Genomic DNA, 82774 nt, shown 5'->3' with positions numbered 1-82774 from the left:
GGCGGCGGGCGGGGGGGGGGCGGCGCGCGCGGGGGCCGGGCGCCCCCCGCCCCCCCCCCCCCCCCCCCCCCCCCGCCCCCCCCCCCCCCCCCCCGCCGCCCCCCCCCCCCCACTACCGGTCTGCAGGCAGCTTCGCGATCACCTTGATCTCGAACTGGAACCCGTACAGCCAGGTCACGCCGATGCCGGTCAGGGTCGGGTGCGGCGCTTCGCCCCAGTACTCGGGCACGATGGCCCAGGCCTTCTCGAAGTTCGTTTCCGGGTCGACCATGAACACGGTTACGTCGATCACGTCATCGAAGCTGCAGCCAGCGGCGGCCAGCACCGCATTGAGGTTGTCGAAGGCACGGCGCACCTGGGTCTCGAAGTCCGGTTCGGGCGAGCCGTCCTCGCGGCTGCCGACCTGGCCGGAGACGAACAGGAAGCCATTGGAACGGATGGCCGGCGAGTAGCGGTTGCGCTCATAGAGGGCCTGGCGGCCGGCGGGAAAAACGACATCACGAGGGGTCATTGGGGAGGCTCCAGAGGGAAGGCCTCCATGCTGCTCGCCGGCGCTGTCTGGATAAACAGCGATGATCGGCCTAGATTGATTGCCAATCCCAAACAATCATGGCCCGGCCCATGGACCGTTTCGAGGCGATGCGCGCCTTCGCCCGCGTGGTGGAAACCGGCAGCTTCACCCGTGCCGCGCACACCCTGCAGGTCAGCCGCACCACAGTCACCCAGCTGGTGCAGCAGCTGGAGGCGCACCTGCGGCTGCGCCTGCTCAACCGCACCACGCGGCGGGTCAGCGTCACCGCCGATGGCGCGGCCTACTACCCACGCATCGCGCGCCTGCTGGCCGAGCTGGAAGAGGTGGAGGGCGGCCTCGGCGATGCCGCCAGCCAGCCGCGCGGGCGCCTGCGCATCGACGTGCCCGGTCCATACGCGCGGCTGCAGCTGGTGCCGGCGCTGCCGGATTTCCACGCGCGCTATCCGGACATCCAGCTGGACATCGGCGTCAGCGACCGCGAGGTCGATGTCATCGCCGACAACGTGGACTGCGTGATCCGTGGCGGTGCGCCTGCCGATCCGGCGCTGGTGGCGCGGCCACTGGCCAGCTTGCCGATCGGCTTCCACGCCAGCCCTGCGTACCTGCAGCGCTTCGGCATGCCCGCGCACCCGCGCGCGCTGGAAGGGCCGGACCATCACATGGTCGGCTTCCTCAGCCCGCGCACCGGTCGCGCACGCGTGTTCATCGCCCAGCGCGGCGATGAGCGCATGGAAGTGCAGGGCCGCCATGCGGTGGGCTTCGACGATGGCAATGCCTACCTGGCCGCCGGCGTGGCGGGCCTGGGCGTGGTCGCGCTGCCGAGCTACATGGCGGATCCGCATGTGGCCAGCGGTGAACTGCGGCCGGTACTGCAGGACTGGCAGCTGCCGCCGATGCCGATGCACGTGATGTTTCCGCCGAACCGGCACATGAGCCAGCGCCTGCGGGTGTTCATTGACTGGGCGGTGGAGGTGTTGGGGTGACACGCGCCGCGCATGCGAAAATCATCACTGCACGCACCAGGAAACCGCCACACGCATGAGCCGCATCGTCGCACTGGATACCGAAACCACCGGCATTTCCCATCGCATGGGCCATCGGGTCATCGAAATCGGTGCGGTGGAACTGATCGATGGCCAGCTCACCGGCCGCCAGTTCCACACCTACCTGCAGCCGCAGCGCTCGGTGGACTGGGGCGCGCAGCGCGTGCACGGCATCAGCGATGCGATGCTGGTCGGCAAGCCGCTGTTTTCCAGCAAGGCCGCAGAGCTGCTGGAATTCCTGCGTGGCAGCGAGATGGTCGCGCACAACGCCACCTTCGATGTGGGCTTCCTCGACAACGAGCTGCGCCTGGCCGGCATTCCCGGCAGCCTGGCGCAGTACTGCCGCATCACCTGCAGCCTGAAGCTGGCGCGCGGGCGTTGGCCGGGCCAGGGCAACAAGCTGGACGATGTGCTGCAGCGCCTGCGCATTCCCAGCAACCGCGGCCTGCACGGCGCGTTGAAGGATGCGCATCTGCTGGCACAGGTGATTCCGCACCTGCGTTGATGGCCCCCTGGTGCTTGGCTCTAAGCCTCTGCAGGAGAGCGCAAAGACAAGTTGTCGTCATGGACGCGATTGAACCTGCAGATCTGTTCAATATGTTGCCGGGCCTCAGGTGAAAACCAGCCAAGAACTTCCACCAGGTGTCTGTGTTTCTCCCGCAGATCCTGATGAAAGGTGATGGGTTCATGGTGGAACACGCGATTTCGCAGCGCGCGCGCGTCCTCGACGCGACCTTGAACCTTTGCTCTGGTTCTGATTTTCCCCTAGCATCGCCAGCGCATACCCCGGTCAGCTCCTCTCCTCACATGCTTCTCGTGAGTGATGGGTCCGGGGTTTTTTTATTGTTGGTCAGACGTCCTCGTGTCGTGCGCACCCTGGAATTTCATGGGCTGGGCAAGCGGTCTGGAACGGCCTGTTCAACTTTCTACAGCAGCGTCGGGCGGGAAGTAAGGTCGAATTCCGTCAATCGCGGCGACGGCGGTTGCCACGCCATCTTCGCTCGCCATTGTTACGCCCAGTGCAGCGGCACGCGCACGCGTAGCGCTGTCCTCGGCGAACGCAATCGCCGCCGCCAGCGTGGCTGCATCCAATCGCTTCGGTGACAGCGGCGCCGGCGCAACACCCAGCACCTGCAGGCGCCGCGCCCAGAAGAACTGATCGGCCGCGAACGGCATCACCAGCGAAGGAATGCCGGCGCGGCAGGCCGAATGCGTGGTGCCGCTGCCGCCATGGTGGATGGCCAGCGCGCAGCGTGGGAACAGTGCTTCATGCGGGGTCGGTCCGAGCACGAACACGTTCGCTGGCAATGCACCCGAGGGCAGTCCAGCCCAGCCCGGGAACAGCAGCACGCGGCGCGGTGCCAGCGCCTGCAGCAAGGCCGGCAGCACGCGCTCGCGGTCGAAGCCGGTCATGCTGCCGAAGCCGAGATAGACCGGCGCGGGTCCGGCATCGAGGAAGGCCTGCAGGTCGGCGGGTGGCGACCACGGTTGTTCCGGCATCCGCCATTGCCCGCATACCACGTGGTCAGCCGGCCAGTCCGCAGGTGGCGGCAGCAGCTGCGGGGAAATGCCGTACAGCATCGGCAGGCCGGTCCACAGCGTGCGGCGCGGCGGTTGCCCCAGTGCGGCGCGCGCGGCGTTGATCGGCCGGCGGAAGGTGCGCCACACCGCCTGGTTGACCAGCCCGTAGCTGGCCCGGCGCAGGACGCCCGGCAGCGGTAGCGATGGCAGGAAGGGCGACGCGAAGGCGCGCGTCGGCGTCAGCGGAATCATGCCGGTGCCGATGGCCGGCAGACCGTGGCGCTCGGCCACGCTGAGGCCGACCAGCGCGGCCAGGCCGCCGGTCAGCACGGCATCGCAGCCGGCGGCGGCCGCATCGGCCTGCGCCATCCAGGCCGGCACGTGGCGGCCGGCCATCCGCGCCAGGCCGCGCGAGGCGGCGGCCAGGTTGTTGCCGCGTGCCACCAGGGCCACCACTTCGTCGTGGATGTCGCCTTCCAGCGCCGCGTGCGGCACGTCCAGTTCGTGCGCGCTGCCCAGCGTGCCCTGTTCGGCCAGCAGCATCACGTCGTGGCCGGCCTGGCGCAGGCCATGGCACAGCATCACCAGCGGCCGGGTGTCGCCTTCGGTTCCATAGGTCAGGGCCAGCAGTCGCATCGGGGGCTTCGCGGGTGGGGCCGTCAGTATGGCCGCAGGTCGCAGAAGGCCGCGCGAATGCACCCGCGTGTTGCTATTGGTGGCATTGCACGGGTCCGGCCAGTACGCTTCCTGCATGCGAACCAAGCCCAATGCCCAGCCCAACCAGAGCCTGATCGACGGCATCGCCACCCTTCAGGCACTGGCGTCGTCGCCCGAGCCGGTGGGCTGCCGTGAACTGGCCCGCCAGCTCGACGCCAACCCGACGCGGGTCAACCGCCTGCTCAAGACCCTGGCCTATCTGGGCATCGCGCGGCAGACCGCCGACCGCAAGTACACCGCCGGCCCGGGCATGCACGTGCTGGCCGCGCAGAGCCTGTTCGCCTCCGGTCTGATCCGTCGCGCGCTGCCGGTGCTGGAAAGCCTGCGCCGCTTCGGCCACACCGTGGCACTGGGCGTGCTGTGGAACGACAGCGTCAGCTACCTGTTCCATGCGCCGCCGGGCATCGAGGCGGCACGGGGCCTGGGCCGCATCGGCCTGCTGCCGGCCACCACCAGCGGCATCGGCATCGTGCTGCTGGCGCAGCTGAGCGATGACGAAGTGCGCGAGATCTACCAGGACAAGCCGATCCCGATGTTCCCCGAGGGCATCGAGCAGCTGCTGGCGACCCTGGCAGTGACCCGCGCGCAGGGCCATGCCCGGGTGCACGTCGCCGACGAACGCGACCACCACATCGTCGCCATCGCCATGGGCGACCCGGTCCACGCCGGCATCGCCATGTCCGGCTGGATCCCCGAATCGGCCACCGCGGAACTGGTGGCGGCCCTGCGCACGGCGGCGGCGGAGATCGGCTGAGGGACCGCGACAGGCCTGCCGCAGTGCGACTTGACCTGTTGCTACAATAGCAATACGTTGCAGCCTTCCGATGGGAGGCGTCGTCGATGGCCAAGCGGTGGAGCGCGTGAGCGGGTCGGGCAAGACCAGGTGGGTCCTGCTGGGGCTGCTGTTCTTTTCCACGGTCATCAACTACCTGGACCGGCAGGCGCTGTCGATCCTGGCCACGACCATCCAGGCCGACCTGGCCATGTCCGACATCGAGTACGCGCGGGTGGTGCAGGTGTTCCTGTTCGCCTATGCCGCCGCCTACGTCATGGCCGGGCGCATCACCGACTGGCTGGGCGCGCGGGTGGCGCTGCTGCTGTTCGTGGGCTGGTGGTCGCTGGCCAACATCGCTACCGGCTTCGTACGCAGCGCGGTGGAACTGGGGGCGGCGCGGTTCGCGCTGGGCCTGGGCGAGCCGGGCAACTACACGGTCGGCACCAAGGTGGTGTCCGAACAGTTCCCGCCGCGCCAGCGCGGCCTTGCCCTGGGCCTGTACACCGCCGGCGCGATGATCGGCGCCACCTTGGCACCGCCGCTGATCGGCGGCATCGCCATCGCCTACGGCTGGCGCGCGGCATTCTGGATCACCGGCCTGGCCGGGCTGGTGTGGATGATCGGCTGGTGGTGGGCCTACCCGCGCGGCGCCGGAAAGCAGTCGACCGCAGTGGCGGCCAGCGCTTCGGATGCGTCTCCAGCCGACGAGGCCGCGGCCGCACCGACGCCACCGAGCATGAAAGGGGTCTGGGGCCGGTTGGCGCGCGACCGCACGGTATGGGCGTTGGTCGCCTCGCGCGCCGTGGCCGACCCGGTCTGGTACTTCTACCTGTTCTGGTTCCCCAAATACCTGGGCGATGCGCGCGGCATGAGCCTGATGGCGGTCGCGTCCCTGGCCTGGATCGTCTACGTGGCCGCCGACATCGGCAGCGTCGGCGGTGGCCTGATTTCCGGTGGCCTGGTGAAGCGTGGGATGGACCCGGTGCAGGCCCGCCTGCGCACGATGATCGGCGCGGCGTGCCTGGCACCGGTCGGCATCTTCGTGGCCCTGCATCCGCCGATCCCCGTGCTGCTGGGGCTGGCCTGCCTGGTCACGTTTGCCCACCTCACCTATCAGATCAACCTGACCACGATGACGGTGGACCTGTTCCCGTCGCGCTACATCGCCTCGGTGGCGGGGCTGGTGGGCTGCGGCAGCGCGCTGGGCGGCATGGTGTCTGCGCAGGTGGTGGGGCATCTGGTGGCCGGTGGCAACTTCGACCGCGCGTTCGTGCTGATGGCGGTGCTGCACCCGATCGCGGTGGTGCTGGCCTGGATCGCACTGCGCCAGGCACGTCGCTCGCCGATGACACTGGTGGGGCAGCAGGCGGCGTAACCACGTGTCTCTGTAGCGTCGAGCCGTGCTCGACCGCGGAAAAAACAGTCGAGCATGGCTCGACTCTACAAAGGCCGCAGTCGAGCATGGCTCGACGCTACAAACGGCTGAGGTCAGGCCACGGCTTCGGCGTGTTGCCAGAACGTCGTGTTGGGAACCGCACCCAAGCCGGGGCCGCTGGGCAGCTGGTAGCCGTCCTGCGTATAGGCCATGTCGGTGTCCAGCATCTGCACCGAGCGCGAGAAGATCGAGTGCTGCCACTCGTGCCGCCACAGCCCTTCGACCACCGCCGATGCATGCAGGCTGGCCGCCATGAAGATGCCGCCGCCGATGGTGGCGTGCGGTGCGACCTGCACGCCGTGGGCGGCGGCCAGGCGGGCGATGCGCAGGAACTGGGTGATGCCGGTGTGGCCCATCTCCGGCTGCACGTAGGCCAGGCTTCCACCTTCCACGCGCGGCCTCGCCACGTAATCAGTCGGCCACTCTTCGCCCGCAGCCACCGGAATCGGGCTCTGCTGGCCCAGCGCGACCAGTCCAGGCACGTCCTCCGGCTTCAGCGGCGCCTCGATGAAGGTCAGGCCCACTGGCTGCAGCTGGTGGGCCAACTGCAGCGCGCCCTCCAGATCGAACTTCCAGTGCAGGTCGACCATCAGCTGGGCGTCCGCGCCCAGTGCCTGGCGAAGCGCCGCCATCTCTTCGGCAATGCCGTCGTGGCTGACCACCGCGTGCACCTTGAAGGCGGTATGGCCCTGCTGCTGGAACGTGCGCGCCATGGCCACCTTTTCCTCCAGCGTGGCCGCGGGCAGGCCGGACACGTAGCCGGCGATGCGCTTGTGGCGCCGCTCTCCCAGCAGCGACCACAGCGGCTGGTCCGCGGCGCGTGCGCGCAGGTCCCACAGCGCGATGTCCAGCGCGGCGATGGCATCGGTGTGGAAACCGCTGCCGCAGCCGCGCACGCGCATCAGGCCGTACAGGTCGTCCCAGATCGCCTCGACATCTTCCGGTTCGCGGCCCAGCAGCTCCGGTGCCAGCAGGTCGTTGATGATTTCGCAGGTCGCGCGCGGTGCGCAGATGCCGTACGTCTCACCCCAACCAACGGCGCCGTCGGCGGTGGTCACCCGCACCAGCACCGAGCGGTCCACGGTCGGGTACAGCGTGCCGTTGCCCCGGCGCACCAGGTAGCCACGCTCGTTGACCCTTTCCCCGATACCCAATGGCCCCAGGTAGGGCGTGCTGCGTGGCACGGTGAGGATGAAGGTTTCGACGCGGGTGACGGCGCTCATGCAGGGGTCCGTTGTGGGCGGCCGGGCACAACGTCCAGCGGCAGCAGGTCGGCGATGCGGGACAACAGGGTATCCAGTTCGCGGCGGTCCCAGGCATCCAGCGCCGGGCCGGGCGCGCGTACATGGTCGCAATCGATGATGCCCCGGCGCAGCAGCACGGCCTTGGTCAGCCGCCAGCGGAACACCGCCTGCATGCTCAGCAGCGGCAGCGTGCGCTCGAACAATACGCGTGCGCGCTCGTGGTCACCGGCGGCGTATGCGGCCAGCATCGCCACGTGGACTTCGGTGATCTCGCAGGCCGGCATGGTACCCACCGCACCGCGTGCCAGCTCGTCCAGCACGTAGCGCGCGCCCGCGCCACCGAACACCGCCTGCACGGCATCGCCAGCCCGTTCGGACAGCGCGGTGATGCGATGCCCGGACGGCATTGTTTCTTCCTTGACGTAGGTGATCGCCGGCACCTGCGTGGCCAGAGCCAGCAGCGCATCCACGCCCAGGCCCACGCCCATCGGCGGCGGCGCGTTCTGCAGCATGATCGGCACGCCCGATTCGGCGCCCAGGCGCGCGAAGAACGCCGCCATGCCTTCGTTGTCACCGGCCAGCGCGTGCGGAGTCAGCACCATCGCCGCCGCCGCGCCTGCTTCGCCACCGGCACGGGTCAGGCGCACGGCATCGTCCAGCGTCTTCGCACTGCCACCGACGATGAACGGCACGCGGCCGCTGTTCCAGCGGCCGATGCAGGCGGTCAGGTGCAGGCGCTCCTCCATGTCCAGCATGTCGTATTCGCTGGCCAGGCCGGGGAACACCACGCCGGCGGCGCCCGCGGCCAGCAGGTATTCGAACACCCCCTGGGTAGCGGTTTCGTCCACTACGCCCTGGGCATCGAAGATCGTCGGAAGAATCGGGAAGACACCTTGCAGAGCGGCCATTGCGCCGGATCCTTGTGGAAAGGGTGTGCCATGTGTAGCAACACCATGAAAGGGAGGTTCCCGCCGAGGCCGCGAAGGAACCGTAATTCTTCGCTGCATTGCAGCGTGCGCGGCGAAAACATATTGCTATATTAGCTACAACACTGCCAAGTCGCAGTGCAGCAGCAACGACCGGAAAAGCGCTGGATCCAGGTGGCAGTTCGGCAAGCGGGGTGGGGCGGGGCAGCGGACGGAGGGTCCGCGCCGGTCCCGGTCGGTGCCGCCTGGGTCCCAACCTTGGGAGAGGGCCCGATCCATGCATCGTTTTCCACGTTCGACCTTGTTCACCGCTCTGGGGACCTGCCTGCTGATGCCCGTGCTGGCATCGGCGCAGGACACGGCCCCGGCCACCACCACAGGCGACGGCCAGCAGCAGGCGCAGACCCTGGATGCCGTCAGCGTCGTTGGCATCCGCGGCAGTCTGGAAGCCTCGCGTGACCTGAAACGCGACTCGGCGCAGATCGTCGATGCGATCGTCGCCGACGACATCGGCAAGCTGCCCGATACCAACGTCGCCGAGTCGCTGGGCCGCGTGGCCGGCGTGCAGCTCGAGCGTGGCATGGGCGAGGGCAGCGACATCCTGGTGCGCGGCCTGAAGGAAAACGTCCTGCTCTACAACGGGCGGCAGATCGTCGATGCCACCGGCCGCGGCGGCAACGGCCTGGACCAGCTGGCCACCTCCACCTACGGCCTGCTCTCGCTGGTGCCCTCGGAGCTGATCTCGCGGCTGGAGGTGACCAAGCTGGCCGGTGCCGACCAGCTCAGCGGTGGCCTCGGTGGCATCGTCGACATCCATACCCGGCAGCCGCTGTCCGGCGATGCCGAGCAGAACGTGGTGAGCGTGGCCGGCACCTACGACGAGATGGCCGATTCCTGGGGCCATAATGCCTTCGGCCTGGTGTCGCGGCGCAGCGATGACCGCCGCTTCGGCGCGCTGGTCTCGGCCACCTATGGCCGCCGCAACGTAGTGCAGCAGGGCCTGGATACCTTCTCAGGCTATGCCCGCTACACCGACCCGGCGAGCCCGGGTACCACCCGCTTCGGCAGCACCGACATGCGCGCGCAGAACATCGACGACGACCGCACCAAGGTCGGCGTCAGCACCGTGCTGCAGTGGCGCCCCAGCGATGGCGTGGAGCTGACCTGGGACACGTTCTATTCGCGGCAGAAGGCAGAGCGTGACCGCTACTGGATCGCCTTCAACCCATCCGCAGGCCTGAGCAACGCGGTCTACTCCGAGCACGACATCCTGCTGGCCGGCCGGTCCACCGGCACCGTGCTGCTCAACTCCGAAGCGGCTGACATCGATTCGGACACGATCTCCAGTGCGCTGCGCGCCAGCTTCCGCGTCGGCGAACGGCTGGATGGTTCGGTGGAACTGGACTGGGGCCGTTCCACTGCAAAGTACGACCAGCGCTACATGCGCCTGGCGCCGATGCCCGGGCTGACCTCGGTGACCGACTTCGACCTGCGCAGCGGCAACTTCGGCAGCTTCAACGTCAGCGGCGTGGACGTGGCCGACCCAGCGCAGTGGCGCATGACCATCATGTTCGACAACTACTGGCGGGCCAGGACCGACTCGCGCGCGCTGCGCAGCGACTGGAGCCTGGCCTTCGATGACGGCCCGCTGCGCTCGCTGGATTTCGGCGCCCGCTTCAGCCGCCTGGAGAGCCTGCAGGATCCGCTGCGCGCGGACATCCGCCCGGCCGGCGGCATCCCGGTCACGCAGATGGCGCCGTACATCCGCGTCTACAGCAACAACGATTTCCTGCCTGGTGAATTCAGCGGACTGCCACGCGACTACCTCGGCGCGTTCCGCAGCACCTTCGGTGGCTGTGAAAGCTTCACCACCGTGCCGCAGATCTCGCAGAACGCGCAGTGCCTGGACCCGCGCAACAACGCACTGGCCTACGCGGCAACCTTCCGCGTGGACGAGGATTTCCTCGAGGCCTACGCCAAGCTCAACTGGGATACCGACGTGGGCGGCATGGCGCTGGGCGGCAATGTTGGCGTGCGCTTCGTTGGGCGCGACATGACCTCGCGCGGCAACCTGATCAGCGGCAATGGCACGCTCACCCCGTCCACCTTCGACCGTGACGACCGCGAAGTCCTGCCTTCGGCCGTGGCCAAGCTGCAGATCACCGACAGCCTGGTGCTGCGTGGTGGCGCGGCCAAGGTGGTGGCGTTCCCCAACACCGAAGACCTCAACAACGGCGTGACCCTCAACAACAACGCCGTGTTCGATGGCAACGGCGTGCAGACCTCGCCGGGCACCGGCAGCGGCGGTGCACCGGACCTGGACCCGTTCAAGGCCACCCAGTACGACCTGTCGCTGGAGTGGTACTACGGCGGCCAGGGCCTGCTCTCGGCCGGCCTGTTCTACAAGGATGTGTCGACCTTCATCGTGCAGCGGCAGAGCGCGGAAACCTACAACAACATCAACTACCTGGTGCTGCGCAAGATCAACGGTGACAAGGCCAAGGTGAAGGGCGTGGAGCTGCTGGCGCAGGTGCCGTTCAGCGGCATGCTCGATGGCTTCGGCGTGGTCGCCACCTACACCTGGATCGACTCGGAAACCCCGATCACCGACGTCAACGGCAATGCGATGACCTTCCCGGGACTGTCGAAGAACAATGCCAACCTGATCGGATACTACGAGAACGGCCCGTTCGGCATCCGCGTGGCCTACAACTGGCGCGATGAATACCTGGTCGGCCTGTCCAGCGCTGCCACCGGCATCTTCAACGACACCTACAAGGATCTGTCGGCGTCGATGAGCTACGATTTCAGCGACCGCCTGTCGTTGAAGGTGGAAGCCAACAACCTGCTGGACAGCGAGCAGCGCACCTTCGACGGCTATGACGAGGGCCTGCGCACCAACGTGGTGTTCGGTCGCTCGTACAAGGCCAGCCTCACCTACCGGTTCTGAGCATGGGCAACGACGCAATGCAGGGCGAATGGCAGGGCCGGCATGTCTGGTTGAGCGGGGCGGCCAGCGGCATCGGCGCGGCAGTGCTGGCGCAGCTGCAGGCACAGGGGGCGACGGTGTTGGCACTGGATCGCGAGCCGGTGCCGGCGGCGACCACGCAGGTACAGGCCGATCTGGCTGATGCCGGCGCGGTCGATGTCGCCCTGGCGCCACATCTTGGCCAGCCGCTGGACGCGCTGATCCACTGTGCTGGCTGGTGCCCGCCGGCCGATACCTGGGCTGACGACGATGCGCTCTGGCAGCAGGTTCATGCGGTGAACGTGCTGGGTGCGCGCCGTCTGATGCGCCATGCATTGGCTGGCCTGCATGCGAATGGCGGCGGCAGCATCGTGCTGCTGTCCTCCATCAACGCGCGCTACGCCACGCCTGGGCTGGCGGCCTACGCGGCCTCCAAGGCGGCGCTGGAATCACTTGCACGTACCGCAGCGCTGGAACTGGCCGAAGCGAACATCCGGGTCAACGCGATCGCGCCGGCTTCGGTGGATACGCCGATGCTGCAGGGCTCGTTCGCACGCAGCGCTGATCCCGCCGCGGCCCGCGCACGCAACGTGCAGCGGCATCCTCTGCAGCGCCTGGGCAGCGCAGTCGATGCGGCGGAACTCGCGCTGTTCCTCGCCTCACCGCGCAGCGGCTGGATGACCGGCGCGGTGGTGCCGCTGGATGGTGGCGCCGGAGTGACGCGCCGATGAGCATGCACGACAACGACGCACCGATCATCGGCATCAACTGGGGCAGCAGCAACTTCCGTGCCTTCCTCATCGCCGCCGATGGGCGGGTGCTGGACAGCGTGGAACAGCCACGCGGCATCGCCGGACTGGACCGCGCGCAGATGCAGGCCCTGCTGGAGCAGACCGTGACCGCCTGGACCGACGCGGCGGCGGTATATGCCTGTGGCATGGTCGGCTCGAACATCGGCTGGAGCGATGCCGGCTACGCCGATTGCCCGGCCACGCCGCAGCGGCTGGCCGCGCAGCTGCACCACACCCGCATCGGCCAGGTGCCGGTGGCCATCGTGCCCGGGCTGGCCTGCCAGCGTGCGCAGGACGACGCGCCGGACATCATGCGTGGCGAGGAAACCGAGCTGCTCGGCCTGCTGGCCGGTGGCGCCCTGCCGCTGGATGGGCTGGTGGCACTGCCCGGCACGCACAGCAAGTGGGTGCAGCTGCAGGGCGGGGCGGTGGTGTCCTTCCTCACCGCGATGTCGGGTGAAATCTTCGACCGCCTTACCGCTGCCGGGCTGCTGGCGTCGGTGGTGGATGGCCCTGCCGTGGAAGGCGCGGCCTTCTTCGATGGCCTGCAACACGGCCATGCGGGCGGGCTGGGATTGGGCAGTCTGCTGTTCGGCGCACGCGCGCGGGTGATCCGTGGCCAGCTGCCGCGCCCGGACGGTGCCTCATGGCTGCGCGGTGTGCTGATCGGCGCCGAGCTGGCCGACGTGCGCAGGCTGTGGCCCGCCGCGCTGCAGGTGCCGCTGCCGATGGTCGGTGCTGCGCCGGTGTGCGCGCTGTACGCCGCCGCCGTGCATGCCCTGGGTGGCAGTGCACGCACGCTGTTGTCCCACGATGCCGTGACCCGCGGCTTCCTCGCCCTGCACCGGGCCGCACAGGTAACGCCATGAACACCGCACACGCCGCCGCCTTCGATGCGGCCATCGAACACACACAGCTGGTGGCCATCCTGCGCGGGCTGACCGGCTCCGAGGCGTTGGCCGTCGGCCAGGCCCTGGTGGACGCCGGCGTGCGCCTGGCCGAAGTCCCGCTCAATTCGCCGGACCCGCTGACCACCATCTCCCTGCTGGCGGCGCATTTCGGCGACCGCCTGTGGGTCGGCGCAGGCACGGTGCTGGAGGTGGCCCAGGTCGAAGCCCTGGCCGCCACCGGCTGCCGCTTCTGCGTATCGCCCAACACCAACCCGGAGGTGATTGCCGCGGCACGCGCGCACGGCATGGAGCCGATGCCCGGCTTCAGCACCGCCACCGAGGCGTTTGCCGCGCTGGCCGCAGGCGCGCGCTACCTGAAAGCATTTCCGGCGCACGATTCCGCACCGCGGCTTGCGGCACTGTCGGCGGTGCTGCCGGCGCAGGCGCGGCTGGTGGCCGTGGGCGGGTTCACCACCGATGCGCTGCCTGCGCTGTGGCAGGCTGGCGTGCGTGCGGTGGGCATCGGTACCGACCTGTATCGCCCCGGTCGCGCCGCGGACGAGGTCGGTCGACGCGCGCGGCACTGGTTGCAGGCGCTGCGGGCGGTACCTGCCAGCGGCGTGCGCTTGGCCTGCGATGCCGGAACGCTGGTGGGGGAGTCGCCGGTGGTGCTGGAGGATGGCCGCGTGGCCTGGGTCGAGCCGACCGCACCGGCGCTGCTGCATTGGGATGGCCAGGCGTGCGTGCGCACGCCGCTGTCCGAGCCGGTCTGGTCGCTGGCGGTGACGCCGCAGGGCCTGGTCGGCAACGGCGAAACGCACTTCGTGCGGATTGCCGATGACGGTGGCCTGCAGCCCGGGCCGACCATCGATGTGGGTGCCGGTTGCCGCCTGAACGACATGACCGTGGATGCGCGCGGCGGCCTGTGGGCCGGGTCGATGCACCGGGGCCTGCTGGGCGGCCGTGGCGCGCTGTTCCATGCAACAGCGGTGGATGCGCCGGTGCGGCGTGTGGCCGAAGGGCTGGGGGTGGCCAACGGCATGGTGTTCAGCCCCGCGGGCGATACCCTGTATGTGATCGATACCCTGGCCCGCACCCTGCTGGCCTACCCGGCCGATGTCGCCGCAGGCACCCTGGGCGAACCCAGGGTGGTCACCGATTTCCTCGGCGAAGCGGGCAAGCCCGACGGGTTGGCGCTGTCGCCGCAGGGCAGCCTGTGGGTGGCGATGTGGGGCGGGGCCTGCGTGCTGGAACTGGCGGCCAACGGCGCGGTACAGCGGCGGCTGGCGGTACCGGCGCCGCACGTGGGCGCACTGTGTTTCGCCCCGGATGGGCGCCTGTTCATCACCACGGCACGGGCGCGGCTGGACCCCGACGCATTGCAGCGGGCTCCGGGCTCCGGCGGCCTGTTCATCGCCACGCCCTGACCCACGCCTGTGGGTAACTTGCGCAAGTGCTTGAACCCGTGCATAATGCGCGGCTCGCTGTGTCCGGTTTTCTACCGGGCGGCGCCCCCGGGAGCACGTCCCCGGCCGCCCAACGCCAGCGTAACCCTTTGATTCTCTTGACGTGTGGTGGGCAACCACCGAGGCCGCCGTCTCCCGGGCTACGGGCTGACACAACTTACTATCGAGGTGCGCAATGTCCCGCGTATGCCAGGTTTCCGGCAAGCGAGTGCAGACGGGTAACAACGTCTCGCACGCCAACAACAAGACCCGTCGTCGTTTCCTGCCGAATCTGCACGAGCGCCGCTTCTGGGTTGCCAGCGAGAACCGCTGGGTGAAGCTTCGTGTTTCCGCGCATGCACTGCGCACCATCGACAAGAACGGTATCGATTCCGTTCTGGCTGAGCTGCGTGCGCGCGGCGAAAAGGTCTGAGGAGTAGACGATCATGGCAGGCAAGCGCGATAAGGTCCGTATGATTTCGACCGCTGGTACCGGTCACTTCTACACGACCGACAAGAACAAGAAGAACACCCCGGGGAAGATGGAATTCTCCAAGTACGATCCGGTCGTGCGTAAGCACGTCCCGTACAAGGAAGGCAAGATCAAGTAATCCGCAAGGATTGCTGGTCGCTTCCGAAAAAACCCGCCCTCGTGGCGGGTTTTTTTGTGCCTGGCTTTCCTGTGGTGGGGGCCGGTGGGTGCCGACCGTTGGTCGGCACGCTTTGGGTTGGCAGGCCGGTTGAAGGCTGGGCAGAATGACCCCACACCTCCGACGGGCGACGCGATGCTGTTCGAGTGGCTGCTGGGTTCGTACCTGTTGTTGATCGACTGGCTCATCCGGCTGGTCGCGCTGTGCTGGATCCCCACCCGCACCACGCCGGGGGCGGCGCGCAGCTGGCTGCTGCTGGTCGGCTTCGTGCCGCTGCTGGGCCTGCCGCTGTACCTGCTGTTCGGCCACCCGTGGCTGTCGCGCGAGCGCATCCGCCGGCAAGCAGAGGCGTCGCAGGTCATCCGCGAGGAGCAGGCGCTGCAGCACCGCCTGCGCTGGACCCCGACCGCCGACACCGCCATCGCCGAGATCGTGCCGCTGGTGCAGCGCCAGGGTGATTTCATGCCGGTGCACGGCAACGCGGTCGACCTGCTCACCGACTACGACGAATCGCTGCACACCCTCATCGCCGACATCGACCAGGCCGAAGACCGCGTCCACCTGCTGTACTACCTGATGTTCGACGACGCGGTGGGCGAGGCCATCGTCGAAGCGCTGCAGCGTGCCGCCGCGCGCGGCGTGCAGTGCCGCGTGCTGCTGGATGCGGTGGGTGCCAAGCGCGGCCTGCGTGCCTACCGCAAGCGCCTGCAGGCGCGTGACATCGAAGTGCGGGCGATGCTGCCCGGCGGCCTGCGCTGGCGCCGCAGCGGGCGCATGGACCTGCGCAACCACCGCAAGATCGCGGTGATCGACAACGAAGTGGCCTACGTCGGCTCGCAGAACCTGGCCGGCCCGCGCTTCGTGCCCGGCCACCCCAACCGCGAGCTGGTCGCGCGCGTGCGCGGCCCGGCGGTGGCCCACCTGGAGGCGGTGTTCGCCAGCGACTGGTACATGGAAACCGGGCAGCGCCTGGACGTCATCGCCGACGTGGCTGAGTGCGGCGACGACATCGCCACCCAGCTGCTGCCCAGTGGCCCGGCGTACCCCTACAGCAACGCGCGCGATGCGGTGGCGGCGCTGATCCACCTGGCGCGGCGACGGCTGGTGATGGTCACGCCGTATTTCGTGCCTGACGAAGCGACGCTGAGCGCGCTGCGCATCGCTGCGCTGTCCGGCGTGAAGGTGCAGCTGATCCTGTCGGCCAGCAACAACCAGCGGCTGACCTCGTGGGCGCAGGAGGCGTACTACGAGGAACTGCTGCGCTGTGGCGTGCAGATCGCGCTGTATGAGCCGCAGTTCCTGCACGCCAAGCACATGAGCGTGGACGAGGACATCGCCGTGCTCGGCTCGATCAACATGGATATCCGTTCTTTTGCGCTGAATGCCGAGATCGGCCTGATCTGCTACGACCGCCCGCTGGTGCAGCAGCTGTGCGCCATCGAGGACGACTACCTGCGCCAGTCGCGCCTGCTGGACCTGGAGCAGTGGCGCCAGCGCCCGGCCTGGAAGCGCAGCCGCGAAGGCATCGCGCGGTTGGCCGATGCGTTGATGTGAGCGCACAGGCCACCGGCGTGGAAACGGCCCGTTGCGGCAACCCGGGCCGTCACCTGCCATGGCCTACAATCGGTGCATGACTGATTCATCGCGAAATGGCGAACTGGACCTGGCGATCATCGGCGGTGGTGCCGCCGGTGTACTGGTGGCGATCCAGGTGTTGCGCCAGGCCCAGGCGCCGCTGGCGCTGGCCATCTTCGAACCCGCCTCGCAGCTCGCCCAGGGCATCGCGTACGCCACGCCGTGGCCGGAGCACCTGCTGAACGTGCCCGCGGCGAAGATGAGTGCTTTCCCCGACCAGCCCGGCGATTTCCTCGATTACCTGCAGGCCGTCAGCGCTTACCCGGGCGAGGCGCGCGAGCTGCTCGGCGAGCGTTACGTGAGCCGCCATCACTTCGCCGCCTACCTGCAGCAGCGCCTGCAGGACGCGGTGGCCGCCAGCCCGGCGCAGCTGCAGGAGATCGCGCAGCCGGTGCTGGGCCTGCAGCCGGATGACCACGGTTACCACCTGCAGCTGGGCGATGGCAGCACGCTGCACGCGGCGCAGGCGGTCATCGCCACCGGCAACAGCATGCGTCCGCTGCCGGTGGCCGGCGCCGATGCGCTGCCTGCCGACGACGTGGTCGAGGCCTGGGACTATGACGGCGTGCGCACGCTGGCCGGTGCCCATGCGCTGGCCATCGTCGGTTCCGGCCTGAGCATGGCCGACACCGTGCTGGCCCTGGTCGCCGCCGGCCATACGGGGCCGCTGCACGTGATCTCGCGGCATGGCCTGTTGCCGCTGCCGCATGCGCATGGCGTGCTGCCCGAATTCGACCCGGCCGCGTTGCTGCCGATGACCCTGCGCCAGCGTGTGCGGGCCCTGCGCGGCTTCGTGCGGCAGACGCAGGCCGATGGCCAGCCGTGGCAAGGCGTGATGGATCGCATCCGCCCGCATGGCCAGGCGCTGTGGTGCAGCCTGGACGAGGCCGACCAGCGACGCTTCCTGCGCCATGTGGTGCGCTACTGGGACGTGCACCGCCATCGCATTGCCGAGGACGTCGATGCCCAGCTGCAGGCCCTGCAGGCCAGCGGCCAGCTGCAGCTGCACCGTGCCCGCCTGCAGCGCATCTGGCGCGAAGGCGACGCGCTTCACCTGTCCGGTCGCGATGCCGCGGGCGGCGAGCAGCAGTGGACGATCGCCGCGGTGGTCAATGCCACCGGCGTCGAGACCCGCGCCACTGCGCTGCGCAACCCGCTGCTGCAGCAGCTGCAGGCCGACGGCCTGGCCCGCCCCGGGCCGCATGGCCTGGGCCTGGACAGCAGCGTGCCGGGCGACCGCCTGTGCAGCCGCAGTGGTGCGGCGCAGGCGCGGCTGGGCGTGCTCGGCAGCCTGCGCATCGGCAGCCTGTGGGAAAGCCTGGCCGTGCCTGAACTGCGTCAGCAGGCGCAGGCGCTGGCCACGCAGGTGGTCGCAGGAGCCGCGACGGCGATGCCGTAAAATGGGGGCATGGATGTCTCCCACCTGCTCGATGGCCTGAACCCGGCCCAGCGCGAAGCCGTCTCCGCTCCCCCCGGCCACCACCTGGTGCTGGCCGGTGCCGGTTCCGGCAAGACCCGCGTACTCACCCACCGCATCGCCTGGCTGCATGAAGTCGAAGGCGTGCCGACCCATGGCATTTTTGCGGTGACCTTCACCAACAAGGCCGCCGGCGAGATGCGCCACCGCATCGACGCGCAGCTGCCCAACGGCAGCCGCGGCATGTGGATCGGCACCTTCCACGGCCTGGCCAACCGCCTGCTGCGTCTGCACTGGCAGGACGCCAAGCTGCCCGAAGGTTTCCAGGTCATGGATTCGGACGACCAGCTGCGGCTGGTCAAGCGCGTGGTGCAGGCGCTGGAAATCGATGACAGCAAGCACCCGCCCAAGCAGATCGCCTGGTGGATCAACGAACAGAAGGATGAGGGCCGCCGCCCGCAGCACATCCAGCCCGAGCCGCATGATGCGTGGCTGGAAACCATGCGCCAGGCCTACATCGAATACCAGGCGCGCTGCGACCGCGCCGGCCTGGTCGACTTCGCCGAGCTGCTGCTGCGCGCGCACGAACTGCTGCGCGACAACCCGCCGCTGCTGGCGCACTACCGCGCGCGTTTCCGCGAAATCCTGGTGGACGAGTTCCAGGATACCAACGCCATCCAGTACGCCTTCGTGCGCGTGCTGGCCGGTCACGAAGGCCACGTGTTCGTGGTCGGCGATGACGACCAGGCCATTTACGGCTGGCGCGGTGCCAAGGTCGAGAACGTGCAGGGCTTCCTGCGCGATTTCCCCGGCGCGCAGACCATCCGCCTGGAGCAGAACTACCGTTCCACCGCCAACATCCTTGGTGCGGCCAACGCGGTCATCGCGCACAACCCCGACCGCATCGGCAAGGAACTCTGGACCGACAGCGGCGACGGCGAGCCGATCGACCTGTACGCGGCCTACAACGAGATGGACGAGGCGCGTTACATCGTCGAGCGCGCGCGGCAGTGGGTGCGCGATGGTGGCAGCTACACCGAAGTGGCCGTGCTCTACCGCAGCAATGCGCAGTCGCGCGCGCTGGAAGAAGCGCTGCTGAGCGAACAGGTACCGTACCGCGTGTATGGCGGCATGCGCTTCTTCGAGCGTGCCGAAATCAAGGACGCGCTGGCCTACCTGCGCCTGCTGTCCAACCGCAATGATGATGCCGCCTTCGAGCGCGCGGTGAACACGCCGACCCGTGGCATCGGCGAGCGCACCCTGGATGAGGTGCGTCGCGAGGCGCGCGCACAGGGCATCTCGCTGTGGGAGGCCACCATGCTGGTCACCCAGGGCACGGCCCTGGCCGCGCGTGCACGCAATGCACTGGCCAGCTTCCTGGTGCTGGTGAACGAGCTGCAGGCGCAGACCCTGCACATGACCCTGGCCGAGCGCGTGGACCATGTGCTGTCGCGCTCGCAGCTGCGCGAGCACTGGAGCAAGGAAAGCCGCAATTCCCTGGATTCGGAATCGCGTACCGACAACCTCGACGAACTGGTCTCGGTCGCTTCGCGCTTCCTGCGCCGCGCCGACGACATCGAGGAAGTGGGCGAGGACATGGACGAGCTGGTCGCGTTCCTGGCCTATGCCGCGCTGGAGGCCGGTGAGGGCCAGGCGCAGGCGGGCGAGGAAGGCGTGCAGCTGATGACCCTGCACTCGGCCAAGGGCCTGGAATTCCCGCTGGTGTTCCTGGCCGGCATGGAAGACGGCCTGTTCCCGAGTGCGCGTTCGCTGGAAGAAAGCGGCCGCCTGGAAGAAGAGCGCCGGCTGGCCTACGTGGGCATCACCCGCGCGCGGCAGAAGCTGGTGCTGTGCTACGCCGAATCGCGCCGCATCCACGGCCAGGACAACTACAGCCTGCCATCGCGCTTCCTGCGCGAGATCCCGCGCGAGCTGCTGCACGAAGTTCGCCCGAAGGTGCAGGTCTCGCGGCCGGCATCGCTGGGCAGCAGCCGGGTGATGGGCCATGCCTCGATCGAGGCACCGCCGCTGAAGCTGGGCGCGCTGGTGACCCATCCCAAGTTCGGCGAAGGCATGGTGACCGACTACGAAGGCAGCGGCGCCCACGCCCGCGTGCAGGTCGAGTTCGCCGACGCCGGCAGCAAGTGGCTGGTGATGGCCTACGCCAACCTGACGGTGATCTGATCACCGCCGAGGGGTCGGATCCCTCCCGCAGGGAGGGCTCTGACCCCGGTGTGACAGCAGGCGGCCGTCAGTCAGTGGCGAACGTCTCCACGGCTGCCACCAACCCGGCGCGGTCCATCGCTTCTTCGTTCTGGCGGTTGCGGATCAACACGTAATGGCCTTCCTCCGGCGACAGCACCTCGATCACCTCGCCGCGGTAGTTGGTGATCTCGATGAAGCCGTTGCCCACGCCGTTGAGATTGTCGATCTCGGCCAGCAACACCCGCAGCGGCACCAGAGCGCCGGCGTCGTCCGTGCCGCCACCAGTGCGGGGGTTGTCGAAGTACACCGTGATCTTCGGCTGCCTGGTCCGATGCCAGTTGTCGATGGCAACGATTTGATGCGTGGACCGTTTGAACTCCTCAACCGATTCGTTGCCGCTGAACTCGCAGCGGAAGATCGGTATGCACAGGAAGAGGTCCGCACGGTCCTCGATCTGATTGAGGAAGCCGTGATACGCGCTGGGCACCGCCATCGCATGGGTGAACCCATGGGCATTGTGTGGGATGTCGAAGATCGTCGGCCGGTCGCGCGGCAGCCCTGCTGGCGCCTGCAGCAAGACGCGGGCCGCAAAGTCCGGATCGCGGATGTCCTTCGACACGACGGCGACCGTCTGGTTGTCGGAGAGACGCAGGCTGCAGTGGATGCGATAGGTGGCGACGGCATACTCGGCGAAGCAGCATCCCTCGGCTTCATGGAACTCGCCAAATTCCTGCAACAGGTCGTCCTTGGTGATCATTTCGCTTCTGCAGGCGGGGGGAGGCCAATGATCGCCGATCATGCGCAACGGGTGGGGTCAGAGCCCTTTTCCGATGGAAAAGGGATCCGACCCCGATTAGGCTGCGGGCATGACCCGCAACGTGCTCTTCCTCTGCAGCCAGAACCGCCTGCGCAGCCCGACGGCCGAGCAGGTGTTCGCCGATTGGCCGGGGATTGAAACCGCCTCGGCCGGGTTGCTGGCCGACGCGGATGAAGTGCTCAGCCCGGAGCTGCTGCAGTGGGCGGACCTGGTGTTCGTGATGGAGAAGGCGCACCGCAACCGCCTGTCCAGCCGCTACAAGGCATGGCTGAACGGCAAGCGGGTGATCTGCCTGGACATCCCTGATGACTACGACTACATGGACCCGGTGCTGGTGGAGCTGCTGAAGCGCAAGGTGACGCCTTTCCTGCGCTGAGCACGGGTGTTGTAGAGCCGAGCCCATGCTCGGCTCCATGAGAAGGACAGAGCCTCAGTCCTGCGCTTTGGAGCTGACGGCCGCATCCTGCGCGGACATGTTCTGTTTGAAATTCGCCGTGAAATCAGTGACGGCACGTTCCAGCGCCTTCTCCCAGTTCTCCGGCGAAACGACCTGGAATACATTCGTGCCATGACCCTTGGCGGTAAACGACCGGACCCGGTCTCCGTCGTGGGTCGTCACTTCGACAGACAGATCCGCGACCATCTGCTGCGCCCAGCCGGCAGCACGCCAGAAGTTGAAGGGCGCCCTGACCACGAACTCGTTCATCGACGCCTCCAGACGAAGGCATTGCGAATCGCACTGGTCGGCAGTGCGATAGCCCATGTTGCGCAGCGCCTGGATGATGATCTCGCGGGTCTTCTCGGATGTCGTGCCCGATTCCAGTACGAGGTTGAAACCATTACCGCTGCGGACTTCTCCGCCGACATTCCTGACTCGATCCGATTCGGGAACAAGAGAGAGGAAGTCTGACGGGCGATTGTCACGCACGGGGGCGACCACGACCGTGGTGCCCTGTTCGGGGTTGACCCGGATGTCGGGCACATTTACTCGCACCACTTCCGTGCGGATGCCGCAGCCGGTGAGGAGCAGCAGCACCGAAAGACCAATTATCGACTTCATGTATTCCCCTGTTGGAATGGTGTCCTTGTCCTGCGCATTATCGCGTGGGCCGCAGGCCTCGGGAGTGGCTTTGGTCAGGGCAGGGCAGCCGAGCAAAAAGCAGCCGAGCATGGCTCGGCTCTACAATAGGCCCCACATCTTCCAGGAACGCCCCATGACCGAACCGACCTTCCACGTCACCGTGAAGTTGAATGCGAAGCTGCAGCCCGAGCATCGCCACGAGCTGTTCGAGGATCCGCTCGATGCGCTGCTGCAGGCGGCCCAGCTGGGTGAGCTGACCGGTGGCGGCACGGCGATCTCTGACCTGGGCGAAGTCGAGTACGGCGATATCGAAGTGGCGCTGGTCGATGCGGACGGTGTGCCGAAGCTGATCGACCTGCTGGAGCAGCTGGGTGCGCCGAAGGGTTCGCAGGTGCAGCGTGCGGACGAGGCTGATCGCGCCTTCGGCGTGACCGAGGGCCTGGGCATCTACCTGGATGGCCTGAACCTGCCGGACGAGGTCTACGAACAGTGCGATTCCAACCACGTGTTCGAGCAGCTCTCCGACAACATCGATGGCCTGGGCGAGATCTGCAGCTGGTGGCAGGGCCCGACCGAGACCGCGCTGTACATGTACGGCGAATCGTTCGAGAAGATGCGTGATGCGATCGCGGCGTTCGTGGCCAGCTACCCGCTGTGCCAGAACGCGCGCATCGTGCAGATCGCCTGAGCAGGCGTGTCTTCGGCATCGTGCCAACCTGGTTGGCGCGATGCCGTCGCATGTTCCGGTAGGTGCCAACCTTGGTTGGCACGATGCCGCCGGTCACAAAGAGCAGTCGAGCAAGCTCGACTCTACCGGCTTGCGGCCTGCTGCGCGTTCTCGCGCAGGGCCAGATGCTTACCCACCTGGTAGCCGCTGTAGAACAGAACGAACGCGGCGGCCACGGTCAGCAGAATGTTCCGTGCGGCGATCCATGACGTCGGCTTGCGGTCCTGCATGTGCGTGCTCCCCGCGGGCGGCGGCATGCCGCGCGGCCAGCATGCGCCGCCGGCGGCCGTCGAGCAAGCTCGACGCTACCGTTCCACGGGGCGGCGCACCTGCTCCCAATCCAGCCCGAATTTCGCCAGGTACTTGCGCAGGCGGTCGGCATCATTGGTGCTGGCGCGCTGGGTGCGCGACACCGCGAACAGCTCGCGGCCGGCCGCTGACAGCGACTTCGAGCGTGCGCAGACCTGCACGACCTCCTCCAGCTGCACGCGGTCGAAGCGGTCCAGTTCATCCACGGCCGGGCCCAGCAGCGCCTCCAGCGGCGATGGCGCCTGGCCGCCGCGCCATTGCTGGCGCAGGCGCGCGATCTCGTCGTCCACGCCCTCGGTCTGGATGCGCCCGGCATTGGCCAGCGTCGCCAGGCGCATGATCGATGCACCCAGGTCGCGGAAATTGCCGCGCCAGGCGGCCTCGGCACTGGTGGCGAAGGCCAGATAGCGCGTGCGTGCTTCCACGTTGAAGCGCACCTGCGCGTGCTGCTGCTGCGACCAGCGCTGCAGCTCGAACTCGATGTTCGGCTCGATGTCCTCCCTGCGCTGGGCCAGGCCGGGCAGGTGGTAGGTCCACAGGTTCAGGCGCGCCAGCAGGTCTTCGCGGAAGCGGCCTTCCAGCACCGACTGCTGCAGGTTGCGGTTGGTGCCGGCGATCAGCTGGAATTCGCTTTCCACTTCGCGGTCGCTGCCCACCGGCAGGAAGCGCTTCTCTTCCAGCGCCCGCAGCAGCATGGCCTGTTCATCCAGGCCCAGCTCGCCGATCTCATCCAGGAACAGCAGGCCCTGGTGGGCGGAACGCAGCAGGCCGGCACGGTCGGAGGAGGCGCCGGTGTAGGCGCCCTTGGTGTGGCCGAACAGCGTGCTCATCGCGCCGTCGCCACGCAGGGTGGCGCAGTTCACTTCGACGAAACGGCCGGGCAGCTGGTGCTTGAGCTTCTTCAGCTCGAACACGCGCTTGGCCAGCTGGCTCTTGCCGGCACCGGTGGGCCCCATCAGCAGCATCGGCGCACGTGAGCGGGTGGCGACGGTTTCGATCTGCGCGATCATCGCGTTGAACGCCACGTTGCGCGTGGCGATGCCGCTCTTCAGCAGGTCGCGGTCCTGCAGCTGCTGCTGGGCGAAGCGCTGGGCGATGTGGTCGTAGCGCGACAGGTCCAGATCGATGATGGCGTAGCTGCCGGCCGCGCCATCCTGCTTGCGCGGCGGCGAGGTCTGCAGCAGGCGGCCCGGGAAGTGCCGGCTCTCGGTGAGCAGGAACCAGCAGATCTGCGCCACGTGCGTGCCGGTGGTGATGTGGACGTAGTAGTCCTCCTCCTCCGGCTGGAACGGATAGCTGGCCAGGAAGTCGTGCAGCGTCGAATAGACGCCTTCGAACTCCCAGGGATCGGCCAGGTAGGTGTCGTGCCGGCGCACGTCCAACTCCGGCGCCACCTGCTGCAGGTCCGCGCAGACCACGCGGGCCAGCTTGGCGTGGCGGCGCTCGTCCAGCAGCAGCTCGACGCGGTCGGGCAGGAAATCCTCGTGCATGCCCATCGACACCGTCGGCCGCCATTTCTCCCACCGGCCCGGACCCTCGCCCGAATCGAGCTGGGTACCGAGCATGCCGAAGACCACCTGTCGCCGTGACATATCCATTCCTATAAAAAGCGCGCTGAAACTATATACATTCCACGGCACGAGTGGGCGTGCCCGCGCCATCAAAAGAAAATAAATCCCGAAAAAACAATGACGTGGGCGAAACCGACAAAAGTTGGCACGGCCATTGCTCTAGCCATCCCATGACACGAAGCGGGCTGTTCCCGCCGAGGACACCACGATGGCCAACCTGACGCTCTTCTCCACCCCGCGTGCCCCGGCGCTGCCGCCGGCCACCACCGTCAATGAAGCCGGTGGCCTGGCCTACCGCCGCGACCCGCGCGCTGCCCTGGCCCTGTACGCGGCCACCGGCTGCCTCAACAACACCTTCTACAGCGATGCCCAGGCACAGCTGCAGCACGTGCTGGCGCTGACCGCGCAGGTCGAGCCGCGCTTCATTGCCCGCACGGCGGTCTATGCCCGCCAGGTGGCGCACATGAAGGACATGCCGGCACTGCTGGCGGCCGTGCTCAGCGTGCGTGACCCGGAAGCCTTCGCCCAGGTGTTCCCGCAGGTGGTCGACAACGGCCGCCAGCTGCGCACCTTCGTGCAGATCATGCGCAGCGGCCAGGTCGGCCGCCGTTCGCTGGGGTCGCTGCCGAAGCGTCTGGTGCGCGAGTGGATCCAGCAGGCATCGGCGGAAACCCTGGTGCGTGCGGCTATCGGCCAGCAGCCGTCGCTGGCCGACCTGATCCGCATGGTGCACCCGAAGCCGGCCAACGCCGAGCGCAAGGCGCTGTATGCGTGGATCGTCGGCCGGCCGTACGACGAAGCGCAGCTGCCGGCACTGGTGCAGGCCTACGAGGCGTTCAAGCGTGACCCGCGTGGACTGCCGCCGGACCTGCCGTTCCAGTTCTTCAGCACGCTGCCGCTGGATGCGGCGCAGTGGTCGGCGCTGGCGCGCAGTGCGTCGTGGCAGTCGATGCGGATGAACCTCAACACGTTCGCCCGCAACGGCGTGTTCGAAGACCCGGCGATGGTGTCGGCGATCGCAGCGCGGCTGCGTGACCCGGCCCAGGTGCGCCGCGCCCGGGTGCTGCCGTACCAGCTGCTGATGGCCTACCAGGCCAGCGCCAGCCTGCCGCAGCAGATTCCCGAAGCGTTGCAGGACGCGATGGAAACGGCCACGGCGCAGGTACCGGTGCTGCCGGGCCGGGTGGTGGTGGCGGTGGACGTATCGGGTTCCATGCAGTGGCCGGTGACCGGCTACCGCAAGGGCGCCAGTTCGGCGGTGCGCTGCGTGGACGTGGCGGCGCTGATCGCGGCCTGCGTGCTGCGCGGCCAGCCGCTGGCCACGGTCCTGCCGTTCGACACCAAGGTGCGTCGGGTGCGGTTGAACCCGCGCGACAGCGTGATGACGTTGGCGGCGCAGCTGGCGATCAATGGCGGTGGTACTTCGGTCAGTGCACCGCTCGAATACCTCAACCGTCGCCGCGAGCAGGTCGACCTGGTGGTGCTGGTGTCGGACAACGAGAGCTGGCGTGACACCCGCAAGGGCGGCGCGACGGCCACGATGCAGGCCTGGGACGTGCTGAAGCAGCGTTGCCCGCAGGTGCGGCTGGTGTGCATCGACCTGCAGCCGGTGGCCAGCAGCCAGACCGTGCAGCGCGAGGACGTGCTGCACATCGGCGGCTTCAGCGATGCGGTGTTCGACCTGCTGGCGCAGTTCGCGCAGGCGCCGGGAGATGGCAGCGGCTGGGTCGAGCGCATCGAGGACATGCCGTTGTAATCACGATGTTGGACGGCGGCAAGGATGTCGCCAGGGACCGCCCGGCTGGCAATGGGGCCAGCCGGGCAGGACCAGGAATTGAAGTTTCAACGCCGGCACTGCGAATGCCGGAGGAACTACAGCCTTCTAAGCTCCGGGTCGCGGGTTCGAGCCCCGCCCGCTGCGGCAACGCAGCGGTAGCTCAGTGGTAGAGCAGGATGTTCCTCCACCCCTCGTCGTGCTGCCGGCACCTTCGCTTTCGTTGCGCGGGGAATGCAGGCCGAACTACATCGGAAACCCTTCGGGGTCGGGTTCAAGTCCCGGCCGGCTGCCACCGCAACGTGGCAGGCGGAGCGTTCGGCCACCTTTGTCACCGCACCTTTTTTGTTTATGTATTGGATGAAAGGAAACATCACCATGACCACTGTGAACCATGACGTGATCCAGCAGCCGGGCGCTGCACCCATCAAGCTGTGGACGCGCGGCGTGCCGCTGGAAGATCAGGCACGCGAGCAGCTGAAGAACATCGCCAGGCTGCCGTTCATCCACAAGTGGATCGCGGTGATGCCCGACGTGCACCTGGGCAAGGGTGCAACCGTGGGGTCGGTGGTGCCGACCGTCGGCGCGATCATTCCCGCCGCGGTGGGCGTGGACATCGGCTGCGGCATGATGGCCGTGCGCACCACGCTGGATGCCAGCGACCTGCCGGACAACCTGTCGGCGGTGCGCAGCGCGATCGAGCGGGCGGTGCCGCACGGCCGCAGCGTGACCCGTGGCGGCCGTGACAAGGGCAGCTGGGACACGCCGCCGGAGCTGGCCATCGAAGGCTGGAAGCAGCTGGTCGATGACTTCGCGCTGATCTGCGAGCTCCACCCGCGCCTGAAGAACACCAACAACCTCAAGCACCTGGGTACCCTTGGCACCGGCAACCACTTCGTCGAAGTCTGCCTGGACCAGGACCAGCGCGTGTGGTTCATGCTGCACTCCGGCTCGCGCGGCGTGGGCAATGCCATCGGCACCTACTTCATCGAACTGGCCAAGCAGGAAATGCGCCGCTGGATGATCAACCTGCCCGACCAGGACCTGGCCTACCTGCCCGAGGGCAGCCAGCACTACGGTGACTATGTGTTCGCGGTGGAATGGGCGCAGCGTTTTGCCCGCATGAACCGCGAGGTGATGATGCGCAACGTGGTGGCGGCCGTGCGTACGGTCATCAGCAAGCCGTTCGAGGCCCAGGCCGAGGCGGTGAACTGCCACCACAACTACGTCAACCGCGAGGTGCACTTCGGCAAGGAAGTGATGCTGACCCGCAAGGGCGAGCTGGGCATCATTCCCGGCAGCATGGGCGCCAAGAGCTTCATCGTGCGCGGGCTGGGCAACGAGGACAGCTTCCACAGCTGCAGCCACGGCGCCGGGCGCGTGATGAGCCGTACACAGGCGCGCAAGCTGATCACCGTGGACGAGCACGCCAGGGTCACCGCGCACGTGGAATGCCGCAAGGATGCGGACGTGGTGGATGAATCGCCGGCGGCCTACAAGCCGATCGAGGCGGTGATGGAAGCCCAGCGTGATCTGGTCGAGATCATGCACACGCTGCGCCAGGTGGTGTGCGTGAAGGGATGAAGCGGGCCGCGCGCGACGTACACTGCGTCGCGCGCGGCAGGACGGCCTGCAGACCAGACCGCAGGCATGGAGGAACGGAACAGATGGACATGATCGAACTTGATGGCGGGCATGGCGGCGGACAGCTGCTGCGCTCGGCCCTGACCCTGAGCCTGTGCACCGGCATCGGCTTCACCCTGCAGAACATCCGCGCGATCCGCCGCAAGCCCGGGCTGATGCGCCAGCACCTGACTGCGGTGAATGCCGCCGCACAGGTCGGCAACGCCTCCACCCACGGTGCAGCGCTGGGCGCTACGTCGCTGCGCTTCGAGCCGGGCGTGATCAGCGCCGGCGACTACCACTTCGCCACCGGCAGTGCCGGCTCGGCCACCCTGGTGCTGCAGACCGTGCTGCCGGCGCTGTGGCGCGCGCAAGGACCGTCGCGCCTGCGCCTGGAAGGCGGCACCCACAATCCGTTGGCACCCAGCGCCGACTTCATCGCCGACAGCTACCTGCCGTCACTGGCACGGATGGGTGTGCAGGCCTCGATGCAGCTGCTGCAGCATGGCTTCCACCCGGCCGGTGGCGGCGTGATCGAACTGCAGGTGCAGCCGTGTGCCGCGTTGCAGGCGCCGTGCATGGAACAGCGCCCGGCACTGGAGTCGATGCAGGCGCAGGTGGTGATGTCGGGCCTGTCCAGCAGCATCGGCCTGCGCGAACTGCAGGTGCTGGCCGATGAACTGGGCATCGATCCGCATCCGCGGCACGTGCAGTCGGTGCGGCCGGCGCTGGGCCCGGGCAATGTAGCGATGGTGCGCGTGCGCCATGGCGACCACGTGGAAGTGTTCGATGGCCACGGCGAGCGTGGCGTGTCGGCCGAGCGGGTCGGCGCGCGCCTGGCCGGCCAGGTCCGCACCTATCTCTCCGGTGGCGCCTGGGTGGGCGAGTACCTGTCCGACCAGCTGCTGCTGCCGATGGCGCTGGCCGGCGGGGGCAGCTTCACCACCCACGTCATCAGCGACCACCTGGCCAGCAACGCGCGCCTGATCGAAAAGTTCCTGCCGGTGGAGTTCGACTGGCAGCCGCACAAGGGCGGCTGGCGGGTGACCGTCGAGGCCTGAACGCGCCGCCGGGCATGCCCCGGCGCTACCGGGGCACGGATTGATCCTGCTCAAGGCGCGGCCTGCACATCAGGTGTGCAATGGTGGTGTTCCCAACTGGCACCCCGCCAAGGAGGCCCACCATGTACACCCGCATCCTGATCGCCACCGACGGCTCCGAGCTGTCCGACAAGGGCCTGGCCAAGGGCCTGGAGCTGGCCAAGGATCTCAATGCCGAGGTCGATATCGTTACGGTCTCCGAGCCGTGGGCGGTGGGCATGTATGACGCCATGGGCTGGAGCGTGGGCTACATGAACAGCCCGGAGTACAAGGCCGACCGCGAGGAGGGCGCGCAGAAGGTGCTGCAGCCGGCGCTGGCCAAGGCCGCCGAGCAGGGCATCCGTGCCAATCCCATCCATGTGCTGGACCGCTACGCCGCCGATGGCATCATCGAGACGGCCGGCGAGCGCAACAGCGATCTGATCGTGATGACCTCGCATGGCCGCCGTGGCGTGACCCGCGTGCTGCTGGGCAGCCAGACCGCCGAAGTGCTGGCGCGCAGCACCCTGCCGGTGCTGGTCATCCGCTGATCGATACCTGCGGGCTCAAGCGTTCCCGGGGAGGGGACCCGGCGCCGGCGCGCAGGACGCGTGCCGGCGCCACCTTCCCGCCCCGCCGATGGCGGCAACATGCCCGCTCAGGACAGCAGCGACCCCCGTGCGCGCTGCCTGCAGGCGAGCCGCCAATCGGCCGGCGACATGCCGAACTGCGCCAGGAACGCGCGCTGGAACTGGCGCTCTGACGCGAATCCGACTTCATACAGCAACCAGGTGAGACGGCAGCCCGGATCACGCGCCAGATGGCGGTGCGCCAGCCAGGCCCGGCACTCGCGGATATAACGCGCCACCCCGCCGTGGGCCTGGAACAGCCGGTAGACCGTGGAGCGGGACATCCCGAAGGCCTCGCAGATCATCTGCTCGCCCAGTTCGCTCTCACCCAGGTGGTCGTCGATGTAATCAAGGATGCGCAGCAGGCGCGGGTCGGCCGTGCCGTTGCGGCTGATGCGCGCGCGCGCGTTGCTGCGGCGCAGGTCGGCGGCGAGGGATGCAACCAGCGATGGGGTTGCCGGTTCGAGGTTCATGGCAGCGCGATCCCGGCCCACTTGCGGGGCCTGTCATGGGATCAACCGGAAGATCCGGCGCGAACCTATCACCGGCCTGTGGGGGCCGGCCGGGGGTCGGATCCCTTTCCGCAGGAAAGGGCTCTGACCCCACGCCCATCACCAGCTGTAGAGCTTCCAGTAGACCGGCGAGACGCCGTCCTTGTCGTTGTCCATGCGGCCATCGCCGTTCTTGTCGTACATGTAGAACGGTGCGCCGCGCGACGGGGTCACCTTGACCATGCGCAGCTGGCCGGACACGCGGTACTCCTCGATGACATCACCGTTGTCCATGGTGCGGCTGGACACTTCGGCGCCCTTCACGTCCACCGGGGGAGCGCCTGCACCACCCATGCTGGCGCAGCCAGCAAGCAGCAGCAGGGAAGCCAGCATCAGGGTCTTCATCGGCAGGGCCTTCGCATCGATCGGAGCCTGATTATGCCCCATGGATGCGTCGCCGCCGTGTCGCCGCGGTGCAGGCAGGGGCGCGTAGAATCGTCGCATGAGCAGATTAGTCCTGATCGACGGGTCCAGTTACCTGTACCGCGCGTTCCACGCGCTGCCGCCCCTGTCCAATGCACAGGGCGAGCCCACCGGCGCGCTGTTCGGCGTGGTCAACATGCTGCGCTCGACGCTGAAGGAGCGACCAGCCTACGTCGCCTTCGTCGTCGACGCGCCGGGCAAGACCTTCCGCGACGACCTGTACGACCAGTACAAGGCCAACCGCCCGCCGATGCCCGATGACCTGCGCAGTCAGGTCGAGCCGATGTGCCGCATCGTCGAAGCGCTGGGCATCAGCATCCTGCGCATCCCCGGGGTGGAAGCCGACGATGTGATCGGCACGCTGGCCCTGCAGGGCGTGGCGCAGGACCTGAAGGTGACCATTTCCACCGGTGACAAGGACTTCGCCCAGCTGGTGCGCCCGGGCATCGAGCTGGTCAACACCATGACCGGCAGCCGGATGGATTCCGACGCCGCGGTGATGGACAAGTTCGGCGTGCGCGCCGACCAGATCATCGACCTGCTGGCGCTGATGGGCGACACCGTGGACAACGTGCCCGGCGTGGAGAAGTGCGGCCCGAAGACCGCCGCCAAGTGGCTGGCCGAATACCAGCACCTGGATGGCGTCATCGCCGCCGCGCCGACCATGAAGGGCAAGATCGGCGAGAACCTGCGCGCGGCGCTGGAGCGCCTGCCGCTGAACCGCGAGCTGGTGACCATCCGCACCGATGTCGAGCTGGACGCCTCGCCGACCACCCTGGCCCTGCGCGAGCAGGACGTGCCGGTACTGACCGAGCTGTATGCGCGCTACGGCTTCACCCAGGCGCTGAAGGAGCTGGGCGGCCCGCTGCCGGCGCCGGCAGGCGCCAGCGAAGCCACCCCGAGCCTGCGTGGCACCGCCGCCGGTTTTGCCCGTGGCAGTGCCGAGGCAGCGCCATCGGCTGAACTCGACCCGGCGCTGTCCGCGCCCGGCGAATACGAAACCGTGCTGACCAGCGAACAGCTGCAGGCGTGGGTCGAGCGTGTGCAGCAGGCCGACCTGATCAGCTTCGATACCGAGACCGATGCGCTGGACGCGATGCGTGCACGCCTGGTCGGCGTCAGCCTGGCGGTGGAGCCGGGCAAGGCGGCCTATATCCCGGTGGGCCACGATTACCCCGGTGCGCCGGCGCAGCTGCCGCTGCAGCAGGTGCTGGACGCGCTGCGCCCGGTGCTGCAGGACCCGGCGAAGAAGAAACTGGGCCAGCACGGCAAGTACGACCTGCATGTGCTGCGCCGCCATGGCGTGGACGTGCAGGGCTACCACGACGACACCATGCTCGAGAGCTTCGTGCTCAATTCCACCGCCACCCGCCACGACATGGATTCGCTGGCCCTGCGTTACCTGGGCTACAACACCATCAAGTTCGAGGACGTGGCCGGCAAGGGCGCCAAGCAGATTTCGTTCTCGCAGGTGGGCATCGACGAAGCCAGCCGCTATGCGGCCGAGGACGCCGACATCACCCTGCGCCTGCACCACGCGCTGCAGCCGCAGCTGCTGGCCGAGCCGGCGCTGGACAGCGTGTACCGCGACATCGAGATGCCGCTGGTGCCGGTGCTGACCCGCATCGAAGCCAATGGCGTGCGCATCGACACCGATGAACTGCGCCGGCAGAGCCACGACCTGTCCACGCGCATGCTGGCCGCGCAGCAGAAGGCCACCGAGCTGGCCGGGCGCAGCTTCAACCTGGATTCGCCCAAGCAGCTGCAGGCGGTGCTGTTCGACGAGCTGAAGCTGCCGGCGGTGGTGAAGACCCCGAAGGGCCAGCCCAGCACGAATGAAGAGGCGCTGGAGGCGATTGCCGACCAGCACGAGCTGCCGCGGGTGATCCTCGATTACCGCGGGCTGGCCAAGCTGCGCAGCACCTACACCGACAAGCTGCCGGAGATGGTCAACCCGGACACCGGCCGGGTGCACACCAGCTACCACCAGTCCGGCGCAGCCACCGGCCGCCTGTCCTCGTCCGACCCGAACCTGCAGAACATCCCGATCCGTACCGAGGATGGCCGCCGCATCCGCCGCGCTTTCGTGGCGCCGGAAGGTTTCCAGCTGCTGGCGGCCGACTATTCGCAGATCGAGCTGCGGATCATGGCCCACCTGTCCGAGGACCCGGGCCTGGTGCGTGCCTTCGAGCAGGGAGCCGACGTCCACCGTGCCACCGCCGCCGAGGTGTTCGGGCGCACGCTGGAAGAGGTGACGCCCAACGAGCGCCGCGCGGCCAAGGCCATCAACTTCGGCCTGATGTACGGCATGAGCGCCTTCGGCCTGGCCCGCAACCTGGGCATCGACCGTGGCCAGGCGCAGGATTATGTCGCGCTGTATTTCAGCCGTTATCCCGGCGTGCGCGACTTCATGGAACGGATGCGCCAGCAGGCGCGTGACCAGGGTTACGTGGAAACCCTGTTCGGCCGCCGCCTGTATCTGAATGACATCCACGCGCGCAACCAGGGCCTGCGTGCCGGTGCCGAGCGCGCGGCGATCAATGCGCCGATGCAGGGCACCGCGGCGGACATCATCAAGCGGGCGATGGTCTCGGTGGACCAGTGGCTGCACGACAGCGGCGCCCCGGCGCGGATGATCCTGCAGGTACACGATGAACTGGTGTTCGAAAGCGAGGCCGGTTTCACCGAGGAACTGCGTAAAAACGTGATCGAGCGCATGTCGCAAGCGGCCAAATTGCGGGTTCCGCTGGAGGTCGATACCGGCGTTGGGGTTAACTGGGACGAGGCGCACTGATTCGCATTCAGGCTAATGACGCCATGAATCGTTCATTTGTCCGGTTTTTCTGACTCGAAGATGAATGTTTCCGGCGGGGGCCCACAATAAATTGGGTCCCTTCACGAACCGTTAGTGTTCGGGGTGTTTCTATAACTCTCGACAGGCGCAACGCCTGTTGTGGATCTCTCCCATCCCCTGGAGCAGATCTCGGAACGGGGGCTCCTCCCCAAGCGCCCGTTCCCCGGCCCCGTTGACCTCCCCCTGGTCAGCGGGGCTTTTTATTTGTGCCTCGCTGCGCCACGCTGGGGCATCGCTTCGCAGGGGAAACCACAATGCCCGATCTGTTCGCACTGGCGATGCCGTGGTGGGAATTCGTCCTGCGCGCGGTGGTGGTCTATGTCGTCGTGCTGGGCATGGTCCGGCTGGGCGGCAAGCGCGCGCTGGGGCAGATCACCCCGTTCGATGTGCTGCTGATCGTGCTGCTGGGCAACGCGGTGCAGAACGCATTGCTGGGCACCGACACGTCGCTGGGCGGCGGCCTGCTGCTGGCCGCCACGCTGATCCTGCTGAACTACGGCGTGGGCTGGCTGACCACGCGCAGCCGGCGCATGGAACGCATGATCGAAGGCGAGCCGGTGGTGATCGCCCGCGACGGGCGCCTGCTGGCGGCGGTGCTGCGTCGTGAGCTGGTCAGCACCGCGGACTTCGACGCCGCGCTGCGCCAGCAGGGTTGCCTGCGGGTAGAGGATGTCGAACTGGCGCTGCTGGAAACCACCGGCCACATCACGATCATTCCGCGGCAGAAATCCGCGTAACGCCGAAAGCAGCCGAGCGTGGGCTCGGCTCTACACGTGCGTGGGCTCACACCCAGTCGCGCGGCACCAGGTAATCGGCCAGGCGCGCCTCGGCGCTGCCGGCTTCGGCGTTGAACCCATATTCCCAGCGCACCCGCGGCGGCAGGCTCATCAGGATGCTCTCGCTGCGGCCGCCACTCTGCAGGCCGAACAGCGTGCCGCGATCGTAGACCAGGTTGAACTCCACGTAGCGGCCGCGACGGTACAGCTGGAACTCGCGCTCGCGTTCGCCATGCACCGTGTCCTTGCGCTGCTGCACGATCGGCAGGTAGGCCTCGAGGAAGCCGTCGCCGACCGCGCGCAGGTACTCGAAGTCGCGCTCGAAATCGCCGTGCAGGTCATCGAAGAACAGGCCGCCGACGCCGCGCGTTTCATTGCGGTGGCGCAGGAAGAAGTACTCGTCGCACCAGCGCTTGTGCGCGGCGTAGCGCTCCTCGCCGAACGGCGCGCACAGGTCATGGGCCACCTGGTGCCAGTGCTGCACGTCCTCATCGAAGGGATAGAACGGGGTCAGGTCGAAGCCACCGCCGAACCAGCTGGCCACCACTTCGCCATCGCGCTGCGCCTGGAAGAAGCGCACGTTGGCGTGGGTGGTCGGCACGTAGGGGTTGAGCGGGTGGAACACCAGCGACACGCCAGTGGCGCGCCAGGAGGCGCCGGCCAGCTCCGGCCGGTTGGTCGAGGCCGACGGCGGCAGGCGGCTGCCGGACACATCGGAGAAGCCGATGCCGGCCTGCTCGAACACCGCACCGTCGCGCAGCACGCGGGTACGCCCGCCACCGCCCTCGGCCCGCTGCCACAGGTCTTCCTGGAAGCGGGCCTGGCCGTCGGCGGCTTCAATGGCCGCACAGATACGGTCCTGCAGGTCGGTGAGGTAGGCGCGGACGCGCTCGAAATCGTTCATGGCGCGTACTTTACCGCAGGGCCCGTGCTGTTCCGCAGCACGGCGGCCGCGCAGATCAGCGGAAGCGCGCGCGGATGTCCGGCCGCAGCAGGCGCCAGGCCAGCCAACCCTGCAGGCCAAGGATCACTATCGAACCACCGAACGTGGTGGCTGACATCAGAAGGCGCTGCACCTGCATCTCGCTGCGGGTAGCAGCATCGTCCACGTGGGCGATCATCTCCGCTACGACGGCGTCCAGCCACCCGGCCAGGACCAGATTGGCCAGCCCGGACAGCACCAGCAGCCAGACGTAGCTCCACAAGCCCCAGCGCCGCTGCCGGTACAGGCCCCAACTGGCCAGCGTGGAAGGCACGCAGCCAGCCGACAGCCACAGGCTGGCTGCAACCGGCTCCCGCAGGAGCCACAGTACGCTGGACGGGAGCGATTTCTCTTCTGCGGCGGCGACCATAACCTGCCATGGTCCGCTGCCGCTCAGCGCCCACAGCGCCAAGGTCTGCAGCAGGCACCAGACAAGCACCAGTGCGCAGACCAGCAGGGAAGCGATCGCCAGCGGACGGACGAAATCGTTGCGTGCGAACGCACGGGCCGCGGGCAATGTGGGGGGAGACGATGACATCCGATGTCCTTGGCTGCGGGTCTCAGAGCGTGCAGAAGCGCGCTACTGCCGGCAGGATATGGTGTTCGCTCAGGGGTGCCAAGCACAGGCCGTGCGGTGGCCGCAGCGGCACCCAGGCCAGTTCGGCGATCTCGGCGCGTGCGGTCGGTGTACCCGCGACCTGCACCCACCAGGCCTGCGCCTGCACGCGGTGGCCGGGTTCGTTCACCGCCCAGTCCTCGAAACGGCCCAGGGCAACCGCGCTGGCGGCATCGAGCTGCACGCCCAGCTCCTCGTCCAGCTCGCGGGCCAGCGCCTGCAACGGCGCTTCGCCCGCCTCGGGCTTGCCGCCGGGCTGGATGAAGCGGTCGGCGCCGTGCTTGCGCACCACCAGCGCCCGGCCGCGGTCATCCAGGATGACCGCGGCCACGATCTGGATCGTGGCCGCGGCGTTGCTCACTTCAGGTTCTGCTCGAACAGCTTGAGGATGCGCTTGTACTGGTCCAGCCAGGAGTCGGCACGGATGTAGCCGTGGCGTTCCAGCGGGTACGGGGCGATCGACCAGTTGTCCTTGTGCAGCTCGATCAGGCGCTGGGTCAGGTGCACCGAGTCCTGGAAGAACACGTTGTCATCCATCATGCCGTGGGCGATCAGCAGGTTGTCCTGCAGGTTCTGCGCGTACTCGATGGGCGAGGACGTGCGGTACGCCTCCGGGTCGATGTCCGGGGTGTTGAGGATGTTGCTGGTGTAGGCGTGGTTGTAGTTCTGCCAATCCAGCACCGGGCGCAGCGCGGCACCGGCCTTGAACGTGCCCGGCGAACGGAACAGCGCCATGAAGGTCATGAAGCCGCCGTAGGAACCGCCGTAGATGCCGGCGTGGTCGCGGTCACCCTGCTGGGTGTCGACCAGCCAGTCCAGGCCGTCCTTGTAGTCTTCCAGTTCCGGGTGGCCCATGTTGCGGTAGATCGCCGTACGCCAGTCGCGGCCGTAGCCCTCGCTGCCGCGGTAATCCATGTCCAGCACGATGTAGCCCTTTTCCACCAGCAGGTTGTGGAACATCTGCTCGCGGAAGTAGGCCGGGTAGCGCTGGTGCACGTTCTGCAGGTAGCCGGCACCGTGCACGAACATCACGATCGGGTACTTCTTGCCCGGCTCCTTGTGCTCGGGCTCGTAGTACTTGGCCCAGACCACGCCGGCACCGTGCTTGGACGGCACCGCCACCAGCTTCGGCTGGATCCACTCGCGCGCCTTGTACTCGGCGGTGCGGGTGTCGGTCAGCACGCGCGCCTGGCCACCGGCGCTCGGCACCACGGCCAGCTGGGTCGGCAGGTAGGCGGCCGAGTAGCGCACCAGCAGCTGCTGGCCATCGGGCGACAGCGAGAAGTCTTCCACGCCATTGAGGCTGGTCAGCTCGCGTACCTGGCGGTTGCCGGTGTCGACCGCGCAGACTTCATAGTCGTGCGGCGCCTGCTGGTTGCACAGGAAGTAGAAGCCCTTGCCGTCGGCCGACAGCACCGGCGCGGAGGTTTCCCACTTGCCGCTGGTCAGCGCCTGCGGCTTGGCCGAACCGGCCTGGGTGTACAGGTGCGAGAAGCCGGACTCTTCGGAAAGCAGCCACAGGGTGCGGCCATCGGCCATCCAGCCGAAATCGTTGAAGCCCCAGTTGATCCAGGCGTTGTCGGTCAGGCGGTGGCGGGTCTGCACGCGGCCGTCGCTGCCGATGCTGACGATCCAGCGGTCCTTGTTGTCGTTGGCGCGCAGCATCACCGCGGCCTGCTGACCATCGGCGCTCCAGCGCATGCCGCCGCCCATGAAGTCGCTCATCACCTGCACGCTGCGGTCGCCCTTCAGCGGGTCCTTGCCGGCCTTGCGGCGCAGCTCGGCCAGCGGGTCGGTGCCGATACCCGGCAGGCCCGACAGCGAGAGCTTCTCGGCCTTGCCGGTGCGCACGTCCACGTACCACAGGGTGTGCGGCTCGAAGCCGTTGCGGCCGACGCGGGTGCGGGTGTCCTCGCTTTCCTCATAGCCGGATTCGGTCACGTACAGCGGCATCTTGCTGGTGCGGCCGTCGTCGAAGTCCTTCGGCTTGGTCACTACGATCAGGTGGCCCAGGTCCGGCGACAGCAGGCTGTCGGCGATCTCCACGTCGGCGCCCAGGTAGATCGGGGCCGCCGCGCGGGTCGGGTCAGCCTGGCGCCAGCGCTGGTCCTGGTCCTTCAGCGCCTCACGCTGGTCGCGGTCGCGGCGCAGGGTTTCCAGGGTACGCAGCTGCTGGTCGCGCAGCAGGTCGTCCTTGGGCTTGCTGGCCGGGTCCTTGTCGGCCTTCAGGCTGGCCACCTGCTGCACGCCGCTGGCGGCGGTCCAGTGGAACCAGTTCTGGCCGACGCGCCAGATCACGCCGTTGTCGGCGGCGAAGTTCACGCCGGCGGCGCGCTCGTTGGTGCGGGTCAGCTGGGTCAGCGCGCCGCTGCGCAGGTCGCGCACGAACACATCGCCGTTGCGGACGAAGGCGCTGCGGCTGCGGCTGCGGTCGTAGACCGGTTCGGCCACGTCCAGGGTGCCGCGCTGGTCATCGGCCACCTGCGCGGCAGCGCCACCGGCCAGCGGCTGGCGGAAGGTATCGCGCACCGGGCTGCCGCTGCGCTTGAGCTGGTACTCGACCTGCTGGCTGTTCCAGGACCACCAGGCCTTCTCGACCGGCGGACCGATCCAGTCCGGGTCGGCCATGGCCTGTTCGATGGTGATCGGCGTCGGCGCAGCATGCGCGGCCGGTGCGGCCAGCACGGCCGACAGCAGGAGGGACAGGGGCAGCACTCGGGACATGGGCTCACGGCACCAGATGAGGAAACCGGGCAAGGGTAGCAGCCGCCCGGGCCGGGGGAGGGGGCCACAGGTCATGCAGACCGCTTGGGCAAAGGCGCTGCAGGGCCTCGCGTGGCGCATGATGGGCGACTGATCCGGACGGAACCGACGTGTGCAGCTACGACTATGTGATCTCCCTGGGGGTACAACACCCGACCGCTGCCAGCGCCGGAATCGCCGCCCGACTGGGGATGGAACGGACGAACTTCCGTGATGTCGGTGCCGAGCTATGCCGTCCTGATGGCAGTGTCATCCGGGTCCACGCCCACACATGGGTGTGCTTTGACTTGCCTGGCGGCAAGGATGGCTGGCTGATGGACGCCTGGCCGCAGGTGGTCGAGATCCTGCAGGCACGGGTGGAGGTGATCCGGGCATTGAACCAGGAAGGCGCCGAAATCGGCCTGCGCATCGCCGTGTTCGGCAAGCAGGCCTGGGCCGGGTTCGTGCTGGACGACGCGCTGGTAAGGCTGATGGCCGACCTGCGGCTGGGCTTCCATGTGGAAACCTATTTTCCCGATCCGCCGGCAGACCCCGGGACTGATGACGGCGCCTGAAATCCGCACTGCAACCGGTGGCCGGCCTCGCGCATCCAATCTCCTGAACCCGCATCATTCACCGGACAGGAGCACGACCATGCAGGAACTCATCCCGATCACCCTCTTCATCTGCATCGCCTACGCGATCCATGCCGTCGCCGATGCGCGTGCACGCAGCAAGTTGGTCGCCCCGCACGTCCCGGAGGAGGTGATCCGCTCGCTGGCCGGGCTGGAAGAAGAGCGCCGCCGCCAGGGCGCGCTGCGCTGGGGCATCAGCCTGGTCTGCCTGGCCCTGGCCATGGCCCTGCTGGAAGCCATCGGCGCCCGCGAGCTGACCTTCGGAGCCGCCGCCGCGCTGGCCGGCAGTGCCGGCCTCGGCCAGCTGCTGGCGTGGCACTTCACCCGTCCCGCCGTCCGCAAGGGCTGACCGGCGCATGCCACGGGCGCCCGGAGTGCATTGCGCATGAGCCTGCTGGGCGGTGCCCTGGCCGCACTGCGCGGGCGTCGTCGCGACGCCCCCGTGGAGGCACCGGCTGGGTGGGAGGACGACCGCGCGCTGGTGGTTGCCATCATCGATGGCTCGCAGACGGCGTTCGCGCAGCTGGTGCAGGCCCATCAACGCACCTGTGCGCACGTGATCGGGCGCATGGTCGGCGACCGTGACCAGGTCGCCGACCTGCTGCAGGAGACCTTCCTGGCGGTGTTCCGCCAGCTGCACCGGTTCCGTTTCGAATCCTCGCTGCGCACCTGGGTTTCGCGGGTGGCCTACACCACCGCGCTGCAGCACCTGCGCCGCCGCCGGCTGGAGATGCAATGGATGGTGGCTGTGGAGGTGCCCGAGGAACTGGGCATCGGCGACGAGGGGCCCGGCCCGGCCGAGCTGAGCGAGGCGCTGCAGGCTGGACGCCAGCTCGGCGCGGCGCTGGAACGGCTGACCCCGCCGCAGCGCCTGATCGTGGGCCTGCACTACCTGGAGGATTTCGATCTGGTCGAGATCGAACAGGTGACCGGGCTGGCGCGCGGTACCATCAAGAGCCACCTGTTCCGCGCGCGGCAGACCCTGAAACAGGAGCTGACGCGACGCGCCACCGCCGGAGAGCTGCTGTGAGCGAAGCCAACGACCCCCGCGATGCCGATGCGCGCGCGCTGTCGCAGGCGCTGCGCGAGCAGGAACGGCAGGCGCCAGTGCCGGATGTGAGCGAGGCGCTGCAGCAGCGGCTGCAGGCGGAAACGCGCGACAGTGGCGCGCTGTATGTGGTCGTGCAGGTGCTGTTGTTTGGCGCGCTGCTGGCTGCGGCGGCCTGGTATTTCTGGCACTGACAGCCCCCCGCCGGGCAGGGCCCGGCGCTACCGCGGCCGATTCCAGGGTAGCGCCGGTCCATGCTCGCCGGCTTCCGCCCTGCGACATAGTGAAGCAGCGCGTCACCCGGTCGCATCCCGGCTTAACCAAATCCTCCTAAAGTGGTCCGGTATCCCACCCCTACCCGGCAGGAGGCGTCCCTTGGACGCGTTGTTGTTGTCGCGGATCCAGTTCGGATTCGTCATCAGTTTCCACGTGCTGTTCCCCGCCTTCACCATCGGCACGGCCAGCTGGCTGGCCTTCATCGAATGGCGCTGGTTGCGCACGAAACTGCCCGTGTGGCGCGACCTGTATTTCTTCTGGCAGAAGATCTTCGCCGTGTCCTTCGGCATGGGCGTGGTCAGCGGCATCGTCATGGCCTTCCAGTTCGGCACCAACTGGCCGCGGCTGAGCGAAGTGGCCGGTACGGTCATCGGCCCGCTGCTGACCTACGAAGTGCTGACCGCGTTCTTCCTCGAAGCCAGCTTCCTCGGCGTGATGATGTTCGGCTGGGGCCGGGTGTCGCCGCGCCTGCATTTCCTGTCCACCTGCATGGTGGCGCTGGGCACGCTGTTTTCCACCTTCTGGATCCTGTCGTCCAACAGCTGGCTGCACACGCCGGCCGGCTACGAAATGATCAACGGCATCGTCCATCCGGTGGACTGGTGGCAGGTGGTGTTCAACCCGTCGTTCCCGTACCGGCTGGCGCACATGGCGCTGGGTTCGTTCATCACCACCTGTTTCGTGATCGGTGGCGTGGGCGCGTGGTACCTGCGCAAAGGCACGCACGTTGAAGCGGGCCGGCGCATGTTGATCGCGGCGGTGGCGTTTGCCGCGCTGACCGTGCCGGTGCAGATCTTGGTCGGCGACATGCATGGCCTGAACACGCTGAAGCACCAGCCGATGAAGATCGCGGCGGTGGAAGCGCACTGGCATGAAAGCAAGGCCGGCGAGGGCGTGCCGCTGGTGGTATTCGCCCTGCCCAACGAGAAGGAACAGCGCAACGATTTCGAAGTGGCCATCCCGAAGCTGGGCAGCGTGATCCTGACCCATTCGCTGGACGGCACCTTCGATCCGCTCACCTCGGTGCCAGCCAGCGAACGGCCGCCGGTGACGCCGGTGTTCTTCGCCTTCCGCATCATGGTCGGGCTGGGCACGCTGATGCTGCTGCTGGCCTGGGTCTCGGCGGTGCAGCTGTGGCGGAAGAAGCTGCTGCAGTCACCCTGGCTGCTGCGCGGCTGGAACTGGATGCTGCCCAGCGGCTTCATCGCGCTGGTATCCGGCTGGTTCGTCACCGAGATGGGGCGCCAGCCGTGGGTGGTCTACGGCGTGCTGCGCACCGCCGATGCGGTGGGCCCGCAGAGTGCGTGGATGACCGCGCTGTCGCTGGCGGTGTACGTGGTCGGCTATGCCTTCGTGTTCGGCTGGGGCATCTGGTATCTGGTGAAGATCCTGCGCCACGGTCCGCAGCCGTATGAAGAGGGGCCCTCGCTGGACCATGGCAGCCACACCCCGGCGCGGCCGCTGTCGGCCGCCGACGAACCGCTGGAGGAGCGCTGACATGGACCTGATGACCTGGCTGCCGGTGGCGTGGTTCGCGGTGATCGGCTTTGGCGTGCTGATGTACGTGGTGCTGGACGGCTTCGTGCTCGGCATCGGCATCCTCGCCCCGTTCGCCGAGGACGAGGAACAGCTGGACCTGATGATGAACACCGCCGCGCCCATCTGGGACGGCAACGAGACGTGGCTGGTGCTGGGCGGTGCCGGCCTGCTGGCGGCGTTCCCCAAGGCGTATGCGGTGCTGTTGTCGGCGCTGTACCTACCGGTGCTGCTGCTGGTGGTGGCGCTGGTCTTCCGTGGCGTGGCCTTCGAATTCCGCTTCAAGGCGCACCGCTCGCGCCGGCTGTGGAGCGTGGCCTTCGGTCTGGGCTCGCTGCTGGCCACCTTCGCCCAGGGCGTCATCCTCGGCACGCTGGTGCAGGGCATCCCGCTGGTCGATGGCCGCTTCAGCGGCGGCGCGTTCACCTGGTTCAGCCCGTTCGCGATGCTGACCGGTGCGGCGCTGGTGGCCGGCTATGCGCTGCTGGGCAGCACCTGGCTGATCCTGAAGACCGAGGGCCACGTGCAGGCGCTGGCGCGGCAGATGACCCGGCCGCTGGTGGCGGCGGTGATCGCGGCGATGGGCCTGGTCAGCAGCTGGCTGCCGTTCCTCGATTCGCGGCTGATGGATCGCTGGTTCAGTGACGGCAACTTCTGGTGGCTGTCGCCGGTGCCGCTGTTGACCCTGGCGGTGGCCGCCGCGCTGTGGCGCAGCGCTACCCATCCGCGTCGCGACCTGCCGCCGTTCCTGCTCAGCCTGGCCCTGTTCGTGCTCGGCTTCGCCGGGCTGGTGCTGGGCATGTGGCCCTACCTGCTGCCGCCGTCGATGACGCTGTGGCAGGCCGCGGCACCGGCCTCGTCGCTGGGCTTCACCCTGGTGGGCCTGGTGGTGCTGCTGCCGGTCATCCTTGGCTACACCGCCTGGTCGTACCGGGTGTTCCGCGGCAAGGTGCGCGCCGACGCCGGCTACCACTGAAGCAGGTGAACGGGGAGCGGCCGGTGACCGCTCCCCGTTTCGGTTTGTGAAACATGTATTCCCTGCGCGGGACGTGCTAGCGTTCGCACCTTTCCGGCCGCCAGGGGGGCTGCCGGCGACGTCCTGGACGGACGCACGGCTGCAGGAATGGGGGGCCGCCGCGCGTCGCCAAGCTGTTGGCCCGTGCCTGTCTTCCGCCCATCCAAACATCACCGGTAATGATCGAATTTTCCGTTGTCGACTGGGCCGCCTGGGCGCCTGGACTGACAGAACGTAGCCAATGGATGGGCTGGGCCGACACGCCGTTCCTGCCGCAGGGCGAGGGCACGCCGTCGTTGGCCGAAGTGCCGGCCATGCAGCGCCGCCGCATCGAGCGCCTCGGCCGCATGGCCATCCAGGCCGCGTGCTGGTGTGAAGACGCGGAGGGTGCCGACAGCGACGTGCCGCTGGTGTTCGCCAGCCGCCACGGGGACGTGGCCCGCTCGATGGACCTGCTGGGCTCGCTGGCCGCCGCCGAACCGCTGTCGCCCACTGGTTTCGGCCTGTCGGTGCACAACGCCATCGCCGCTCTCTATTCGATCGCCCGCGGCCACCGCGGCAACTACCTGGCACTGGCCGCCGGCCAGTCCACCGTGGAAACCGCCTGCCTGGAAGCCGCCGGCCTGCTGGCCGATGGCGCCAAGGAAGTGCGGGTAGTGGTATATGAGTCGCCGTTGCCCGACGTTTACGCCGAATTCGCCGACGAACCCGACCCGTTCTTCGCCTGGTGCTGGCGCCTGGCGCCGTCTGGTACGGCCGGTACCGGCCTGCGCCTGGCCTGGGAACCCGCCGCCGATACGGGCAACACCGCACCGGGCCTGCTGCCGCATGCGCTGGATCTGCACCGCTTCCTGCTGTCATCGGCGGCACCCACGCTCGAACACGTGAACCAAGGCCAGCGTTGGCGCTGGAGCCGCCATGGCTGAAGCCCTGCGCCGTCTCGACCACGCCTGGCGGGTATTCGGCACCGGCCTGAGCTTCGCCGCGTTCGGCGTGGGCGGGCTGCTGCTGGGCGTGTTCGTGATGCCGGTGCTGCTGCTGATGCGCGACCCGATCGCGCGCCAGCGGCGGGCGCGGCGGCTGGTGCAGGCGGCGTTTGCCAGCCATGTGTGGCTGATGTGCCGGCTGGGCCTGATGACCCTGCAGGTCGAGGGCCGCGAGCGCCTGCAGCGCGATGGCCTGCTGGTGCTGGCCAATCACCCGACCCTGATCGACGTGGTCTGCCTGATCGCGCTGCTGCCCAACGCCGACTGCGTGGTCAAGCGCGCGGTGGCCTGCAACCCGTTCATGCGTGGCCCGGTCCGCGCCGCCGGCTACATCGCCAATGACGATGGCGCCGGCCTGGTCGATGACTGCGTGGCGGCCGTGCATGCCGGCGGCACCCTGGTCATTTTCCCGGAAGGAACGCGCACCGTGCCGGGGCAGCCGCTGCGGCTGCAGCGCGGTGCCGCCAACATCGCCGTGCGTGGGCGGCTGGACATCACACCGGTGCGTATCAGCTGCACGCCGGCGACGCTGACCAAGGGCCAGAAGTGGTATCGTGTGCCCTCACGTCGTTTTCACGTTCAGCTGCAGATCGGCGAAGATATCGCCATCGCGCCCTTTCTGGACGAAGATGACGCGTCAAGGGGGGATGCCTTGGCGGCCCGTCGCGTCACCGACCACCTCACTCGTTATTTCGACCTGTCTGGAGATCCGACCCGTGCAAGCACTTGAGCACGAGATCAAGGAATTGATCATTTCCTCGCTTTCGCTGGAGGACATCACGCCGGAGGACATCGATCCGACCGCGCCGCTGTTCGTGGAAGGCCTTGGCCTCGATTCGATCGACGCCCTGGAACTGGGCCTGGCCCTGCAGAAGAAGTACGGTGTCAGCCTCTCGGCCGACTCGGAAGAAACCCGTCGCCATTTCTCCAGCGTGCGCGCGCTCGGCGAGTTCGTCGCCGCCCGCCAGTCGTAAGGCGCCAGGAACTGCCATGACCAAGAATGAACTCTTCGAGCGCATCGTCCGCATCCTGACCGACAGCTTCGAGATCGAACCTGCCCGGATCAGCCCGGAGTCGCGCCTGTATGACGATCTGGACATCGACAGCATCGATGCCGTCGACCTGATCGTGCAGCTCAAGCCGCTGCTGGGCCGCAACCTGCAGCCGGAAGCCTTCAAGGCCGTGCGCACCGTGCAGGACATCGTCGATGTCGTGCATGGCCTGCTGCCTGGCCAGGCAGCCGCCTGACCGCAGCCAGGGAATCCCGACCATGGCACGTGCACGCATGGTCGTGGTGGCAGCGCTTTCGCTCGCCTATCCGGTGCTGGTCTACGCGGCCATGGGCCGCTTCGAGCCCCGCTGGCTGTCGCTGCTGCTGTTCGGCCTGGCCCTGCTGCGTGCACTGAGCACCCGGCAACCGCTGTGGTGGGCCGCCGCGGCCGGTGCCGGCCTGCTGGCCGGGCTGGCCACCGTGCTCAACCAGGCCCTGCCACTGAAGCTGTACCCGGCGCTGGTGAACGTGGTGATGCTGGCGGTGTTCGCCACCAGCCTGCGTTTCGGCCCGCCGCTGGTGGAGCGCCTGGCGCGCCTGCAGGAGCCGGACCTGCCGGACTTCGCGGTAGCCTATACCCGTCGCGTCACCCAGGTGTGGTGCGGCTTTTTTGTTCTCAACGGTGGCCTGGCCCTGTTCACCGCGCTGTACGCGTCGGACCGGGTCTGGATGCTCTACAACGGATTGTTGGCGTACGTGATGATGGGAGTGTTGTTCGCAGGCGAATGGCTGGTGCGGCGTCGGGTCAAGGCGGCCCATGCCCATGGCTGACTGGATCGCCCTGGACCGGTTGCTGGTCGACGCGCAGCCCGGCCGTGACATCGGCCTCTGCGAAGGCGTCGCCCTGGACCACAGCGCCTTCCGCCTGCGCGCGCTGGCCTGGCGTGATGCGTTCGCCTCCGCCGAAGGCCGCGACTGGGCGCTGTATTTCGACGATGCGATTGCCTTTGCCGCGGCCCTGTTCGGTGCCTGGCACGCCGGCAAACGCGTGTTCCTTGCCGCCGACAACCTGCCGGCCACGCTGCAGGCGCTGCAGCCGCAGGTCAGTGGCTTCGCCGGCGATGTCCCGGCCGACTACCGCCCGTTGACGCCGGCCGTGGCGGCCGAGGGTGTGCTGCAGGTGCTGGACGAGCGCGCCTGCGAACTGTGCGTGTTCACCTCCGGCAGCACCGGCCAGCCCAGCGCGATCAACAAGCGCATGGACCAGCTGACGCGCGAAGTCGATGCGCTGCAGGCCGCCTTCGGCGCCCAGCTCGACGGCGTGCAGGTGCACGGCACGGTGTCCCACCAGCACATCTACGGCCTGCTGTTCCGCGTGCTGTGGCCGCTGGCGGCCGGCCGCCAGATCCAGCCACGGCGCTTCTTCCATGAAGACCTGGTCGGCACCCTGGCCGCCGCAGACAGCGTGCTGGTGGCGACCCCCGCACACCTGAAGCGCCTGCCCGAACAGCTGGACTGGGCCAGCCTGCACGGCCGCCTGCGCGCGGTGTTCTCCTCCGGCGGCCCGCTGCCGGAAGAGGCCGCGCGGCAGGTGCGGCAGTGGCTGGGCGTGGCCCCCACCGAGGTGTACGGCAGCAGCGAGACCGGCGGCATCGCCTGGCGCCGCTGGGAGACCGACATGCCACCGTGGCAGCCGCTGCCGGGCGTCCAGTGGCGCATCGATGACGGCTGCCTCGCGGTGGCCTCGGCGCACCTGGACAGCAGTGACTGGTGGCGCACCCAGGACCGCGTGGAGGCACTGGCCGATGGCCGCTTCCGCCTGCTCGGCCGCGCCGACCGCATCGTCAAGATCGAAGAACGCCGGGTCTCGCTGGACGCGCTGGAACGCGCGCTGCGCGATGACCCGGACGTGGAGGACGTGCGCGTGCTGGTGCTGTCCGGCCAGCGCGAACAGCTGGCGGCGGTGGTGGTGCCGGCCGATCCGGCGCAGGTGACCGCCGGCGATGCCGCGCGCCGCGCCTTCGGCCTGCGCCTCGGTGCGCGCCTGGCGCAGGGCCACGATGCGGTCACCCGCCCGCGTCGCTGGCGGCTGGTCGAAGCGCTGCCCATCAACGCGCAGGGCAAGGTCACCCAGGCCGCGCTGGCGGCGTTGTTCCAACCGCTGATGCCGGTGCCGCAGTGGGACCATCGCGGCGCAACGGCCGCGACCCTGCGTGTCACCCTGGATGCCTCGCTGCGCGCGTTCCAGGGACACTTCCCGCAGGCGGCGATCCTGCCTGGCGTGGCCCAGCTGGACTGGGCGGTGCGCTTCGCCCGCCAGGCCTTCGCGCTGCCGCGCGGTTTCGTGCGGATGGAGGCGGTGAAGTTCCAGCACGTGGCCCGCCCCGGCGACGAACTGACCCTGCAGCTGGACTGGGACGCCGAGCGCGGCGTGCTGACGTTCCGCTACACCTCCCTGCATGGCACGCACGCCAGCGGCAAGGTGGTCCTGACCGATGCGCACTGACGCCGTGGTGGCCGGTGGCGCCTTCGCGCCGCTGGTGGTCATTCCCGTGTTCGACCACGAGCATGCCATCGGCGCCGTGGTGGACGGCGTGCAGGCCGCCGGCCTGCCATGCCTGCTGGTCGACGATGGCTCGCGTGCATCGTGCGCCGCGGTGCTGCAGGTGCTGGCGCAACGCGATGGCGTCGACCTGCTGCGGCTGGACGTGAACCAGGGCAAGGGTGGGGCGATGCTGGCCGGCTTCGCCGAAGCCGTGCGCCGCGGCCACAGCCACGTGCTGCAGATCGATGCCGACGGCCAGCACGATACGGGCGACCTGCCGCGTTTCATCGCCGCCGCACGGGCGCGGCCGGACGCGGTGATCTGCGGCATTCCTGCCTACGATGCCAGCGTGCCCAAGGCCCGCCTGTATGGCCGCTATGCCACCCATGTCTGGGTCTGGATCAACACGCTGTCGCTGCACCTGCGCGACACCATGTGCGGCTTCCGGGTCTACCCGCTGCCGCCGGTGCTGCGCGTGATCGGCCAGGAAACCATCGGCCGGCGCATGGATTTCGATACCGAAGTGATGGTCCGCCTGTACTGGCGGCAGGTGCCGGTGGAACACCTGGCCACCCGCGTGACCTATCCGGCCGACGGCGTTTCGCACTTTGACGTGTGGCGCGACAACGTGCGCATCAGCCGCATGCACACCCGCCTGTTCTTCGGCATGCTGCCGCGCGCGCCGCGCCTGCTGTGGCGCCGCCTGCAGGGGCAGGGTTGAGATGAGCCGCGCGCACGACGCACCGCACTGGGCCGACATCGGCGAATCCACCTCGGTGGCCGGCGTGCTGTTCCTGTGCTGGGTGCACCGCTGGTTCGGGCGTTGGCCGTTCCGCCTGTGCGTGTGGCCGGTGGTGGTCTGCCACTGGCTGGGCAACCGGGTCGGCCGCCGCGCCTCGCTGCAGTACCTGCAGCGGCTGCAGGCGCATACCGGCGCGCTCGGCCATGCGCCGGGCTGGCGTGACAGCCTGCGCCATTTCTTCAGCTTCGCCGACACGATGCTGGACAAGATCCTCGGCCTCGGCGGCCGTTACCCGCCCGAGCGCATCCACCTGCAGCGCGACCTGGTGCTGGGCAAGATCGCGCGCCGCGAAGGCGGCCTGATCCTGACCGCGCACATCGGCTGCCTGGAACTGTGCCAGGTGCTGGCCGAGCAGGTGCCCGGGTTCCGCATCACCGTGCTGGTGCACACCGCGCACGCGCAGCGCTTCAACCGCCTGTTGCAGCGGCTGGATCCGCTGGCCGCGGTGGAACTGGTGCAGGTGACCGAAATGGGCCCGGCCACGGCGGTGATGCTGGCCGAGAAAGTCGCCTCCGGCGGCTTCGTTGCCATCGTCGGAGACCGCGTGCCGGTGCAGGGCGGGCGCAGCGTGATGGCCGATTTCCTCGGCCACCGTGCGCCGTTCCCGATCGGTGCCTATGTGCTGGCGTCCGCGCTGGCGTGCCCGGTCTACACGATGTCCTGCCTGCACGTAGGCGATGGCTATCGCGTGGCCTTCGAACACTTTGCCGACCGCGTGGTACTGCCGCGTGGTTCGCGTGACGCCGCACTGGCTGAACAGGCGCAGCGCTTCGCACGCTGGCTGGAACTCCAGGTCATCCAGTCCCCGCTGGACTGGTTCAACTTCTTCCCCTTCTGGGACCAGGCTCCTCATGACGATTGACGCCGTACCCGTGTGCCGTTTCGGCGATGCACCGCTGACCATCGAAGACGTGGTTGCCCTGGCCCAGCGCCAGTGCGACGCCGCCCTGAGCGAGGCCCCGGCCTTCCGCGCGCATATCCAGCGCGGCGCCGATTTCCTCGACCGCCTGCTGCGCGAGGACGGCGTGATCTATGGCGTGACCACCGGCTACGGCGATTCGTGCACGGTGAACATTCCGCCGGCGCTGGTGGCCGAGCTGCCGCACCATCTCTACACCTACCATGGCTGCGGCCTGGGCCGTTACCTGGACCCGGCCGAGACCCGTGCCGTGCTGGCCGCGCGCCTGGCCTCGCTGGTGCGCGGCATGTCCGGTGTCAGCGTGCAGCTGCTGGAAGGCCTGGCCACCCTGCTGCAGCACGACGTGCTGCCGCTGATCCCGGCCGAAGGCTCGGTGGGCGCCAGTGGTGACCTGACCCCGCTGTCCTACGTGGCCGCCGTGCTGTGTGGCGAACGCGAGGTGCTGTTCGAAGGCCAGGTGCAGCCGGCCGGCCCGGTGCTGGCGAAGATCGGCATGGTTCCGCTGAAGCTGCGGCCGAAGGAAGGCCTGGCGATCATGAACGGCACCGCGGTGATGACCGGCCTGGCCTGCCTGGCCTGGCGGCGTGCCGATTACCTGGCCCGCATGGCCACCCGCCTGACCGCGTTCAACGTGCTGTCCAGCGACGGCAACGCGCATCACTTCGACGAGACCCTGTTCGCCGCCAAGCCGCACCCGGGCCAGGGCCGCATCGCCGCGCGCCTGCGCAGCGACCTGCACAGCGAGCGCCCGCCGCGCAACGAACAGCGCCTGCAGGACCGCTACTCGCTGCGCTGCGCGCCGCACGTGATCGGCGTGCTGGAAGACAGCCTGCCGTTCCTGCGCCAGCTGATCGAAACCGAACTGAACAGCGCCAACGACAACCCGCTGATCGATGCCGACGGCGAGCGCATCCTGCACGGCGGCCACTTCTACGGCGGCCACATCGCACTGGCGATGGACACGCTGAAGAACACCGTGGCCAACGTCGCCGACCTGCTCGACCGGCAGCTGGCGCTGGTGGTCGATGCCCGCTACAACCACGGCCTGCCGGCCAACCTGTCGGCGGCCACCGGCCCGCGCGCGGCCATCAACCATGGCCTGAAGGCGCTGCAGATCAGCGTCTCCGCATGGACCGCCGAGGCGCTGAAGCAGACCATGCCGGCCAGCGTGTTCTCGCGTTCGACCGAATGCCACAACCAGGACAAGGTCAGCATGGGCACCATCGCCGCGCGCGACTGCCTGCGCGTGATCGAACTGACCGAACAGGTGGTGGCCGCGATGCTGATCGCCGCACGCCAGGGCCTGGCCCTGCGCGAACGGGTTGGCCTGAACGCGCAGCTGCATGGCAGTCTGGCCGACATGTACGCCGACCTGGGGCAGCGCATCGCCCTGGTCGAAGAAGACCGCGCGCTGGATCGCGAACTGCGGGAACTGCTGGTGGAGATCCGCGCGCAACGCTGGGAGCTGTATGTCGGTGAATGAAGCAATCGAACTGGTCGGCGAGATTTCGCTGTCCCCGGCCTTCCATGACTGCGATCCGATGAACGTGGTCTGGCATGGCAACTACTTCAAGTACTTCGAGATCGCACGCTGCGCGCTGCTCAGCCGCTACGACTACGACTACCCGCAGATGCTCGAATCGGGCTATCTGTGGCCGGTGGTCGATGCACGGGTGAAGTACGTGCGGCCGCTGCTGTTCAACCAGGCGCTGCGCGTGGTCTCGCGCATCGTCGAATGGGAGAACCGGCTGAAGATCGAATACGAAATCATCGATGCGGAAAGCGGCCAGGTGCTGACCCGTGCGATGACCATCCAGGTCGCGGTAGACGCGGCCAGCAAGGAAATGCTGTACCAGTGCCCGCCGGTGCTGTGGCAGCGTCTTGGAGTGCCTGCCCCGTGAATGCTTTCGTCCCGTCCCTGCGCACGGTACTCCCGCGCGCGCTGCTGTGCGCGCTGATGCTTGCCGCTGCGCCGCTGGTGCAGGCGGCCGATGCCGCCGTCGATGCGATCACCCAGGCAGTGGCGCGGCCCGACGTGCTGCGTGGCCAGTTCACCCAGGAAAAGCAGGTCAGCGGCTTCAAGAACCCGCTGCGCTCGCAGGGCCAGTTCGTGGTCGCACGCCAGCACGGCGTGATCTGGACCACGCTGAAGCCGTTCCCGTCCGAAGTGGTGGTCACCGCTGACCGCATCCTCAGCCGCCAGCGTGATGGCAGCACCCGCGTCGAACTGGATGCGCGCCAGCAGCCGGCGATGCGCTCGGTCAACGCCATCATGTTCGCGCTGATGAGTGGCGACGTGCAGGCGCTGTCCAGCCAGTTCAACGTGCAGGCCAGCCGCGAAGGGCAGGGCTGGCGGCTGAAGCTGACCCCGAAGTCGGCGATGCTGGCCAAGGCCTTCGAATCGCTGACCCTGCAGGGCGACCGCTACGTGCGCCAGGTGGAGATCGTGGAGGCCAACAAGGACCGCACGCAGATCCAGTTCGTCGCGCTGAGCGAAGCGCCGGCAAGCCTGTCCGCCGACGAGGCGCGCCGTTTTGACTGATATGTCGACTGGCACCGCAGGGAAGGGGTCGGAGCGCCTGCGCCGGTGGTTGCATTGGCTGGGCATTGCCTGGCTGCTGGTGCTGCTGGTGATGGGCGCGCAGCAGTGGCGCCTGTGGAGCCAGGAATCGCGGATCGACACCGACATCCTCGCCCTGCTGCCGCAGGATGCGCACGACCGCCTGCTGAGTGATGTCACCCGGCGCATCGCCGATGGCAGCTCGCGCCAGGTGGTGGTGCTGCTGGGCAGTACCGATGGCGCCGCCGCCAAGCGCGCGCAGGCCGCCTTCGCCAAGGCCATGGCCAGCGATGCCGACAACGGTCTGCTGGTGCCCAGCGGTTCGATCGAAGGCTGGTTCGATGAAGCGCGCGCGTTCTACGCGCCGTATCGCGACCGCCTGCTGACCCCGGCCCAGCGCGAACAGCTGCAGCAGGCCGAACCGGGCGCGCTGGCCGAACAGGCGCTGGGCGCGCTGTATGGCCCGATGGGTGCACCGCGTCTGACCGATTGGCGGCAGGACCCGCTGTCGCTGTGGCCGCAATGGTGGCAGCAGCAGGCACAGGGCTCCGGCCTGCGCTTGGGCGATGATGGCCTGCTCGAAGCCGAGGGCAAGCACTGGGCCGCGCTGCAGTTCGATACGCCCGGCTCGGCTTTCCAGCTCGATGGCGAGCGCCATATCGACGGCCTGCTTGAACGCGCTGGCCAGGCTGCCAAGGCCGCCGCCGCGGACCTGGAGATCCTGCATGCCGGCGTGCCGCTGCATGCCGAAGCGGCCGCCGTGCAGGCCAACCAGGAAATCAACACGATCGGCTGGGGCTCGCTGGCGGCGGTGCTGCTGCTGGTCTGGCTCGCGTTCCGTTCGCTGCGGCCGATCCTGCTGGTGGCCGCCTCGCTGCTGATCGGCTGCGGCGTGGCGCTGGCAGTGACCGTGCTGGTGTTCGGCAAAGTGCACGTGCTGACCCTGGTGTTCGGCGCGTCGCTGGTCGGCGTGGCCGAGGATTACGGCATCCACTGGTTCGCGTCGCGCCAGGCCGCGCCGGCCGACCGTCGCTGGAAGCTGCTCAAGCACCTGCTGCCGGGCCTGTGGCTGGCCTTGGTGACCAGCGCGCTGGCTTATCTGGCACTGGGCCTGGCCCCGTTCCCGGGCCTGCGGCAGATGGCGCTGTTCTCGGTCGTCGGCCTCGCCGGCGCGTTCCTCACGGTGATCTTCTGGTTCCCCTGGCTGGACGGTGGCGAGATCCGCCAGACCCGTTTCTCGCAGTGGCTGGGCAACACCCTGGAACGCTTCCCGCGCCTGCATGGCACGCGCCCGGTCACCGTCTTCATCGTCGCCACGCTGGCGCTGTCGGCCATCGGCATCGTGCGCCTGCAGAGCAACGACGACCTGCGCAGCCTGCAGTCCTCGCCGCCGGCGCTGATGGCCGAACAGATCCGCCTCAGCCAGCTGCTGGGCATGCCCAGCCCGGCGCAGTTCTACCTTGTGCAGGGCGCCGATGCGGCGCAGCTGCTGGAACGCGAAGAAGCGCTGACCGGACGCCTGCGTGCGCTGGCCAGTGACAAGCGCATCGGTGGCTACCGCGCGATCAGCGACTGGTTGCCGTCGCCGGCGCGCCAGCAGGCCGATGCCGCGCTGACCGCGAAGGTGGAGCCGGGCGTGCTGTCGGCGGTCTCTGAAGCCGTGGGCGAGCCGTTGCCGCGGCCGGACTTCGCGGCGTCGCCGCTGACCGCCGAAGCCTTCCTTGCCTCGCCAGCCTCCAAGCCGTTCCGCCACCTGTGGGTGGGTGCAGTGGGTGGACAGATGGTCAGCGTGGTGATGGTCGATGACCTCTCGCGTGCCGATGCGCTGGCCACCCTGCAGGGCGCGGCCGAGGGCCTGCGCGGCGTGCGCTGGGTCGACCGCACGGCCGACTTCTCCAAGCTGCTGGGCCACTACCGCAAGCTGATGGGCGGGCTGCTGCTGGTCGGCATCGCGCTGGTGTTCGGCGCGCTGTGGCTGCGTTACCGCCGCCAGGCCTGGCGCGTGTTCGCTCCGACCCTGATCGCCGGTGCGCTCACCCTCGGCCTGCTCGGCCTGTTCGGCCAGCCGCTGCAGCTGTTCAACGTGCTGGCGCTGATGCTGCTGCTGGGCATGGGCATCGACTACGGCATCTTCCTGATCGAGCACCGCGGCGATGCCAGTGCCTGGCTGGCGGTGTGCGTGGGCGCGGCCAGCACCTGGCTGTCGTTCGGCCTGCTGGGCCTGTCGCAGACGCCGGCGCTGCGCGCGTTCGGCCTCACCCTGCTGTTTGGCATCGGCCTGGTCTGGCTGATCTCGCCGCTGTTCCGCCCGCCGCCGCACGACCTGCCGCCGGCCTGACCGCGCTGTACCGCACGCCCTTCCTTTCCACCTGATCGAGCAACAAGGACGCACCGATGAATACTGCCGTGGATGCAACTGCCCAACCGACCGACGTCGAACGTACTGAAATCCTGATCATCGGCGCCGGCCCGGCCGGCTCGGTCGCCGCGGCGATGCTGCGCCAGCAGGGCCGCCAGGTGCTGATGCTGGAGCGCCAGCAGTTCCCGCGATTCTCGATCGGCGAGAGCCTGCTGCCGCAGAGCATGGAGTACATCGAGGCGGCCGGCCTGCTGCAGGACGTGGTGGAAGCCGGTTTCCAGCACAAGAACGGCGCGGCCTTCGTCCACGGCGAAGCGCGTACTGCCTTCGATTTCCGCAGGAAGTTCTCGCCGGGCTGGGGCACCACCTACCAGGTGCAGCGCGCCGACTTCGACAACGTGCTGGCCCGCGGTGCCGAGCGCATGGGCACCACCCTGCGCTTCGGCGATGAAGTGCTGGCGGTGGAAGCCGGCGAGCACCCGGCGGTGAACGTGCGCCGTCCCGATGGGAGCGAGTACCGCATCGAAGCCGACTTCATCCTCGATGCCTCCGGTTTCGCGCGCCTGCTGCCGCGCCTGCTGGACCTGGAATCGCCGTCCAACTTCCCGGTGCGCGGCGCGATCTTCTGCCACGTGCGCGACAACATTCCGGCCGAAGCGGATTTCGACCGCAACAAGATCCTCATCACCACCCATCCCGAGCACATCGACGTCTGGTACTGGACCATCCCGTTCTCCAACGGCTGCTGCTCGCTGGGCGTGGTCGCCGAGCCGTCGTTCTTCGAACGCTACGAAGGCGACGACCTGCAGAAGCTGCAGGCCATCGTCGGCGAGGACCCGAACCTGACCGGTCTGCTGGCCAATGCCGAATGGGCCGTGCTGCCGGTGCGCCGCATCACCGGCTATTCGGCCAACGTCAGCTCGCTGTGGGGCCCGGGCTACGCGCTGCTGGGCAACGCCGGTGAATTCCTCGACCCGGTGTTCTCCTCCGGCGTGACCATCGCCTTCAAGTCGGCACAGCTGGCCAGCGAATGCCTGAAGCGCCGCTACGCCGGTGAAACCGTCGACTGGGAAAACGAGTTCTCCATTCCGCTGCGCGCCGGCGTGAAGACCTTCCGCCGCTTCGTCGAAAGCTGGTACGAAGGCGGTTTCCAGAAGATCATCTACCACCCCGACCAGCAGCCGGAAGTGCGCGACATGATCAGCTCCATCCTGGCCGGTTACGCCTGGGACACCAACAACCCCTACGTGGCCGACCCCAACGGTCGCCGCATGCGCGTGCTGGAGCAGCTGTGCAGCGCCTGATCGTCCGTTTCAGCGCGGTGCTGCTGTGCCTGCTGCTGGCCGCCTGTGCCAGCCGCATGCCGCGCCCGCTGGTTGAACTGCCGCCGCTGCGCCTGTCGCCGGCCAGCCTGCCGGCGCCGCTGGCGTTGCAGCAGCAGCTGCATTTCCGCTTCGGCAGCCATGAACGCGATCTCGATGCACTGCTGGAAGCGGATGCGCAGCAGGTGCAGCTGGCCGTGCAGGCGATGGGCCAGACCGGCGTGCGCCTGCAGTGGGACGGCCAGCAGCTGACCCAGCAGCGTGCGCCGTGGCTGCCGCCGCAGGTGCGTGCCGAGCGCGTGCTGGATGACCTGCAGTTCGCCCTGTGGCCGACCGAAGCGATTGCCAAGGCGCTGCCGGCGGGCTGGCAGGTGGCCGACGATGGCCACCAGCGCAGCCTCTCGCGCGATGGCCAGGTGTGGCTGCAGCTGCAGCGCCTGGACGATGGCAGCGTGCAGTTGGACAACCGCGCCGAGGGCTACACCCTGCGCATCGAATCGATCGACATGGCCGGGCAGGATAAATGACCGCAGCGATTTACCTGAACGACCTGGGCGTGGTCTGCGCGCTCGGTGAGGGCCGCGCGGCCGTGGCCGCAGCCCTCTTTGCCGACGCACCGGGCGGCCTCAGCGACAACGACACCCTGCTGCCGGGCCAGACCCTGGCGCTGGGCGAAGTGCGTACGCCGCTGCCGGCGCTGGACGAGCTGCCGGTGGCCCTGCGTGGCCGCAACAACGCGCTGCTGGACGCGGCGCTGGCGCAGATCGCGCCGTCGGTGCAGGCCGCCATCGCCCGTTACGGTGCATCGCGCGTGGCGGTGGTGCTGGGCACCAGCACCTCGGGCATCGGTGAATCCGAGCAGGCCCTGCGCACCCGCGCCGAGACCGGTGAGTGGCCGCAGGGCTTCGACTACTCACAGCAGGAAATGGGCACGGCCGCGCAGTTCGTGCGCCAGCGCAGCGGTGCGTTGGGCCCGGCCTGGACGCTGTCCACCGCCTGTTCTTCCAGCGCCAAGGCGCTGATGTCGGCCGCGCGCATGCTGCGCGCCGGCATCGTCGATGCGGTCATCGCCGGTGGTGCCGATTCGCTGTGCCGCTTCACCGTGGCCGGCTTCAGCGCGCTCGAGTCGGTATCCGCGCTGCGCTGCAATCCGTTCTCGCAGCACCGCTGTGGCATCAACATCGGCGAAGGTGCCGCGCTGTTCCTGCTGACCCGCGACGCCGGCCCGGTGCAGCTGGCCGGCTGGGGCGAATCGGCCGATGCCCACCACATGTCCGCGCCCGACCCGAAGGGCCTGGGGGCGATCGATGCCCTGCAGCAGGCGCTGCAACGCGCCGGCTGGGATGCAGGCGACGTGGATTACGTGAACCTGCACGGCACCGCCACCGGCCACAACGATGCGATGGAAAGCGTGGCCGTGGCCCAGGTGCTGGGCACCACGGTGCCGGCCAGCTCGACCAAGCCGCTGACCGGCCACACCCTCGGCGCCTCCGGTGCGATCGAGGCGGCCGTGTGCTGGATCCTGCTGGCCGAGAATCCCGGCCACCGGCTGCCCACGCACTGGTGGGATGGCAGCGCGGATCCGGCCCTGCCGGCGTTGCCGCTGGTCGCCCCGGGCGCGTGCCTGGAACGGGCGCCGCAGCGCGTACTGAGCAATTCCTTCGCCTTCGGCGGCAGCAATGCCGTGCTTGCACTGCAGCGGGTGGCCGCATGAGCCTGCCCCTGTTCGCGATCGAAGACGTGGTGCCGCACCGCCAGGACATGTGCCTGCTGGAGCGCATCGTGCGCTGGGACCAGGACGGCATCGAGGCCGAGCTGGTGGTGCCCGCCACGGGGCTGTTCATCGAGGACGGCGGCGTGCCGGCCTGGGTCGGCATCGAGTACATGGCGCAGGCCATCGCGGCCTGGGCCGGCTGCCGTGCCCGCGTGGCCGGCAACCCGCCGCAGCTGGGCTTCCTGCTCGGCAGCCGGCGCTACACCAGCCCGCGCAGCAGCTTCCCCAGCGGCAGTGTGCTGCGCGTACACGCGCGCTGCGAGCTGTTGGGTGACAATGGGCTAGGGATGTTCGCCTGCCGGATCCTGGCAGGCGATGAAGAATGGGCGGTCGCCAACGTGTCGGTGTTCGAACCGGCCGACTCGATGGCATATCTGGAGAGTGGACAGGCATGACAGGGAATCGAAGCGTGCTGGTGACCGGCGCCAGCCGGGGCATCGGCCGGGCCATTGCGCTGCGTATCGCGCGCGACGGCTTCGACGTGGTGGTGCATTGCCGCAGCCGCGTGGAGGAAGCACAGGCCGTGGTGGCCGAGATCCAGGCACTGGGCCAGCAGGCCCGCGTGCTGGCCTTCGACGTGGCCGACCGGGCAGCCGCGCGTGCGGCGCTGGAAGCGGACGTGGAAGCGCATGGCGCCTGTTACGGCGTGGTCTGCAATGCCGGCATCGCCCGTGATGGCGCCTTCCCGGCGCTGTCCGAGGACGACTGGGACCAGGTCATCCACACCAACCTGGATGGCTTCTACAACGTGCTGCACCCGCTGATAATGCCGATGGTGCGGCGGCGCAAGCCGGGCCGCATCGTCACCCTGTCCTCGGTGTCCGGCGTGGCCGGCAACCGCGGCCAGGTCAACTACAGTGCGGCCAAGGCCGGCATCATCGGTGCCACCAAGGCGCTGGCGCTGGAACTGGCCAGCCGCCAGATCACCGTCAACTGCGTGGCCCCGGGCCTGATCGAGACCGACATGCTGAACGAAGAAGTGGTCGACCATGCGCTGAAGCTGATCCCCGCCGGCCGCGTCGGCCGTCCGGAGGAAGTGGCCGCCACCGTCGCCTTCCTGCTGTCCGAGCCGGCCGGCTACATCACCCGCCAGGTCATCTCGGTGAACGGGGGCATGATCTGATGGCCGCCGATCGTCGCGTGGTGGTCACCGGTGCCGCCGCCATCAGTCCGCTCGGCCATGACTGGCCGACCATCGAGGCGCACCTGCGCAGCTGCCGCAATGCGGTGCGCACGATGCCCGAATGGGATGTCTACGCCGGCCTGAACACCAAGCTGGCCGCACCGGCGCAGGACTATGACCTGCCGCCGAACTACAACCGCAAGACCACCCGCTCGATGGGCAAGGTCGCCATCATGTCGGTGCGCGCTACCGAAGTGGCGCTGCGCGAAGCCGGCCTGTTCGAGCACCCGGTGCTGCGCAGCGGCCGTGCCGGCGTGGCCTACGGCTCGTCCTCGGGCAGCCATGAAGCCACCGGCGAATTCGGCCGCATGCTGCACGAGTTCACCACCGACGGCATCAGCGCAACCACCTACCTGAAGATGATGAGCCATACCGCGCCGGTCAACATCGGCGTGTTCTTCGGCCTGTCCGGGCGGGTCTACACCACTTCCAGCGCCTGCACCTCGGGCAGCCAGGGCGTGGGCGCCGGCTACGAAGCGATCCGCAGCGGCAAGCAGACGGTGATGGTGGCTGGTGGTGCCGAGCAGCTCGACGCCACCGCAGCGGCGGTGTTCGACACCCTGTTCGCCACCAGCACGCGCAACGATGCACCGCAGACCACCCCACGCCCGTTCGATGCCGGCCGCGATGGCCTGGTGCTGGGCGAGGGCGCCTGTACGCTGATCCTGGAAGACCTGGAACACGCACAGGCCCGCGGCGCGACGATCCTCGCCGAGATCGTCGGCTACGGCACCAACAGCGACGGCCAGCACGTCACCCAGCCCAGCGCCGACACCATGGCCCAGGCCATGCGCCTGGCGCTGGAGGATGCCGGCCTGCAGCCGTCGCAGATCGATTACGTGAACGCCCACGGCACCGCCACCGACCACGGTGACATCGCCGAGACCCAGGCCACCGCCCAGGTCTTCGGCAACCGCATGCCGATCAGCTCGCTGAAGAGCTACGTCGGCCACATGCTGGGGGCCTGTGGCGCGTTCGAAGCCTGGATGAGCATCGAGATGATGCGCGCCGGCTGGTTCGCCCCCACCCTCAACCTGGGTGAGGTCGACCCGCGTTGCGGCCAGCTCGATTTCATCACCGGACAGGGCCGCGAACTGCAGGCCGAGTACGTGATGAGCAACAATTTCGCCTTCGGTGGCATCAACACCTCGCTGGTGTTCCGCCGCTGGAGCGAATGATCCACCGCCCCACACCGCGCTCCACCCCGCACCCCGAACAAGGAGAAGTTTCGATGCGTCGTACCCTGATGATCGCCACGGCCACCGCACTGCTGGCCCTGACCACCACCGCCTCGGCCCGCGACACCCGCGTCGAGCAGTCCCTGCGCGAGCTGGTCAGCTCGCAGGCCGCCAAGGATGCCGGCATCGACGGCAGCGTGCGCTTCTACCTGGCCGGCCAGCCGGTCAGCGTGCAGCAGCGCCTGGGCGAGGACGTGACCAACAAGAAGACCAACGCCGCCAACAAGAGCGACGAGGAAGCCTGCCGCTGGGTGGCCCTGTCGGCGCTGCGCGCCCTGCAGGATGGCGCCAAGTCGCGCGGCGCCAATGCCGTGGTCGACATCGTCAGCTACTACAAGAAGAACGAGTTCAAGAGCGCGACCAATTACGAGTGCTACGCCGGCGCGATCTTGGCGGGCGTGGCGTTGAAGGGCACCTACGCCAAGGTAAAGTAAGCATTGCCGTAGTCCCCGGCGGTGTGCCGGGGACGCGGTCTACAGGGGGAACACCATGAAGTCGATCCACGCCGCTGCCCTGGCAGCGGTTTTTTTGTGCGTGCCCGCGCTCCAGGCGCAGGCCGCCGGCACACCCATCCTCATCACCGCCGACGTGCCGTACCGCGAGGGCGTGGGTGGCGAACTGATCCGCGACGAATGCCACTTCGGCCAGTACCTCAGCCAGAGCATCGTGCGACATGCCGATGGCGCGGTGGTGGTGGGTGACAGCGAGGACGGCGCCGGCCGCAACCTGCACCTGGTGGTGACCAAGGCGCACGCTGCGGGCGGCGGTGCCATTTCCGGGCCGAAGTGGGGCCGCATCTATGGCGAGCTGAAGGAGGACGGGAAGGTGGTCGGCAACTTCACCCTGAAGCGCTCGACCAACCGGCCGTTCACCTTCCGCGCCTGCACCACGCTGGAGCAGATTGCCGATGCGCTGGGCGGCGACGTGGTGCGCTGGCTGCAGGCGCCCACCTTCGATCCGCAGCTGACCGAAGAGGTCGCGGCCAACTGAGGCCGGTGGCGGCAGGCTGAACGCCGCCGCCACATTGCTGAACCCCACGCGGGAAACGCCGTCGATCGCGCCGCCATCGTCGCTTGACGGCTTTCCCCGGTGTCGGCTTTCCGACACAATCATGGCTCTTCCCGGGTTATCGTCCCGCGGACATGCACGCCTACGTCTATAAAAGCCAACTCAAGCCGGACACCTACGTCTATCTCGCCCGTCGTGATGATTTCAGCGCGCTGCCTGCGCCGCTGGTCACCTCGCTGGGTGCGCTGTCGTTCGTCCTCGAAGTGACCCTGGATACGCAGCGCCGTCTGGCCCAGGCCGACCCGGACAAGGTCCGCAGCGAGCTGACCGAGCGGGGTTTCTACCTGCAGGTGCCGCCGTCGGTGACCAGCATGATGCGGCGCCACTATGACTGAGCTGTCGCGCCCACGCGCACTGTCGATCGCCTTCGTCCTCGGCGCCGTGCTGGCGCTGGCCTCGGTCGTGGGCGGGCTGCCCGGTGCCGTGCTTGCCGCACTGGCGCAGCCGGCGTTCGCGCTGGGCGTGTCGTGGTGGCGGCGCAGCCGCACGCTGCAGGCTCCACAGCTGATCGCGCGGCAGGAGCTGCCGGCGCTGGCAGTGCTGTGGGCTGCGGCCCCGGCAGGCCTGGCGCTGCTGCTGGCGTGGCCGCTGGCGGCGCTGCGTGACAGCGGCAGCCTGGCCGCCGTGCTCGGCCTGAGCGTGCTGGTCAGTGCCGGCCTGCTGGCCGCGTGGCGCACCTGGCCGTTGTGGAACGATGTCGAACGCCTCGATGGCAGCCTCGCCCAGCATTGGCATGCCCTGGCCGGGCGTGACCTGACCGCCTGGCGTGGCCTGCTGGTGGCGGCGATCGTGGTTGCCCTGGCTGCGCTGATCGTGCTGCCGGCGTGGCCGGGCCTGTTGCCGGAAGGCGCCGGTTGGCCCGCCGCACTGGCCACGCTGGTACTGTCGCCGGTCCTGCACCTGCTGCTGCAGCGGGTGGCGCCGGCACCGATGGTCAGCCTGCGCAGCACCGCCCAGGACCTGCCCAGCGGCGATGCCGAAGCCCTGTTCAACGCTGCCGCCGAAAGCACGCCGCTGGAAGCGATGGCACCGCAGGAACTGACCCCGGCGCTGTACGAAGCCGCGCGCCACGGCCGCATCGACCGCGCGCTGCAGCTGCTGCAGGCTGGTGCCGATCCGCACGCGCTGCCGGACCCGAACTGGCGCGACCAGCGCAGCCTGGCCGTGCTCGCCGCCGTGCTGCCCGATCTGCGCCTGCTGCGCGAGCTGATCGGTCGCGGCGTTGACGTGAATGCCCCGCACCGTGGCATGACCCCGCTGCTGGCCGCGACCCGAGACAGCTGGCATGGCCGCCCCGAAGCGGTGATGACCCTGCTGGCCAACGGCGCCGATTCGCGCGCCATGGACAGCGATGGGAATACCCCGCTGCACCACGCCGCGCGCAGTTCCGACCCGGGCGTGGCCGCGCTGCTGCGCGATGCCGCCGCCGAGGTGGATGCGCTCAACACCGAAGGCTGGTCGCCGCTGGCGGTGGCCTGCCAGGTCGGCAACTGGCGCCTGGCCCGCTTCCTGCTCGAACGCGGTGCGCGCAGCGAACCCAGCGAAGGCACTCCCGTGCTGCTGGCCGCCGCCGCCACCGAGGACGACGATCCGGCCGGCGTGCAGCTGCTGCTCAAGCACAAGGCGCGCGCCGATGCGCGCGACCGCCAGCGTCGCAGTGCACTGCACGAAGCCGCCCTGGCCGGCCATGTCGAGATCATCGGCGTGCTGCTGGGTGCTGGCGCCAACCTGGAAGCGCGCGATGCGCTGGGCCGCACGCCGTGGCTGGAAGCCGCGCGCGCCGGTCGCGCCGCCGTCATCGAGCACCTGCTGCCGCACAAGCCCGACCTCATAGCGGTCGATGGTGAAGGCCGCAACGCCGTGCTGCTCGCTGCGATGGCCGAGGATGTCTCGCCGCTGCTGGTCAAGCGCCTGGTCGACCTGGGCATCGCTGCCGATGCCAGCGATCCGCTCGGCCGTCGTGCGGTGGACTACGCCGCCGAAGCCGGGCGCTGGGCGATCGTGGCCCTGCTGGACCCGTCCTACCCGCTGCCGGCTGCGGTCAGCGATGGCCTGGCCGAACGCGGTGAAGCCGCGAGCGCCAGCGGCCTGCTGCCCGACCGTCCGCCGCTGACCCTGCTGCGCGAAGCGCTGGGCTTCGGCAATACCGAAGGCATGGCCGCGCTGGCCAAGCTGTGCCAGCCGGAAGAGCTGGGCGGCCTGCTGCTGGACCCGGAACTGGCGCTGGAACCGCGTGCGGTCGACTGGCTGCTGGGCCATGGCGCCGACGCGTACGTGCGCGATGCCTGTGCCGATACCCCGATGTTCGCCCTGCTGTCGCGTGGCATCGACGCGGTGCCGGCGCTGCAGGTGATGCTGCAGCGTGGCCTGTCGCCGGCCGGCCGCGGTGGCCTGGCGCGCTTCCTTGCCGCCTGCGCGCAGCACGACCAGGCTGCGCGCGGCCTGGAACAGCTGGCGCTGGAACTGCTTGAACGCGGCGCCGATCCATTCGCTGCTTCGCCGGCCGGTGATCCGCCGCTGTCGCTGGCGGTGCGCCTGGGCTGGCTGCGCCTGCAGCAGGCCCTGCTCAATGCCGGTGTCGATCGCGAAGCCCGCGACAGCCACGGCATGACCGCCCTGCACCTGGCCACCGCGCTGGCCCGCGAAGGCGCGCTGAAGCTGCTGGTGCAGCACGGTGCATCGCCGGAAGCGCGTGCCGCCGATGGCCAGACCCCGCTGGGCGTGGCGCTGTCGATCGGCCGCCGCGACCTGGCCGACTGGCTGGATTGGCGGGTGTGGCCGCTGCCGCGCCGCACCCTGCGCGAAAGCGATCTGCCGGCTGCGGCCATGGCCGGCGACGTCGATGCCGTGCGCCGCTTGAACGACCTGGGCTTTGCCATCGACGCCGTCGATGCGCAGGGCTGCACCGCGCTGCTGCGTGCGGCCGGCGGTGGCCATCTGGCGGTGGTCGACCTGCTGCTGGCGCGTGGCGCCGATCCGCAGCACGGCGCGGCCAGTGGCGCGACCCCGCTGTCGGCGGCGGTCAGTATGCGCCAGGTGGATATCGTCTCGGCCCTGCTCGATGCCGGCGCCCAGCTGGAACACCGCCTGCCGGGCGGAGTGACCGTGCTGATGCTGGCCTCGGCGCTGGGCCTGCCGGACATCGTCGCGCGCCTGCTCACCGCCGGTGCCGATGTGCACGCCGGCGATGCGCAGCAGCTGGGCCCGCTGCACTGCGCGGCGCTGTACGGCTTCAGCGCCCGCGACCGTTCGCGCCTGCTGGCCCTGCTGGATACGCTGCTGCTGGCCGGCGCCGAGCCCGACCTGGCCGCGGCCGGTTCGGTCACGCCGTTGCTGCTGCTGCTGGGTGCACGCGCCGAGCCCGGCACCGCCTGCGACGAGCAGGTGGTGATGGCTGCAGTGGAGCGCCTGCTGGATGAGGACGTGAGCCTGGACGTGCGTGACCCGCGCGGCTTCGGCCCGCTGCACCTGGCGGCCCTGCACGGGCTGCCGCTGCTGGTGCAGCGCCTGCTGCGCGCCGGTGCCGATCCGGAAGTACGCGACAGCCTCAACCGCAGCCCGCGCGAGATCGCGGTCATGCGCGGCTTCATCGACGTGGCCGGCGAATTCGAACCGCGCGTGCCGGGCGTATCCTCGATGGCCCGGTTCCTGCGCGACAACGGCTGAGTGCCGGGGGCGGATCCCTTTCCAACGGAAAGGGCTCTGACCCCTGCATGGCGACATGCACGATCATCCACGCATGGCGTGGATCTACCCGCTTTCCGGGCACGTCATCCACGCATGGCGTGGATCTACTCGCTATCGGCGTCGGCCTCGAACAGATGCATCAGGTCATTGCGCGCATCGCGCGAGGTCTGGATCACCGCGGCTTCGTCGTCGTAGACCAGGTACTGGTCGCGCAGCAGCTGTTCGTCATGCTCGCGGAACCGCTGCACATGGCGCTGCGCCACGTCCGCGGCCACGCCCAGCGCGGTCAGCACGCGCCCGCTCATTTCCAGGCTGGTACCAAACACCTCGCGGAACGGCTCGGCCGACATGTCCATCAACCGCCACGCGTGCTGGCGGTTGCGTGCGCGCGCCAGCACCCTCGCGTCCGGGTACAGGCGGCGCACCATGCGCACCGCGCGCAGGTTGGTTTCCGGATCGTCCACGGTGATCACGAACACGTCGATATGCTCGCCGCCCGCGGCGCGCAGCATCTCCGGCCGGGTCGGGTCGCCGTAGTAGAGCTGGTTGCCGAAGCGGCGCAGGTCGGCCACGGTGTCCGGGTTCGCTTCCAGTGCCACGAACGGCACCTTCTGCGCGGTCAGCAGGCGCGCGATCACCTGGCCGAAGCGGCCCATGCCGGCGATCAGCACCTTGGGCTGGTTGTCCGGGGCCACCTTGTCGGCCGGTGCGGCATCGCGCGGCGCCGGCTTTTCCCGGCCCAGCAGCTTCAGCAGCACCAGCATCAGCAGCGGCGTGATCGCCATCGACAGGCCGACGATCGCCACCAGCCGGTCATGGTTGGCATCACCCAGCAGGTGCGCGCGCTGCGCTTCGTTGAACACCACGAAGGCGAACTCGCCGCCCAGCCACAGCACGCTGCCCAGCAGCAGCGACTGCCGCGACCCCAGCTTGGCGATGCGGCCGATCAGGTACAGCAGGCTGAACTTCACCACCAGCAACGCGGCCACGCCCGCGGCGATCAGCCACGGCTCGGCAGCGATGCGGTCGAGGTCGATGCCCATGCCCACGGCGATGAAGAACAGGCCCAGCAGCAGGCCCTTGAACGGCTCGATCTGCGCTTCCAGCTCGTGGCGGAACTCCGAATCGGACAACAGCACGCCGGCCAGGAACGCGCCCAGGCTCGGGCTGAGGCCGGCTTCCTGCATGAACCACGCGGTGCCCAGCACCACCAGCAGCGCAGTGGCGGTGAAGACTTCCGGGCTGCGGGTGCGGGCGATGATACCGAACACCTTGCGCAGGACCGGGCGCCCGCACAGGATCACCACCGCCAGCGCACCCAGCGCCACGGCCGCGTCTTCCCAGCGCAGCGTCTCGTTCTTCGCCCCGCCCAGCAGCGGGATGGCAGCCAGCAGCGGGATCGCGATCAGGTCCTGGAACAGCAGGATGGCAAAGCCCAGCCGGCCATGGTCGCTGTTGATCGCTTTGTGTTCGGACAGCAGCTGCAGGCCCACCGCGGTGGAGGACAGCGCCAGCGCGATGCCAACCACCAGCGCGCTCTTCCACTGGAAATGATCGAGCAGCAGCAGGCCACCCAGCAGCAGGCCGGACAGCGCCACCTGCGCCGCACCCGCGCCGAACACTGAGCGCCGCATCACCTTCAGGCGTGCAGGCGACAGCTCCAGGCCGATGACGAACAGCAGCATCACCACGCCGATCTCGGCCGCGCCAAGGATGCGATCGGCATCCTGCACGAAGCCCAGTCCGTCCGGACCCAGCACCACGCCAGCGGCGAGGTAGCCCAGCACTGCGCCGAAGCCGAACTTCTTGAACACCGGCACCGCGATCACCGCGGCCAGCAGCAGCACCAGCGCCAGTTCCAGACCACCGCTATGCATGGGAATTCCTGGTCATCGCGGGGGCCTTTGCTGCGTGCGTGCGGCTGGGGGAGCGCGGCCGTGCAGGCCACCCCATCATTATGCGCGCCCGCCTGTGCACGAACGACAACGGCCACGGAAGGCCGGGGTCAGATCCCTTTTCGCCGCAAAGGGCTCTGACCCCACGGGCACCTGACTGCGAGCCCGGGCCAGGGTTGACCAGGCGTGCCGGCAGGTCCAGACTGCCCGCCGCTGCCGGTCGCGCCGTCGTCGAGCGTGTCAGGCAGTACACCCATCCGGAGTCCCCAACCCATGTCCAGCGACAGTAGAAGTCGACCTCGTTCGACGCCAGCGATGGCTACCGCCTGATATCGGGTCGGTTTGCCTGCGTTGGCGTTGCGCGAGGTCGCATCCCCACAAGGCAAGCCCATGAACCAGAAGCAATTGCTGCGCCCGGTGGCCGACGCCGCTGCCCTCGCCGCACCCCTGGCCAGCTACAACACCGCCGACGCGGTGGAGTTCCTCAACACGCTCGACCTGGAGCGCGCCGCCGAAACGCTGGCCGCGCTGTCGCTGCCGCGCGCGGTGAAGATGCTCGAAGCGCCCGAACTGCACCGCAGTGGCGAGCTGGTGGCCGCATTGCCGCCGGCCCGCGCCGCCGCGCTGCTGGGGCTGATGGCCGATGACCGCGCCACCGACATCGTCCACGAGCTGGACGAGGAAGAACGCGCGCGGCTGATCCCGCTGCTGGGCAGCGATGCCCGCCAGGCCATCCAGACGCTGCTGAGCTACCCGGCAAACACCGCCGGCGCGCTGATGACCACCGAGTTCGTCGCCGTGCCCGCTACCTGGACGGTGGCTCAGACCCTGCAGCACATCCGCCAGGTCGAGCGCACCCGCGAGACCGTGTACGCGATCTACGTGCTCGATCCGGCCAGCCAGCAGCTGCAGCAGGTGGTGACCATGCGCCGGCTGATCACCGGCCTGCCGGAGGAATCGATCCTCGACGTGGCCCAGGTCAATCCGCCGGTCACCGTCGATGCTTTGCTGGATCAGGAAGAAGTGGCGCGGCTGATCCGCCGCCACGACCTGCTGGCCATTCCGGTGGTGGACGCGCAGCAGCACCTGCTGGGCATCGTCACCGTCGACGACGTGCTCGATGCGCTCATCGAGGAATCGACCGAGGATGCGCACAAGTTCGGCGGCATGGAAGCGCTGGACAAGCCGTACATGCAGATCGGTTTCTTCGAGATGCTGCGCAAGCGCGCCGGCTGGCTGAGCGTGCTGTTCCTCGGCGAGATGCTCACCGCCAGCGCGATGCAGCACTACGAGGACGAGCTGGCACGCGCGGTGGTGCTGACCCTGTTCATTCCGCTCATCATGAGCTCGGGCGGCAACTCCGGTTCGCAGGCCACTTCGTTGCTGATCCGCAGCCTGGCCCTGCGCGAGCTGCGCTTGAGCGACTGGTGGAAGGTGGCGCTGCGCGAAGTGCCGACCGGCATGGTGCTGGGCGCCATCCTCGGCTGCCTGGCCATCGTGCGCATCGTCATCTGGCAGCTGGGCGGCCTGCACGACTACGGCGAGCACTGGATCCTGCTGGCCATCACCATCGGCGCGGCCCTGGTGGGCATCGTCACGTTCGGCTCGCTGTCCGGCTCGATGCTGCCCTTCATCCTCAAGCGCCTGGGCTTCGACCCGGCCAGTGCCTCGGCACCGTTCGTGGCCACCCTCGTGGACGTGACCGGCCTGGTGATCTACTTCAGCATCGCCGCCCTCATCCTGCACGGCACCCTGCTGTAACCGGGCCGTCATCCACGCATGGCGTGGATCTACCCGTAGTAGATCCACGCCATGCGTGGATGCGGTGTGCCGGTGTGCCTGCGCACGATCATGCCGCTGCAGCGCCAGTCCGTGTACCGTAGGCGCATGAGTACCTACCACCTGCAGTCCGTGTTCCGTCCGCAGTCGGTCGCGGTGATCGGCGGCAGCCCACGTGAGCGCTCCGCCGGCCGTGCGGTGATGCGCAACCTGCGTGGCACCGGCTTTCCCGGCAAGGTGGCGTGGATCAACCCGCGCCACGCCGCGATCGACGGCATCCGCACGGTCAAGCGGCTGAACGACCTCGACTGGGTGCCCGACCTGGTGGTCATCACCGCCCCCGCAGCGATCGTGCCGCAGGTGGTGCGTACCGCCGCCGAGCGCGGCGTGCAGGCGGCGATCATCCTCACCGCGCACCTCGGCGAAGGCCCGGGATCGCTGTCCGAACAGGTGGAAACGGTGGCGCGCAAGCACGGCCTGCGCATCCTTGGCCCGCACTGCCTGGGCGTCATCGCGCCGCATGCGCGGCTCAATGCCAGCATCGCCGCGCACTTCCCGCAGGCCGGTGACCTCGCGCTGATCTCCGAATCCTCGGCGATTGCCGCCGCGCTGGTGGAGTGGGGCGTGGCACGCTCGGTGGGCTTTTCTGCGGTGGTTTCGCTGGGCGACACCATGGACGTCGACTTCGGCGACCTGCTCGATTACTTCGCCACCGACTACCGCACTCGCGCCATCCTGCTCTACGTCGAACACATCAAGGACGCGCGCAAGTTCATGTCGGCCGCGCGTGCCGCCGCGCGCGCCAAGCCCGTGGTGGTGGTCAAATCCGGTCGCGCCGAGCGCGTGCAGCCCGGCAGCGTCGACACCCACGTGCAGGCGCTTGCCCGCGCCGATGATGTCTACGGCGCCGCTTTCAACCGCGCCGGCCTGCTGCGCGTGAATGCACTGGACGAACTGTTCACCGCAGCGGAGACCTTGGGCCGCTTGGGCACTTTCCCCGGCCGCCGCCTGGCCGTGCTCAGCAATGGCGGTGGCGTCGGCCGCCTGGCCGTGGACCAGCTGGTCGCGCTGCGTGGCACCCTTGCGCAGCTGTCCGACAGCACGGTGGAAACGCTGGACAAAGTGCTGCCGCAGGGCTGGTCGCGCAGCAACCCGGTCGACATCGTGGTCGACGCCGATGGTGATCGCTACGCGGCTGCCATCGAGGCGCTGCTGGCCGACAACGAGAACGATGCGGTGATGGTGGTCAACGTGCCCACTGCGTTCACTTCTTCGGCCGATGCCGCGCAGGCGCTGACCCGCACGCTCGGCCTGCGCCCGCGCCACCACCGCGACAAGCCGGTGTTCGCGGTATGGCTGGGCAATGATGACCAGGCCACCGCCACGCTCAACGCGGCGCGCGTGCCGACCTATCCCACCGAAGCCGAAGCCGTGCGCGGCTTCCAGCATCTGGTGCGCTACCGCGAGGCACAGAACGCGCTGATGGAAACGCCGCCCAGCCTGCCGCAGGATTTCAGCGTGGATACCGCGCGTGCGCGTGCGCTGGTCGACGCCGCGCTGGCCAATGGCCAGCAGTGGCTGGATCCGCTGGCCACCCACGATCTGCTCAAGGCCTACGGCATTCCGTCGGCGCCGGTGATGCATGCCCGCGACGCGCACGAAGCGATGGACCTGGCGCAGCCGCTGCTGGAGCGCGGTGCCACGGTCGCGCTGAAGATCCTGTCGCCGGATATCCCGCACAAGTCCGAAGTGGATGGCGTGCGCCTGAACCTGGCGACGTTGCCGGCGGTGCAGAGCGCGGCCAACGCCATCCTCGAACGCGCCCGCCAGCTCCGCCCGGATGCGCGCATCGACGGCCTGCTGGTGCAGCCGACCATCATCCGCCCGAAGGCGCGCGAGATCATCGTCGGCATCGCCGATGACGCCACGTTCGGCCCGGTGATCGTGGTCGGCCGCGGCGGCACCGCGGTGGAAGTCATCAACGACAAGGCGCTGGCGCTGCCACCGCTGGACCTGCGCCTGGCCCACGAACTGATCGGCCAGACCCGTGCCTCGCGCATCCTCAAGGCCTATGGCGATGTGCCGGCCGCCGACGAGCGCGCGCTGGCGCTGGCCCTGGTGAAGCTGGCGCAGCTGGCGGCCGACATCCCCGAAGTGCGCACGCTGGACATCAACCCGCTGCTGGTGGATGGCAAGGGCATCCTCGCCCTCGATGCGCGCGTGGCCATCGCGCCGTCGCGCATCCTGCACAAGGGCCGCGGCCACCCGCGTTTCTCGGTGTTCCCGTACCCGAAGGAGTGGGAGCGCACCCTCGAACTGTCCGATGGCGGCCGCGCCTTCGTGCGCCCGGTGCGGCCGGAGGACGATGCGCTGTTCCGCGCGTTCTTCGCCCGCGTCAGCGATGAAGACCTGCGCCTGCGCTTCTTCCAGTCGGTGAAGCACTTCAGCCACGAGTTCATCGCGCGCCTGACCCAGCTCGACTACGCGCGCTCGATCGCGCTGGTGGCCATCGACCCGCGCAACGGCGACATGCTCGGTGCGGTGCGCCTGCATGCCGACGCCGACTACCATCGCGGTGAGTACGGCATCCTGATCCGCTCGGACCTGAAGGGCCACGGCATCGGCTGGCGCCTGATGGCGATCATGATCGAGTACGCCAAGTGGCTGGGGCTGGACGTGGTGGAGGGCCAGGTGCTGCGCGAGAACAGCACCATGCTGGCGATGTGCCAGAGCCTGGGCTTCAAGACCCGGCTGGACCCGGACGACCCGACCGTGATGATGGTGACCCTGCCGGTGCAGCAGGTCGAAGTGCCTGCACCGGACTTGTAGAGTCGAGCCATGCTCGACTGCTCTGCGCACGGCAGTCGAGCAAGCTCGACTCTACGGCCAGATCAGCGCAGCGGCTCCACCACCACCGCCGTGCCATAGCACAGCACCTCGGTCAGCCCGGTCATCACGTCGGTGGCGTCGTAGCGCATGCCGATGATGGCGTTGGCACCCAGCTGCCGCGCGTGCTTGACCATGTCGCGGTAGGTTTCCTCGCGGGCCTGCTCGCACAGCTCGGTGTAGATGGTGATGTTGCCGCCGAAGATCGTCTGGATGCCGCCGAGGAAGTTGCCGACGATCGAGCGCGAGCGCACGGTGATGCCGCGCACCACGCCCAGGTTGCGGGCCACGCGGTAGCCGGGCAGCTCGAAGGCGGTGGTGACCAGGGAATCCTCGAAGCGCAGGGCCGGAGGGGAGGGGGTGCCGCTGTTGTAGGGGTCTGCCATGGCTCGACTCTACAACGCAATCGCCCGTTGCGGCATGGCCGGACCCACCCTGCCGCGCGACAATACCCCCATGACCGATCGCATCCCCCTGCTGCTGCTCCCCGGCCTGCTCAACGACGCCGAGCTGTGGCGCGCGCAGCTGGCCGACCTGGCCGATATCGCCGATTGCACCGTGGGCGACCAGACCCGCGGCGAGACCCTGCAGGCCGTGGCCGACGATGTGCTGGCGCAGGCGCCCGAGCGCTTCGCCCTGGCCGGTTTCTCGCTGGGCGGCTTCGTCGCCCAGCAGATCCTGCGCACCGCGCCCGAGCGCGTGCTGCAGCTGGCGCTGGTCGACACCTCGATCCACGCTGATTCCCCCGAGCGCGCCGAGCAGCGCCGCAGCCAGCGTGCCAGCGTGCGCCTGCCCGGCAAGTTCCATGGTTTTGGTGATGCGCTGATGCGCAGCTACATCGATGCGTCGCGGCTGGACGACTACGTGCTGGTGCAGCGCGTGCGCGACATGACCGCACGGTTGGGCGCGGAAGTATTCATGCGGCAGAGCGGGCTGGAACGCCGCGATGGGCACGAGGTGCTGGCCGCGTACCGCGATCCGCTGCTGATCATCTGCGGTGCGAACGACCGCATCACGCCGCTGGCGGTGAGCGAGGAAATGCACGCGCTGGTGCCGCATTCGCAGCTGGTGGTGGTGCCCGACTGCGGGCACTTGGCGCCGATGGAAAAGCCGGACGACGTGAGCGCGGCGATGCGCGGCTGGCTGCTGCAGGCCTGATGGATCCGCCGGGCATGGCCCGGCGTAGGTTTCCCACGGTAGCGCCGGGCCATGCCCGGCGGCCGTTCCTCAATCCCAGGCCGGCGCGATGCCTTCCGGGTTGGCCAGACGCTGGCCACGATCAAGCTTGGCGATCTGCGCCATGTCGTCGTCGGTCAGGCGGATCGCCGCCGCTTCCAGGTTGCCGGCCAGGTTCTCGCGCTTGGTCGACGACGGGATGACCGCAAAGTCCTGCTGCAGCGCCCAGGCCAGTGCGACCTGTGCCGGGGTGGCCTGGTGGCGGCCGGCGATGGCCTGGATCACCGGATCCTTCAGCACTTCGCCGTAGGCCAGGCTCATGTAGGCGGTGATGCGGATGCCGTTGTCCTGCAGGAACTTCACCAGCAGACGGTTCTGCAGGTACGGGTGGATCTCGATCTGGTTGGTGGCGATGGCATCGGCACCGAGGATCTCGATCGCCTTGCGGGTCTGCGCGATGGTGAAGTTGGAGATGCCGATCTCGCGGGTCAGGCCCTGTGCCTTGGCCTCGGCCAGCGCCGGCAGGTATTCCTCCATCGGCACGTCCACCTGGTCATTCGGCGAGGGCCAGTGGATCAGGGTCAGCTCGACATGGTCGGTGCGCAGTTTTTCCAGGCTGGTGCGCAGGCTGGCCAGCAGCGCATCGCGCTTGAACTCGGTGATCCACACCTTGGTGGTCAGGTAGATGTCATCGCGCGGCACGCCGGATTCGGCGATGGCCTGGCCGACCTCGGCTTCGTTGCCGTAGATCTGCGCGGTATCAATGGCGCGGTAACCGACGTCCAGCGCATTGCGGACGGAATCGATCAGGGTCTGGTCTTTCAGGCGGAAGGTGCCAAGACCAAAGGCGGGTACAGTCATGGGAAGCTCCAACGGGGGGAAAGGAGTGAACAGGAAGGGTAGGTCAGGGACCGTGTGCATGCCGGCAACGGTGCATTGCGTTGCCGGTCAGTGGGCGGTGACGGCGATGCCGTCGGCCCGGTGGTCGACGCCATCGCGGCGGTCCAGGCGGCCGCTGAGCACGGTCAATGCGTAGGCCAGCACGACGACCAGCGCGCCCAGCCACGGCGTGTGCATCAGGCCGATGTGCTCCACCACCAGGCCGCCCAGCGAGGCGCCCAGCGCGATGCCGATGTTGAACGCGGCGATGTTCAGGCCCGAGGCCACATCAGTGGCCTGCGGCGCATAGCGCTGCGCCTGCTTGACCACGTACACCTGCAGGCCCGGTACGTTGCCGAAGGCCACCGCGCCCAAGGCCAGCACGGTCAGCAGCATCAGCCAGGTGTTGTAGGCGGTGAAGGTCAGCACGAACAGCACGATGGCCAGCAGCGCGAAGATGCGCTTCAGCGCCGGCACCGGGCCCAGGCGGTCGGCCAGGCGGCCGCCCCACAGGTTGCCGATCGCCACCGACACGCCGTACACCAGCAGCACCAGGCTGACCGCGTTGGCCGAGAAACCGGTGACGTCCTGCAGGATCGGCGCCAGGTAGGTGAAGGCCAGGAACGTACCGCCGTAGCCCAGCGCGGTCATCGCGTAGACCAGCAGCAGGCGCGGCTGGGCCAGCACGGCCAGCTGCTGACGGAAGCTGGCCGGCGCGCTCTGCGGCACGTTGCGCGGCACGAACAGCAGCGCACCCAGCAGGGCCACCACGCCCAGCCCGGCCACGGCCAGGAAGGTCGCACGCCAGCCCAGGTGCTGGCCGATGAAGGTGCCCAGCGGCACGCCTGTCACCAGCGCCACGGTCAGGCCGGTGAACATGATGGCGATCGCGCTGGCGGCCTTTTCCTTCGGCACCACTGCGGTGGCGATGATCGAGCCGATGGAGAAGAACACGCCATGGGCCAGGCCGGTGAGGATGCGGGCGACGATCAGCGAGGTGTAGCCCGGTGCCATCCAGGCGATGACATTGCCGAGGGTAAACATCAGCATCAGCGCGACCAGCAGCTGCTTGCGCGGCACGCGGCCGGTCAGTGCGGTCAGCACCGGCGCGCCGATGGCCACGCCCAGGGCATACAACGAGACCAGCAGGCCGGCCGAGGGCAGGCTGACATGCAGGTCGGCGGCGATGGTCGGAATGAGGCCGACGATGACGAACTCGGTGGTGCCGATGGCGAAGGCGCCGAGGGTCAGCGCCAGCAGGGCGAGGGGAATGCCACGGGTCATGGCAGGCTCCGGAGGGAAGGAAGGCGCGCAGTGTGCGCGGCGCACCTTTGCCGAAAAACCGGTCTTCACGCCAATCACTCTTGCCTGGTGGTCAATAATGGCGCCATGAAGACCACCCTTGATGAAATGCAGGCCTTCCTGGCCGTCATCGACAGCGGCTCGATCAGCGCCGCCGCCGAGCAGCTGGGGCAGACCCCTTCGGGCGTCAGCCGCGCGCTGGGCCGGCTGGAGGAGAAGCTGGGCACCACCCTGCTGACCCGCACCACCCGCCGCCTGCACCTGACCGCCGAGGGCGAGGCCTACCTGCGCCACGCGCGGGCGATCATCGATGCGGTGGAATCGGCCGAGGAACAGATGGCGGCCCGCCGCGAGCGCCCGGCCGGGCGGCTGCGCGTGGATGCAGCCATGCCCTTCGTGCTGCACGTGATCGCGCCGCTGGTGGCCAGCTACCGCGCGCGCTACCCGGAGGTGCAGCTGGAACTGAACAGTTCCGAGCGCTACATCGACCTGCTGGAGCGGCGCACCGACCTGGCCATCCGCATCGGCCCGCTGGCCGATTCCACCCTGCACGCGCGCTCGCTGGGGCGCTGCCGGCTGCAGCTGGTGGCCAGCCCGGCCTATCTGGCCGCGCACGGCGAACCGGCCAGCGTGGCCGCGCTGGGCCAGCACACGCTGTTGAGTTTCAACGAACCGGAATCACTGAACCGCTGGCCGCTGCCGGGCGATGCCGACGGGCAGCTGCTGGTGCGCCCGGATATCGCCGTCTCCAGCGGCGAGACCCTGCGCCGGCTGGCGGTGGAAGGCGTGGGCATCACCTGCCTGTCCGACTTCGTCACCGACCGCGACCGCGCCGCCGGCACCCTGGTGCCGGTGCTGGCCTCGCAGACGCTGGATGTGTACCAGCCGATCCACGCGGTGTACTACCGCAACACCGCGGTGTCGGCGCGCATCAGCTCGTTCCTGGACCACCTGGGCGAGGGGATGGCGAAGGGCGATTACCTGCGTTGAGGCTTGGTGGGTGCGGACCGTTGGTCCGCACGGATGCGCGCCGCTTCGCGTCGTCGCCCGACCAACGGTCGGGCGCTACCAATGCAACACCGTCATGCCGCGCGCGCGAAGGCATCCCTGGTGGTCGCCGCACTCGACAGATCAAACACATCCACCGCTTCAATCAAGCGGTCGGCCTGCTGCTCGAGGCTGCGCGCTGCGGCACTCGCTTCTTCCACCAGCGCGGCGTTCTGCTGGGTGGTGCCATCCATCTGGATGACGGTCTGGCTGACCTGTTCGATGCCCGCGCTCTGTTCCTGCGAGGCGGCGGAAATCTCGGCCATGATGTCGGTCACCCGCTGCACCGAGGCGACGATCTCGGCCATGGTGTCACCGGCCTGGCGCACGCGCTGCGCGCCGTGGCCGACCTGTTCCACCGACGCTTCGATCAGCGTCTTGATCTCCTTGGCCGCCGCCGCCGAACGCTGCGCCAGCGTGCGCACCTCGCTGGCGACCACTGCGAAGCCGCGACCCTGTTCGCCGGCACGTGCCGCTTCCACCGCCGCGTTCAAGGCCAGGATGTTGGTCTGGAAGGCGATGCCATCGATGACGCTGATGATCGCGGCGATCTGCCGCGAGGACGTCTCGATTGCGCCCATGGTCGCCACCACCTGGCCGACCACTTCACCGCCCTGCGAGGCCACGCCGTGCGCGCCGATCGCCAGCTGGTTGGCCTGGCGCGCGTGCTCGGCGTTCTGGCGCACGGTGGAGGTCAGTTCCTCCATCGACGCGGCGGTCTCTTCCAGATTCGCGGCCTGCTGTTCGGTACGGCGCGACAGGTCGTTGTTGCCGGCCGCAATTTCAGCGGCGGCCGAATGAATGCTGCCCGAGGTGTGCTTGATGTCGGTAACAATCGTCGCCAGCTGCGCCGCCGTGGTGTTGGCATCGCCGGCGATGCGCGCGAACACACCCTGGAAATCGCCGTGCATGCGAGCACCCAGGCGGCCATCGGCAATCGCCCGCAACATCGTCGAGACCTCGCCAAGGTTCTGCTCGGTGCCCTGCATCAGCTGGTTCAGGCCATCGACCATCGCGCGGAAATCATGCTCGAAGCGCGGGCTGTCGCCACGCTGGCTGAAATCGCCGGCGGCGGCCGCACCGGCCAGGCGGCGGATCTCGCCGTTGATCGCACCGAGGTTGCGCTTGGCCATGTCCAGTGCCTCGGTGATCACCGCCTTCTCGCCCGGCAGCCGTTCCATGTCCTGGCTGAGGTCGCCCACCGCATAGCGGCCCATGATCGCGATCGCACGCATCTTCACCTGAATGTGCGCGTCGACCAGCCCATTGGTGTCGGCCACCATGCGCCCGTATGCGCCGGGGAAGGCGCCGGCCTGCATGCGGTGGCTGATGGTGCCGGCGTCATGCGCCTGCGCCATTGCGGCCTGCGCGGCGAGCACGTCGCGCAGGGTGCCCTGCACGGCCTGCATGGCCTGCGCCAGGCGGCCGATCTCATCGCGGCTGCGCACCTGCACCACATGGTCCAGATCGCCGGCGGCCACCGCGCGCGCGGCCGCTTCCACCGCCAGCACCGGCTGCACCACGGCACGCCGCAGCCACCAGCCCAGGCCGGCCAGCAGCAGCAGTGCCGCGGCGATGGTCATCACCGCACATACCACCAGAGTGCGCCGTGCCTGCTGCGAACGCGCACTTACAGCGGCCTCGGCCACCGCTGCAGTGTGCGTGCCCAGTGCATCCAGCGCGGCCGCCACCGGGCGGTCCTTGCCGCGCACAAGGCTGTCGCCGGCAGAGGGGTCATAGCCGGCCTCGGCAAACGCCTCCAGGGCGGCGTGGTAATCCTTCTGCAGCTGCGCGTGCAGGGCGCTGAACGCCTGCGCCATGTCGCGGGTGCGCGCATCGGGGCTGGTGGCCAGGCCAGTGGCCAGCTTCTCCACCAGCTTTCCTTCGTCATCGAAGGCCTGCAGGTGGCGCTGGCGCAGCGCCTCGTCGTGGCCGCGCAGCAGCACGTTCTTCCATTCCTGCACCTGCCCGCGGAACTCGCGCTGCAGGCGCTCGGCATCGCGGCTGTGGGCGACCTCCGCGGGGACTTCGGTGGACAGCTTCAGCCACGCCGAAGCCAGGCCGGCGAGGGCGCACAGCAGGACGATGGTCAGACCAACGGACACAGCACCAAGCAGCTTCGACTGCAGCCGCGGCGCACGGGAGGAGGCGTTCATGGAGCGGACTCTTGGAAGGGGGGCGATGCGGTATCGACCGCGCTTGAGTCCGCTGAAGTGCGAAACCGATCACATTACCGTTGCGTTCAATGATGTGAAGGGCGCGTGATATACGACAGATGTGTCCAAATGGAACGAAAGCGGACCCTCGACAGGCGGTTTAAATGTAACTATCGTAGTTACATGAAATCCGCAGACCCGCTCTCCGACGCCCTGCACGTGATGGCCCACCTGGTCGGCCAGGAAGGCCCGCGTACCTCCGAACAGCTGGCCACCTGCCTGCCGACCCACCCGGTGGTGATCCGCCGCCTGCTGGCGCAGATGCACAAGGCCGGGCTGGTGCGCAGCACGCGCGGCCACGGCGGCGGCAGCCAGCTGGCACGCGATGCAGCGCAGATCAGCCTGCACGACATCTACCTGGCCGTCGGTGCGCCGCCGCTGGTGCAGGTCGGCCAGCGCGACAGCGGCGGTGGCTGCCCGATCCAGCAGCTGGTCAACCAGGCCCTGCAGGACGGCGCGCACGAGGCCCAGCGCCTGCTCGAAGCGCGCCTGCAGGCCAGCACCCTGGACCAGCTGGGCGCCGACTTCGCCCGCCATCTTGCCCATCACCGTTCCCTGGAAGGTCCCCATGAATCCTGATGTCATCATCGTCGGCGGCAGTTACGCCGGCATCGCCGCCGGCCTGATCCTGGCCCGCGCGCGCCGCCCGGTCACGATCATCGACAGCGGACTGCCGCGCAATCGCGCCGCCAGCCACTCGCACGGCGTGCCCGGCCAGGACGGCGTCAGTGGCGCCGAGCTGCTGAAGAACGCGCGCCAGCAGCTGCTGGATTACCCCACCGTGCGCTGGCTGCAGGGCGAGGTGGTGCATGCGCAGTCCACTGCCGATGGCGTGGAGGTGCGTACTGCCGATGGCCAAGTGCTGGCCGCGCGCAAGCTGCTGCTGGCCACCGGCATCGCCGACCAGCTGCCCGAGTTGCCGGGCCTGGCCGAACGCTGGGGCAGCACCGTGCTGCATTGTCCGTACTGCCATGGCTACGAAGTCGGCGGCGGTGCCATCGGCCTGCTCGGTGGCCACCCGATGTCGGCGGCCAAGGCGACGCTGTTTGCCGACTGGGGCAACGTCACTTTCTTCAGCCAGGGCTTGCCGATCAGCGATGAAGAGCAGGCCGCCATGCAGCAGCGCGGCGTGCAGATCGAAACCACCCCGGTGGTGGGCGTGCAGGGCGAACAGCCGACGTGGCTGGAAGTGGAACTGGCCGATGGTCGCCGCATCGCCCAGCGTGCGCTGTTCGTGCCGGCCATGCAGCAGATGGCCACGCCGCTGGTGCAGCAGCTCGGCTGTGCGCTGGTGGAAAGCCCGCTGGGCGTGCTGGTCGAGGTCGACATGATGAAGCAGACCTCGGTGGCGAACGTGTACGCCGCGGGCGACGCGACCACGGTCGGCAACATCACCCTGGCGATGGCCGAAGGCGTGCGTGCCGGCATCGGCGTGCATCACGCGCTGGTGGGCGAGGACAGCGTGCCGCGCTGAGTGCAGCGGGGTCAGATCCCTTTCGCAGAAAGGGCTCTGACCCCTGACTCGCCTTGACGCCGACCTTGGTCCGCGCCGTTGGGGTCAGAGCCCTTTCTGCGAAAGGGATCCGACCCCGGCGTGGATGCGGCAATCAACCCTCGACGCTGGCCGCGTCCAGCTGTGCGATGTCCTGCACGCTCAGGCCGACATTGGCGGCCGCCAGCAGGTCGTGCAGCTGCTCGACGCTGGTGGCGCTGACGATCGGCGCGGTGATCGACGGCCGTGCGATCTGCCACGCCAGCGCGATCTGCGCGGCACTGGCGTTGTGCTTGCTGGCCACATCATCCAGTGCCTGCAGGATGCGCAGGCCCCGCGGGTTCAGGTAGCGCTTGACCACGTTCTCGCCGCGCGCCGGGCTCTTGCTGGCATCGGCCGGGGTGCGGTATTTGCCGCTGAGGAAACCACTGGCCAGTGCGTAATAACCGATCACGCCGATCTGTTCGCGCTGCACCAGCGGTTCCAGTTCCTTCTCGTAACCGGCGCGGTCGTACAGGTTGTACTCCGGCTGCAGGGTTTCATAACGCGGCAGCTTGTAATCGGTGGACACCTTCAGCGCATCGGCCAGGCGCGTGGCGCTGTAGTTGGATGCACCGATGGCGCGCACCTTGCCCGCTTCGATCAGCCGGCCGAACGCGGCCAAGGTTGCTTCAAGCGGCGTGGATTCATCGTCCTCGTGGGCCTGGTACAGATCGATGACATCGGTCTGCAGGCGGCGCAGCGAATCTTCCACCGCAGCGTTGATGTTGTCCGGGGTCAGACCGGGGCGTTCTGCCCACTTGGCCACCTTGGTCGCCAGCACCACCTTGTCGCGCTTGCCGCTGCGCGCGAACCACTTGCCGATCAGCGTTTCCGATTCACCGCCTTCGTTGCCCGGTACCCAGGCCGAATAGACATCAGCGGTGTCGACCAGGTTGAAGCCGGCATCGACGAAGGCATCGAGCAGGGCGAAGCTGGCCTTCTCATCGGCGCTCCAGCCAAACACGTTGCCACCGAAGGCGAGCGGACGTACATGCAGGCCGGAACGGCCCAGTTCGCGGGTTGCCGTCATGGGCACGGACTCCTTGGGGGTAGTCCTGCAGCATAGAACGCGCTGTGTGACCGCGCTGCGGCGTCGAACACAAAACAGTGTTCCGTCGCGGAGCGCGTGGCTAACGTTTTGTGAACACCTTGCACGCGGCGGCTGCTAGTCTCGCCGCATCTTCCGCTGGAATCGCCCCGATGATCGCTGCCTCGTCCCTGCGTAGCTGCCGCCTGCTGCTTGCCTCGGCCCTGCTCGTTGCTGTTCCCGCATTCGCTGCACCGGCCACGGTGGCACCGGCGAAGATCCAGGTCTCGCCGGCCATCGATGCCGCGGTGAAGGCATCGACCCGCGACCCCGCCAATGTGAAACGCGACAACTACCGCCATCCGGCTCAGTCGTTGGCCTTCTTCAAGGTCGCACCGGAAAAGACCGTCATCGAGATCACCCCCGGCAACGGCTGGTACTCGGAAATCCTGGCGCCGCTGCTGCGTGACAAGGGCCACTACATCGCCGCCGTGGTCGATCCGGCCGCCGTGCCCGAAGGCCGTGGCCGCGATTACCAGCAGCGCAGCCGCGACGGCCTGGAAAAGAAGTTTGCCGGTGCGCCGGCCCAGTTCGACAAGGCCGCCGTGGTCGGCTACGACCCGGCCAAGCCGGTGTTCGGCGCGGCCAATTCGGCCGACGTGGTGCTGACCTTCCGCAACGTGCACAACTGGCGCAAGGCCGGCCAGGCGCAGGGCATGTTCCAGGGCTTCTTCAATGTGCTGAAGCCGGGCGGCGTGCTGGGCGTGGTCGAGCATCGCGCCAAGGCCGACGTCGCCGATGACGACGACACCGGCTATGTCGGCCAGCAGCAGGTGATCGCCATGGCCGAGGCCGCCGGCTTCAAGCTGGATGCGCGCACCGAGGTCAATGCCAACCCGCGTGACACCAAGGACCACCCGAACGGTGTCTGGACCCTGCCGCCGACCAACCAGCACGACAAGGCCGACGACGCCAAGTACCAGGCCATCGGCGAGAGCGACCGCATGACCCTGCGGTTCGTGAAGCCGTAAACCGATGACGCCGGGCCCCGCCCGGCGAGCGCGCAGCGCGGCGTGGGACAATGCATCACCCCGCCGCCTGCCGTTTCCGCAATGCTGATCGCTTTCAACAAGCCCTTCAACGTGCTCTGCCAGTTCACCGACCGCAGCGTGCCGCCGCGGCCGACCCTGGCCGGCTTCGGCCTGCCGCCGCGCGTGTACGCTGCCGGCCGGCTTGACCATGACAGCGAGGGCCTGCTGCTGCTGACCGACAACGGCACGCTGGCGCACAAGCTGACCGACCCGAAGCACAAGGCCGACAAGACCTACTGGGTGCAGGTGGAAGGCACGCCCAGCGATGAGCAGCTGCAGCAGCTGCGCGACGGCGTGGTCCTGAACGATGGGCCGACTTTACCGGCGAAGATCGAGCGCCTCGATCCGGCGCCGGAGCTGTGGCTGCGCAATCCGCCGGTGCGTTTCCGCAAGACCGTGCCGGACAGCTGGCTGGCCATCACGATCCGCGAAGGCCGCAACCGCCAGATGCGGCGGATGACCGCGGCGGTGAACCTGCCGACCCTGCGCCTGGTACGCGTGTCGATGGGGCCGTACCGGCTGGATGACCTGCAGCCGGGGCAGTGGCGGCAGATCGGCTGAGCCGAACTGCAGAAATGAAAAGGGTCGGAGCCCTTCCTGCGGAAGGGACCCGACCCCGTCAGACTCAGGCATCGCTGCCGATGTCGCTGTGCTCGTCCACCACGGTGTGGTTGCGGCGGTCACGCGCGTTGATGCGCTTGGCCTGTCCATTCACCACCTGGCCGTTGGCCGCCTTCTTCTTCTGCTGCTTGCGGTACAGCGCATAGCCCAGCAGGCCCACGCCCACCGCAGCGGCGGTGATGGCCACGGCCGGATTGCGGCGCACGAACTTGGTGGCGACCTTGCCGCCGGTCTTCACCGCACCCACGGCGGCGCCGGTCTTGATCCAGTCACTGGCCTGCGGGCCGAAATGGCGCAGGCTGCCACCAGCGCTCTTCAGGCCATCACCCGCGGTGTGCGCCAGTTCCAGGGCGCGCTCCAGGGCGCGGTCGGTGATAACGGTCAGCTTGCTCATGCGTGGGGTCCTTTGCCTCGGGTCGAAGTCCAGTGTGTCGTGCTGCCTGTAAACGGTATGTCAGTCAGGGCGGTCGATGAGGTGACTCTACCCCGTTCATTCAGCAACCGGCAGGGGGGGGGGGGGGGGGGGGGGGGGGGGGGGACCGGCGGACGGCGGCGCGCCGCCCAGCGGGGGGCGCGGGGGGCGCGCGGGCGGCGGGCGGGACCGCGCCGCGGGCGCGCGCGGCGGGGCG

The 82774-nt window shown here is 68.5% G+C and carries 78 protein-coding genes and 1 tRNA gene; 58 read left to right on the top strand and 21 right to left on the bottom strand.

Going from position 1 to position 82774, the window contains the following annotated elements; all coding sequences use genetic code 11:
- Nucleotides 1–112: 112 nt before the first annotated feature.
- Complete coding sequence (locus ACVOK1_RS04710) at nucleotides 113–511, bottom strand: RidA family protein (RefSeq protein ID WP_481561280.1); 399 nt, start codon at nucleotides 509–511, stop codon at nucleotides 113–115.
- A 110-nt stretch (nucleotides 512–621) separates the two neighbouring features.
- Here ACVOK1_RS04710 and ACVOK1_RS04705 point away from each other — a divergent pair, with 110 nt between their 5' ends.
- Both ACVOK1_RS04705 and dnaQ read left to right on the top strand, forming a co-directional pair.
- Nucleotides 622–1515 carry a LysR family transcriptional regulator gene (locus ACVOK1_RS04705; RefSeq protein ID WP_481561279.1) on the top strand — a complete coding sequence of 298 codons (894 nt, stop codon included), beginning with the start codon at nucleotides 622–624 and terminating at the stop codon, nucleotides 1513–1515.
- Between the two features lie 55 nt (nucleotides 1516–1570).
- Nucleotides 1571–2080, top strand: a complete 510-nt coding sequence (gene dnaQ, locus ACVOK1_RS04700) for a DNA polymerase III subunit epsilon (protein WP_481561278.1) — start codon at nucleotides 1571–1573, stop codon at nucleotides 2078–2080.
- A gap of 413 nt (nucleotides 2081–2493) precedes the next feature.
- Here dnaQ and ACVOK1_RS04695 read toward each other — a convergent pair whose 3' ends face one another.
- Complete coding sequence (locus ACVOK1_RS04695) at nucleotides 2494–3732, bottom strand: glycosyltransferase (protein ID WP_481561277.1); 1239 nt, start codon at nucleotides 3730–3732, stop codon at nucleotides 2494–2496.
- 115 nt (nucleotides 3733–3847) lie between these two features.
- Between ACVOK1_RS04695 and ACVOK1_RS04690 the strand changes: the two genes are divergently transcribed.
- Together ACVOK1_RS04690 and ACVOK1_RS04685 are read left to right on the top strand one after the other, a co-directional pair.
- Nucleotides 3848–4567, top strand: coding sequence for an IclR family transcriptional regulator (locus tag ACVOK1_RS04690; RefSeq protein ID WP_079224290.1), 720 nt, complete (start codon nucleotides 3848–3850; stop codon nucleotides 4565–4567).
- Nucleotides 4568–4637: 70 nt separating this feature from the next.
- Complete coding sequence (locus ACVOK1_RS04685) at nucleotides 4638–5963, top strand: MFS transporter (protein WP_481561276.1); 1326 nt, start codon at nucleotides 4638–4640, stop codon at nucleotides 5961–5963.
- Between the two features lie 113 nt (nucleotides 5964–6076).
- On the opposite strand, the gene ACVOK1_RS04680 is transcribed toward ACVOK1_RS04685, so the two are convergent.
- On the bottom strand, nucleotides 6077–7246 hold the full coding sequence (locus tag ACVOK1_RS04680; RefSeq protein ID WP_481561275.1) for a mandelate racemase/muconate lactonizing enzyme family protein: 1170 nt from the start codon (nucleotides 7244–7246) through the stop codon (nucleotides 6077–6079).
- Complete coding sequence (locus tag ACVOK1_RS04675; protein ID WP_481561274.1) at nucleotides 7243–8175, bottom strand: dihydrodipicolinate synthase family protein; 933 nt, start codon at nucleotides 8173–8175, stop codon at nucleotides 7243–7245. The genes ACVOK1_RS04680 and ACVOK1_RS04675 overlap by 4 nt, the downstream gene beginning before the upstream one ends.
- Before the next feature lie 295 nt (nucleotides 8176–8470).
- Between ACVOK1_RS04675 and ACVOK1_RS04670 the strand changes: the two genes are divergently transcribed.
- From ACVOK1_RS04670 to uvrD, 9 genes are all read left to right on the top strand, one after another.
- A complete protein-coding gene (locus ACVOK1_RS04670) occupies nucleotides 8471–11143 on the top strand; it encodes a TonB-dependent receptor (protein ID WP_481561273.1) in 2673 nt (890 codons plus the stop codon).
- A gap of 2 nt (nucleotides 11144–11145) precedes the next feature.
- Complete coding sequence (locus ACVOK1_RS04665) at nucleotides 11146–11892, top strand: SDR family NAD(P)-dependent oxidoreductase (protein WP_108770478.1); 747 nt, start codon at nucleotides 11146–11148, stop codon at nucleotides 11890–11892.
- Entirely contained in the window at nucleotides 11889–12821 is a 933-nt protein-coding gene (locus tag ACVOK1_RS04660) for a 2-dehydro-3-deoxygalactonokinase (protein WP_481561272.1), read from the top strand. The genes ACVOK1_RS04665 and ACVOK1_RS04660 overlap by 4 nt, the downstream gene beginning before the upstream one ends.
- Nucleotides 12818–14269: a 2-dehydro-3-deoxy-6-phosphogalactonate aldolase gene (locus ACVOK1_RS04655; RefSeq protein ID WP_481561271.1), complete on the top strand. Its 1452-nt coding sequence runs from the start codon at nucleotides 12818–12820 to the stop codon at nucleotides 14267–14269. Before ACVOK1_RS04660 ends, ACVOK1_RS04655 begins: the two co-directional genes overlap by 4 nt.
- Before the next feature lie 214 nt (nucleotides 14270–14483).
- Nucleotides 14484–14720 carry a 50S ribosomal protein L28 gene (rpmB, locus tag ACVOK1_RS04650; RefSeq protein WP_005411638.1) on the top strand — a complete coding sequence of 79 codons (237 nt, stop codon included), beginning with the start codon at nucleotides 14484–14486 and terminating at the stop codon, nucleotides 14718–14720.
- Nucleotides 14721–14730: 10 nt separating this feature from the next.
- On the top strand, nucleotides 14731–14898 hold the full coding sequence (rpmG, locus tag ACVOK1_RS04645; RefSeq protein ID WP_170272460.1) for a 50S ribosomal protein L33: 168 nt from the start codon (nucleotides 14731–14733) through the stop codon (nucleotides 14896–14898).
- Between the two features lie 174 nt (nucleotides 14899–15072).
- Entirely contained in the window at nucleotides 15073–16491 is a 1419-nt protein-coding gene (gene cls / locus ACVOK1_RS04640) for a cardiolipin synthase (RefSeq protein WP_200751169.1), read from the top strand.
- Between the two features lie 58 nt (nucleotides 16492–16549).
- Nucleotides 16550–17971: an FAD/NAD(P)-binding protein gene (locus ACVOK1_RS04635; RefSeq protein ID WP_481561270.1), complete on the top strand. Its 1422-nt coding sequence runs from the start codon at nucleotides 16550–16552 to the stop codon at nucleotides 17969–17971.
- A 9-nt stretch (nucleotides 17972–17980) separates the two neighbouring features.
- Nucleotides 17981–20173 (top strand): DNA helicase II, encoded by a 2193-nt coding sequence (gene uvrD, locus ACVOK1_RS04630; RefSeq protein ID WP_481561269.1) that lies wholly within the window; start codon nucleotides 17981–17983, stop codon nucleotides 20171–20173.
- 67 nt (nucleotides 20174–20240) lie between these two features.
- Here the strand turns inward: uvrD and ACVOK1_RS04625 are convergent, their stop codons facing one another.
- Nucleotides 20241–20951, bottom strand: coding sequence for a hypothetical protein (locus ACVOK1_RS04625; protein ID WP_481561268.1), 711 nt, complete (start codon nucleotides 20949–20951; stop codon nucleotides 20241–20243).
- Nucleotides 20952–21060: 109 nt separating this feature from the next.
- Between ACVOK1_RS04625 and ACVOK1_RS04620 the strand changes: the two genes are divergently transcribed.
- Nucleotides 21061–21387, top strand: coding sequence for a low molecular weight protein tyrosine phosphatase family protein (locus tag ACVOK1_RS04620; RefSeq protein WP_100474765.1), 327 nt, complete (start codon nucleotides 21061–21063; stop codon nucleotides 21385–21387).
- A 54-nt stretch (nucleotides 21388–21441) separates the two neighbouring features.
- Here the strand turns inward: ACVOK1_RS04620 and ACVOK1_RS04615 are convergent, their stop codons facing one another.
- The gene (locus ACVOK1_RS04615; protein ID WP_481561267.1) at nucleotides 21442–22182 is read right to left on the bottom strand and encodes a YajG family lipoprotein; all 741 of its coding nucleotides are present in this window, start codon (nucleotides 22180–22182) and stop codon (nucleotides 21442–21444) included.
- Nucleotides 22183–22225: 43 nt separating this feature from the next.
- Between ACVOK1_RS04615 and ACVOK1_RS04610 the strand changes: the two genes are divergently transcribed.
- Entirely contained in the window at nucleotides 22226–22780 is a 555-nt protein-coding gene (locus ACVOK1_RS04610; RefSeq protein WP_481561266.1) for a hypothetical protein, read from the top strand.
- A gap of 122 nt (nucleotides 22781–22902) precedes the next feature.
- Here the strand turns inward: ACVOK1_RS04610 and ACVOK1_RS04605 are convergent, their stop codons facing one another.
- Together ACVOK1_RS04605 and rtcR are read right to left on the bottom strand one after the other, a co-directional pair.
- Entirely contained in the window at nucleotides 22903–23049 is a 147-nt protein-coding gene (locus ACVOK1_RS04605; RefSeq protein ID WP_481561265.1) for a hypothetical protein, read from the bottom strand.
- A 75-nt stretch (nucleotides 23050–23124) separates the two neighbouring features.
- A complete protein-coding gene (rtcR, locus tag ACVOK1_RS04600) occupies nucleotides 23125–24720 on the bottom strand; it encodes an RNA repair transcriptional activator RtcR (protein ID WP_481561264.1) in 1596 nt (531 codons plus the stop codon).
- Between the two features lie 187 nt (nucleotides 24721–24907).
- Between rtcR and ACVOK1_RS04595 the strand changes: the two genes are divergently transcribed.
- The 5 genes from ACVOK1_RS04595 to ACVOK1_RS04575 all read left to right on the top strand — a co-directional run bounded on the left by ACVOK1_RS04595 (nucleotide 24908) and on the right by ACVOK1_RS04575 (nucleotide 29726).
- Nucleotides 24908–26455, top strand: coding sequence for an RNA-binding protein (locus ACVOK1_RS04595; RefSeq protein WP_481561263.1), 1548 nt, complete (start codon nucleotides 24908–24910; stop codon nucleotides 26453–26455).
- A 170-nt stretch (nucleotides 26456–26625) separates the two neighbouring features.
- Nucleotides 26626–26767 (top strand) — tRNA-OTHER (locus ACVOK1_RS04590).
- An 84-nt stretch (nucleotides 26768–26851) separates the two neighbouring features.
- Nucleotides 26852–28057, top strand: coding sequence for an RtcB family protein (locus ACVOK1_RS04585; protein ID WP_481561262.1), 1206 nt, complete (start codon nucleotides 26852–26854; stop codon nucleotides 28055–28057).
- 89 nt (nucleotides 28058–28146) lie between these two features.
- On the top strand, nucleotides 28147–29157 hold the full coding sequence (rtcA, locus tag ACVOK1_RS04580; protein ID WP_481561261.1) for an RNA 3'-terminal phosphate cyclase: 1011 nt from the start codon (nucleotides 28147–28149) through the stop codon (nucleotides 29155–29157).
- 122 nt (nucleotides 29158–29279) lie between these two features.
- Nucleotides 29280–29726, top strand: a complete 447-nt coding sequence (locus ACVOK1_RS04575) for a universal stress protein (protein WP_079224261.1) — start codon at nucleotides 29280–29282, stop codon at nucleotides 29724–29726.
- A gap of 107 nt (nucleotides 29727–29833) precedes the next feature.
- On the opposite strand, the gene ACVOK1_RS04570 is transcribed toward ACVOK1_RS04575, so the two are convergent.
- A complete protein-coding gene (locus ACVOK1_RS04570) occupies nucleotides 29834–30277 on the bottom strand; it encodes a helix-turn-helix domain-containing protein (RefSeq protein ID WP_108770468.1) in 444 nt (147 codons plus the stop codon).
- A gap of 138 nt (nucleotides 30278–30415) precedes the next feature.
- Nucleotides 30416–30700, bottom strand: coding sequence for a DUF2782 domain-containing protein (locus ACVOK1_RS04565; protein ID WP_108770467.1), 285 nt, complete (start codon nucleotides 30698–30700; stop codon nucleotides 30416–30418).
- Between the two features lie 97 nt (nucleotides 30701–30797).
- Here ACVOK1_RS04565 and polA point away from each other — a divergent pair, with 97 nt between their 5' ends.
- Complete coding sequence (gene polA / locus ACVOK1_RS04560) at nucleotides 30798–33572, top strand: DNA polymerase I (protein WP_481561260.1); 2775 nt, start codon at nucleotides 30798–30800, stop codon at nucleotides 33570–33572.
- Nucleotides 33573–33886: 314 nt separating this feature from the next.
- Nucleotides 33887–34369, top strand: a complete 483-nt coding sequence (locus ACVOK1_RS04555; RefSeq protein ID WP_108770465.1) for a DUF421 domain-containing protein — start codon at nucleotides 33887–33889, stop codon at nucleotides 34367–34369.
- 46 nt (nucleotides 34370–34415) lie between these two features.
- On the opposite strand, the gene hemF is transcribed toward ACVOK1_RS04555, so the two are convergent.
- Genes hemF through ACVOK1_RS04535 form a run of 4 tightly spaced genes read right to left on the bottom strand, consistent with a single transcriptional unit; the run spans nucleotide 34416 to nucleotide 38730 of the window.
- On the bottom strand, nucleotides 34416–35312 hold the full coding sequence (gene hemF, locus ACVOK1_RS04550) for an oxygen-dependent coproporphyrinogen oxidase (RefSeq protein ID WP_481561259.1): 897 nt from the start codon (nucleotides 35310–35312) through the stop codon (nucleotides 34416–34418).
- A 55-nt stretch (nucleotides 35313–35367) separates the two neighbouring features.
- Nucleotides 35368–35928, bottom strand: a complete 561-nt coding sequence (locus tag ACVOK1_RS04545) for a hypothetical protein (protein ID WP_108770463.1) — start codon at nucleotides 35926–35928, stop codon at nucleotides 35368–35370.
- A 22-nt stretch (nucleotides 35929–35950) separates the two neighbouring features.
- Nucleotides 35951–36367, bottom strand: a complete 417-nt coding sequence (locus tag ACVOK1_RS04540; protein WP_481561258.1) for an NUDIX hydrolase — start codon at nucleotides 36365–36367, stop codon at nucleotides 35951–35953.
- Nucleotides 36364–38730, bottom strand: coding sequence for a S9 family peptidase (locus tag ACVOK1_RS04535; protein WP_481561257.1), 2367 nt, complete (start codon nucleotides 38728–38730; stop codon nucleotides 36364–36366). The genes ACVOK1_RS04540 and ACVOK1_RS04535 overlap by 4 nt, the downstream gene beginning before the upstream one ends.
- 149 nt (nucleotides 38731–38879) lie before the next feature.
- On the opposite strand from ACVOK1_RS04535, the gene ACVOK1_RS04530 reads away from it, so the two are divergent.
- The 28 genes from ACVOK1_RS04530 (at nucleotide 38880) to ACVOK1_RS04395 (ending at nucleotide 64671) form a co-directional block, all read left to right on the top strand.
- Nucleotides 38880–39323 (top strand): hypothetical protein, encoded by a 444-nt coding sequence (locus tag ACVOK1_RS04530; RefSeq protein WP_481561256.1) that lies wholly within the window; start codon nucleotides 38880–38882, stop codon nucleotides 39321–39323.
- Nucleotides 39324–39402: 79 nt separating this feature from the next.
- Entirely contained in the window at nucleotides 39403–39732 is a 330-nt protein-coding gene (locus ACVOK1_RS04525) for a hypothetical protein (RefSeq protein ID WP_108770459.1), read from the top strand.
- 36 nt (nucleotides 39733–39768) lie between these two features.
- A complete protein-coding gene (locus ACVOK1_RS04520; protein WP_108770458.1) occupies nucleotides 39769–40413 on the top strand; it encodes an RNA polymerase sigma factor in 645 nt (214 codons plus the stop codon).
- Complete coding sequence (locus ACVOK1_RS04515) at nucleotides 40410–40625, top strand: hypothetical protein (protein ID WP_481561255.1); 216 nt, start codon at nucleotides 40410–40412, stop codon at nucleotides 40623–40625. Before ACVOK1_RS04520 ends, ACVOK1_RS04515 begins: the two co-directional genes overlap by 4 nt.
- Nucleotides 40626–40806: 181 nt before the next feature.
- Entirely contained in the window at nucleotides 40807–42204 is a 1398-nt protein-coding gene (locus ACVOK1_RS04510; RefSeq protein WP_481561254.1) for a cytochrome ubiquinol oxidase subunit I, read from the top strand.
- Nucleotide 42205: 1 nt separating this feature from the next.
- Nucleotides 42206–43219, top strand: coding sequence for a cytochrome d ubiquinol oxidase subunit II (gene cydB / locus ACVOK1_RS04505; RefSeq protein WP_481561253.1), 1014 nt, complete (start codon nucleotides 42206–42208; stop codon nucleotides 43217–43219).
- Between the two features lie 218 nt (nucleotides 43220–43437).
- Entirely contained in the window at nucleotides 43438–44184 is a 747-nt protein-coding gene (locus tag ACVOK1_RS04500; RefSeq protein ID WP_481561252.1) for a beta-ketoacyl synthase chain length factor, read from the top strand.
- Nucleotides 44177–44974: a lysophospholipid acyltransferase family protein gene (locus ACVOK1_RS04495; protein ID WP_200751150.1), complete on the top strand. Its 798-nt coding sequence runs from the start codon at nucleotides 44177–44179 to the stop codon at nucleotides 44972–44974. The genes ACVOK1_RS04500 and ACVOK1_RS04495 overlap by 8 nt, the downstream gene beginning before the upstream one ends.
- Entirely contained in the window at nucleotides 44961–45218 is a 258-nt protein-coding gene (locus ACVOK1_RS04490; protein WP_005411610.1) for a phosphopantetheine-binding protein, read from the top strand. Before ACVOK1_RS04495 ends, ACVOK1_RS04490 begins: the two co-directional genes overlap by 14 nt.
- 16 nt (nucleotides 45219–45234) lie before the next feature.
- The gene (locus ACVOK1_RS04485) at nucleotides 45235–45492 is read left to right on the top strand and encodes an acyl carrier protein (RefSeq protein WP_025878014.1); all 258 of its coding nucleotides are present in this window, start codon (nucleotides 45235–45237) and stop codon (nucleotides 45490–45492) included.
- A gap of 22 nt (nucleotides 45493–45514) precedes the next feature.
- Nucleotides 45515–46066, top strand: coding sequence for a COG4648 family protein (locus ACVOK1_RS04480; RefSeq protein WP_406233959.1), 552 nt, complete (start codon nucleotides 45515–45517; stop codon nucleotides 46064–46066).
- Nucleotides 46059–47741, top strand: a complete 1683-nt coding sequence (locus ACVOK1_RS04475) for an ApeI family dehydratase (RefSeq protein WP_481561251.1) — start codon at nucleotides 46059–46061, stop codon at nucleotides 47739–47741. Before ACVOK1_RS04480 ends, ACVOK1_RS04475 begins: the two co-directional genes overlap by 8 nt.
- Nucleotides 47731–48501 carry a glycosyltransferase family 2 protein gene (locus tag ACVOK1_RS04470; RefSeq protein ID WP_481561250.1) on the top strand — a complete coding sequence of 257 codons (771 nt, stop codon included), beginning with the start codon at nucleotides 47731–47733 and terminating at the stop codon, nucleotides 48499–48501. Before ACVOK1_RS04475 ends, ACVOK1_RS04470 begins: the two co-directional genes overlap by 11 nt.
- 1 nt (nucleotide 48502) lies before the next feature.
- Nucleotides 48503–49444 (top strand): LpxL/LpxP family acyltransferase, encoded by a 942-nt coding sequence (locus tag ACVOK1_RS04465; protein ID WP_481561249.1) that lies wholly within the window; start codon nucleotides 48503–48505, stop codon nucleotides 49442–49444.
- Entirely contained in the window at nucleotides 49434–50984 is a 1551-nt protein-coding gene (locus ACVOK1_RS04460; protein ID WP_108770448.1) for an HAL/PAL/TAL family ammonia-lyase, read from the top strand. The genes ACVOK1_RS04465 and ACVOK1_RS04460 overlap by 11 nt, the downstream gene beginning before the upstream one ends.
- Nucleotides 50971–51402 (top strand): acyl-CoA thioesterase, encoded by a 432-nt coding sequence (locus ACVOK1_RS04455; protein ID WP_108770447.1) that lies wholly within the window; start codon nucleotides 50971–50973, stop codon nucleotides 51400–51402. The genes ACVOK1_RS04460 and ACVOK1_RS04455 overlap by 14 nt, the downstream gene beginning before the upstream one ends.
- A gap of 56 nt (nucleotides 51403–51458) precedes the next feature.
- On the top strand, nucleotides 51459–52043 hold the full coding sequence (locus tag ACVOK1_RS04450) for an outer membrane lipoprotein carrier protein LolA (RefSeq protein WP_406236394.1): 585 nt from the start codon (nucleotides 51459–51461) through the stop codon (nucleotides 52041–52043).
- 1 nt (nucleotide 52044) lies between these two features.
- The gene (locus ACVOK1_RS04445) at nucleotides 52045–54399 is read left to right on the top strand and encodes an MMPL family transporter (RefSeq protein ID WP_481561248.1); all 2355 of its coding nucleotides are present in this window, start codon (nucleotides 52045–52047) and stop codon (nucleotides 54397–54399) included.
- A 56-nt stretch (nucleotides 54400–54455) separates the two neighbouring features.
- Nucleotides 54456–55724 carry an NAD(P)/FAD-dependent oxidoreductase gene (locus ACVOK1_RS04440; RefSeq protein WP_481561247.1) on the top strand — a complete coding sequence of 423 codons (1269 nt, stop codon included), beginning with the start codon at nucleotides 54456–54458 and terminating at the stop codon, nucleotides 55722–55724.
- Entirely contained in the window at nucleotides 55712–56269 is a 558-nt protein-coding gene (locus tag ACVOK1_RS04435) for a DUF3261 domain-containing protein (RefSeq protein ID WP_481561246.1), read from the top strand. Before ACVOK1_RS04440 ends, ACVOK1_RS04435 begins: the two co-directional genes overlap by 13 nt.
- Nucleotides 56266–57456 (top strand): beta-ketoacyl-ACP synthase, encoded by a 1191-nt coding sequence (locus ACVOK1_RS04430; protein WP_481561245.1) that lies wholly within the window; start codon nucleotides 56266–56268, stop codon nucleotides 57454–57456. The genes ACVOK1_RS04435 and ACVOK1_RS04430 overlap by 4 nt, the downstream gene beginning before the upstream one ends.
- A complete protein-coding gene (locus tag ACVOK1_RS04425; RefSeq protein ID WP_481561244.1) occupies nucleotides 57453–57911 on the top strand; it encodes a hotdog family protein in 459 nt (152 codons plus the stop codon). Before ACVOK1_RS04430 ends, ACVOK1_RS04425 begins: the two co-directional genes overlap by 4 nt.
- The gene (locus ACVOK1_RS04420; protein WP_481561243.1) at nucleotides 57908–58639 is read left to right on the top strand and encodes a 3-ketoacyl-ACP reductase FabG2; all 732 of its coding nucleotides are present in this window, start codon (nucleotides 57908–57910) and stop codon (nucleotides 58637–58639) included. Before ACVOK1_RS04425 ends, ACVOK1_RS04420 begins: the two co-directional genes overlap by 4 nt.
- Nucleotides 58639–59877, top strand: coding sequence for a beta-ketoacyl-ACP synthase (locus ACVOK1_RS04415; protein ID WP_200751141.1), 1239 nt, complete (start codon nucleotides 58639–58641; stop codon nucleotides 59875–59877). Before ACVOK1_RS04420 ends, ACVOK1_RS04415 begins: the two co-directional genes overlap by 1 nt.
- 53 nt (nucleotides 59878–59930) lie before the next feature.
- Nucleotides 59931–60371, top strand: a complete 441-nt coding sequence (locus ACVOK1_RS04410) for an excinuclease ATPase subunit (protein WP_108770439.1) — start codon at nucleotides 59931–59933, stop codon at nucleotides 60369–60371.
- A gap of 55 nt (nucleotides 60372–60426) precedes the next feature.
- On the top strand, nucleotides 60427–60927 hold the full coding sequence (locus tag ACVOK1_RS04405) for a hypothetical protein (protein WP_159097584.1): 501 nt from the start codon (nucleotides 60427–60429) through the stop codon (nucleotides 60925–60927).
- A gap of 152 nt (nucleotides 60928–61079) precedes the next feature.
- The gene (locus tag ACVOK1_RS04400) at nucleotides 61080–61340 is read left to right on the top strand and encodes a YcgL domain-containing protein (RefSeq protein WP_481561242.1); all 261 of its coding nucleotides are present in this window, start codon (nucleotides 61080–61082) and stop codon (nucleotides 61338–61340) included.
- Complete coding sequence (locus ACVOK1_RS04395) at nucleotides 61333–64671, top strand: ankyrin repeat domain-containing protein (protein ID WP_481561241.1); 3339 nt, start codon at nucleotides 61333–61335, stop codon at nucleotides 64669–64671. The genes ACVOK1_RS04400 and ACVOK1_RS04395 overlap by 8 nt, the downstream gene beginning before the upstream one ends.
- Before the next feature lie 125 nt (nucleotides 64672–64796).
- Here ACVOK1_RS04395 and ACVOK1_RS04390 read toward each other — a convergent pair whose 3' ends face one another.
- On the bottom strand, nucleotides 64797–66569 hold the full coding sequence (locus ACVOK1_RS04390; protein ID WP_481561240.1) for a monovalent cation:proton antiporter-2 (CPA2) family protein: 1773 nt from the start codon (nucleotides 66567–66569) through the stop codon (nucleotides 64797–64799).
- Between the two features lie 408 nt (nucleotides 66570–66977).
- On the opposite strand from ACVOK1_RS04390, the gene mgtE reads away from it, so the two are divergent.
- Both mgtE and ACVOK1_RS04380 read left to right on the top strand, forming a co-directional pair.
- A complete protein-coding gene (gene mgtE / locus ACVOK1_RS04385) occupies nucleotides 66978–68348 on the top strand; it encodes a magnesium transporter (RefSeq protein WP_108770434.1) in 1371 nt (456 codons plus the stop codon).
- A gap of 126 nt (nucleotides 68349–68474) precedes the next feature.
- Nucleotides 68475–71195, top strand: a complete 2721-nt coding sequence (locus ACVOK1_RS04380; RefSeq protein WP_481561239.1) for a bifunctional acetate--CoA ligase family protein/GNAT family N-acetyltransferase — start codon at nucleotides 68475–68477, stop codon at nucleotides 71193–71195.
- A 62-nt stretch (nucleotides 71196–71257) separates the two neighbouring features.
- Here ACVOK1_RS04380 and ACVOK1_RS04375 read toward each other — a convergent pair whose 3' ends face one another.
- Nucleotides 71258–71638 (bottom strand): YbjQ family protein, encoded by a 381-nt coding sequence (locus tag ACVOK1_RS04375; RefSeq protein WP_406233982.1) that lies wholly within the window; start codon nucleotides 71636–71638, stop codon nucleotides 71258–71260.
- Nucleotides 71639–71708: 70 nt separating this feature from the next.
- On the opposite strand from ACVOK1_RS04375, the gene ACVOK1_RS04370 reads away from it, so the two are divergent.
- Nucleotides 71709–72410, top strand: coding sequence for an alpha/beta fold hydrolase (locus ACVOK1_RS04370; RefSeq protein ID WP_481561238.1), 702 nt, complete (start codon nucleotides 71709–71711; stop codon nucleotides 72408–72410).
- Nucleotides 72411–72479: 69 nt separating this feature from the next.
- Here the strand turns inward: ACVOK1_RS04370 and dkgB are convergent, their stop codons facing one another.
- Both dkgB and ACVOK1_RS04360 read right to left on the bottom strand, forming a co-directional pair.
- The gene (dkgB, locus tag ACVOK1_RS04365) at nucleotides 72480–73289 is read right to left on the bottom strand and encodes a 2,5-didehydrogluconate reductase DkgB (RefSeq protein WP_481561237.1); all 810 of its coding nucleotides are present in this window, start codon (nucleotides 73287–73289) and stop codon (nucleotides 72480–72482) included.
- Between the two features lie 87 nt (nucleotides 73290–73376).
- On the bottom strand, nucleotides 73377–74591 hold the full coding sequence (locus ACVOK1_RS04360) for an MFS transporter (protein ID WP_481561235.1): 1215 nt from the start codon (nucleotides 74589–74591) through the stop codon (nucleotides 73377–73379).
- 105 nt (nucleotides 74592–74696) lie between these two features.
- Here ACVOK1_RS04360 and ACVOK1_RS04355 point away from each other — a divergent pair, with 105 nt between their 5' ends.
- Nucleotides 74697–75599 (top strand): LysR substrate-binding domain-containing protein, encoded by a 903-nt coding sequence (locus ACVOK1_RS04355; RefSeq protein ID WP_481561234.1) that lies wholly within the window; start codon nucleotides 74697–74699, stop codon nucleotides 75597–75599.
- Nucleotides 75600–75691: 92 nt separating this feature from the next.
- Here ACVOK1_RS04355 and ACVOK1_RS04350 read toward each other — a convergent pair whose 3' ends face one another.
- Nucleotides 75692–77812, bottom strand: a complete 2121-nt coding sequence (locus ACVOK1_RS04350) for a methyl-accepting chemotaxis protein (RefSeq protein WP_481561233.1) — start codon at nucleotides 77810–77812, stop codon at nucleotides 75692–75694.
- Between the two features lie 183 nt (nucleotides 77813–77995).
- On the opposite strand from ACVOK1_RS04350, the gene ACVOK1_RS04345 reads away from it, so the two are divergent.
- Both ACVOK1_RS04345 and ACVOK1_RS04340 read left to right on the top strand, forming a co-directional pair.
- Nucleotides 77996–78451 (top strand): Rrf2 family transcriptional regulator, encoded by a 456-nt coding sequence (locus ACVOK1_RS04345; protein ID WP_481561232.1) that lies wholly within the window; start codon nucleotides 77996–77998, stop codon nucleotides 78449–78451.
- Complete coding sequence (locus tag ACVOK1_RS04340) at nucleotides 78441–79346, top strand: NAD(P)/FAD-dependent oxidoreductase (RefSeq protein WP_481561231.1); 906 nt, start codon at nucleotides 78441–78443, stop codon at nucleotides 79344–79346. The genes ACVOK1_RS04345 and ACVOK1_RS04340 overlap by 11 nt, the downstream gene beginning before the upstream one ends.
- Before the next feature lie 133 nt (nucleotides 79347–79479).
- On the opposite strand, the gene ACVOK1_RS04335 is transcribed toward ACVOK1_RS04340, so the two are convergent.
- Entirely contained in the window at nucleotides 79480–80436 is a 957-nt protein-coding gene (locus ACVOK1_RS04335; RefSeq protein ID WP_108770426.1) for an aldo/keto reductase, read from the bottom strand.
- 170 nt (nucleotides 80437–80606) lie between these two features.
- Here ACVOK1_RS04335 and ACVOK1_RS04330 point away from each other — a divergent pair, with 170 nt between their 5' ends.
- Entirely contained in the window at nucleotides 80607–81464 is an 858-nt protein-coding gene (locus ACVOK1_RS04330; protein WP_200752573.1) for a class I SAM-dependent methyltransferase, read from the top strand.
- Between the two features lie 81 nt (nucleotides 81465–81545).
- A complete protein-coding gene (locus tag ACVOK1_RS04325; protein WP_481561230.1) occupies nucleotides 81546–82085 on the top strand; it encodes a pseudouridine synthase in 540 nt (179 codons plus the stop codon).
- A gap of 64 nt (nucleotides 82086–82149) precedes the next feature.
- On the opposite strand, the gene ACVOK1_RS04320 is transcribed toward ACVOK1_RS04325, so the two are convergent.
- Nucleotides 82150–82539, bottom strand: coding sequence for a hypothetical protein (locus tag ACVOK1_RS04320; RefSeq protein ID WP_108770423.1), 390 nt, complete (start codon nucleotides 82537–82539; stop codon nucleotides 82150–82152).
- Between the last annotated feature and the right edge of the window lie 235 nt (nucleotides 82540–82774).

This window comes from Stenotrophomonas sp. STEN087 (assembly GCF_056759115.1).
Note: the sequence above shows the minus strand (reverse complement) of the source record. Positions and strands in the feature narration are given on the sequence as shown.

Excerpts from the sequence above, each read along its gene's own strand:
- ACVOK1_RS04430 (WP_481561245.1), top strand. The coding sequence starts at position 56,266 with ATGACCGCAGCGATTTACCTGAACGACCTGGGCGTGGTCTGCGCGCTC.
- ACVOK1_RS04690 (WP_079224290.1), top strand. The coding sequence starts at position 3,848 with ATGCGAACCAAGCCCAATGCCCAGCCCAACCAGAGCCTGATCGACGGC.
- ACVOK1_RS04350 (WP_481561233.1), bottom strand. The coding sequence starts at position 77,812 with ATGAACGCCTCCTCCCGTGCGCCGCGGCTGCAGTCGAAGCTGCTTGGT.
- ACVOK1_RS04475 (WP_481561251.1), top strand. The coding sequence starts at position 46,059 with ATGGCTGACTGGATCGCCCTGGACCGGTTGCTGGTCGACGCGCAGCCC.
- ACVOK1_RS04330 (WP_200752573.1), top strand. The coding sequence starts at position 80,607 with ATGATCGCTGCCTCGTCCCTGCGTAGCTGCCGCCTGCTGCTTGCCTCG.
- ACVOK1_RS04660 (WP_481561272.1), top strand. The coding sequence starts at position 11,889 with ATGAGCATGCACGACAACGACGCACCGATCATCGGCATCAACTGGGGC.
- ACVOK1_RS04355 (WP_481561234.1), top strand. The coding sequence starts at position 74,697 with ATGAAGACCACCCTTGATGAAATGCAGGCCTTCCTGGCCGTCATCGAC.
- ACVOK1_RS04675 (WP_481561274.1), bottom strand. The coding sequence starts at position 8,175 with ATGGCCGCTCTGCAAGGTGTCTTCCCGATTCTTCCGACGATCTTCGAT.
- ACVOK1_RS04545 (WP_108770463.1), bottom strand. The coding sequence starts at position 35,928 with ATGTCATCGTCTCCCCCCACATTGCCCGCGGCCCGTGCGTTCGCACGC.
- ACVOK1_RS04585 (WP_481561262.1), top strand. The coding sequence starts at position 26,852 with ATGACCACTGTGAACCATGACGTGATCCAGCAGCCGGGCGCTGCACCC.
- ACVOK1_RS04670 (WP_481561273.1), top strand. The coding sequence starts at position 8,471 with ATGCATCGTTTTCCACGTTCGACCTTGTTCACCGCTCTGGGGACCTGC.
- dnaQ (WP_481561278.1), top strand. The coding sequence starts at position 1,571 with ATGAGCCGCATCGTCGCACTGGATACCGAAACCACCGGCATTTCCCAT.
- ACVOK1_RS04410 (WP_108770439.1), top strand. The coding sequence starts at position 59,931 with ATGCGTCGTACCCTGATGATCGCCACGGCCACCGCACTGCTGGCCCTG.
- ACVOK1_RS04405 (WP_159097584.1), top strand. The coding sequence starts at position 60,427 with ATGAAGTCGATCCACGCCGCTGCCCTGGCAGCGGTTTTTTTGTGCGTG.
- ACVOK1_RS04460 (WP_108770448.1), top strand. The coding sequence starts at position 49,434 with ATGACGATTGACGCCGTACCCGTGTGCCGTTTCGGCGATGCACCGCTG.
- ACVOK1_RS04665 (WP_108770478.1), top strand. The coding sequence starts at position 11,146 with ATGGGCAACGACGCAATGCAGGGCGAATGGCAGGGCCGGCATGTCTGG.
- rtcA (WP_481561261.1), top strand. The coding sequence starts at position 28,147 with ATGATCGAACTTGATGGCGGGCATGGCGGCGGACAGCTGCTGCGCTCG.
- ACVOK1_RS04320 (WP_108770423.1), bottom strand. The coding sequence starts at position 82,539 with ATGAGCAAGCTGACCGTTATCACCGACCGCGCCCTGGAGCGCGCCCTG.
- ACVOK1_RS04710 (WP_481561280.1), bottom strand. The coding sequence starts at position 511 with ATGACCCCTCGTGATGTCGTTTTTCCCGCCGGCCGCCAGGCCCTCTAT.
- ACVOK1_RS04535 (WP_481561257.1), bottom strand. The coding sequence starts at position 38,730 with ATGTCCCGAGTGCTGCCCCTGTCCCTCCTGCTGTCGGCCGTGCTGGCC.
- ACVOK1_RS04400 (WP_481561242.1), top strand. The coding sequence starts at position 61,080 with ATGCACGCCTACGTCTATAAAAGCCAACTCAAGCCGGACACCTACGTC.
- ACVOK1_RS04500 (WP_481561252.1), top strand. The coding sequence starts at position 43,438 with ATGATCGAATTTTCCGTTGTCGACTGGGCCGCCTGGGCGCCTGGACTG.
- ACVOK1_RS04325 (WP_481561230.1), top strand. The coding sequence starts at position 81,546 with ATGCTGATCGCTTTCAACAAGCCCTTCAACGTGCTCTGCCAGTTCACC.
- ACVOK1_RS04520 (WP_108770458.1), top strand. The coding sequence starts at position 39,769 with ATGAGCCTGCTGGGCGGTGCCCTGGCCGCACTGCGCGGGCGTCGTCGC.
- ACVOK1_RS04495 (WP_200751150.1), top strand. The coding sequence starts at position 44,177 with ATGGCTGAAGCCCTGCGCCGTCTCGACCACGCCTGGCGGGTATTCGGC.
- ACVOK1_RS04425 (WP_481561244.1), top strand. The coding sequence starts at position 57,453 with ATGAGCCTGCCCCTGTTCGCGATCGAAGACGTGGTGCCGCACCGCCAG.
- hemF (WP_481561259.1), bottom strand. The coding sequence starts at position 35,312 with ATGAACGATTTCGAGCGCGTCCGCGCCTACCTCACCGACCTGCAGGAC.
- ACVOK1_RS04680 (WP_481561275.1), bottom strand. The coding sequence starts at position 7,246 with ATGAGCGCCGTCACCCGCGTCGAAACCTTCATCCTCACCGTGCCACGC.
- ACVOK1_RS04570 (WP_108770468.1), bottom strand. The coding sequence starts at position 30,277 with ATGAACCTCGAACCGGCAACCCCATCGCTGGTTGCATCCCTCGCCGCC.
- ACVOK1_RS04555 (WP_108770465.1), top strand. The coding sequence starts at position 33,887 with ATGCCCGATCTGTTCGCACTGGCGATGCCGTGGTGGGAATTCGTCCTG.
- ACVOK1_RS04685 (WP_481561276.1), top strand. The coding sequence starts at position 4,638 with ATGGGAGGCGTCGTCGATGGCCAAGCGGTGGAGCGCGTGAGCGGGTCG.
- ACVOK1_RS04525 (WP_108770459.1), top strand. The coding sequence starts at position 39,403 with ATGCAGGAACTCATCCCGATCACCCTCTTCATCTGCATCGCCTACGCG.
- ACVOK1_RS04415 (WP_200751141.1), top strand. The coding sequence starts at position 58,639 with ATGGCCGCCGATCGTCGCGTGGTGGTCACCGGTGCCGCCGCCATCAGT.
- ACVOK1_RS04420 (WP_481561243.1), top strand. The coding sequence starts at position 57,908 with ATGACAGGGAATCGAAGCGTGCTGGTGACCGGCGCCAGCCGGGGCATC.
- ACVOK1_RS04390 (WP_481561240.1), bottom strand. The coding sequence starts at position 66,569 with ATGCATAGCGGTGGTCTGGAACTGGCGCTGGTGCTGCTGCTGGCCGCG.
- ACVOK1_RS04335 (WP_108770426.1), bottom strand. The coding sequence starts at position 80,436 with ATGACGGCAACCCGCGAACTGGGCCGTTCCGGCCTGCATGTACGTCCG.
- ACVOK1_RS04480 (WP_406233959.1), top strand. The coding sequence starts at position 45,515 with ATGGCACGTGCACGCATGGTCGTGGTGGCAGCGCTTTCGCTCGCCTAT.
- ACVOK1_RS04610 (WP_481561266.1), top strand. The coding sequence starts at position 22,226 with ATGACCGAACCGACCTTCCACGTCACCGTGAAGTTGAATGCGAAGCTG.
- rtcR (WP_481561264.1), bottom strand. The coding sequence starts at position 24,720 with ATGTCACGGCGACAGGTGGTCTTCGGCATGCTCGGTACCCAGCTCGAT.
- cls (WP_200751169.1), top strand. The coding sequence starts at position 15,073 with ATGCTGTTCGAGTGGCTGCTGGGTTCGTACCTGTTGTTGATCGACTGG.
- dkgB (WP_481561237.1), bottom strand. The coding sequence starts at position 73,289 with ATGACTGTACCCGCCTTTGGTCTTGGCACCTTCCGCCTGAAAGACCAG.
- ACVOK1_RS04620 (WP_100474765.1), top strand. The coding sequence starts at position 21,061 with ATGACCCGCAACGTGCTCTTCCTCTGCAGCCAGAACCGCCTGCGCAGC.
- ACVOK1_RS04445 (WP_481561248.1), top strand. The coding sequence starts at position 52,045 with ATGTCGACTGGCACCGCAGGGAAGGGGTCGGAGCGCCTGCGCCGGTGG.
- uvrD (WP_481561269.1), top strand. The coding sequence starts at position 17,981 with ATGGATGTCTCCCACCTGCTCGATGGCCTGAACCCGGCCCAGCGCGAA.
- ACVOK1_RS04615 (WP_481561267.1), bottom strand. The coding sequence starts at position 22,182 with ATGCTCGGCTGCTTTTTGCTCGGCTGCCCTGCCCTGACCAAAGCCACT.
- ACVOK1_RS04595 (WP_481561263.1), top strand. The coding sequence starts at position 24,908 with ATGGCCAACCTGACGCTCTTCTCCACCCCGCGTGCCCCGGCGCTGCCG.
- ACVOK1_RS04470 (WP_481561250.1), top strand. The coding sequence starts at position 47,731 with ATGCGCACTGACGCCGTGGTGGCCGGTGGCGCCTTCGCGCCGCTGGTG.
- ACVOK1_RS04625 (WP_481561268.1), bottom strand. The coding sequence starts at position 20,951 with ATGATCACCAAGGACGACCTGTTGCAGGAATTTGGCGAGTTCCATGAA.
- cydB (WP_481561253.1), top strand. The coding sequence starts at position 42,206 with ATGGACCTGATGACCTGGCTGCCGGTGGCGTGGTTCGCGGTGATCGGC.
- ACVOK1_RS04575 (WP_079224261.1), top strand. The coding sequence starts at position 29,280 with ATGTACACCCGCATCCTGATCGCCACCGACGGCTCCGAGCTGTCCGAC.
- ACVOK1_RS04605 (WP_481561265.1), bottom strand. The coding sequence starts at position 23,049 with ATGCAGGACCGCAAGCCGACGTCATGGATCGCCGCACGGAACATTCTG.
- ACVOK1_RS04345 (WP_481561232.1), top strand. The coding sequence starts at position 77,996 with ATGAAATCCGCAGACCCGCTCTCCGACGCCCTGCACGTGATGGCCCAC.
- ACVOK1_RS04485 (WP_025878014.1), top strand. The coding sequence starts at position 45,235 with ATGACCAAGAATGAACTCTTCGAGCGCATCGTCCGCATCCTGACCGAC.
- ACVOK1_RS04655 (WP_481561271.1), top strand. The coding sequence starts at position 12,818 with ATGAACACCGCACACGCCGCCGCCTTCGATGCGGCCATCGAACACACA.
- rpmB (WP_005411638.1), top strand. The coding sequence starts at position 14,484 with ATGTCCCGCGTATGCCAGGTTTCCGGCAAGCGAGTGCAGACGGGTAAC.
- ACVOK1_RS04455 (WP_108770447.1), top strand. The coding sequence starts at position 50,971 with ATGTCGGTGAATGAAGCAATCGAACTGGTCGGCGAGATTTCGCTGTCC.
- ACVOK1_RS04440 (WP_481561247.1), top strand. The coding sequence starts at position 54,456 with ATGAATACTGCCGTGGATGCAACTGCCCAACCGACCGACGTCGAACGT.
- ACVOK1_RS04565 (WP_108770467.1), bottom strand. The coding sequence starts at position 30,700 with ATGAAGACCCTGATGCTGGCTTCCCTGCTGCTGCTTGCTGGCTGCGCC.
- ACVOK1_RS04340 (WP_481561231.1), top strand. The coding sequence starts at position 78,441 with ATGAATCCTGATGTCATCATCGTCGGCGGCAGTTACGCCGGCATCGCC.
- ACVOK1_RS04370 (WP_481561238.1), top strand. The coding sequence starts at position 71,709 with ATGACCGATCGCATCCCCCTGCTGCTGCTCCCCGGCCTGCTCAACGAC.
- ACVOK1_RS04705 (WP_481561279.1), top strand. The coding sequence starts at position 622 with ATGGACCGTTTCGAGGCGATGCGCGCCTTCGCCCGCGTGGTGGAAACC.
- ACVOK1_RS04380 (WP_481561239.1), top strand. The coding sequence starts at position 68,475 with ATGAGTACCTACCACCTGCAGTCCGTGTTCCGTCCGCAGTCGGTCGCG.
- ACVOK1_RS04695 (WP_481561277.1), bottom strand. The coding sequence starts at position 3,732 with ATGCGACTGCTGGCCCTGACCTATGGAACCGAAGGCGACACCCGGCCG.
- ACVOK1_RS04635 (WP_481561270.1), top strand. The coding sequence starts at position 16,550 with ATGGCCTACAATCGGTGCATGACTGATTCATCGCGAAATGGCGAACTG.
- ACVOK1_RS04450 (WP_406236394.1), top strand. The coding sequence starts at position 51,459 with ATGCTTGCCGCTGCGCCGCTGGTGCAGGCGGCCGATGCCGCCGTCGAT.
- ACVOK1_RS04360 (WP_481561235.1), bottom strand. The coding sequence starts at position 74,591 with ATGACCCGTGGCATTCCCCTCGCCCTGCTGGCGCTGACCCTCGGCGCC.
- ACVOK1_RS04395 (WP_481561241.1), top strand. The coding sequence starts at position 61,333 with ATGACTGAGCTGTCGCGCCCACGCGCACTGTCGATCGCCTTCGTCCTC.
- mgtE (WP_108770434.1), top strand. The coding sequence starts at position 66,978 with ATGAACCAGAAGCAATTGCTGCGCCCGGTGGCCGACGCCGCTGCCCTC.
- ACVOK1_RS04465 (WP_481561249.1), top strand. The coding sequence starts at position 48,503 with ATGAGCCGCGCGCACGACGCACCGCACTGGGCCGACATCGGCGAATCC.
- polA (WP_481561260.1), top strand. The coding sequence starts at position 30,798 with ATGAGCAGATTAGTCCTGATCGACGGGTCCAGTTACCTGTACCGCGCG.
- ACVOK1_RS04375 (WP_406233982.1), bottom strand. The coding sequence starts at position 71,638 with ATGGCAGACCCCTACAACAGCGGCACCCCCTCCCCTCCGGCCCTGCGC.